At 36.0% G+C, this 115,343-nt stretch carries 121 protein-coding genes, 1 other RNA gene, 1 riboswitch and 1 other annotated feature (1 of these 124 running past the window's edge); of the genes, 110 read left to right on the top strand and 12 right to left on the bottom strand.

The features are described from left to right. The 9 genes from KHA97_RS05655 to KHA97_RS05615 form a co-directional block, all read left to right on the top strand. On the top strand, positions 1-869 hold the 3' portion of the coding sequence (locus tag KHA97_RS05655; RefSeq protein WP_213123729.1) for a D-alanyl-D-alanine carboxypeptidase family protein. It extends 295 nt beyond the left edge of the window; only the last 869 of its 1,164 coding nucleotides appear in the window; the start codon falls outside the window, past its left edge; its stop codon occupies positions 867-869. A gap of 149 nt (positions 870-1,018) precedes the next feature. Next, positions 1,019-1,369, top strand: a complete 351-nt coding sequence (spoIIAA, locus tag KHA97_RS05650) for an anti-sigma F factor antagonist (RefSeq protein ID WP_213123728.1) — start codon at positions 1,019-1,021, stop codon at positions 1,367-1,369. 3 nt (positions 1,370-1,372) lie between these two features. Further along, positions 1,373-1,813 (top strand): anti-sigma F factor, encoded by a 441-nt coding sequence (gene spoIIAB / locus KHA97_RS05645; RefSeq protein ID WP_213123727.1) that lies wholly within the window; start codon positions 1,373-1,375, stop codon positions 1,811-1,813. A 12-nt stretch (positions 1,814-1,825) separates the two neighbouring features. After that, entirely contained in the window at positions 1,826-2,584 is a 759-nt protein-coding gene (sigF, locus tag KHA97_RS05640; RefSeq protein ID WP_213123726.1) for an RNA polymerase sporulation sigma factor SigF, read from the top strand. A 419-nt stretch (positions 2,585-3,003) separates the two neighbouring features. Next, positions 3,004-3,630, top strand: coding sequence for a stage V sporulation protein AA (locus KHA97_RS05635; protein ID WP_213123725.1), 627 nt, complete (start codon positions 3,004-3,006; stop codon positions 3,628-3,630). Next, on the top strand, positions 3,620-4,045 hold the full coding sequence (locus KHA97_RS05630) for a stage V sporulation protein AB (protein WP_213124324.1): 426 nt from the start codon (positions 3,620-3,622) through the stop codon (positions 4,043-4,045). The genes KHA97_RS05635 and KHA97_RS05630 overlap by 11 nt, the downstream gene beginning before the upstream one ends. 25 nt (positions 4,046-4,070) lie before the next feature. Next, complete coding sequence (locus KHA97_RS05625) at positions 4,071-5,555, top strand: spore germination protein (protein ID WP_213123724.1); 1,485 nt, start codon at positions 4,071-4,073, stop codon at positions 5,553-5,555. A gap of 134 nt (positions 5,556-5,689) precedes the next feature. Continuing rightward, on the top strand, positions 5,690-7,009 hold the full coding sequence (lysA, locus tag KHA97_RS05620; RefSeq protein WP_213123723.1) for a diaminopimelate decarboxylase: 1,320 nt from the start codon (positions 5,690-5,692) through the stop codon (positions 7,007-7,009). Between the two features lie 280 nt (positions 7,010-7,289). Then, on the top strand, positions 7,290-7,637 hold the full coding sequence (locus tag KHA97_RS05615) for a GNAT family N-acetyltransferase (RefSeq protein WP_213123722.1): 348 nt from the start codon (positions 7,290-7,292) through the stop codon (positions 7,635-7,637). 137 nt (positions 7,638-7,774) lie between these two features. Here KHA97_RS05615 and KHA97_RS05610 read toward each other — a convergent pair whose 3' ends face one another. Continuing rightward, complete coding sequence (locus KHA97_RS05610) at positions 7,775-8,281, bottom strand: DUF309 domain-containing protein (RefSeq protein ID WP_213123721.1); 507 nt, start codon at positions 8,279-8,281, stop codon at positions 7,775-7,777. A gap of 155 nt (positions 8,282-8,436) precedes the next feature. On the opposite strand from KHA97_RS05610, the gene KHA97_RS05605 reads away from it, so the two are divergent. From KHA97_RS05605 to KHA97_RS05540, 14 genes are all read left to right on the top strand, one after another. Then, entirely contained in the window at positions 8,437-9,198 is a 762-nt protein-coding gene (locus tag KHA97_RS05605) for a segregation/condensation protein A (RefSeq protein WP_213123720.1), read from the top strand. Further along, positions 9,176-9,769 (top strand): SMC-Scp complex subunit ScpB, encoded by a 594-nt coding sequence (gene scpB, locus KHA97_RS05600; protein WP_213123719.1) that lies wholly within the window; start codon positions 9,176-9,178, stop codon positions 9,767-9,769. Before KHA97_RS05605 ends, scpB begins: the two co-directional genes overlap by 23 nt. 373 nt (positions 9,770-10,142) lie before the next feature. After that, positions 10,143-11,288, top strand: a complete 1,146-nt coding sequence (locus KHA97_RS05595; RefSeq protein WP_213123718.1) for a D-alanyl-D-alanine carboxypeptidase family protein — start codon at positions 10,143-10,145, stop codon at positions 11,286-11,288. Then, the gene (locus tag KHA97_RS05590; RefSeq protein ID WP_213123717.1) at positions 11,281-11,874 is read left to right on the top strand and encodes a nucleoside recognition domain-containing protein; all 594 of its coding nucleotides are present in this window, start codon (positions 11,281-11,283) and stop codon (positions 11,872-11,874) included. Before KHA97_RS05595 ends, KHA97_RS05590 begins: the two co-directional genes overlap by 8 nt. Position 11,875: 1 nt before the next feature. After that, the gene (locus KHA97_RS05585) at positions 11,876-12,409 is read left to right on the top strand and encodes a spore maturation protein (protein ID WP_213123716.1); all 534 of its coding nucleotides are present in this window, start codon (positions 11,876-11,878) and stop codon (positions 12,407-12,409) included. A gap of 135 nt (positions 12,410-12,544) precedes the next feature. After that, positions 12,545-13,288, top strand: coding sequence for a pseudouridine synthase (locus KHA97_RS05580; RefSeq protein ID WP_213123715.1), 744 nt, complete (start codon positions 12,545-12,547; stop codon positions 13,286-13,288). Between the two features lie 101 nt (positions 13,289-13,389). Further along, on the top strand, positions 13,390-13,923 hold the full coding sequence (resA, locus tag KHA97_RS05575; RefSeq protein WP_213123714.1) for a thiol-disulfide oxidoreductase ResA: 534 nt from the start codon (positions 13,390-13,392) through the stop codon (positions 13,921-13,923). A gap of 15 nt (positions 13,924-13,938) precedes the next feature. Next, a complete protein-coding gene (locus KHA97_RS05570) occupies positions 13,939-15,564 on the top strand; it encodes a cytochrome c biogenesis protein ResB (RefSeq protein ID WP_213123713.1) in 1,626 nt (541 codons plus the stop codon). 85 nt (positions 15,565-15,649) lie between these two features. After that, positions 15,650-16,843, top strand: a complete 1,194-nt coding sequence (ccsB, locus tag KHA97_RS05565) for a c-type cytochrome biogenesis protein CcsB (protein WP_213123712.1) — start codon at positions 15,650-15,652, stop codon at positions 16,841-16,843. Between the two features lie 86 nt (positions 16,844-16,929). Continuing rightward, positions 16,930-17,646 carry a response regulator transcription factor gene (locus KHA97_RS05560; RefSeq protein ID WP_213123711.1) on the top strand — a complete coding sequence of 239 codons (717 nt, stop codon included), beginning with the start codon at positions 16,930-16,932 and terminating at the stop codon, positions 17,644-17,646. Next, on the top strand, positions 17,643-19,415 hold the full coding sequence (locus KHA97_RS05555; RefSeq protein WP_213123710.1) for an ATP-binding protein: 1,773 nt from the start codon (positions 17,643-17,645) through the stop codon (positions 19,413-19,415). Before KHA97_RS05560 ends, KHA97_RS05555 begins: the two co-directional genes overlap by 4 nt. 203 nt (positions 19,416-19,618) lie before the next feature. Further along, the gene (gene sigX, locus KHA97_RS05550; RefSeq protein ID WP_213123709.1) at positions 19,619-20,158 is read left to right on the top strand and encodes an RNA polymerase sigma factor SigX; all 540 of its coding nucleotides are present in this window, start codon (positions 19,619-19,621) and stop codon (positions 20,156-20,158) included. Next, entirely contained in the window at positions 20,145-21,323 is a 1,179-nt protein-coding gene (locus tag KHA97_RS05545) for a hypothetical protein (RefSeq protein WP_213123708.1), read from the top strand. The genes sigX and KHA97_RS05545 overlap by 14 nt, the downstream gene beginning before the upstream one ends. A gap of 69 nt (positions 21,324-21,392) precedes the next feature. Continuing rightward, a riboswitch (FMN riboswitch) is annotated at positions 21,393-21,527 on the top strand. 154 nt (positions 21,528-21,681) lie between these two features. Continuing rightward, on the top strand, positions 21,682-22,263 hold the full coding sequence (locus KHA97_RS05540; RefSeq protein ID WP_213123707.1) for an ECF transporter S component: 582 nt from the start codon (positions 21,682-21,684) through the stop codon (positions 22,261-22,263). Positions 22,264-22,296: 33 nt separating this feature from the next. Here the strand turns inward: KHA97_RS05540 and KHA97_RS05535 are convergent, their stop codons facing one another. Further along, positions 22,297-22,545, bottom strand: coding sequence for a ferredoxin (locus KHA97_RS05535; protein ID WP_213123706.1), 249 nt, complete (start codon positions 22,543-22,545; stop codon positions 22,297-22,299). A gap of 222 nt (positions 22,546-22,767) precedes the next feature. Between KHA97_RS05535 and KHA97_RS05530 the strand changes: the two genes are divergently transcribed. The 6 genes from KHA97_RS05530 (at position 22,768) to KHA97_RS05505 (ending at position 27,820) form a co-directional block, all read left to right on the top strand. Next, entirely contained in the window at positions 22,768-23,823 is a 1,056-nt protein-coding gene (locus tag KHA97_RS05530) for a helix-turn-helix domain-containing protein (protein WP_213123705.1), read from the top strand. Continuing rightward, positions 23,820-25,259: a RecQ family ATP-dependent DNA helicase gene (locus KHA97_RS05525; protein WP_325167412.1), complete on the top strand. Its 1,440-nt coding sequence runs from the start codon at positions 23,820-23,822 to the stop codon at positions 25,257-25,259. Before KHA97_RS05530 ends, KHA97_RS05525 begins: the two co-directional genes overlap by 4 nt. A gap of 2 nt (positions 25,260-25,261) precedes the next feature. After that, positions 25,262-25,849, top strand: coding sequence for a CPBP family intramembrane glutamic endopeptidase (locus KHA97_RS05520; RefSeq protein WP_213123704.1), 588 nt, complete (start codon positions 25,262-25,264; stop codon positions 25,847-25,849). Positions 25,850-25,865: 16 nt separating this feature from the next. Continuing rightward, a complete protein-coding gene (locus KHA97_RS05515) occupies positions 25,866-26,573 on the top strand; it encodes a LysM peptidoglycan-binding domain-containing protein (RefSeq protein WP_213123703.1) in 708 nt (235 codons plus the stop codon). A gap of 62 nt (positions 26,574-26,635) precedes the next feature. Then, complete coding sequence (locus KHA97_RS05510; protein WP_213123702.1) at positions 26,636-27,091, top strand: DUF2663 family protein; 456 nt, start codon at positions 26,636-26,638, stop codon at positions 27,089-27,091. Positions 27,092-27,163: 72 nt separating this feature from the next. Further along, positions 27,164-27,820 carry a L,D-transpeptidase family protein gene (locus KHA97_RS05505; protein WP_213123701.1) on the top strand — a complete coding sequence of 219 codons (657 nt, stop codon included), beginning with the start codon at positions 27,164-27,166 and terminating at the stop codon, positions 27,818-27,820. A gap of 105 nt (positions 27,821-27,925) precedes the next feature. Here the strand turns inward: KHA97_RS05505 and KHA97_RS05500 are convergent, their stop codons facing one another. The 3 genes from KHA97_RS05500 to KHA97_RS05490 are packed head-to-tail and all read right to left on the bottom strand — an operon-like array spanning position 27,926 to position 29,013. Next, positions 27,926-28,495, bottom strand: a complete 570-nt coding sequence (locus KHA97_RS05500) for a manganese catalase family protein (protein WP_213123700.1) — start codon at positions 28,493-28,495, stop codon at positions 27,926-27,928. A 30-nt stretch (positions 28,496-28,525) separates the two neighbouring features. Continuing rightward, positions 28,526-28,786 carry a spore coat protein CotJB gene (locus KHA97_RS05495; RefSeq protein ID WP_213123699.1) on the bottom strand — a complete coding sequence of 87 codons (261 nt, stop codon included), beginning with the start codon at positions 28,784-28,786 and terminating at the stop codon, positions 28,526-28,528. After that, entirely contained in the window at positions 28,783-29,013 is a 231-nt protein-coding gene (locus KHA97_RS05490) for a spore coat associated protein CotJA (protein ID WP_213123698.1), read from the bottom strand. Before KHA97_RS05490 ends, KHA97_RS05495 begins: the two co-directional genes overlap by 4 nt. A gap of 138 nt (positions 29,014-29,151) precedes the next feature. On the opposite strand from KHA97_RS05490, the gene KHA97_RS05485 reads away from it, so the two are divergent. The 37 genes from KHA97_RS05485 (at position 29,152) to purU (ending at position 61,508) form a co-directional block, all read left to right on the top strand. Continuing rightward, a complete protein-coding gene (locus KHA97_RS05485; protein ID WP_325167411.1) occupies positions 29,152-29,937 on the top strand; it encodes a metallophosphoesterase in 786 nt (261 codons plus the stop codon). A gap of 57 nt (positions 29,938-29,994) precedes the next feature. Continuing rightward, on the top strand, positions 29,995-30,567 hold the full coding sequence (locus KHA97_RS05480; RefSeq protein WP_213123697.1) for an adaptor protein MecA: 573 nt from the start codon (positions 29,995-29,997) through the stop codon (positions 30,565-30,567). 604 nt (positions 30,568-31,171) lie between these two features. Beyond that, the gene (locus tag KHA97_RS05475; RefSeq protein WP_213123696.1) at positions 31,172-32,131 is read left to right on the top strand and encodes a YpdA family putative bacillithiol disulfide reductase; all 960 of its coding nucleotides are present in this window, start codon (positions 31,172-31,174) and stop codon (positions 32,129-32,131) included. Positions 32,132-32,506: 375 nt separating this feature from the next. Continuing rightward, positions 32,507-33,196, top strand: coding sequence for a glutamic-type intramembrane protease PrsW (prsW, locus tag KHA97_RS05470; RefSeq protein WP_213123695.1), 690 nt, complete (start codon positions 32,507-32,509; stop codon positions 33,194-33,196). A 111-nt stretch (positions 33,197-33,307) separates the two neighbouring features. Next, complete coding sequence (gene sleB, locus KHA97_RS05465; RefSeq protein WP_213123694.1) at positions 33,308-34,138, top strand: spore cortex-lytic enzyme; 831 nt, start codon at positions 33,308-33,310, stop codon at positions 34,136-34,138. An 18-nt stretch (positions 34,139-34,156) separates the two neighbouring features. Next, positions 34,157-35,506, top strand: a complete 1,350-nt coding sequence (gene ypeB / locus KHA97_RS05460) for a germination protein YpeB (protein WP_213123693.1) — start codon at positions 34,157-34,159, stop codon at positions 35,504-35,506. A gap of 89 nt (positions 35,507-35,595) precedes the next feature. Then, on the top strand, positions 35,596-36,246 hold the full coding sequence (locus tag KHA97_RS05455) for a flagellar brake protein (protein ID WP_213123692.1): 651 nt from the start codon (positions 35,596-35,598) through the stop codon (positions 36,244-36,246). Between the two features lie 53 nt (positions 36,247-36,299). Beyond that, positions 36,300-36,479 carry a DUF5359 family protein gene (locus KHA97_RS05450; RefSeq protein ID WP_213123691.1) on the top strand — a complete coding sequence of 60 codons (180 nt, stop codon included), beginning with the start codon at positions 36,300-36,302 and terminating at the stop codon, positions 36,477-36,479. 98 nt (positions 36,480-36,577) lie between these two features. Next, positions 36,578-37,255, top strand: coding sequence for a (d)CMP kinase (cmk, locus tag KHA97_RS05445; RefSeq protein WP_213123690.1), 678 nt, complete (start codon positions 36,578-36,580; stop codon positions 37,253-37,255). Next, entirely contained in the window at positions 37,252-37,836 is a 585-nt protein-coding gene (locus KHA97_RS05440) for a lysophospholipid acyltransferase family protein (protein WP_213123689.1), read from the top strand. Before cmk ends, KHA97_RS05440 begins: the two co-directional genes overlap by 4 nt. 146 nt (positions 37,837-37,982) lie before the next feature. Further along, the gene (gene rpsA / locus KHA97_RS05435) at positions 37,983-39,116 is read left to right on the top strand and encodes a 30S ribosomal protein S1 (RefSeq protein ID WP_213123688.1); all 1,134 of its coding nucleotides are present in this window, start codon (positions 37,983-37,985) and stop codon (positions 39,114-39,116) included. A 413-nt stretch (positions 39,117-39,529) separates the two neighbouring features. Then, a complete protein-coding gene (locus tag KHA97_RS05430; protein ID WP_213123687.1) occupies positions 39,530-40,126 on the top strand; it encodes a YphA family membrane protein in 597 nt (198 codons plus the stop codon). 83 nt (positions 40,127-40,209) lie between these two features. Further along, entirely contained in the window at positions 40,210-41,520 is a 1,311-nt protein-coding gene (gene der / locus KHA97_RS05425; RefSeq protein ID WP_213123686.1) for a ribosome biogenesis GTPase Der, read from the top strand. A gap of 21 nt (positions 41,521-41,541) precedes the next feature. Next, positions 41,542-42,597 (top strand): NAD(P)H-dependent glycerol-3-phosphate dehydrogenase, encoded by a 1,056-nt coding sequence (locus tag KHA97_RS05420; protein ID WP_213123685.1) that lies wholly within the window; start codon positions 41,542-41,544, stop codon positions 42,595-42,597. Between the two features lie 527 nt (positions 42,598-43,124). After that, positions 43,125-43,325, top strand: a complete 201-nt coding sequence (locus KHA97_RS05415; RefSeq protein ID WP_213123684.1) for a DUF2768 domain-containing protein — start codon at positions 43,125-43,127, stop codon at positions 43,323-43,325. A gap of 44 nt (positions 43,326-43,369) precedes the next feature. Then, positions 43,370-44,077 carry a hypothetical protein gene (locus KHA97_RS05410; protein ID WP_213123683.1) on the top strand — a complete coding sequence of 236 codons (708 nt, stop codon included), beginning with the start codon at positions 43,370-43,372 and terminating at the stop codon, positions 44,075-44,077. A gap of 156 nt (positions 44,078-44,233) precedes the next feature. After that, complete coding sequence (spoIVA, locus tag KHA97_RS05405) at positions 44,234-45,712, top strand: stage IV sporulation protein A (protein WP_213123682.1); 1,479 nt, start codon at positions 44,234-44,236, stop codon at positions 45,710-45,712. Positions 45,713-46,133: 421 nt separating this feature from the next. Further along, entirely contained in the window at positions 46,134-46,406 is a 273-nt protein-coding gene (locus tag KHA97_RS05400) for an HU family DNA-binding protein (protein WP_213110187.1), read from the top strand. A 225-nt stretch (positions 46,407-46,631) separates the two neighbouring features. Beyond that, positions 46,632-47,198, top strand: a complete 567-nt coding sequence (gene folE / locus KHA97_RS05395; protein ID WP_213123681.1) for a GTP cyclohydrolase I FolE — start codon at positions 46,632-46,634, stop codon at positions 47,196-47,198. A gap of 15 nt (positions 47,199-47,213) precedes the next feature. Then, on the top strand, positions 47,214-47,447 hold the full coding sequence (gene mtrB / locus KHA97_RS05390; protein WP_213123680.1) for a trp RNA-binding attenuation protein MtrB: 234 nt from the start codon (positions 47,214-47,216) through the stop codon (positions 47,445-47,447). A gap of 121 nt (positions 47,448-47,568) precedes the next feature. Next, the gene (locus KHA97_RS05385; protein WP_213123679.1) at positions 47,569-48,348 is read left to right on the top strand and encodes a heptaprenyl diphosphate synthase component 1; all 780 of its coding nucleotides are present in this window, start codon (positions 47,569-47,571) and stop codon (positions 48,346-48,348) included. A gap of 5 nt (positions 48,349-48,353) precedes the next feature. Then, the gene (locus KHA97_RS05380; RefSeq protein ID WP_213124321.1) at positions 48,354-49,064 is read left to right on the top strand and encodes a demethylmenaquinone methyltransferase; all 711 of its coding nucleotides are present in this window, start codon (positions 48,354-48,356) and stop codon (positions 49,062-49,064) included. A gap of 11 nt (positions 49,065-49,075) precedes the next feature. Continuing rightward, positions 49,076-50,038: a heptaprenyl diphosphate synthase component II gene (gene hepT / locus KHA97_RS05375; protein WP_213123678.1), complete on the top strand. Its 963-nt coding sequence runs from the start codon at positions 49,076-49,078 to the stop codon at positions 50,036-50,038. A 104-nt stretch (positions 50,039-50,142) separates the two neighbouring features. After that, entirely contained in the window at positions 50,143-50,589 is a 447-nt protein-coding gene (ndk, locus tag KHA97_RS05370; protein ID WP_213123677.1) for a nucleoside-diphosphate kinase, read from the top strand. A gap of 95 nt (positions 50,590-50,684) precedes the next feature. Then, positions 50,685-51,464: a CheR family methyltransferase gene (locus KHA97_RS05365; protein WP_407657989.1), complete on the top strand. Its 780-nt coding sequence runs from the start codon at positions 50,685-50,687 to the stop codon at positions 51,462-51,464. A gap of 12 nt (positions 51,465-51,476) precedes the next feature. Then, on the top strand, positions 51,477-52,568 hold the full coding sequence (gene aroB / locus KHA97_RS05360) for a 3-dehydroquinate synthase (protein ID WP_213123675.1): 1,092 nt from the start codon (positions 51,477-51,479) through the stop codon (positions 52,566-52,568). Positions 52,569-52,647: 79 nt separating this feature from the next. Then, entirely contained in the window at positions 52,648-53,535 is an 888-nt protein-coding gene (locus tag KHA97_RS05355) for a hypothetical protein (RefSeq protein ID WP_213123674.1), read from the top strand. 22 nt (positions 53,536-53,557) lie between these two features. Then, positions 53,558-54,817, top strand: a complete 1,260-nt coding sequence (locus KHA97_RS05350) for a tetratricopeptide repeat protein (RefSeq protein WP_213123673.1) — start codon at positions 53,558-53,560, stop codon at positions 54,815-54,817. A 28-nt stretch (positions 54,818-54,845) separates the two neighbouring features. Then, a complete protein-coding gene (locus KHA97_RS05345; protein ID WP_213123672.1) occupies positions 54,846-55,391 on the top strand; it encodes a ReoY family proteolytic degradation factor in 546 nt (181 codons plus the stop codon). 118 nt (positions 55,392-55,509) lie between these two features. Next, complete coding sequence (locus KHA97_RS05340; protein WP_213123671.1) at positions 55,510-55,971, top strand: YpiF family protein; 462 nt, start codon at positions 55,510-55,512, stop codon at positions 55,969-55,971. A gap of 144 nt (positions 55,972-56,115) precedes the next feature. Then, entirely contained in the window at positions 56,116-56,628 is a 513-nt protein-coding gene (locus KHA97_RS05335; RefSeq protein ID WP_213123670.1) for a QcrA and Rieske domain-containing protein, read from the top strand. Positions 56,629-56,642: 14 nt separating this feature from the next. Beyond that, a complete protein-coding gene (gene qcrB / locus KHA97_RS05330; protein WP_213123669.1) occupies positions 56,643-57,317 on the top strand; it encodes a menaquinol-cytochrome c reductase cytochrome b subunit in 675 nt (224 codons plus the stop codon). A 30-nt stretch (positions 57,318-57,347) separates the two neighbouring features. Then, entirely contained in the window at positions 57,348-58,118 is a 771-nt protein-coding gene (locus tag KHA97_RS05325; RefSeq protein ID WP_213123668.1) for a menaquinol-cytochrome c reductase cytochrome b/c subunit, read from the top strand. 63 nt (positions 58,119-58,181) lie between these two features. Beyond that, positions 58,182-58,778 (top strand): lipoprotein heptaprenylglyceryl N-acetyltransferase LhaT, encoded by a 597-nt coding sequence (gene lhaT, locus KHA97_RS05320; RefSeq protein WP_213123667.1) that lies wholly within the window; start codon positions 58,182-58,184, stop codon positions 58,776-58,778. Between the two features lie 77 nt (positions 58,779-58,855). Continuing rightward, the gene (gene ypjB, locus KHA97_RS05315; protein WP_213123666.1) at positions 58,856-59,644 is read left to right on the top strand and encodes a sporulation protein YpjB; all 789 of its coding nucleotides are present in this window, start codon (positions 58,856-58,858) and stop codon (positions 59,642-59,644) included. Positions 59,645-59,701: 57 nt separating this feature from the next. Then, on the top strand, positions 59,702-60,385 hold the full coding sequence (locus tag KHA97_RS05310; RefSeq protein ID WP_213123665.1) for a zinc metallopeptidase: 684 nt from the start codon (positions 59,702-59,704) through the stop codon (positions 60,383-60,385). Between the two features lie 229 nt (positions 60,386-60,614). Further along, positions 60,615-61,508: a formyltetrahydrofolate deformylase gene (gene purU / locus KHA97_RS05305; protein WP_213123664.1), complete on the top strand. Its 894-nt coding sequence runs from the start codon at positions 60,615-60,617 to the stop codon at positions 61,506-61,508. Positions 61,509-61,894: 386 nt separating this feature from the next. Here purU and KHA97_RS05300 read toward each other — a convergent pair whose 3' ends face one another. Continuing rightward, complete coding sequence (locus tag KHA97_RS05300; protein WP_213123663.1) at positions 61,895-62,770, bottom strand: YitT family protein; 876 nt, start codon at positions 62,768-62,770, stop codon at positions 61,895-61,897. A 150-nt stretch (positions 62,771-62,920) separates the two neighbouring features. Between KHA97_RS05300 and KHA97_RS05295 the strand changes: the two genes are divergently transcribed. The 15 genes from KHA97_RS05295 to nth all read left to right on the top strand — a co-directional run bounded on the left by KHA97_RS05295 (position 62,921) and on the right by nth (position 79,132). Next, positions 62,921-63,259 (top strand): nucleotide pyrophosphohydrolase, encoded by a 339-nt coding sequence (locus KHA97_RS05295; RefSeq protein ID WP_213123662.1) that lies wholly within the window; start codon positions 62,921-62,923, stop codon positions 63,257-63,259. Between the two features lies 1 nt (position 63,260). Next, positions 63,261-64,064, top strand: a complete 804-nt coding sequence (dapB, locus tag KHA97_RS05290; protein WP_267912409.1) for a 4-hydroxy-tetrahydrodipicolinate reductase — start codon at positions 63,261-63,263, stop codon at positions 64,062-64,064. 210 nt (positions 64,065-64,274) lie between these two features. Beyond that, entirely contained in the window at positions 64,275-64,991 is a 717-nt protein-coding gene (gene bshB1, locus KHA97_RS05285; protein WP_213123660.1) for a bacillithiol biosynthesis deacetylase BshB1, read from the top strand. Further along, a complete protein-coding gene (gene bshA, locus KHA97_RS05280) occupies positions 64,988-66,130 on the top strand; it encodes an N-acetyl-alpha-D-glucosaminyl L-malate synthase BshA (RefSeq protein WP_213123659.1) in 1,143 nt (380 codons plus the stop codon). The genes bshB1 and bshA overlap by 4 nt, the downstream gene beginning before the upstream one ends. A gap of 2 nt (positions 66,131-66,132) precedes the next feature. Next, a complete protein-coding gene (locus tag KHA97_RS05275) occupies positions 66,133-67,326 on the top strand; it encodes a CCA tRNA nucleotidyltransferase (RefSeq protein ID WP_213123658.1) in 1,194 nt (397 codons plus the stop codon). Then, on the top strand, positions 67,311-68,294 hold the full coding sequence (locus KHA97_RS05270; protein WP_213123657.1) for a biotin--[acetyl-CoA-carboxylase] ligase: 984 nt from the start codon (positions 67,311-67,313) through the stop codon (positions 68,292-68,294). Before KHA97_RS05275 ends, KHA97_RS05270 begins: the two co-directional genes overlap by 16 nt. A 393-nt stretch (positions 68,295-68,687) precedes the next feature. Then, complete coding sequence (panB, locus tag KHA97_RS05265; protein WP_213123656.1) at positions 68,688-69,521, top strand: 3-methyl-2-oxobutanoate hydroxymethyltransferase; 834 nt, start codon at positions 68,688-68,690, stop codon at positions 69,519-69,521. Position 69,522: 1 nt separating this feature from the next. Continuing rightward, positions 69,523-70,374 carry a pantoate--beta-alanine ligase gene (gene panC / locus KHA97_RS05260; protein ID WP_213123655.1) on the top strand — a complete coding sequence of 284 codons (852 nt, stop codon included), beginning with the start codon at positions 69,523-69,525 and terminating at the stop codon, positions 70,372-70,374. Between the two features lie 14 nt (positions 70,375-70,388). Then, entirely contained in the window at positions 70,389-70,772 is a 384-nt protein-coding gene (panD, locus tag KHA97_RS05255; protein WP_213123654.1) for an aspartate 1-decarboxylase, read from the top strand. A 709-nt stretch (positions 70,773-71,481) separates the two neighbouring features. Beyond that, positions 71,482-74,286, top strand: coding sequence for an ATP-dependent DNA helicase DinG (gene dinG, locus KHA97_RS05250; protein WP_213123653.1), 2,805 nt, complete (start codon positions 71,482-71,484; stop codon positions 74,284-74,286). A 223-nt stretch (positions 74,287-74,509) separates the two neighbouring features. Further along, a complete protein-coding gene (locus KHA97_RS05245) occupies positions 74,510-74,983 on the top strand; it encodes a cell wall elongation regulator TseB-like domain-containing protein (protein WP_213123652.1) in 474 nt (157 codons plus the stop codon). Positions 74,984-75,000: 17 nt separating this feature from the next. Next, the gene (locus KHA97_RS05240; RefSeq protein ID WP_233713307.1) at positions 75,001-76,197 is read left to right on the top strand and encodes a pyridoxal phosphate-dependent aminotransferase; all 1,197 of its coding nucleotides are present in this window, start codon (positions 75,001-75,003) and stop codon (positions 76,195-76,197) included. A 49-nt stretch (positions 76,198-76,246) separates the two neighbouring features. Further along, positions 76,247-77,539: an asparagine--tRNA ligase gene (asnS, locus tag KHA97_RS05235; RefSeq protein ID WP_213123651.1), complete on the top strand. Its 1,293-nt coding sequence runs from the start codon at positions 76,247-76,249 to the stop codon at positions 77,537-77,539. 231 nt (positions 77,540-77,770) lie between these two features. Continuing rightward, a complete protein-coding gene (locus tag KHA97_RS05230; protein WP_213123650.1) occupies positions 77,771-78,466 on the top strand; it encodes a DnaD domain-containing protein in 696 nt (231 codons plus the stop codon). A gap of 24 nt (positions 78,467-78,490) precedes the next feature. Further along, positions 78,491-79,132, top strand: a complete 642-nt coding sequence (nth, locus tag KHA97_RS05225) for an endonuclease III (RefSeq protein ID WP_213123649.1) — start codon at positions 78,491-78,493, stop codon at positions 79,130-79,132. A gap of 179 nt (positions 79,133-79,311) precedes the next feature. On the opposite strand, the gene KHA97_RS05220 is transcribed toward nth, so the two are convergent. Both KHA97_RS05220 and recU read right to left on the bottom strand, forming a co-directional pair. After that, positions 79,312-81,951, bottom strand: a complete 2,640-nt coding sequence (locus KHA97_RS05220; RefSeq protein WP_213123648.1) for a penicillin-binding protein 1A — start codon at positions 81,949-81,951, stop codon at positions 79,312-79,314. A gap of 32 nt (positions 81,952-81,983) precedes the next feature. Next, complete coding sequence (gene recU, locus KHA97_RS05215) at positions 81,984-82,592, bottom strand: Holliday junction resolvase RecU (protein WP_213123647.1); 609 nt, start codon at positions 82,590-82,592, stop codon at positions 81,984-81,986. A 517-nt stretch (positions 82,593-83,109) separates the two neighbouring features. On the opposite strand from recU, the gene KHA97_RS05210 reads away from it, so the two are divergent. From KHA97_RS05210 to KHA97_RS05200, 3 genes are all read left to right on the top strand, one after another. Then, the gene (locus KHA97_RS05210) at positions 83,110-83,322 is read left to right on the top strand and encodes a hypothetical protein (RefSeq protein WP_213123646.1); all 213 of its coding nucleotides are present in this window, start codon (positions 83,110-83,112) and stop codon (positions 83,320-83,322) included. A 296-nt stretch (positions 83,323-83,618) separates the two neighbouring features. Further along, the gene (locus KHA97_RS05205; protein WP_213123645.1) at positions 83,619-83,981 is read left to right on the top strand and encodes a YppE family protein; all 363 of its coding nucleotides are present in this window, start codon (positions 83,619-83,621) and stop codon (positions 83,979-83,981) included. Positions 83,982-84,047: 66 nt separating this feature from the next. Next, positions 84,048-84,545 (top strand): YppG family protein, encoded by a 498-nt coding sequence (locus KHA97_RS05200; RefSeq protein WP_213123644.1) that lies wholly within the window; start codon positions 84,048-84,050, stop codon positions 84,543-84,545. Positions 84,546-84,762: 217 nt separating this feature from the next. On the opposite strand, the gene KHA97_RS05195 is transcribed toward KHA97_RS05200, so the two are convergent. Beyond that, the gene (locus KHA97_RS05195; protein ID WP_213123643.1) at positions 84,763-85,233 is read right to left on the bottom strand and encodes an Hsp20/alpha crystallin family protein; all 471 of its coding nucleotides are present in this window, start codon (positions 85,231-85,233) and stop codon (positions 84,763-84,765) included. 135 nt (positions 85,234-85,368) lie between these two features. Here KHA97_RS05195 and KHA97_RS05190 point away from each other — a divergent pair, with 135 nt between their 5' ends. The 13 genes from KHA97_RS05190 to KHA97_RS05130 all read left to right on the top strand — a co-directional run bounded on the left by KHA97_RS05190 (position 85,369) and on the right by KHA97_RS05130 (position 98,521). After that, a complete protein-coding gene (locus tag KHA97_RS05190) occupies positions 85,369-87,645 on the top strand; it encodes a DEAD/DEAH box helicase (RefSeq protein WP_325167410.1) in 2,277 nt (758 codons plus the stop codon). Positions 87,646-87,704: 59 nt separating this feature from the next. Then, complete coding sequence (locus KHA97_RS05185) at positions 87,705-88,880, top strand: ribonuclease H-like domain-containing protein (RefSeq protein WP_233713306.1); 1,176 nt, start codon at positions 87,705-87,707, stop codon at positions 88,878-88,880. A gap of 295 nt (positions 88,881-89,175) precedes the next feature. Next, positions 89,176-89,505, top strand: coding sequence for a CotD family spore coat protein (locus KHA97_RS05180; protein WP_213123640.1), 330 nt, complete (start codon positions 89,176-89,178; stop codon positions 89,503-89,505). Between the two features lie 216 nt (positions 89,506-89,721). Next, positions 89,722-90,642 (top strand): nuclease-related domain-containing protein, encoded by a 921-nt coding sequence (locus tag KHA97_RS05175; RefSeq protein ID WP_213123639.1) that lies wholly within the window; start codon positions 89,722-89,724, stop codon positions 90,640-90,642. A gap of 324 nt (positions 90,643-90,966) precedes the next feature. Next, positions 90,967-91,338, top strand: a complete 372-nt coding sequence (locus KHA97_RS05170; protein ID WP_213123638.1) for a hypothetical protein — start codon at positions 90,967-90,969, stop codon at positions 91,336-91,338. 472 nt (positions 91,339-91,810) lie between these two features. Next, positions 91,811-92,110 carry a cell division regulator GpsB gene (gpsB, locus tag KHA97_RS05165; RefSeq protein WP_213123637.1) on the top strand — a complete coding sequence of 100 codons (300 nt, stop codon included), beginning with the start codon at positions 91,811-91,813 and terminating at the stop codon, positions 92,108-92,110. 188 nt (positions 92,111-92,298) lie between these two features. Further along, positions 92,299-92,688, top strand: an RNA gene (rnpB, locus tag KHA97_RS05160) — RNase P RNA component class B. Between the two features lie 48 nt (positions 92,689-92,736). Next, on the top strand, positions 92,737-92,979 hold the full coding sequence (locus tag KHA97_RS05155; protein ID WP_213123636.1) for a hypothetical protein: 243 nt from the start codon (positions 92,737-92,739) through the stop codon (positions 92,977-92,979). Beyond that, complete coding sequence (locus KHA97_RS05150) at positions 92,954-94,561, top strand: putative bifunctional diguanylate cyclase/phosphodiesterase (protein WP_213123635.1); 1,608 nt, start codon at positions 92,954-92,956, stop codon at positions 94,559-94,561. Before KHA97_RS05155 ends, KHA97_RS05150 begins: the two co-directional genes overlap by 26 nt. An 11-nt stretch (positions 94,562-94,572) precedes the next feature. Then, a complete protein-coding gene (locus KHA97_RS05145; RefSeq protein WP_213123634.1) occupies positions 94,573-95,715 on the top strand; it encodes a THUMP domain-containing class I SAM-dependent RNA methyltransferase in 1,143 nt (380 codons plus the stop codon). 64 nt (positions 95,716-95,779) lie between these two features. After that, entirely contained in the window at positions 95,780-95,962 is a 183-nt protein-coding gene (locus KHA97_RS05140; RefSeq protein ID WP_213123633.1) for a hypothetical protein, read from the top strand. A gap of 99 nt (positions 95,963-96,061) precedes the next feature. After that, complete coding sequence (locus KHA97_RS05135) at positions 96,062-97,573, top strand: carboxypeptidase M32 (RefSeq protein ID WP_213123632.1); 1,512 nt, start codon at positions 96,062-96,064, stop codon at positions 97,571-97,573. 42 nt (positions 97,574-97,615) lie between these two features. Continuing rightward, complete coding sequence (locus KHA97_RS05130) at positions 97,616-98,521, top strand: DMT family transporter (protein ID WP_325167409.1); 906 nt, start codon at positions 97,616-97,618, stop codon at positions 98,519-98,521. A gap of 52 nt (positions 98,522-98,573) precedes the next feature. Here KHA97_RS05130 and KHA97_RS05125 read toward each other — a convergent pair whose 3' ends face one another. Continuing rightward, on the bottom strand, positions 98,574-99,659 hold the full coding sequence (locus tag KHA97_RS05125) for a bifunctional 3-deoxy-7-phosphoheptulonate synthase/chorismate mutase (protein WP_407657988.1): 1,086 nt from the start codon (positions 99,657-99,659) through the stop codon (positions 98,574-98,576). A 353-nt stretch (positions 99,660-100,012) separates the two neighbouring features. After that, positions 100,013-100,240, top strand: a binding site (T-box leader). A 51-nt stretch (positions 100,241-100,291) separates the two neighbouring features. Between KHA97_RS05125 and aroC the strand changes: the two genes are divergently transcribed. The 10 genes from aroC to KHA97_RS05075 all read left to right on the top strand — a co-directional run bounded on the left by aroC (position 100,292) and on the right by KHA97_RS05075 (position 112,576). Next, positions 100,292-101,464: a chorismate synthase gene (aroC, locus tag KHA97_RS05120; protein WP_213123631.1), complete on the top strand. Its 1,173-nt coding sequence runs from the start codon at positions 100,292-100,294 to the stop codon at positions 101,462-101,464. 15 nt (positions 101,465-101,479) lie between these two features. Beyond that, positions 101,480-102,559, top strand: a complete 1,080-nt coding sequence (gene hisC / locus KHA97_RS05115; protein ID WP_213123630.1) for a histidinol-phosphate transaminase — start codon at positions 101,480-101,482, stop codon at positions 102,557-102,559. Positions 102,560-102,580: 21 nt separating this feature from the next. Continuing rightward, the gene (locus KHA97_RS05110; protein WP_213123629.1) at positions 102,581-103,687 is read left to right on the top strand and encodes a prephenate dehydrogenase; all 1,107 of its coding nucleotides are present in this window, start codon (positions 102,581-102,583) and stop codon (positions 103,685-103,687) included. 12 nt (positions 103,688-103,699) lie between these two features. Continuing rightward, positions 103,700-104,965 (top strand): 3-phosphoshikimate 1-carboxyvinyltransferase, encoded by a 1,266-nt coding sequence (gene aroA, locus KHA97_RS05105; protein ID WP_267912408.1) that lies wholly within the window; start codon positions 103,700-103,702, stop codon positions 104,963-104,965. Between the two features lie 30 nt (positions 104,966-104,995). After that, positions 104,996-106,078, top strand: coding sequence for a type III polyketide synthase (locus tag KHA97_RS05100; protein WP_213123627.1), 1,083 nt, complete (start codon positions 104,996-104,998; stop codon positions 106,076-106,078). Further along, complete coding sequence (locus tag KHA97_RS05095) at positions 106,078-106,602, top strand: isoprenylcysteine carboxyl methyltransferase family protein (protein WP_213123626.1); 525 nt, start codon at positions 106,078-106,080, stop codon at positions 106,600-106,602. Before KHA97_RS05100 ends, KHA97_RS05095 begins: the two co-directional genes overlap by 1 nt. 126 nt (positions 106,603-106,728) lie before the next feature. Next, positions 106,729-110,325 (top strand): dynamin family protein, encoded by a 3,597-nt coding sequence (locus tag KHA97_RS05090; RefSeq protein ID WP_213123625.1) that lies wholly within the window; start codon positions 106,729-106,731, stop codon positions 110,323-110,325. Between the two features lie 2 nt (positions 110,326-110,327). After that, entirely contained in the window at positions 110,328-111,158 is an 831-nt protein-coding gene (locus KHA97_RS05085) for a sulfurtransferase (RefSeq protein WP_325167408.1), read from the top strand. Positions 111,159-111,196: 38 nt separating this feature from the next. Beyond that, on the top strand, positions 111,197-112,108 hold the full coding sequence (locus KHA97_RS05080) for a 5'-3' exonuclease (RefSeq protein ID WP_213124317.1): 912 nt from the start codon (positions 111,197-111,199) through the stop codon (positions 112,106-112,108). A gap of 183 nt (positions 112,109-112,291) precedes the next feature. Further along, positions 112,292-112,576 (top strand): DUF6123 family protein, encoded by a 285-nt coding sequence (locus KHA97_RS05075; protein ID WP_233713305.1) that lies wholly within the window; start codon positions 112,292-112,294, stop codon positions 112,574-112,576. 311 nt (positions 112,577-112,887) lie between these two features. On the opposite strand, the gene KHA97_RS05070 is transcribed toward KHA97_RS05075, so the two are convergent. Continuing rightward, positions 112,888-113,286, bottom strand: a complete 399-nt coding sequence (locus KHA97_RS05070) for a reverse transcriptase-like protein (RefSeq protein ID WP_213123623.1) — start codon at positions 113,284-113,286, stop codon at positions 112,888-112,890. Between the two features lie 106 nt (positions 113,287-113,392). Between KHA97_RS05070 and KHA97_RS05065 the strand changes: the two genes are divergently transcribed. Next, on the top strand, positions 113,393-114,049 hold the full coding sequence (locus KHA97_RS05065; RefSeq protein WP_213123622.1) for a reverse transcriptase-like protein: 657 nt from the start codon (positions 113,393-113,395) through the stop codon (positions 114,047-114,049). 23 nt (positions 114,050-114,072) lie between these two features. After that, a complete protein-coding gene (locus KHA97_RS05060) occupies positions 114,073-114,258 on the top strand; it encodes a zinc-finger domain-containing protein (protein ID WP_213123621.1) in 186 nt (61 codons plus the stop codon). Positions 114,259-114,298: 40 nt separating this feature from the next. On the opposite strand, the gene cspD is transcribed toward KHA97_RS05060, so the two are convergent. After that, the gene (gene cspD, locus KHA97_RS05055; RefSeq protein WP_213123620.1) at positions 114,299-114,499 is read right to left on the bottom strand and encodes a cold-shock protein; all 201 of its coding nucleotides are present in this window, start codon (positions 114,497-114,499) and stop codon (positions 114,299-114,301) included. 269 nt (positions 114,500-114,768) lie between these two features. Between cspD and mntR the strand changes: the two genes are divergently transcribed. Continuing rightward, a complete protein-coding gene (mntR, locus tag KHA97_RS05050) occupies positions 114,769-115,209 on the top strand; it encodes a transcriptional regulator MntR (RefSeq protein ID WP_213123619.1) in 441 nt (146 codons plus the stop codon). Positions 115,210-115,343 lie beyond the last annotated feature (134 nt).

Here is a 115,343-nt window from a genome sequence, read left to right as displayed (position 1 = left end):
CACAAATCTTTTTAGAGCCTGGTGAAGAAATGAAAGTAGAAGAACTTTTATTGGCAGTTGCCATCGGTTCGGCAAATGACGCTTCTGTAGCTTTAGCAGAAAAAGTGGCTGGAAGTGAAGAAAACTTTGTAAACTTGATGAATAAAAAGGTTAGGGAGTTAGGGCTTAAAAATACAAAATTTCATAATACGACGGGCTTACCTACCAAGGATCATTATAGTACGGCACACGATATGGCCATAATGGCAAAAGAATTACTAAAATATGAAGAAATAACCGATTTTACAAAAATGTATGAGTCATATCTAAGGGAAGATACTGATAAGAAGTTTTGGCTAGTCAATACAAATAAACTAGTAAAATTTTACCCTGGAGTAGACGGATTAAAAACTGGATTTACTAGAGAAGCCATGTACTGTTTAACGGCAACCGCGAAAAAAGATGGTATGCGTGTCATTGCGGTTGTATTCGGAGCACCGACTTCTAAAAGTAGAAATGCCCAAATAACAAAAATGCTTGACTATGCCTTCGCAAATTACGCCTCACACTCTGTCTATAAAAAAGGTCAGGCACTTGGAAAAGTAAAAATTAGCAAAGGAAATATGAAAGAAGTAAAAGCAGTAACAGGAGAACCAGTTTCGGTTTTGACGAAAAAAGGAGAGCAGATTACAAATCTTACAAAGGATATAAAATTGAACAAACATTTAAAGGCACCTATCCATAAAGGTGATGAAGTTGGAACGTTAACGATTACACAAAACGGGAAAACCCTCACTCATACAAAACTTGTAGCAGAGAAAAATGTTAAAAAAGCTACTTGGTGGGAGTTGTATAAACGTACGTTCGGCATGTTCACTAAATCTAATTGAGTATATAAGCTCAGTTAGTGTGCCAGCGCAAGCCGCGAGATAATGAAAAAATGTTGGCGAATCTCTTCTAGTTTTGTCATCAAGAAGGATTCGAGCGATTAAAAGTAGAATTGACTCACTATACTCTTATGCGAGGAGGCTATAGATAAGTGAGTCTATCAATTAATTTAGAAGTTAAGCAAGATGTACTATGCATCAGACTATCAGGAGAACTGGATCATCATACGGCTGAGGAACTAAAAAGTAAAGTAACCACGGCCATCGAAAAATACCAAATCCTCCATATCGTCATGAATTTAGAAAAATTAACGTTCATGGATAGCTCTGGTCTCGGAGTCGTGTTAGGGAGATATAAACAAATAAAATCAAAAAATGGTGAGATGGTCGTTTGTGCGATTACCCCCCCAGTAAAGCGATTGTTTGAAATGTCTGGTTTATTTAAAATTATTAGACTGGAACCATCGGAACAATTTGCACTAGAAAGATTGGGGGTAGCTTAACAAATGAGAAACGAGATGCAAATTCAATTTAGTGCTTTGAGCCAGAATGAATCTTTCGCTCGTGTTACAGTAGCTGCTTTTATCGCTCAATTAGACCCGACACTTGATGAACTGACGGAAATTAAAACAGTTGTCTCTGAAGCTGTTACAAATGCGATTATTCATGGATACGAACAAAATCCCACAGGAATTGTTTACATTTCTGCGGCAATTGAAGACGATATGATCGATTTGGTTATTAGAGATAACGGCGTCGGGATTAAAGACATCGAAGAAGCAAAACAGCCGCTGTTTACTACAAAACCTGAACTAGAAAGATCAGGGATGGGCTTTACAATTATGGAAAATTTTATGGATCATATGGAAGTAGAATCACACCCAGGTACAGGCACAACTATTCGCTTAATCAAGCACGTAACTAAAAACAAAGCGTTATGCAATTAAGGAGCCGCGCCTATGGATGTGGAACTTAAGAAAGAGGCAAATAAAGGCTTTTTGAAGGATGCAGAAGTAAAAGAATATATTAGAAAAAGCCAGGAAGGGGATCAAGAAGCAAGAGACATTCTGGTGGAAAAAAACGTAAGGCTTGTTTGGTCTGTCGTCCAGCGCTTTTTAAACAGGGGATATGAACCTGATGATCTTTTTCAAATAGGAAGTATCGGTTTATTAAAGTCTATTGATAAATTTGATCTTTCATACGATGTGAAGTTTTCAACCTATGCCGTGCCAATGATTATTGGAGAGATTCAGCGCTTTATCCGCGATGATGGTACGGTTAAAGTAAGCCGTTCTTTAAAAGAATTAGCGAATCGGATACGAAAAGCGAGAGATGAACTGGCCAAAAAGCATGAAAGGGTACCGACTATAAGTGAAATTGCCGATTACTTAGGTGTTAGTCGTGAAGAAGTAATTATGGCACAGGATGCCGGACGTTCTCCTTCTTCAATTCATGAAACTGTTTATGAAAATGATGGGGATCCCATTACCTTAATTGATCAAATTGCTGATCAGAACGAACATAAATGGTTTGACAAAATTGCATTGGAAGATGCTATTAGAGGACTTGATGAACGAGAACGTCTTATCGTTTATCTGAGGTATTATAAAGATCAAACACAGTCGGAAGTTGCCTCACGCCTCGGAATTTCACAAGTTCAAGTTTCACGACTTGAAAAGAAAATATTGGAGCAAATGAAAGAACACATGGATGCCTGAACAGGCATCGATGTGTTCTTTAAGATTTGCCTCATTTTCCTGCATGAAACAATATTGGTTTTCACATACTAATATAGCTCATTAAGTAAATTCAAATGAAGAGTAATGGAAGTATCATTCGAATAGGTGCTGATCGTGCTCATAAAACAAGCAGCGAAAGACCTAAGAAGGTTTATTGGTACCCTTCATGCTCGTAAATCGTACATTGAAGGACCCCATACCACGTAATTAATGCCCTTTGTGTTCGAAAAATACTTAGAGGAGTTTCTCAATCGGCTGATTAATTCCTCTCAATATCAAAAATCGAATTGCAAATTCCTCAGAACCATATTGGTATCTCCCTCCTGCAAAAGGTAAAAAAACTTAATGGCAAGCTTTGAAAAATACTAGAAAATCAAGACATGCAGGAAGTGAAATTAATGGTAAATACCATTTATGTTCGAATGCGAAGTCGTGTAGAAACAAAAGAGTGTAAGAAAATCACCCTTTCGCAAACTGCACAAATTATTGCACCAGATCAATATTTTCAAGATTTGCACAATCTTATTGTTTACGAACTTAGTAAAAATGATAATCAACTTGTTGTTCTTGATGTGATGCGCGTAATTAATATCATTTCATTACATTTTCCAGATTGTGAAGTTCAAACTATCGGTCCATCACAAACAATCATAGAGGTTATAAAGAAAAAGAAGTTAACATCTTGGCCCTTATTTCTTTTTGTATGGCTATTGCTTTTTACCGGGTCTGGATTAGCTATTCTAAACTTCCATGAAGAAGTAAGTATGCAGGCTGTTCACCAAAAGTTATATTGGATCATTACAGGTAAAGAAGTCACAAAGCCTCTTTTGCTTCAGATTCCCTATTCATTTGGCATTGGCATGGGGATGATTTTGTTTTTTAATCATATTTTCAAAAAAAGATTCAATGAAGAACCAAGTCCTTTAGAAATTGAAATGTTTAATTACCAGCAGGACCTTGATCATTATGTGACAATAAAACAAAACAATGAAAGTGTTAAACGTCTAGATGGTGATGGTGATTGAGAAAGTAATAGTCATATTAATTGGCTTGGCAGGAGGCTTAGCAGTAGGTAGTGGGTTTGTTGCTTTCTTAACTGTACTTGGCATTATACCCCGTCTAACTCAGTTAACGAAAACAGCTAGTCTAATTCATATTTATGAGTGGGCCGTAATCCTCGGGGCGGTTTGTCTAGGATGGATCGATCTACGAAATCAATCTCTACATATAGAAGTTTCTTTTATTAGTGCCATAGTCGGTCTGTTATGCGGAATTTTTATCGGAATGCTTGCTGCAGCTCTAACAGAGGTACTTAATGTTATCCCGATACTGTCCAAGCGAATTGGGCTTGAAAAACAATTGTTAACTTTATTGATGGCAATTGTACTTGGAAAGATTATAGGTTCTTTGTTTCAATGGCTTTATTTTAATAATATTTGACGGAAACCAAAAGGGAGCAGATAGTATGTCAACTAGGTATCAAACAGGAAAGGATGCAATTGACAAAAACCTTGATGATCTTGAAAGATATTTCAAAGAAAGGGTTGGATTAGGAACAAGCTTCGATTTAGGTAATAGGAAATTTGTTGTTTTAAAAAAACAAGTGCAAATATTTTACGTAAACGGTTTAGTTGATACATTGTTTATTACGAATATTATAAAGGAATTAGTCAATCTCAATGATCATGAAAAACGATCAGCAAAAATTTATGATTTAATAGAAAATCGGATAGTCCATGAATCAGTGGAAAAAGTGAAGACTAAAGATGAGATGGTTGATCAAGTGTTAGCCGGGCTTATAGGACTTGTTGTTGAAGGTGAGGGAGAAGCATTAATAATTGATGTCCGCTCTTACCCTGGCAGACAACCAGAAGAACCTGATACCGAAAAGGTGATTCGTGGTTCGAGGGATGGGTTTGTAGAAAACATTATAGTAAATACAGCCTTAACTCGAAGACGCATTCGGGATGAACGTCTAAGATTTGAAATAATAAAAATTGGGGAAAGATCAAAAACAGATGTGGCAATTGGGTATATAAAGGGTGTTGCTAATCCTGATTTGATTAAGACCATTAAAAAGGAATTATCTAGTATTGATATAGATGGCATCACAATGGCGGATAAAACAATTGAGGAATATATAGTGAAGCAAGGTTATACTCCATATCCGCTTGTAAGGTATACAGAAAGAGCGGACGTTGGAGCCATTCATTTACTTGAAGGGCATGTGCTTATTTATATTGATACTTCCCCTAGTGTTATTATTACCCCGGCTACTTTTTTCCATCATGTTCAACACGTTGAAGAATATAGACAATCGCCTGCAGTTGGGACATTCGTACGTTGGACAAGATTTCTGGGTATTTGGGCATCCATTTTTCTACTGCCTTTATGGTTTTTATTTGCAATAGAACCTTCTTTGCTTCCAGATAAATTGTCTTTTATAGGACCAAATGAACAATCTGATATTCCGTTAATCTTTCAATTGCTAATCGCGGATCTAGGTGTGGAGTTTTTAAGGATAGCAGCCATTCATACTCCAACTCCTTTAGCAACAGCAATGGGATTAATTGCAGCTGTATTAATTGGGCAAATAGCGGTGGATGTAGGATTATTTCAATCAGAAGTTATTCTATATGTTGCTATAGCGGCGGTAGGAACATTTTCAACTCCTAGTTATGAGTTAAGTGTTGCAAATAAAATAATTAGAATGTTTCTGTTACTGAGTGTGGCAATTTTCAAAGCACCAGGATTAATAATTGGAGTGACAGTTTATATCATTTATTTAGCCCAACTGCGGCCTTTAAACGCTCCTTATCTATGGCCGGTTATACCCTTTAACCCTGCAGCATTTGTTCATATATTAATAAGGCGTACTGTTCCAGGCGCACTGCTGAGACCGAGCATCGTCCATCCCCGGGATCGTTTTCGACAGCCGCCTAAATCATAATGAGTCCATTGCAGAATTAATTATTGTGTGGTAAAGTTTATGCTACTTATTAGGAAGAAAAAAACTACACTTCCAGTACGAGAATAGATTAAATGTTGAGTCATAGCGGCTTGTAAGTTAGCGGAGGGAGAAACATGCATTTACATGGTACGGCAAAAATTAATCAAAATGGACACTTGGAAATAGGGGGCAAAGATACAGTGGAGCTTGCAGAAAAATATGGTACTCCACTATATGTATACGATGTCGAACTGATTCGAAAGCGAGCAAGAGCTTTTAAAAATACATTTACTAAGTTAGGTGTTCCTGCACAAGTAGCATATGCAAGCAAAGCGTTTTCCACAATTGCTATGTTGGAGCTTATTAAAGAAGAAGGCCTCTCGCTCGATGTAGTTTCTGGAGGAGAGCTCTATACAGCAATTAAAGCGGACTTCCCTGTAGAAAAAATTCACTTTCATGGTAATAATAAAAGTGATGAAGAACTTAAGATGGCTTTAGATTACAAAATCGGCTGTATCGTAGTCGATAATTTTCACGAGCTTCATACACTGCATCATCTTTGCTCAGAAAGGGATCAAAAAGTAAATATATTATTAAGGGTTACACCAGGAATAGAAGCCCATACACATGATTATATTTTGACTGGGCAAGAGGACTCCAAGTTTGGTTTTGATTTACAAAATGGCCAAGCAGAGACTGCATTAATTTTTGCTATAGAAAGCAACTATTTGAATGTATTAGGCTTGCATTGCCATATTGGTTCTCAAATTTTTGAAACAATTGGCTTTATATTGGCAGCAAGAAAAATTCTTGATAAAATGTCAAAATGGCAAGAAGAACTAAATTTTACACCAAGTGTTTTAAATTTAGGTGGAGGATTCGGTATTCGCTATACAGATGAAGATACACCATTAGATCCTTCTAGTTACGTTGAGGAAATGATTAATGAGGTAAAAAAGGAAACCGAACGTCTTTCTCTTCCTATGCCTGAAATTTGGATTGAACCAGGCAGATCACTTGTCGGGGATGCCGGTACAACTTTATATTCGATTGGATCAAGTAAGGATGTTCCGAATATTAGGAAATACCTTGCTGTTGATGGCGGTATGACAGATAATATTAGACCAGCTTTATATGATGCTAAATATGAAGCTTTATTAGCAAATCGTGCAAATGAGCAACCGAAAGAAAAAGTATCCATTGCAGGTAAATGTTGTGAATCAGGCGATATGTTAATTTGGGACTTGCCATTACCCGATGCTGGAACGAATGATATACTCGCGGTATTTTGTACAGGTGCCTATGGATATTCGATGGCAAATAACTATAACCGTATCCCTAGACCTCCTGTAGTATTTGTAGAAAACGAGCACGATCAACTTGTTGTTAAAAGAGAATCATACGAAGATTTATTAAGACTTGATCTTCCTTTTAAAGAAAAAACAAAGATTTAATATGATGGAGGATTTTAAACCTTTTCTATTAAGTTGCATAGATAAGAATTAGCTTGTACAATTAATTTTATGGTCGCACCTTTTATTAAGGTGTGCTTAAGATGGTGTAAGGGAGTCAGTTCTTTGCGTAACAAGAATATTATCGTATTTGTCTTGATCTTCATCATAGCCATTTTATGGGGAGTTAGTTATTGGTTGTTTATTGCACCAAATCGTTAATCGCCTCTTTTTGATCCGTTAACAGCTTTCAGCTGGAAAAAAGTTAAACGAGGGGTCTATTATGTTAATTCGATATAAGAAAGCCTATGAAAAGATCGCTATGGGTCTTCTCTCATTTATGCCGAATGAGAAAGACCTAAAGAAATTACAACAGACAATTAAAAATTATGAATCTGAAGATAATTGGCAGCTTTTTTTATGGAAAGAAGAAGATATTACAGGATTGATAGGTGTAGTTCTCACAGACGATACAGTGGAAGTTCAGCATATATCAGTTAATCCTTCCCATCGATATGAAGGAATTGGAAAAAATATGTTATTATCCATAAAGCAGATTTATCAGGATAAGGACGTCATTCCTGGCGAGTATACAGCAGCATTTTTTGATAAATGTGATATGGATTATTAAAAAGAAGAGAAGCATCTGCAGCGACATTACAAGTAACTGTTTTTACTATTCGTAGTAATAAGAAACAGAAATTTACTAGTCAACTGCTTTTGCCAGACAATAAAAAAACCGGGCTGCATTTAAAAAATGCCCGGTTTTTATTGTACAAGTGCATATTGTCTTTTAGAAATAACTTTTGAACGTTTTCGTAGTATATGTTTATGAACAATGCTATCAGGAGCTTCGTCAACTAGAATTCCCCATGCATTTCCTCTATTAGCACATTTCTCTTTACAAAAAGCCAATAACGATTGATCATATATCGGAAGAATGATCGGTTTGTATGGCATTTTATGATGCATCCTTGCCTTGCTAATATTAAGTTCCTTGATCAATTCCTCATAATCAATGCCTAGCGTACATACTTCTATTTCTTTATATGATAAAAGGTGGATAGCTTTATCGATTAATTTTAAGGAACCTTTTATATTTCCTCTCCGATAATGATAAAAACTGACAGCAATTTGAATAAGACCCACCCAAATTGAATCCCTGGCCATACCATAATTTTTCCAATGATCCTCTAACACTTCATGGCATTCAAAATAATCACGATCACCATGAAAATGGATTAGAAATGATACATAAGCTTCAGAAAACGGCAATTATTCTACTCCTTCCTAATTCAATATCTATTATTATAACATGACATTTTAAAAGGAATTAGGTACTTTATAGTAATTTTTCTTCATTTTCCAGCCGTCCTATTATATGATAATAAAGGCTTATACATTAATAATTGTGCGAAATCGGTGATAAAATGGAATATCTTGTTAAAATAGATGCCTTTGAAGGCCCGCTTGATTTATTGCTGCATTTGATTAATCGTTTAGAAATAGATATATATGATATACCTATGGCGGAAATTACAGAACAATATTTATATTATATTCATACAATGTCTGAATTGCAGCTTGATGTTGCAAGTGAGTACTTGGTAATGGCCGCTACATTACTGGCTATTAAAAGTAAGATGCTATTGCCTAAATATGATGAAGATATGGATGAAGAATATTTTTACGAAGAAGAAGATCCCCGGGATGAATTAGTAGAACAGCTTATTGAATATAAGCGATATAAGGAAGCTGCCGAAGCATTAAAGCAAAAAGAATTTGAGAGGGGTCAAATGTATACGAAGCCGCCAATTGATCTCTCGCCATATGCGGACAAAAGTCAGCATGAATTAATTGAGTATGGTTTTTCCATTTATGATATGCTTGGTGCATATCATAAGTTAATAAGAAGGAAAAAACTTCAAAAGCCATTATCAACTAAAATTACTCATCAAGACGTATCGATAGATGATAGAATGGCAGAAATACTGGATGAACTTAAACATCGGAATACTCGTACTAGTTTTTATAATATGTTTCCGCATGATGACCGAGGACATATTGTCATTACGTTTCTGGCAATGTTGGAATTAATGAAGCGAAATGAAATCATTGTTGAACAAGATGAGATATTTGGAGAAATTTATTTAACTGCTAGAAGGGAGAATGAGGCTATTGGAGGATTCTAAGCTACTAGGTATTCTCGAATGCCTTTTATTCGCAGCAGGCGATGAAGGTTTATCGTTGAAACAAATATGTTCTACAATGGACATTGGTGAGGAAAAAGCCATGTCCTTAATAAACGAACTTCAAACAAATTATAATCAAGACCCTAACCGTGGTATTACAGTAACAGCCTTAGCGGAAACTTATCAGCTAGCTACAAAGAGGGAATTTGCTGATTATTTAGCAAGGCTAGTAGAAAGTCCGGGATCATCAACACTATCTCAAGCTGGTCTTGAAACTCTGGCGATTATTGCTTATAAACAGCCGATTACGAGAATGGAAATAGAAGAAGTAAGGGGAGTTAAAACAGAAAGGCCTCTTCAAACGTTAATCGCCAAGGGGCTAATTATGGAAGTAGGAAGAGCTGAAGGTACAGGAAGAGCAAAATTATATGGAACGACAAGGGAATTTCTTGACTATTTTGGCCTAAATCATTTAAAAGAACTTCCCGAACTTCCAAAACAACTGGATGAAGATGAACTTCAAGAAGATGCAGATTTATTTTTCTCCACATTTAAAGATCAAATTGAATAATTAAACATTCAACTACCGGTAGAGCATGTCCGGTAGTTTTTTAATTAATTCGAAGCATCGATGATCAAGGCGCTTACGCTTTTCTTGTCCAGCTCCAGCGCCTATCGACTAGCAAACTTCTTGTCCTTTTCCCTCCGATAAGTCAACATCGATTCATCCTTACGGATTCATCGTGTTTCCTTTATCTCAGTCAAAGGCCCAAAAAAGGAACGTCGACTAAACCCGCCACGTCCTTATGTCTTCGTCGACGGACCCACATCCTGTGGGCCTGTACGTCGATAAACAGGCGCTTACGCTTTTCTTGTCATAACATCGGACAAACAGCATAGACTTGTACAAATAAAACAATGGCATATTTGTGGGGAGCGGAAGAATGAGAGCAGGAAGAGTAGCGGCAATTATATGTTCTTGTTTACTGTTAATTCAGATGCTTTATATTCCAAGAGAAACATCTGCAGCCGTAAATATTCCAGTAAGTGCGTCGGCTGCAATTTTAATGGAAAAAGATTCGGGAAGAGTGTTATTTGAAAAAAATGCTCATGAAATACATAGAATTGCATCTATTACGAAAATAATGACCGCCATTCTTGCGATCGAATCAGGAAAGATGAATGAAGTTGTCACAATAAAAAAACAGGCAGTTTATGCAGAAGGCTCATCGATCTATCTTCAAATGGGTGAAAAAATAAAACTAGAAGATCTTGTATACGGCCTTATGCTCAGGTCGGGAAACGATGCAGCCAATGCGATCGCTGATTATATAGGAGGCAGTATTGAGGGGTTTGTCTTTTTAATGAATCAGAAAGCAGAGGAATTGGGAATGACAAATACAAAATTTGCAAATCCCCATGGATTAGATGACAGTGAAAATCATTATTCAACTGCTTATGATATGGCGTTATTGACTCGATACGCCATGAATAATAAAGAATATAAAACAATTTCGGGAACGAAAGTGTATAAATTTCAAAGAGAAAATGGACCGCAAAGTTGGATCAATAAAAATCGCCTCTTAACTGAAAAATACAAGTATTGCACAGGCGGGAAAACTGGTTTTACTAAGAGGGCTGGCCGAACACTCGTTACAACTGCTGAAAAAAACGGAACTGAATTAATCGCTGTAACATTGAAAGCATCTGACGATTGGAATGACCATATCACCATGTATGAAAGAAGTTTTAAAGAATACCAGCCTAAAACAATCATTCCAAAAGGCACCCTTGCAATCAATGCAAAAGGGATAAAAAACAAGGAATTATACGTAAAAAACACAATTATTTATCCACTATTAAAAGAAGAATATAGCGATATTCGAATAGAATATAAGCTTCATAACCCTAGTATATTGGCTAAGATGAATGGCGGAAGAGTTGGAACGGCGATATTTCACTTTCAAGATAAACCTGTAGAAAAAGTTCCTATTTATATCAGACAAACACATAAAAAGCATGAAGAAAGCTGGTGGGAGAAATTAAAGAATATTTTATTTAGCCAGATGGGTGTGATTTTCTATGATTAATTATATTTGGGTCGGGATGACCGTAATCGGCTTAATCTTTGCGGCTATTAATGGAAAAATGAAAGATGTCAATGAGGCGATATTTCATTCCGCAAATGAAGCGGTGACCTTATGTATTGGCTTAATTAGTATTCTAGTCTTTTGGTTAGGCATGATGCGAATCGCACAAGAATCGGGACTTTTAAATAAGCTTTCAAATCTTTGTAAGCCTATGATTTTAAAACTATTTCCAGAAGTACCTGAAGATCATCCGGCCGTCGGATATATTTTATCTAACATCATTGCCAATATGTTGGGCTTAGGGAATGCTGCTACACCTTTAGGCATTAAAGCGATGGAACAGCTTAAAGAGCTTAATGGTGGAAAAAATGTTGCCTCCCGGTCCATGATTACCTTCCTAGCATTAAATACCTCTGGATTGACTCTCATTCCAACAACAGTGCTAGCAATTAGAATGAACTATCAATCGGCTTCTCCTACTGAAATTGTTGGACCTACTTTATTAGCAACAATATGTGCTACCATTTTTGCAATAATAATAGATAGATATTTTTATATGCGCCGAAGTAGAAAGGGCGTGAAGTAGGTTGGAGATTGTATCACTCATATCATTATGGATTATTCCTGTCATAATAGGAGTGATTCTTGTTTACAGTACAATAAAAAAAGTACCAACGTATGAGCATTTTGTGGAAGGCGGGAAGGAAGGCATAAAAATAGCCGTTTCCATTATTCCTTTTTTAGTAGGGATGCTTGTAGCCATAACAGTTTTTAGAACTTCAGGAGCGCTTGATTTTTTCATAGATCTTTTAAGACCACTATTAAATACAATAGGAGTTCCTGCCGAAGTAGTACCACTTGCGTTAATTAGACCGATATCGGGGAATGCGGCACTAGGATTAATGAGTGACTTACTTTCACAACATGGGCCGGATTCGTTTATTGGAAGGCTAGCATCAACCATTCAAGGCAGCACAGATACAACTTTTTATGTACTAACTGTATATTTTGGGGCAGTGGGAATTAAAAAAATGGGCGATGCTTTAAAAGTAGGATTATTAGCAGATCTCGTAGGTATTTCCGCAGCTATCATAATCGTAACGATAATGTTCAGTTCTTAATCTGGACATTTTTTTGTTTTTTTCTTAATAAAAAAGTTGTCTTTTTTTGATTTTAATGATACTTAATGTAATAATTCATTAAGTAAAAGCTAGACATATTCACGTTTTGCATTAAGTATGATGAGGTGAATGAAGGTGGAACGATTACAAAAAGTCATTGCTTATGCCGGGGTTGCATCCCGAAGAAAAGCAGAAGAATTGATCCTTCAAGGAAAAGTGAAAGTAAATGGACAGATTGTTAAGGAACTGGGAACGAAAGTGTCTTCCTCAGATAAAATTGAAGTGAATGAAATTCCTCTTGTTCAGGAAGAAAAAAAATACTTTTTATTTTATAAACCACGTGGTGTCATTTCAGCTGTAAAGGATGATAAGGGGAGAAAGGTAGTAACGGATTTTTTTCCGTATGTTGAAGAAAGAATTTATCCAATAGGAAGGCTTGATTATGATACATCTGGACTTTTAATTCTTTCGAATGATGGAGAATTTACTAATTTGCTTGCACATCCTCGTTATGGAGTTCCGAAAGTTTACATAGCGAAAGTGAAAGGAATTCCTCTTAAAGAATCGTTAAAGAAATTAGAACGTGGAATTCAACTTGAAGACGGGAAAACCGCACCTGCGAAAGTTAAATTACTTTCTTTGGATAAACGGAAAAGCAGCTCAATTATAGAGATCATTATTCATGAAGGCAGGAATCGACAAGTTAGAAGAATGATGGACGCAATAGGCCACCCAGTCCTAAAGCTTAAACGCGAACAATACGGTACGTTACATTTACGCGGTTTAAATGCTGGTGAGTCTCGAGAATTAACTCCTCATGAAGTGAAACAGCTTAGAACACTTGCAGAAACAGGAAAAGGTTGGCACCGAATTAATTGAAAATTTCACATAACCTTCAAAACATGCCCTAATAAGGTCAATTTAAGATGATATAATGAAAGATAAGTCTGGCAATATGCTGGGAGGTTAGATGATTTAAAATGTCGGAAAAGAAAAAAAGACGGCACTTGTTAAGAACGATTATTTTGGTCGTTCTACTAGCTGCAGTCGTATATACATTATATGCTAATTTTACGAAAGACAAGAATGAAAAAATAGCTGTCGGCGATCATGCACCAGACTTCGTACTAACGGATATGGATGGGAATAAGCATAGACTTTCTGATTATAAGGGACAAGGAGTATTTTTGAATTTTTGGGCAACGTGGTGTAAACCATGTGAAAGAGAAATGCCTTATATGGATAACCAATACCAAGCGTTTAAAGTCCAAGGAGTCGAAATCCTTGCCGTAAATGTTGGACAACCTGAATTTTCAATCAAAAAGTTTGTGCAACAGCATGATTTATCTTTTCCAATCCTAAAAGATTCTAATAAAGATGTCATGGCAGCTTATAATATATACAATTTACCAGCTACAATATTAATTGACCCTGAAGGGAAAATCATTGAAATTATTGAGGGAGAACTACCAGAGGAAAAAATAATTGCTATGATGGAAAGCATCAAGCCTTAAGTAGGAGAGCTAAACATGAAAGAAGTAAAATGCGAATGTGGACATGTGAATCCACCTGGCACTATTTTATGCGAAGCATGCGGGCGTGCCCTTACGGAAGAGGCGCAAAAAGAGAATTTGCATGATATGCGCTATGAAGGAAGTGCCCGCAGATCTCAAACATATAATAAAAGCGTGATAGATAAAGTATGGAACTTTTTTTCTTCTGTTAAAGTAGGTATTTGGCTAATCGTCATTACTTTGATCGCTTCATCACTTGGAACACTTTTACCTCAAGTGATGTATATACCACAGAATGTCGATCCCGCTACATATTATTCTGAACAATATGGAATACTTGGAACATTATATTATGTACTTGGATTTCATGACTTATATAGTTCTTGGTGGTATTTATTACTAATTGCTTCTATTGGAGTATCACTCGTTATTTGTAGTATTGATAGAGTTGTCCCTTTATATAGGGCCTTGAAAAATCAACGGGTAGGTAGACACGAAGGCTTTTTAAAGAGACAAAGATTGTATAATCGTGTAGAAGCATCGAATCAATCAGAACAAGACTTTGAAATAATCAAAAAGAGATTAAAAGATAGAAGGTACCGCATTCGAGAAGAAGACGGAAATATTTTAGCTGAAAAGGGCAGGTTTTCGCGATGGGGTCCGTACGTAAATCATATTGGACTTATTATATTTCTTATTGGTGGAATGCTTAGATTTGTACCAGGAATGTATGTAGATGAACAATTATGGCTTCGCGATGGCGAGATTAAAACGATTCCCGGAACGAATAAACAATATCTTTTAGAAAATAAAAAGTTTACAATGGAACTATATGATAAAGAAAAAGATAAAGCAGTATATGGTGCAGCTCTTGATAGAGTAGGGACCGTAGTTAAAAGTTTTGAATCTGATGTAGTTCTATATGAACGAGATACAGACAGCACTATTGGTGATACTGAAAATCTTAAACAAGTAAAAGAGGCAAAAATACGAGTGAACGAGCCTTTAAAGTTTGACCACTATGCCGTATATCAAATTGATTATAAACTAAATGAATTAAAGACAATGACCTTTAATTTCTTAAAAAAAGCTAATGAGGACATTAAAGGGGAAGTTACGATTGATTTATTTGATCCGCAGGAAGAATATGATCTAGGTGATGGTTATAAAGTGGAATTGCTTGGATATTATCCAGATTTCACTGGATTTGCGGAAAACGGGGAGCCACAAACAGATTCACAGACTCCGAATAATCCCGCCTTTTTATTTAATATGATTTCGCCTGAACATACTGATGGAGAAAAAAGTTTTACCGCCATTAGGCAGACAGTAGAACCTCTAGGTGAAACAGAGTATAAAATGGCGTTTAAAAATATTACAACACAAAATGCAACTGCTTTAATCGTAAGGAAAGATTTAACGTTATGGATTCTTGGAATTGGTGGGGCAATCTTCATGATTGGTGTTATCCAGGGCTCTTATTGGAATCACCGCCGTATATGGCTTCAAAAAATAAAAGGTGACGTGTTGATTGCAGCCCATACAAATAAAAACTGGTATGGATTGAAAAGAGAAATTGAAGTAATTGTCAAAGACACGACTGTTCCTGAACCAAATGATCAAAACGAGGCAAAAGCGTAATGCCTTTTGGCCGTTACAGACTACCCACGTCCTGTACGAGGGGCTATGTTAATGGGAAATCAAGGTCGAGAAAGTAGGAAAACAAATGAAAGATCTCGTACAATTAAGCGGTAATCTATTAGAAACAGCTTTTATTTTATATTTAATCGCAACACTATTTTTTGGTGGTGGAATCAGAGAGAATCGAGGGAAAGATAAAAGTGCCGGACCAAACAGATGGTCTAAAATTGCGATATTCATAACGATTCTTGGCTTTATATCACAGCTCGGATATTTCATTTTGCGTTGGATTGCAGGAGGACATGCACCTGTAAGCAATATGTTCGAATTTACAACATTTTTTGGGATGATGTTAGTAGGAGCATTCATCATTATTTACTTTATGTATAAACTAAACACACTTGGTATTTTTGCACTTGTTGTCTCTATGCTTTTAATCGCATATGCAAGCATGTTCCCAAAGGACATCAGCCCGCTCATCCCTTCACTTAATAGCCACTGGCTTTATATACATGTAACGACGGCAGCTATTGGTCAAGCAATACTATCATTGAGTTTTGTTGCAGGAGTTATTTACTTACTTAAATCAGTCGATACTGAAGCAAAAGGGAAACGTTCTTTTTGGCTGGAAGCCATTATGTACACTTTAATATTGGCTGTTGGATTTATGTTTGTATCAACCGCATTTTCTATTGCTGATTATAAAGCAGAGTTTAATTGGATTGATAAAGAAGGAAAAGAAAAAGTTGCTTCTTATGCAATGCCAGCTCTAGTAGGACCTCATGAAGGTCAGTTAGTTACTGAAAATAAATTGAATCCTAATATTTATATGCCAGCTATCATTGATGCTAAACGATTCAACTCCGTCATATGGACGCTAATAACAGGAACAATTTTATATTGGATTATTAGATTAATTTGCAGAAAACGCGTTAGCACTTTAGTAAAGCCACTCGTTAAAAAAGTAAATTTAGATTTAATAGATGAAGTAGGCTATCGCTCTGTTTTAATAGGATTTCCAGTTTTTGCATTAGGTGGCCTCATATTCGCTATGATTTGGGCGCAAATTGCATGGACTCGTTTCTGGGGGTGGGATCCTAAAGAAGTTTGGGCGCTTATTACCTTCTTATTCTACGCAGCATTTCTTCATTTGCGCCTTTCTAGAGGTTGGCATGGTGAAAAGTCTGCATGGCTGGCAGTCATAGGATTTGCAATAATAATGTTTAATCTTATTGCCGTGAATCTAGTTCTTGCAGGATTACATTCATATGCTGCCTAAAGTCATCTTATGGACCTCATTCTTTTTGTGAGGTCTATTTTATAATATGATATTAAAATAAGTATTTTTGCCAAGGGGGATTGTAAATGGAACAAAAAGTGAGAGTACTTGTAGTAGATGATGAGGATCGTATTCGTAGATTACTTAGAATGTATTTAGAAAGGGAAAATTATGAAATAGATGAAGCTGCTAACGGCGATGATGCACTTGAAATGGCGTTGCAGAATGATTATAGCTGCATTCTTCTAGATCTAATGATGCCCGGAAAAGATGGCATTGAAGTATGTAATGAGTTACGTGAGAATAAGTCTACACCTGTGATCATGCTAACGGCAAAAGGTGAAGAAACAAATCGGATTCAAGGATTTGAGGCTGGAACAGACGATTATATTGTAAAGCCATTTAGTCCACGGGAAGTTGTATTAAGGGTGAAAGCTTTACTTAGAAGAACCGCGCAAACTGAATTTTCGCAATCAGGAGCCTCAGCAAGAGACATCATTGTCTATCCGCATTTATCAATTGATCATGATGCCCATCGTGTAATGGCAGATGGAAATGAAGTTAACTTAACTCCAAAAGAATATGAATTGCTCCACTTTTTAGCTAAATCTCCGGATAAGGTGTTTGACCGTGAACATTTATTGAAAGAAGTTTGGCAATATGAATTTTTTGGAGATTTAAGAACGGTAGATACACATGTAAAAAGACTTCGTGAAAAATTAAATCGAGTATCGGAAAAAGCAGCAGGGATGATTGTGACTGTTTGGGGAGTAGGCTATAAATTCGAGGCAGGTAATGAATGAGATTATGGCGTAGTGTTGTAGGAAAACTATGGATGACCATTCTCCTCCTAGTTTCGTTTGTTCTAATCATCTTAACGATGCTTTTACTTGAGTTTTTTCAAAAATATCATGTAAGTCAAATTGAACAAGGTTTAACTGAGCAGGCGACTAAAATATCACGTATTATAGAAGCACATGCCCATGATGGATTAGGAGAAGAAATTGTTTTAGAAATACTGGATGAGCCGCTAGGAGTAGCGATTGCTTATAACAAAGATGACTTTTTATTTTCTCCAAATGGTTCCGTAAAAGGAATTATTCCAGCTGATACATTTTTAAAGGATAAGGATTTAGTTAAAGTTTTTTCAGAACGAAAAAAAGTAATGAAAGAAATCGCCCCTTCTGATATAGATTTAAAAGGCAACAGATATGATAATCTAATTGTCGCGGGTGTTCCGCTTAATATTGATGGGCAAAAAGGTGCTATATTTATATATCAATCCCTCGGTGTGCTAAAAGAAACTACTCAAAAAACGACGAAGCTTATTTTACTTGCAGCTGGGATTGCCATTATGTTAACAACATTTTTTGCCTTTTTCTTATCAACAAGAATCACTTCACCGTTAAGAAAAATGAAGGAAGCAGCTTTTGAGGTGTCAAAAGGAAAATTTGATACGAAAGTCCCTTTTTTAAGTCATGATGAAATTGGTGAATTAGCGATTGCTTTTAATCAAATGGGGAAAAGACTTAAAATCAATATGAGTGTTTTGAGTCAAGAAAAAGAGCAGTTGAAAAGTATATTGAGCAGTATGGCTGATGGTGTTATGACCTTTAGCCAAGGAGGTTCGATTTTGATCACAAACCCTCCAGCAGAGCGGTTTTTACAACAGTGGCATTTTGAAAATGAAAATGAGGCAAATCCTGTGCCTCCTGAATTAGACAACTTACTGTCACAAGCAATAAAGACTGAAACGGAACAAACAGGAGAACTTATTTTACAAGGCCGCTACTACGTCATCATCGTTAGCCCTCTTTATACACAAAATCAGGAAAGTGTTAGAGGAGCGGTTGCCGTCATTCGAGATATGACGGAAGAAAGAAGACTTGATAAATTGCGAATCGATTTTGTAGCCAATGTTTCACATGAACTAAGGACTCCGATATCCATGCTGCAAGGCTATAGCGAAGCAATTATTGACGATATGGCAGAATCCGAGGAAGAGAAGAAAGAACTCGCGAAAATCATATATGACGAATCGCTTCGAATAGGCCGTCTAGTCAATGAACTATTGGATTTGGCTAGGATGGAAGCAGGACATATTGCTCTTAATTATGAAGATGTTGATATTGAAAAATTCATTCATCGAATTATGAATAAATTTGGCGGTGTCGCAAGAGAGAATAAAGTTGATCTTCAAAGTAAAATCGAATCAAATGGTGAATCATTCCATATGGATGCCGATAGAATTGAACAAGTATTAACGAATTTAATTGACAATGCTATTCGACATACTCATGAACACGGGAACATTTTGATTACTCAAACGAGAAGCTCAAAAGGGATTACCATTTCAGTCCAAGATAATGGATCTGGCATCCCAGAAGAAGATCTCCCTTTTGTTTTTGAACGATTTTATAAAGCAGATAAAGCTCGAACAAGAGGTAGGGCCGGGACTGGTTTAGGATTAGCCATAGCGAAAAATATTATTGATGCACATAATGGACATATTTCCGTTCAAAGTAAATTAGGAAATGGCACTACCTTTACTTTCTTTATTCCAGAAATATAGATGAATATGTATAAGATGTTAATTAATCTTGTTTCATGAGAAACTAAAAAAATGGATTGGACAATCTTGAATTAAGTTGTTCAATCCGTTTTTATATGGGAGAATAAAAATGCTCGGTAAAAATTTTAACATAATTGTAATATAATAGAACTGTAACTTTTTTCCCGAAAAAACGACTAATCCATTAACGGGGAGGAGAATGTATGAACTCCGTGTTTAACGAATTATATACGAAATACCATCAAGATCTTTTTCAATTTCTTTATTATATGGTAAAAAATCGAGTAGAAGCCGAAGATTTAGTTCAGGAAGTTTATATCCGTGTGTTGAAAGCGTACGATAAATTTGAAGGGAAAAGCTCTGAAAAAACATGGCTTTTTTCCATCGCCAAAAATGTAGCGATTGATCACTTTCGAAAACAAAAGGGCTGGAAGGATCGTTTATTCGATAAATTTGATTGGGAACGCGGAGAAATAAAGGATTCAAAGATTCTTCCTGAAGAGATGGTTATTCAAAATGAAGAAGTAAAGATTTTGAAAGAGTGTCTCGATACGTGTACAACTAATCATCGGATCGTGTTGATCATGCGTTATTTAAATGGCCTATCGATAGCGGAAACTGCTGAGGCTTTAAATTGGAGCGAAAGCAAAGTAAAAACAACTCAACATAGAGCGTTAAAATCAATAAAGGTAAAAATGGAAAACGAACGGAGAAAGGAGGAAGATCGTCATGCGTCACTCTGATCGTGAAGATGATAAAATCATAAAATTAATAAAGCAGCTGCCATCCGTTGAAGATAAACGACCAATGGATGAAATATATCGAAATATTAAGCTGGGCATGAATAAAAAGGAAAGGAAGCCGATTTTTATTCCTGTCTTAACAAGTGTAGCTGGACTTTTAATATTCTTACTCGCATTTCCGTTCATTTTTCAAACAGCGCCGACTGATTATTTAAGTTCTCGTTCTAAAGAGTCTGCAGATTCAGGAGGCATGGCGAACCAAGCTGCTGAATCAAGAAAATTAGAAAAAGATATAAATCAGGATAATCAAGAAATCACAATGTATAGTGAAGAAACTACTGATAAAATCTCTACTTTAAACACGGCTGTGTATGAAAAAGATGCTTTAGAAAATGAAGTGTACACTTATGGTGTAGTGACAAAAGATGCCATAGTCATACCTATTACATTATTAAAGCCTGGAAAATCCAATGGAGATTGGATCAGTCAATATCGAAGTGAATCAAAAGTGTTTGACGCTCGTGAGTATGGTTTCCAAGATTTTTCTCCTCTAATGGATGCAATAGATATTGATAAAGAGACAGGGGAAGCAAAGGTCAAGATTAGTCCTGAAAATCGTCCATTTTTTGAAGCAAATGAAATGCTACTTAAGGATATGCTTCAATTTTTATTGCAACCTCAAGATGTCAATATGGTGAAATTTGTTAATGGAAATGAAGACCCTGTAGAACTCTCTCATTTTGGAGTACTCCAGGATCAAACTATAGAAAAGAATTTGAAAAGAGGCTATTTCTTATATCGAATTGACGAGAATTCTCAGTATCTCATTCCTGGTAATGGAGATTCAAAAACTCTAGAAGAAGCCTTGGAATACATGAAAACTAAACCAGACGACATTCATCATTCTGTTATCCCTGATGCTGTTTCTCCAGAAGTTGCTAAGGAAGATGCTTCAGACGTAACAATAAAATTTGATAAAACAATTGCATTGGATCAAGGTGATCAACTAAAAAATATGCAGCTCATAGAAGGGATTTTATTAACGGCAAAAGAATTCGGAAAAACGGAAGTTCAATTTGAAAATATCAAACCATCACATTGGGAAAACTTTCAATTTGATCAGCCTGTAAAAGTGCCAATTGCACCTAATCTCATTAAACGATAATAAGAAGCTTGTATGTATCTTCACATAAAAGAAAAAATAGTGTATAATAAAAAATGATAAAAAAATACGATTCATCTTCGGGGCGGGGTGAAATTCCCCACCGGCGGTAATGAGGCAATGCCTACAAGCCCGCGAGCCTTCAATAAGGCAGGATTTGGTGAGATTCCAAAGCCGACAGTAGAGTCTGGATGGGAGAAGATGAAGGATGCCTTTGTGTTCAAAATTGCAGGTTTTGAACACTTATTAAAGCATGCCTGATCAATCTCCCTCAAAGATATTTTCTTTGAGGGTTTTTCATTGGTGTGTGCGTTGGGCACCTTTCTTCAACGAGGGATGAATCTCCTAAGGAGAGAGGAAAATGAAGAAGTTAAGTGTAAAATCTATTGTAACAATTGGAATGCTCAGCAGCTTGTCATTCATTCTTATGCTGATCAAATTCCCAATACCACCATTTCCACCGTACTTAACGGTTGACTTTAGCGATATCCCTGCAATCATCGCTGCGTTAATGTTTGGACCGATTGCTGCTGTGCTCGTAGAATTATTCAAAAATATTTTGGATTACTTCATTTCAAGCAGTGCAACTGGAATTCCAATCGGCCATATTGCTAATTTTCTTGCAGGTATATTGTTTGTATTGCCTACTTATTATGTTTTTAAAGTGTTAAAGGCTAAATGGGGATTACTTGTTTCACTTATTGTCGGCACAGTTTTCATGGCTGTTTTCATGAGTGTCTTTAATTATTTTGTACTTCTACCGGCTTATATTGGTCTTCTTGGCTGGGAACCGATGAGTAGCGCAGCACTCCGTAAAATGGTTGTTGCATCGATACTCCCTTTCAATGTAGTAAAAGGTGTGATTATTACGATTGTATTTCTTTTACTATACAGCCGTCTAGGCAGTAGGTTAAGTAAGAATATGACAATTAAAAATGTATAAAAAGAAAAGGAGATGCTATATTTAGCATCTCCTTTATTCATACTTTAATGGGTCTCCATCGAATGGTGCATCTGCCACTTTAATGGAATCGGTTGGACAACCTTCAAAGGCATCTATTAAGTCATCTTCAAGTATATCTGGAATTTCTGCTGTTCCTTGATTATTGTCGAGGACAACATATGCTAGACCTTCATCATCATAATCATATATATCAGGTGCAGACGCTCCGCAAGCTCCACACGCAATACAAGTATCTTTATCTACAATCGTATATTTTGGCATTAAAAAGCCTCCTAATCCTTATCTATACTTAAAAACTCCAATTAACATGGAAAGTTTACTACCTATATTCTAAGTCTCTTAGAACTACATTTCAACAAATACGACGGTAGATCAATGTTTCTTTCCGCATGTCGAAAAAAACCAAATAAATGTAGACATAGTCGAAATATAGAATACATGGTAAAATATAGAGACTAAAAGTAGTTAAGGGAAGCGTTTATTATGACTTTTTTGCATGCCTTGATATTAAGATGTTTAGACACGATAAATGGCGATCGTACTATTTATTCTATATATCATTTACTTGCAGGAAAGAAATCATCACAGACTATTCAAGATGCCCATTTATATAAGCTATCCCCATTATTTAAAACAATGCCGGGATTAGGTCGGCGGCAATTTGAACTTAATATTGAGGAACTTCATGAGAAATCATATATATCCTTTTTGGAAGATACAACTAAATGTAAAGTGACCGAAGAAGGAAATAAGTCATATTCCCTTTTCTTTCAAGAGACAAAAAACTTTAACTATATTGATGGATGGAAATATCAAGATACGTCAATTCAATTTTGGAAAAGGCTAACCTTATTAATCCAAGCTTTGTCCCATTTAAATCATTCCGTAAATCGTTATTTTCCGATCCAAAGAGATGAAGAAGTACTAGGTTGGGTGAGAGATTTTTTTAGGAATGATCACGGAAATCGTTTGTGTATATCAAAGGACTTATACAGTGAAATGCAATCAATATTTTCTAATGATTTTCCTGAGGATCCTTATTTTATAGTAGCTAGGCTAAGCGGCTTTGAACTGATAGGTTTAACACAAAAACAAATTGCGGATAATGTTGGCTTAGAAGAAATAGAATCATATTTTCGATTTTTGAATGGGCTCCACTATTTAATTCAAACTGTTATTAGCGAAAAGAAAAGATATCCGTTTCTCTTTACATTAGTTTCAGATATTTATAAACCATTACCCCTTACAAAATCGACTGTACATACTTACAAGCTTCTTCAACAAGATCTCACGATTACACAAATTGCTGAACTGAGAAAATTAAAACAGGGTACGGTTGAAGACCATATTATTGAAATTGCCTTATTGGATCCGGAATTTTCCATTAAGCCCTTTGTGGAAAATAGACAGGCTGCGGCAATACTGGAAACCGCAAAACAACTTGGTCATAAAAAGTTAAAACCAATTAAAGAAAAAGTGAAGGATAGCTCTTACTTCCAAATTCGCCTAGTACTCGCGAAGGCCGGTGAAAAGATGTGAGTAAACATGAAGTATTAATGAACATATTTGGTTTCGGTTCTTTTAGAAAAGGTCAGGAAGAGATTATCGATGCCGTTTTAAATAAATCAGATGTATTGGCCATGCTTCCGACGGGAACGGGGAAATCTCTTTGTTATCAATTGCCCGGGTATCTATTAAATGGAACAGTTCTCATTGTATCTCCTTTAATATCTTTAATGCAGGATCAAGTTGATCAACTAAGAATGATTGGTGAAAAGAGAGCGGTAGCACTAAATTCATTTTTAAGTTTTAACGAGAAGAACAGAGTTTTACAAAATCTTTCTTACTTTCGCTTTATTTACATCTCACCTGAAATGCTGAGTTCAGAATATATTATAAAAAAGCTTGAGCAATTGGAAATTTCACTATTTGTTATTGATGAGGCACACTGTATATCCCAATGGGGTCATGATTTCCGCCCTGATTACTTAAATCTTGGAGCAGTTCGGTCAAGACTGGGCGATCCTCCAGTTCTAGCGTTAACTGCTACCGCAACAATTGAAGTACGAGAAGATATTAAACAATATTTGCAATTAAATAATCCTAAAGAATTTATTTATTCTGTAGATCGGCCAAATATTAGTTTAGTCGTCGAGAAATTTGAAAAACATATGAAAAAAAAACAAAGATTGATTGAATTAATCCGTTTATTAGAAAAGCCAGGAGTGATCTATTTTTCTAGTAAACGTCTCGCTGAGGAAACAGTGGAATATTTGCGCCAAAACGGTTTTAACGACGTAGCAGCTTATCATGGTGGTATGGATCCAGAACAACGAATTTTAATACAACAACAATTTTTATACGGCCAAATCAAGATTATTTGTGCCACAAGTGCATTTGGAATGGGAATTAACAAAAATAATATTCGCTTTATTATTCATTATCACATCCCTGGACAAATGGAATCTTATTTACAAGAAGTTGGCAGAGCAGGCAGGGATTCTAAACAAAGCATCGCTTTCATGTTGTATTGCAATGGAGACGAATTATTACAACTCCAACTTATAGAAAACGAGCTCCCTAATGATATACAAATTGAATCTTATTACTCCAATGAAAGTAACAAAAAAGGTGCAGAAGAGCTTAATTTAACCGAAACCCAATGGCGGTTTTTGCAGTTTTATCAATCATCTAATATGAACGCCGACCAAGTAAAAGCGATTAAACAGGAAAGACGCTTGTTTAAATTAAATAAACTTAAACAAATGCTAAGGTGGGTACATTCATATAATTGCAGAAGAATGCAAGTCATGAACCATTTCAACGAAAAACTGCTTAAACCACCGATAAATTGTTGTGATATATGTAGTTTTAATATCAATGATTTTCAAGAAAAACAGGTAATGGATTCAAAAGCGGAAAATCTTTCTTGGGAAAAAAGGCTTCAGCAACTATTGCTTATAGAAAGCGGATGACGATGAAAAAAAATAGACAGGCAGAAATTGCAAAAAATTTAACGGGAAAGGAACTAGTATTTCATTTATTATTGACGCAGTCATTAATTATTTTATTAGCACTTATACTGTGTTGGATACTATTTCCTGATATGTCAACTATTTTGAAACTCTTTCATTGGGATATCGTTTGGATTGTTATAGGATTGTGCAGCGGTCTAACCGTAGTTGCACTTGATTTAGTATTAATGAAAAAAGTACCAAATGAATATTATGATGATGGTGGAATTAATGAAAAGATATTTTCCGGCATGCCAATTTGGAAAATCGGTGTCCTTTCATTACTGATTGCTTTTTCCGAAGAACTGCTATTTCGGGGAGTAATTCAAACACATTTTGGTTTTTGGATTGCGAGTATCATTTTTTCATTCATCCATTTTCGTTATTTATCAAACTGGTATTTGCTGTTAAATGTTTCCTTGTTAAGCCTTTGGATTGGCCTAATATATGAATGGTCAGGCCAACAAATTTTTCCAGTCATCATCACGCATTTTATGATTGACTTTTTGTTAGGCATTAAAATGAGTCGTAATTCCGTTCATAATGATTAAAGAGAAGGGATCAAATATGTCAAATAATCAAAAAGAAACATACCGTGATTCAGACGATCTTTCAAGTAGGCTTCCATCAAGAATGGAAGTACACGGACAAAAAAATCGAAAAAGAAAAAGGAAGAATAGTGATGAAAAGGGGACGTCAAAACAAAAGAAAATAAAAATTACGATTCCTCTCATATTGCTTGTCGTACTTCTTTTGCTTCCAGGGGCATATGCCATTTATTTATTTAATAAAGAAAAAGACAATGCCTCCACTTCGGCTAACGGAGTTGGTGAAGAAATATCATTTGCCGAAGATAATAGTATTGAAGCTTCTATTGATCATAAAGACCCCTCAAATACACCAGTTGTAGAGACAGATGATAATAAAGAGGATAAAAACAAAGTAGAAGAGAAGGAAGAAGATAAAGCAAAAACTGAAGATAATAAAACAGAAGGAGAAAAAACAGAACAGAAAGCTGAAGAACAAAAAGTGGAAGTTCCTCAATCTGAACACAAGCCCGAAAAGGTAGATCAAGAGCAAAAGGCTGAAGAACCACCTGTACAACAGGAGGAAGCAAAAGTTGTGTATCACACTGTTCAAAAAGGAGAGACCTTATTTAGGATCTCCATGCAATATTATAAGAGTCAAAGTGGAATTGAAAAAATAAAGGAAGCTAATAGCATTACTGGAAATGAAATCAAGGTAGGTCAGTCACTAAAAATACCACTACCATAAAGTCATACTCCGAATATCTAGTTCATATTTTCTAATATGGACTAGATATCGAGGTGAAAAAGATGGAACAATTTTTGGTGGAATTAGGTGACCATACCGATCAAACGACGAAACAAATGCTTCAAAACTTGATTGATAAACGGCTTAAATATAATCGTTATAAAAATATTCATTTTCTTTTGCTAACAACGGCCTTCGTTTTTGGTTTTTTCGTTTTTTTCTTTTTTTATAAAACAACAGTGGAAACGAACGGTTCCAATATGTTCGATATGTTTTCTTTCTTTGTGAGAAAGAATCATTTTTTAACTCTTTTCTTTATTGTTTTTACTTTATTCGGATCTGTGAAGGTGATATTTGATAAAAAAGAGAAATCAAAAAAAGAGTATCATGCTTTGAGATGTGAGATTATCGAGAAAAGTAAAGACTTATGGAAGGGAGACAAATGGAACCAGCGACATAGGGTTTTTGAGCAAATGAAAAAAAACTACGATATCAATTTATATCATCAAAGCAAATGATTCGATTTTTCGTGTAAAAACGACAAAAAAAGAAACAATAAAGTTAATGAAACAGATAAGGAAGTATATCTGATGAAAATACGTTTATTGTTTCTTTTTTTTGTGTCTTTTTTATTATTTTTACCAAGTAAATATATGTATGCCTATGGGAATGAAAGCATTTATATAAAAGTTGATCTATGGTCAAATGAACTTATAGTCATTGAAAAAAATAAAGTTATCAAGAGATATCCTATTGCCCCAGGAAAAGAATTGTCTCCAACACCGATTGGTATTTTTGAAGTGAATTATAAAGCAGAATCATGGGGTGGTGGATTTGGGACGAGATGGTTAGGGTTAAATGTTCCTTGGGGTATGTATGGTATTCATGGGACAAATAAACCAAGTTTCATTGGCAGAAATGTAAGCAGCGGCTGTATCAGAATGCGGAATCAAGATGTTGAGCAATTATATAAACTTATTCCAAAAGGTGCGAAAGTACATATTGATGGCCCAATTACCGGAATTGGAAAAGGCGAATATAAAAATCTTTCTATCGGCTCAAAGGGGAACTTAGTTCAACTCGTACAAGAAAGATTAAAAGGTATGGGATTATATAAAGGGCAGATTGATGGAATATACAATGTTGGAACAGAAAACGCAGTAAAAAAACTTCAAAGAATTCATCATATTTCTGTAAATGGAGTTATCTCCATGAGAGAGTATTTGCTTTTGGGACTGATGGAGTAGAAAAGGCACCGTTCGGAATGTCCAAACGGTGTTATCATTATTTATGCGGTGAACTAGAAAGAAAAGAGATTAAGCGATTAATTTATTTCCTTCCCACTTTATTATTTAAAATATCTTTTTACGATCCTGTTCTTCCTTTAATATTTCCACTGCTTCTCTAAATCGTTGCGAGTGGATAATTTCTCTTTCTCTTAAGAAACGAAGGCCGTCATTTAAATCGGGATCATCGCTCATATTAATGATCCACTGATATGTGGCCCTCGCTTTTTCCTCTGCAGCTATATCTTCATATAAATCAGCGATTGGGTCTCCTTTTGCCTGTATATATGTGGCAGTCCAAGGGACACCACCAGCATTTTCGTAATAAAGAGCTTTTTCGTGATTAGCGTAATGGGCTCCAAGTCCCGCTTCCTTAAGTTGATCAGGAGTCGCATCCTTGGTTAGCTTATAAACCATTGTGGCAATCATTTCTAGATGGGCAAATTCTTCTGTCCCTATATCAGTCAATAGCCCAATTACTTTATCAGGAATACTATATCGTTGATTTAAGTAGCGAAGGGCTGCAGCGAGTTCTCCATCTGCGCCACCATACTGCTCAATTAAAAACTTGGCAAGCATTGGGTTGCATTGGCTAACTCTAACTGGATACTGTAGTTTCTTTTCATATACCCACATATAGACCATTACCTCCTATTTTCAATGCATTTATACTTGCCATGGCCAAGGAGCTTCTTTCCAGTCCCAAGGATATTTTGAATAGCTGCTTCCAAAACTTGTTAAAGCCCCGAATTCTTTTTCAAATTGATTTTTAACATTATTCCTCATTTGGATAAATGCATTATATTGTTGGATTGCTTCTTGATCGTTTGGATGAGTATTCAAATATAATGCTAATTCGACGATTACGAAATCCACCTCTTGTAGCTCTTGCATTAAATCATAATATTTTTGAGGCACCTGTTTCATATCTCTGCCTCCTCCCGTGCCCTTTCATAGGGACTATAATATGGATCGTAGAAAGCTTTCCAAAGCGTCCCTTTTTTTAACGCTTCTTTTGGTGAAAATTGAGGTAAATTAGGCGGTTGGAAACCCATATATAAATTAGGAGGAGTAGAATAAGTTTTTACCGTGATTGGAGGGCAAGGGTCAAACGGGCTTATATAGGGCATGTAGGATTTATAGAAGCTAGGCATACAATACCTCCTTTTACTGTCATCATTCCATTGTATGACATATCACTCGTCTTAATTCGAAAGCGTCAGCGTAGAATTAAGATATATAACTTCCATCATGTTATAATTTCTGTATTCCAGTGAAAATAAGGTGATCTTGTGGAACTGTTAATTATCGCTATCTTTTTATGTGCGGTAATGCTGATAATTTATATGTTTAGAGAAGCATTTAGAGATGAAGTTAAAATTCAATTATTGAAGTTTTCAAACTTCCCAAAGGAGATTGGTGAATTTAATATATTTTTTATTTCTGATATCCATAGGCGAAGGATAAGTGATTCAATCGTAGAACAAATTAAAGGAAAAGCGGACATTATTGTCATCGGCGGTGACTTGACAGAAAAAGGGGTTCCTCTTGAAAGGGTAGCAAATAATTTAAAGAAGCTTATACATATTGCTCCAGTTTTCTTTGTATGGGGTAATAATGATTATGAAGTAGCTACACATCAATTAAGAGACGTTTTCAATTTATTAGGAGTGAATGAACTTTTAAACAAAATATATTACATAAATAAAAATGATAAGAAAATGGCTTTAATTGGTTTAGATGACTTAACTCAAGAATTGCCTCCACTTGACCTTTTAATGGATCAGGTAGATGAGGAAGCGTTTAAAATTTTAATATGTCATAACCCTGAAACTATACATTCTGTACCGAATATCGATAAAATTTCACTCGTGTTAAGCGGACATACACATGGTGGGCAAATTCGCATTTTTGGAATTGGTCCGTATCGTAAAGGAGGAATAAGAAAGGTGCACGGAACAATTCTTCTTACTAGTAATGGATATGGAACAACACTACTTCCGCTTAGGCTTGGAGCACAGGCAGAAACACATTTACTTATGATTAAAAATGAAAATAGTGATCAACCTATCTCATGAACAATCCACCACCTCCTTCATACAATGGGGTAAGAGCAACATTCAGGGGGCGGTTTCATGAGGCTGGAGCGCATATCATCTAATCAAATTAAATATTCCATATCATTTGAAGAACTTACATGTAAAGGCTTTTTACAAGAGGAAATGATGAAAGATACATTTATATGGGATTCATTGTTTGATGAGATGCTCGATGAGGCAAGCCGTATATATGAATTAGACACATACGGGGCTGTATCAATCGATATATATTCACTTACATCTAAGGAGCTAGTATTGATTCTAACTATAGATGAAGATGACATGAAAGACGCGCCAACTGAAGGCAAGAAAAAGTATCATCCGGCCAATGATCAAATTATCATCATTGCATTTGATGATATAGAACATTGCATTTTATTGGCGAAAAGTCTTTCACATCGTAATCTTGGGGAACTACAAAGCTCATTATTTTACATTAAATCCTATTATTATTTAACGATAACAAAAACAGGTATAAGAAGTAACACTCTTTACGGAATATGTGAGGAATATGGAAATCTTGTCAACACCTCAATTGAGTATTTAGAGGATTATGGAAAAAAAATAATTAATAATAATGCGATACAAACATTGCACCATTACTTTTGAATCATAATCTTTGCACGATATTTAGAAATCTCCTATCATGATAGATAGGAGATTTTTTATTGTTAAGGAAATTATTAATTGAAAACTTTGTGGATAATTTTCTAGGATATAGTTGCCGTCCAGCTCCAGCGCCTATCGACTAGCAAACTTCTTGTCCTTCTCTTTTGCGTAAGTCAACATCAGCTCGTCTTGTCTAGCTTCAGACGCCAGCCCCTCGAGGTCAAATAACCTGAGTCAATAAAAAGTCAAAGTGCAGACTTTTTTTTGACTCAGAACATTTGCTTGTCGGAGGCACGCAGGATGCGGGTCAGGAAGGCGTTGCAACAGGACGTTGCGCACTTAGCCTTCCTTCTTTTATCCGGGCGCCTTACGCTTTTCAACCTCGCCGTGTTTTCTTTATCTCAGTCGAAGGCCAAAAGAGGAACGTCGACTAAAGACGCCACGTCCTGTGGCAACGCCGACGGACCCGCATCCCGCGGGCCTGTACGTCGATAAACAGGCGCTTGTGCTTTTGTTCAGGAATTCAACTAGTTTAGTTTTCAAAAATTTTGAATATGAAAATACATCTTACGCGTCATTGATTTGATAGAAGGAGAGTCGTCATATGCAACATGAAGATTGTATTATAGTAGGGGGAGGCCCTTGTGGACTAGCTGCTGCCATAGCAATGAAAGAGATAGGCATGAACCCTCTTATTATAGAAAAAGGAAATATTGTAAATGCCCTTTACAATTATCCTACCCATCAGACATTTTTTAGCTCTAGCGAAAAACTGTCGATTGGAGATGTTCCATTTATTATTGTTGAACGGAAACCTAAAAGAAATCACGCTCTTACATATTATCGGGAAGTTGCCAAAATAAAGGATCTACGTATTAATCGCTTTGAAACTGTAGAGATTGTAGAAAAAGAAAATGAAAAATTTAAAGTTAAAACAAGTATCCGCAATTACGAAGCAAAATATGTCATTATTGCAACAGGATATTATGATCATCCTAATTATATGGGAATACCCGGAGAAGATTTAAATAAGGTTTTTCATTATTTTAAAGAAGGCCATCCATATTTTGATACAGATGTTGTCGTCATTGGCGGAAAGAATTCAGCGGTTGATGCAGCCTTGGAATTGCACAAAGCAGGAGCAAAAGTGACATGTTTATACAGAGGGAACGATTATTCTCCAAGTGTTAAACCGTGGATTATTCCAGAATTTCAAGCGTTAGTGAGAAGTAATGAAATTGAAATGATTTTTGACGCGTCTGTGGTTGAAATTACACCAAGTACACTAGTATATGAAGTTGATTCGGAGAAACATGAAATAAAAAATGATTTTGTATTCGCTATGACTGGCTATCATCCTGATCATGATTTCATTAGAAAAATGGGTGTTGAAATAGAAGCTGAAACTGGAAAACCATTGTTTAATCCAGAAACAATGGAAACAAATATTTCAAACTTATACATCGCTGGAGTGATTGCAGCAGGTAACGATGCCAATGAAATATTTATTGAAAATGGACGCCACCATGGCGGACTAATTGCAAAATCAATACAATCAAAATAAAAATATAACATCCCTTCGTTGAGAGGGCATTAAAAAACTCTTTTATTTTTGACTTACACATCTTTATTTGTAAGTGTAGGGTGAGCCACATTGCAATAAGAGCCTGCTGGGGCTCAGCATAAGTCTTATTATTTTGCAGTAGAAACCGATCCTTACGCTCTAAGAAGTATTTAAAAAGTCGGCAATAAATTTAAAACAAGACAACCGTAATATCCATTTTTTGGTATTTATGGTTGTCTTTTTTTATGCTATTTCTCTTAATTTATTTGAAAAACTAAGAAGTTCAATATATTGTTCGGATTTCATAATTATTACATTTTCAACTTATCCTTTCCATGTTACCATTAAGGAAAGGATAAGAAATGAGGACTCACTATGATAGGGGTTTTATCTGCTGGTATCGCTCCCGGATTAGCACTTATCAGCTATTTTTATTTGCGGGATCAATACGAGCAAGAACCAGTTTTAAATGTATTTAAGGTTTTTTTATTTGGTGCTATTTTAACATTTCCGATTATGTTTCTTCAGTATGTCCTCGTTAAAGAAGGGATAATCGAGAACGGTTTCCTTCATTCTTTTTTATCTGCTTCTTTATTAGAAGAGTTTTTTAAATGGTTTATAATCTTATTTGCTGTTTATGAACATGCAGATTTTAATGAACCTTATGATGGAATTGTTTATGCTGCCAGCTTATCTTTAGGATTTGCAACGGTTGAAAATATTTTATATTTAGTTGCAAATGGAATTGAATATGCGTTCGGCCGTGCCTTGTTCCCAGTATCTAGTCATGCTTTGTTCGGAGTCTTTATGGGATATTATTTAGGAAAAGCAAAATTTAATATTAACGGAAAAAGAAAATACTGGTTACTCGCTTCTTTTTTTGTGCCGTTTATTTTGCATGGTATTTACGATTATATTCTTATTTCTGAAAAACAATGGTTATTTTATATCCTCCCTTTTATGTTGCTGCTTTGGTTTTTTGGTTTAAGAAAAGTGAAGCATGCCCACTTACTGACAAAGAAATATCATTACGAAAGAGAAAAGGAAAAAAGCGCTGTAATCTGAAAATGAATACAGTGTTTTTTTTTTTGCTCTAATACTAAAGAAATTTTTGCATAAAAACCTCCTAAATTCGGAAACTAATCCTATGAAAATTATAGTTGGAGGAAAATAAACATGAGATATTGCAAAGTAGCAAGACTTATCTTCCTTTTATTCATTTGTACCATTTTGTTATCAACTACAAATGTGAATGAAACCAATGCTTTTACTAATCAAGTTATTCAAAGAGGTGCAGTCGGAGACGATGTAATAGAGCTACAAGCCCGGCTACAATATATTGGTTTTTATACAGGGAAAATTGATGGTGTTTTCGGATGGGGGACTTATTGGGCTTTAAGGAATTTTCAAAATGATTTTGGGATGCCGGTAGATGGATTGGCGGGGCCGGAAACAAAAGAAAAACTTGTTAAAGCATCTAAATATGATAAACAATTTGTGATGGGACAAATAAATAAAGGAAAATCATTTACCCATTATGGAGGAACACCGCTCGCGAATCAAACAGGGCCAAGTAAAAAAAATAAGGCTACTCAAGCACCAAAGCCTGCTCAAGCACCAAAACCTACTGCGGCCAATACTCCTACAGGTTTTTCACAAAATGACATAACTTTAATGGCGAATGCAGTTCACGGAGAAGCAAGAGGAGAACCATATGAAGGACAAGTTGCAGTAGCTGCCGTCATTTTAAATCGTGTGAACAGTGCTGAATTCCCGAAAACTGTGGCGGGTGTAATCTTTGAACCTCTTGCTTTTACAGCCGTTGCAGATGGTCAAATTTGGCTAACACCGAATGAAACGGCTAAAAGGGCTGTCCTTGATGCAATAAACGGTTGGGATCCAACTGAGGGTGCTTTGTATTACTTTAATCCCAACACAGCTACAAGCGCTTGGATATGGTCAAGACCACAAATCAAACAAATCGGAGAACATATTTTTTGCATGTAAAACGCGAGGTGACTTTTTATGATCAGGAATATACTAATTGTAGTACTAGCGATAGGTGTTGCAGGTACCGCCTATTGGGGATATCAAGAACATCAAGAAAAAAATGCAATCTTGATTAATGCCGAAAATAATTATCAAAGGGCATTCCATGATCTTGCCTATCAGATGGATGTTCTTCATGAAAAAATTGGGTCAGCTTTAGCGATGAATTCAAAAAAATCTCTTTCACCAGCACTTGCAGATGTATGGCGAATCACATCTGATGCACGAGGTCAAGTGGGTCAGCTCCCATTAACTTTAATGCCATTTAATAAAACTGAGAATTTTTTGACAAATATCGGTAATTTCAGCTATAAAACTGCTGTAAGAGATCTTGATAAAGAGCCGTTATCCAAAAATGAATATGCTCTGTTGAAAAAAATGTATAGTCAAAGTGACGATATTCGCAATGAACTGAGAAAAGTTCAACATTTAGTAATAAAAAATAATCTTCGCTGGATGGATGTTAATTTGGCTCTCGCATCTGGGAAAGAAAATGCAGATAATACAATTATAGATGGCTTTAAAACAGTAGATAAGAGAGCAAAAGGATACGATGAAGAAAATTTACAAGACCCTACTGTTGTTTCTTTTCAAAAAAAGCAACAAAATTTTGACCATTTAAAAGGCAAAACCATTACAAAAGAGGAAGCACTTACTCTTGCTCAAAAATATTCAGGGATTAAAACCGTAAATGAATCTAGGGTTGTTGAAAGTGGAAAAGGTTCTCCGTTTCATTTTTATAGTGTCAACCTTGACGTTGGAAATGGAGATGGTGCAAGTTTAGATATTACAAAAACGGGCGGCTACCCTATTTGGCTTATTAATCACCGGGATATAGGCAGCCAAAAGCTAAGTTTGAACGATGCAATGGGAAAAGCAAGTAATTTCCTAAATGATCACGGGTTTAAAAATCTTGAAGCTGCTGATAGCATGCAATACGATACGGTTGGTTTATTTACGTACGTGACAAATCAAAATGGGGTCAAGATTTATCCCGAATCTATTAAAGTGAAGGTAGCTCTTGATAATGGACAAATTATTGGATTTTCAGCTAACGATTATTTAAAAGGACATAAAAAAAGAAATATTTCTAAGCCAAAATTGTCAAAAGATGATGCACGAGGCTACTTAAATAAAAATTTAAAAGTAATGGAGGATGGTCTTGCTGTTATTACAAACGAACTTGGTGAGGAAGTGTTCTGCTACGAGTTTATTGGTACGATAGATCAAGATACGTACAGAATTTATATTAATGCTCAAGATGGTACTGAAGAAAAAGTAGAAAAACTAAAAAATGCTGAACCCATTTATGAAGAAACAATATAGGCAGAATATAGCATTTCTGCCTATATTTTTTTTTCTATACGTGCGATAATAGAATTAATTGCTTATTAATTCTACGGGGTGTGGCATTCATGTTAAAGGTCGGAATGGAGCTTCTTTTGGAAACGGATAATCAAAATGAAGAAAAATATAAAGCGAAAATTGCAGATTTTGATGAGAATAAAATTTATATTTCTTATCCGCTCGGAGTTACAAGTAATAAAACAAAATTTTTGCGGACAGATACACATATGTATGCCAGCTTTGTGGATGAAGAATCTGGAGCATATTTATTTAAAACGAAAATCATCGGTAGGGTAAAAAATCAAATTCCTTTACTCGTGCTAACTTTTCCAGATGTTGAACATTTAATGAAAATACAAAGAAGACAGTTTGTGCGTATCGATGTTGCAATTGATGTATCATTGCAATTACTAGAATCGGGGGATGTAATTCCAACTGTTACAGAAGATTTTAGTGCTGGTGGCTGTGCGGTTCTTTTACCTAAAAATGTAACAATAAATAGAGGAGAAATAGGAAAAATATGTGTTGTCTTGCCTATGCAATCTGGAGAGTATGTTTATTTAAATCTTGATTGCAGACTCATTAGATCGTTTGACAAAAAGAAACGTCAGTTTGCCTCAATCCAGTTCTTAAACGTAAAAAATGTAGAACAGCAACAGCTAATGCGTTTTTGTTTTGAAAAACAATTAGAATATCGTAAAAGAGGTTTAACAAATTAATAGTATATAGATTGTTTTTTTGACCGATGATAAGAAGAAAACGGAGTGGTATTATGAGTACAATGGAACGCATTTTACTTAAACTCGTAATGATTCATCTTATCATTTTAATACTGGTACAAGGCTTTCATGAAATGGGCTTCCTTAAATACACGAATAAACTAATTATATACGAGGGTACGGCAGGCATCGAAGAACAGCCAAAATTAAATGTTTTTAATGGTAAAGAATGAGGACATATGCTTGTTCTCATTTTTTTATTGATAATATGATTTGTCTATGTCGTTCTATGGTAATATAGATTAGGAAAATGACTAAGCAGGTGAAAAAGATGAAGAAAATTAGCATAGCTATAGACGGTCCAGCCGCAGCAGGAAAAAGTACCGTCGCAAAAATGATCGCTGAAAAACTATCATATATTTACGTTGATACAGGTGCCATGTACAGGGCAATAACGTATAAATCAATTGTAGATAAAGTTGATATAAATGATGATACAGAAATCGAAAGGTTATTGTTGCATACAACTATTCAATTAAAACCCTCGGCCAATGGACAGCTGATTTACTTGGATGGGAATGATGTGACAAAACAAATTAGAGGAGAAGGAGTAACGAATAAAGTTTCTAAGGTAGCTGCCATAAAAGCAGTTCGTGAAGAAATGGTATTTCGTCAGCAAATGTTCGGCAAGGATGGCGGAGTCGTAATGGACGGTAGAGATATTGGTACAAAAGTTTTGCCAAATGCGGAGTTAAAAATATTTTTACTTGCTAGTGTGGACATTCGAGCTGAGCGACGCCACCTGGAAAATCTTCAAAAAGGATTTCCTTCAAATTTGGAAAAATTAAAAGAGGAGATCATGCTACGTGATAAACAAGATTCGGAAAGGGAGATTTCGCCTTTAAGAAAAGCGGAAGATGCAATAGAAATTGATACATCTTCATTATCTATAAAAGAAGTGGCCGAAAAAATATTAACTCTTGCTTTGGAAAGGATTGAAACTAAATGAATTTCTATTCATTTGCGAGGACAGTTGTAAGTATTGTCCTTAAACCATTATATAGAATTGAAACGAGGGGGACTGAACATTTCCCGAAAGATGGAAGTGTTTTGCTTTGCACAAATCATATTGATAATTTGGATCCTCCTGTTGTGGGCATTACGGCACCACGCCCAATCTATTTTATGGCAAAGGCAGAATTGTTTAAACGTCCATGGAGTAAGAAGCTAATGGAAAACATTCAAGCATTTCCCGTAAAAAGAGGGCTGAGCGATAGAGAGGCATTAAGAACGGGTTTAAAGTATTTAAAAGAGGGGAAAGTAGTAGGACTATTTCCGGAAGGAACTAGGAACTTAACAGGAGAAGTTGGTAAGGGGCTAGCGGGTGCAGGATTTTTTGCTCTTAGATCAAACGCACTTGTTGTTCCGTGTGCGATTATCGGGCCGTATAAGCCTTTTAAAAAATTAATTGTCGTATACGGAAAACCGATTGATTTTACCGAAATGAGAGAGAATAAAATATCGGCAGAAGCAGCTACAGAAATAATTATGTCCGAGATTAGGAAATTAGTAGACGAACATAAAAATTGATTTATTTTAGGAACTATAAACGCAATCGCTTGACAAAATAAAGCATTTATAAGAAGTTTATTACAAGATGATTTTTTTGGATTATGTGAGGATGTAACAAGAATGGAAATCCTTACAGTTTTAAAAGCAGGATAGGAGGAGTACATATGACGGAGGATATGAATAATATTGAAGTTAAAAGTTTCTCTGAAGGAGACCGCGTTAAAGGCACGGTAACTAAGATTGAAGAAAAACAAGTCTTGGTTGATTTGGAAGGAAGCAAGCTAGATGGTATTATTCCAATAAGTGAGCTTTCGAGCCTTCATGTTGAAAAAGCTTCTGATGTGGTCCACGAAGGTGAAGTGTTAGATTTAATCGTGACCAAAGTGGAAGAAGAGCTCCTCGTACTTTCAAAGCGTAAAGTGGATGCTGAGAATGCTTGGGAAACGCTTGAAAAACGATTCCAAAATAATGAAGTATTCGACGCTGAAGTAAATGAAATAGTTAAAGGCGGTTTAGTAGTTGATTTGGGTGTGAGAGGCTTCGTACCTGCATCAATGGTAGAGGATCATTTCGTGGAAGATTTCTCTGATTATCAAGGAAAAACTCTTTCTTTTAAAATTGTTGAGTTGGATAAAGAGAAAAACCGTCTAATTTTATCACATCGAATCGTGATAGAAGAAGAAAAAAATCGCGAAAAACAAGCTATTCTTGAAAAACTTGAATCTGGCCAAGTAATTGAAGGGACTATTCAAAGACTTACAGATTTTGGAGCCTTTGTTGATATCGGTGGTGTCGATGGACTCGTACACATTTCCCAACTTTCACACGAGCATATTGAAAAACCATCTGACGTTGTAAAAGAAGGAGAGAAAGTCCAAGTAAAAGTCCTTTCAGTCGATCGTGATAATGAAAGAATTTCCTTATCAATTAAAGAAACATTGCCGGGACCTTGGTCAAATATTGCTGAAAAAGCACCAAGAGGAACAATTTTGGAAGGAACAGTAAAACGTTTAGTATCCTTTGGAGCGTTTGTCGAAGTGTTCCCAGGGGTAGAAGGACTTGTCCATATTTCGCAAATATCCCACAAACATATCGGAACGCCTCATGAAGTTTTACAAGAGGGACAAACTGTTAAAGTCAAAGTGCTGGATGTTAATGAAGCAGACCAAAGACTTTCTTTAAGCATGAAAGAGCTTGAAGATCAAAATGATCAAGTAAAAGATTATGAATTACCGGAAGAGTCCAAAGGATTCCAATTAAGCGATATGATTGGAGATAAATTAAAGGGTTTTAAATAAATAAAAGCGGAAGCACGTGTTTATTGACGTAAAGGCCCACAGGATGTGGGTCCGTCGACGTTCCTTTTTAGACCTTTGACTTAATGCTGGGAAAAGGACAAGGAGTTGCTAGTCGATAGGCGCTGTAGCTATATGGATCAAAACCTCCCGTAAAATCGGGAGGTTTTTTCTTTGAAAATTGTAGGTATTTAAAGTAAAGATTTTTTTGAGAAAGATTGTTACCCTTCGTGAGCTGGATTTTATAGTTGAAGTTTTTCAATCATTGATAGGTGCCACTAGTAAAACATTAACGGATTTATCCCTTCACGCGATTACTTCGATAAACAATGGGTTTATGCTTTTTTGGATTGTTTTTCAAATTATCTGATTAAATTTTCATTACCTTCCCTATACTGTTAGCGGAGGTGATGGCAATGCAAGGAATGATTTTTTTACTCATTGCATGGATAATTTGGATTTACGCAACATTTATCATGGATAAACATTCAAGGTATAGATGCTTGATTGCAATGTTTGCTTTAATTTTTATTATATTAAAGTCGATTACAATAAGGTTTTATTCTCTTAATATATCTGGAGCAAGCTTATTGATGTTGGGCATATGTTATTATTTAGCATCTAGATTGCCGTTAAAAAAGCAGCTTCATTTATTATTTACTGTTTTTACTTTAATGGTAGGATATGCAGGATTTCTATTATTTGAAATGTACGATCCTATTTTAATGTTCATAGATAGAGTAGTCCTCATGTCATTTGTTTTATTTATATTTAGTTATTTTATATATTCATCATCCGTTAAACTTCGAATTCTTTTTATATGTCTTGGTACTATTCAAGGAGATGTTGTATTTGCTGCTTTCTTAAGCAAATGGGATATGCCTTATTTAATAGGATCCATGGAATATTTAGACATTATTTCCATAACTGTCTTTTCAATTCTGTTTATTAACTTTATTTCGAATCTAACTTCAATAACGAGAATAAAGGGAAATAAAAAAATTTCCCATTAAATGATTATCATTACCTTTTATTCAAATAATATGGTACGATTTCTCAGTAGAACAAAAGATTAACTTTAAAGTGAGTGGATGAAATGACTAAACCGACTGTGGCGATTGTTGGTCGTCCTAATGTAGGTAAATCAACTATTTTTAATCGAATTGTAGGAGAACGTGTATCTATTGTTGAAGATACTCCTGGCGTAACGAGAGATCGGATTTATGGTGCTGGTGAATGGCTTTCTAATGAATTTCATATAATCGATACGGGCGGAATCGAAATGGGGGATGCTCCATTTTTAGAGGAAATCCGTTTGCAAGCGGAAATTGCAATAGACGAGGCAGATGTTATTATTTTCATCGTAAATAGTAGGGAAGGGGTTACTTCTGCAGACGAAGAAGTGGCGAAGATTCTGTTTCGGTCCAAGAAACCAGTCGTGTTAGCAGTAAATAAAGTGGATAACCCTGAAATGCGTGCGGAAATTTATGATTTTTATTCACTAGGCTTTAATGAACCTTTCCCTATTTCAGGTTCACATGGTCTTGGTTTGGGAGATTTGCTTGATGAAGTAGTCAAACATTTTCCACAAACTAGTGAGGAAAATATAGATGAGGATGTCATTAAATTTTGTTTAATCGGAAGACCGAATGTCGGAAAATCCTCTATCGTTAATGCTTTTCTTGGTGAAGAAAGAGTCATTGTCAGCGATATAGCTGGTACAACGAGAGACGCGATCGATTCATCATATGAATACGAAGGGCAAAAATATACGATTATAGACACTGCAGGAATGCGTAAAAAAGGAAAAGTCTATGAAACCACAGAAAAATATAGTGTGTTAAGAGCATTAAAGGCGATTGACCGATCTGATGTTGTACTTGTTGTTTTAAATGGAGAAGAAGGAATATTAGAACAAGATAAAAAGATCGCGGGCTATGCTCATGAAGCTGGTAGAGCTGTTATTATCGTTGTCAACAAATGGGATGCTGTTGATAAAGATGAAAAAACGATGAATGAATTTGAAGAAAAAATTAGAGCTCATTTCTTGTTTTTAGATTATGCTCCTATTCTTTTCGTTTCGGCAAAAACAAGAAAAAGATTGACAAACTTGCTGCCTGCAATAAAAATGGCAAGTGAAAACCACTCCATGCGCGTTCAATCAAGTGTTTTGAACGATGTAATTGCGGATGCAATAGCAATGAATCCTACTCCTTCTGATAAAGGGCGCAAATTAAAAATCTTTTATGTAACACAAGTAGGGATTAAACCACCGACCTTTATTGTATTCGTAAATGATCAAGAAATCATGCACTTTTCATATGAAAGATTTTTACAAAATAGAATAAGGGAAGCCTTTGGTTTTGAAGGGACACCTATAAAAATCATAACAAGACAAAGAAAATAATATGAAGGTGGGTGAATAAGCTTGGGAAATGAAAAAGAAAGAGTAGCTGTTATTGGGGCTGGAAGTTGGGGCACTGCTTTAGCTCTCGTTTTAGCGGATAATGGACATCCTATTCAATTATGGACAAGAAATGAACGGCAAAAAGATGAAATCAACGATAGACACACGAATGAAAAATACTTACCAGGGATTACTCTTCCTGATAAGATTATCGCGATTAATTCGTTGGAAGAAGCTTTAAATGGGATTGAAACAGTGGTATTAGCCGTTCCTACTAAAGCGATAAGGGAAACTTTAAGGGAGATTATTAAGTTTCAATTGCAGCCACTTACGATTGTGCATGTAAGTAAAGGGATAGAACCAGATAGTTTGTTGCGTATTTCAGAAATGATTGACGAAGAGATGCCAAAACGCATCCTGAAAGATATAGTAGTGCTTTCAGGACCTAGCCATGCCGAAGAAGTAAGCTTAAGACATCCTACAACTGTTGCTGTATCATCCAAAAATATGGAAGCGGCAGAAAAAATACAAGATTTATTTATGAATCAACATTTTCGGGTCTATACGAATCCAGATTTAATTGGAGTTGAAATAGGAGGCGCTCTTAAAAACATTATTGCTCTTGCTGCAGGTATTTCTGATGGCCTTGGTTTTGGGGATAATGCCAAAGCCGCGCTTATTACGAGAGGATTGGCGGAAATTTCTCGCCTGGGAACAAAAATGGGTGCAAATCCGTTAACTTTTTCTGGTTTGGCTGGAATTGGTGATTTAATTGTCACTTGCACAAGTGTTCACTCACGCAATTGGCGTGCAGGTAATATGCTTGGCAAGGGGCAAAAATTAGAAGATGTCCTCATGTCTATGGGGATGGTTGTAGAAGGTGTAAGAACGACCAAGGCAGCATACCAATTAGCACAAAAATATAATTGCAAAATGCCTATTACCGAAATTCTTTATCAAATTTTATTCAATGACGTAAATGCGAAGATAGCCGGAGAACGCTTAATGGCAAGATTAAAAACAAACGAAATGGAAGATCTTGTCGATATTTTGAGTGAACAAATGGAACAACTATAATGTGATTAGGCAAAAGAGGATGCGTTCTTTTTTTAAGTGCATATAATGCTTTGAAGTAAAATGCTTAAACAGGTGGAATGGGTATTAGTTTGTCATCTATGAAGCAAAGGGTCGTCCATTGCTTCATCTTTTTTTGTGGTCCAGGAATGATAGTTTGGAACCTTGTGGTTAACCTTTATGAAGGTGGAACCCGTCTAGCTTAAGCGCCTAGCGACTAGAAAACTTTCGGATTCTTCCTACGATAAGTCAACATCGGCTCGCCTTTTATTTCCAGCTACAGGCGCCTTCCGCTTTTCTTGGCTCACCGTGTTTCCTTTGTCTCGTCAGAATCTTAATGAGGAACGTCGACTAAAACCGCCACGTCCTGTGGCGCCGTCGACGGACTCATATCCTGTGGGCGTGTACGTCGCTGAACAGGCGCTTGCGCTTTTGTTCTGGGCAATTGTTTTATGGTATATGACCTTTTAAATCATTTGAACATGATATAATATCTATTAATGTGTCATTTTAGTAGTGGAGGAATGTAAATGTCGCCGTCAATGCAAAAAATGTGGATTTCAATTATAGGAATGCTGCTTCTAGCTTTAGCAATGTTTACAATTTACATCAGTCGTTATAAATTGAATAATAGAGTATTAAAAATAGTTACTGCCATTTCAGCTTGGTTATTTATGATCATTGGTGGACTTATTATGCTTTTTGTTGTCCTGACTGGTCCAACTAGCTGAATTTCACTATCAACATGAAAGATGCTGAAGGGAAGAAGCTATACATGAAACTAAATGTAAATATAGCAATATTAATTCTAGCATCCGTTTTATTAAGCGGGTGTCTATACCCTCAAGAAAGAAAAGTTGAGAATCAAATACCGTATGAAGATCAGATTAAGACTGTTCAGACAGCTGTCGATCAATATAGAGAAACGACAAATGGACTATTACCAATAAAAACTCGTGATTATGAAACTCCCCTATACATAAAATATCCTATTGAGTTTTCAAAACTTGCTCCGCGTTTTATAGCCTCCCCTCCAGGAAATGCCTATGAAAGCGGTGGGGTATTTCAATATGTTTTAATAGACGTGGAAACGAATCCGAGCGTTAAAGTGTTTGATCTTCGCATTGCGGAAAAAATTAGGGAAGTAAAATTGAGAATCAAATCTCAAGGATACCCACCTTTTAAAGACGCAATTGCTCATAATATCTATAGTTTAGATTACAAAAAACTAGGTTATAAAAGTGAGCCTTATATTATCTCACCTTTTACTAATAATAATTTGCCTCTTGTTATTAATATAGATGGTGAGGTTTTTGTAGATTATATAAGCGATCTCTTTTTGACTTTAAAAGAAAGTGGGAAAACTTTTACGCAAGGTGTTGATATTACAAGCATTCTTACTGAAAATTCATTATTTGTTCCTGCATATTCACTTTCTTACACAGTAGATGAAAACAATGAACCGATTTACATGGAAAAATAGGAATATTCCTTCTTTCACTCAATATAATGTGGAAGAAGGATTTTTTATTTACTTCTTAATATGGTCATATAAGAATCGGACAACATCATAAACATCTATTGTCCAATCGTTTGTAGGGTGTTTTGTCCCTTGAACTCAATGATAGGAGGGAACCTCTTGGAAAAAGTGGATATTTTCAAAGATATTGCAGAAAGAACAGGCGGAGATATTTATTTGGGTGTAGTTGGAGCTGTTCGAACAGGTAAATCCACATTTATTAAAAAGTTTATGGAACTAGCTGTCTTACCAAACATCACGAATGAAGCAGATAGAGCAAGAGCGCAAGATGAACTGCCTCAAAGTGCGGCAGGTAGAACAATCATGACGACAGAACCAAAATTTGTTCCGAACCAAGCTGTCGCCGTTCAAGTCGATGAAGGACTTGAAGTAAATGTACGGCTTGTTGATTGTGTTGGTTATACAGTGCCAGGGGCAAAAGGATATGAGGATGAAAATGGCCCAAGAATGATTCATACACCTTGGTATGAGGAACCAATCTCATTTCATGAAGCAGCTGAAATTGGAACTAGAAAAGTGATTCAGGAGCACTCAGTGCTTGGTGTTGTCATTACAACAGATGGGACGATTGGAGAAATACCACGTTCGGACTATGTAGATGCTGAAGAGCGTGTAATAGAAGAGTTAAAAGAGGTTGGAAAGCCGTTTATAATGGTCATTAACTCTTCTCGACCACATCATGCCGAAACAGAAAAATTACGTAAACAGCTTGAAGCGAAATATGATATCCCTGTTCTATCCATGTCTGTAGAAAGCATGAGAGAAGCAGATGTAATGAGTGTCCTACGCGAAGCTTTATACGAATTTCCTGTGCTTGAAGTTAATGTAAATCTTCCAAGCTGGGTTATGGTGTTGAAGGAGAACCACTGGCTGCGTACAAACTACCAAGAGGCTGTTAAGGAAACAGTTAAGGATATAAAGAGATTACGAGATGTAGATAGAGTCGTACAACAGTTTTATGAGTTTGACTTTATTGAAAATGCTGGGCTTGCAGGAGTGGATATGGGGCAAGGAATTGCGGAAATAGATTTATTTGCTCCTGATGATCTTTATGATAATGTTCTTAAAGAAGTCGTCGGAGTTGAAGTCCGAGGAAAAGATCACTTGCTTGAGCTTATGCAGGATTTTGCCGACGCTAAAAGAGAATATGATCAAGTCTCAGATGCCCTCGCAATGGTCAGACAAACAGGCTATGGAATAGCAGCTCCATCTTTAGCGGATATGAGTTTGGATGAGCCTGAAATCATTAGGCAAGGGGCCCGCTTTGGTGTTAGGTTAAAAGCGATGGCACCTTCGATCCATATGATAAAAGTGGATGTCGAATCTGAGTTCGCCCCGATTATTGGAACTGAAAAACAAAGTGAAGAGCTTGTCCGCTACCTAATGCAGGACTTTGAAGACGACCCACTTTCAATTTGGAATTCAGATATTTTTGGTAGAAGCTTAAGCTCATTAGTAAGAGAAGGAATCCAAGCAAAAATTGCGATGATGCCAGAAAACGCCAGATATAAATTAAAGGAAACGCTAGAAAGAATTATCAATGAAGGTTCAGGTGGTTTAATAGCTATCATTCTTTAAGAAAGAAAGGTCGTTAATCTTTTAGACACTTTATGAAATGAGCGGGAGAAGTGAGATTTCTGCGAGATAACGGTTAAATATGCTGTCCTACAGCCTCTTAAAGAAAAGAGCCGACAAGTCGTTTGCAGTCCAACGAAAGCAAGCTTGTTCAGCTGAAATTACAATACAAGGTTAGCAAAAGATAATAAAAAGATGTCGAATACGACGATATTCGGCATCTTTTCCATTTTTTACGCCTTTTATTCTTGCTAACATAAAATTTATATGATAATCTTTTAAACAGAATTGCTGTTAAATCCCTTATTTACCAGTAATTTATTCAGATTCTAACATTACCATGTTTAAGAATCTTAAAAATTGTTCACAAATGTAATAGCACTTGAGGAACAAGATCTCTCTTTCTTGGGAGGAGGTGAATGGTATGAACAAAACTGAACTTATCAATTCTGTTGCTGAAACAGCGGAGCTTTCTAAAAAGGACGCTACTAAAGCTGTTGATGCTGTTTTCCAATCCATCCAAAATGCTTTGGCTAACGGAGATAAAGTAGCTTTAATCGGATTTGGTAACTTTGAAGTGCGTGAGCGTGCTGCTCGTAAAGGACGCAACCCTCAAACTGGTCAGGAAATCGAAATCGCTGCAAGCAAGGTTCCAGCGTTCAAACCAGGTAAAGCGCTTAAAGATGCTGTTAAATAAGTACATACACTCTTTAGCGTAACAAAAGGAACTGCCGAGGTAAATATCGGTAGTTCCTTTTTTATTTCTTTTGTTAATTATGCTAATATGGGAATACATTAGAAAATGTGTAAGACGACTGCACCTAGACAATGCAACCTAGATATAATAATTAAAGCTATTGTGAATTTTATACTTTCTTTGAAAGAAAGATGTCTTGTTGCAGCAAATGTAGGAGGAAAAAGAATGATAGAAGTAAATCGCTCACAAATAGAAGAAGCGGTTCGAATGATATTAGAGGCGATTGGAGAAAACCCTAATAGAGAAGGTTTAGTGGATACGCCAAAACGAGTAGCAAAAATGTATGAAGAGGTTTTTTCCGGTTTAGGGAAAAATCCAGAGGAATACTTTGAAACAATTTTTGGAGAAGAACACGAGGAACTTGTTCTCGTTAAGGATATTCCCTTTTTTTCAATGTGTGAACACCATTTAGTCCCTTTCTTCGGAAAAGCCCATGTCGCCTATATACCTCAAAATGGAAAGGTCGCTGGTTTGAGTAAACTTGCAAGGGCAGTGGAAACAGTTGCGGCTAAACCCCAATTACAAGAACGAATTACTTCCACAATTGCGAATGTCTTAATGAAAAAACTTGAACCACAAGGGGTTATGGTTATTATAGAGGCAGAACATATGTGTATGACGATGAGAGGAATAAAAAAACCTGGTGCCAAAACCGTAACATCTGCAGTTCGGGGAATACTAGCTACCGATGGACAAGCACGAGCAGAAGTACTTTCCTTAATAAAAGATTAATCATGAGGTGAAGAAATGAGCAACGTCCGTGGACAATCTGATTTCATTATCATAAAAGCTTTGGAAGATGGGGTAAATGTAATTGGGTTAACTAGAGGTTCTGATACTAGATTTCATCATGCAGAAAAACTAGATGCTGGTGAAGTAATGGTTGCTCAATTTACAGAACATACCTCGGCAATAAAAGTTAGAGGACATGCAAATATTGTAACTTCATTTGGAGAAGTAGAGAGTGAAAATAAAAAATAACCTTAATTAAAACTCATTTCATAAACCCATCAAAATCGCCATTCGGTAATTCTCTATGTTATAATTAAACTTGCATGCATCTAGTATGTCTTTTATTTGTAATAGAAACGAGGATTTTGTTATGGCGGTAAGCAATTACGAACAGCAAATTAATTCAATAAAAAAGAAGTTGCAGCAAAAATGCTACCATCACTTTTTATACAAACATATTGAACCGCCTGAGCTGGATGTAGATCAAATTCTTTTTATGTCATACTCATTGCGAGATTCTAGTCTTACGGTGGAAGAAATTGAAGCATATATTATGGCAACTATGCTTGCAAACTTGGCACTAGAAACACATGAAAATGTTTCTAACCCTAATATATCAACTAAAGCACGGCAACTTAACGTATTGGCCGGAGATTATTATAGTGGCATGTACTATAATTTATTATCAGAATTTCATAATATAGAGTTAATACAATCTTTGGCATCTGCTATCAAAACAATTAATGAGCATAAAATAAATATTATCCAATTTAATGGTGAAAATTTGAATTTTTATCTTGAAAGTGTTAGAAAAATTGAATCTGGGCTGTTAGAACAATTTTGTATACATTTTCAAACACCTTCCAAGTATATTAACTTCTTCACTGAATATCTATTTTTTAAAAAGGTTGGAAAAGAGCTGAAATTGCTTATTGACGGTAATTTTTCTCTCTTTATGAAGGGGATAAAAAGCTTCTATTTTAAAAACAACACACAACCATCCTTGGAAGCTGAGATAAAATTATTAACAGATATAATGCAGGAATCGAAGGAAAAACTTGATGATATGATAATAGAAATGAATGCTTTGCCATTACTCGTGAATAGGCGCATCAATGAATTGGCTGGTTCTTTAAGTGGAGGTTTTTGAAAAAGATGCAATCAAAAGAAGAACGTGTACATAGTGTATTTGAAAAAATCCATAAAAATTATGATAAAATGAATTCCATTATTAGTTTTCAGCAACATATAAAATGGCGTAAAGAGACTATGAAAAAGATGGACGTCCCTAAAGGGGGATATGCTCTCGATCTTTGCTGCGGAACTGGTGATTGGACCATTGGGCTTGCACGTGCAGTTGGCATTGAAGGTAAAGTTATTGGGTTAGACTTTAGTCATAATATGCTGCAAGTTGCAAAGCAAAAAAAGGAAACAGAACAATTGGATCAAATAGAATTCATTCAAGGTAACGCTATGGAGCTTCCGTTTGAAGATAATACATTCGATTATGTAACAATCGGCTTTGGTCTACGGAATGTTCCAGACTATATGCAAGTACTGAAAGAGATGAACAGGGTGTTAAAGCCTGGTGGCATGGCAGTATGTCTTGAAACATCCCAACCGACAATGCCGGGTTATAAACAGGCTTATTATTTGTATTTCCGCTATGTTATGCCGTTATTTGGTAAATTATTTGCTAAAAGTTTTAAAGAATATTCGTGGTTACAAGAATCAGCCCGTGATTTTCCCGGAATGGAAGAATTAGCCCAAATGTTCTGGAGAGCCGGATTTGTTGATGTTATTTATAAATCCTTTAGCGGTGGTGTTGCAGCGGCGCATATTGGAATGAAAAAGAATAATGCCTAGGTGGAAATGAAATGAAACTAACATTACTTAATTCGACCTTAAAAGCTGACTTCGACATCATCGAAAAAGAGATGGAATTGGCTATTCAATCAGAGATAGAACTGCTCCAGAAAGCATCGGTGCAGCTTTTAAAAGCAGGGGGAAAACGAATTCGACCTGTTTTTGTCCTTTTATCGGCAAAATTCGGTTCGTACAATATACATACTATAAAAAACACTGCAGTAGCTTTAGAATTAATTCATATGGCTTCACTAGTCCATGATGATGTAATCGACGATGCCGAACTTAGAAGAGGAAAGCCAACGATCAATTATACTTGGAATGATCGTATTGCTATGTACACTGGTGATTATATTTTGGGAAGTTCTCTTGAATACATGACAAATATTCATAATTCATTAGCACATCAGATTCTTTCAAATGCAATTATCGAAGTTTGCAAAGGCGAAATGGATCAAATTAAAGATAAATATCGTTTTAATCAAAATTTAAGAGATTATTTACGACGAATTAAGAGAAAAACAGCTTTACTTATTGCTGTTAGCTGTGAACTCGGTGCAGTTACAGCAGGGGCAGATGAAAAGACACATAGGTTATTATATAAATTTGGTTACTTTATTGGAATGTCTTACCAAATTATTGATGATATTCTTGATTTTACTGGAACAGAAAAAGAACTAGGAAAACCAGCTGGTGAAGATTTGCGACAAGGAAATATCACTTTACCAGTTTTATATGCAATGCAAGATGAGAAATTAAAATCTAGAGTATTGAAAGTTAATGAAGGCACAACTAAAGAGGAAATGGTGGGCCTCATATCTGCTATAAAGGATTCAGGAGCAATCGATAAGGCATATTCTGTTAGTAGGATGTATTTAAAAAAGGCTATTCACGTTTTAGATAAACTTCCTCCTATAAAAGCTAAAAAAACACTCAGAGATATTGCTTTTTACATAGGCAAAAGAAAATATTAGAAAATAAATTTTTACTTATGGCAATTTGCTAATGTTGGAAAATAATGATATTATTTTCATGGGATTTCGAGGATTTTCCCGAGATAATCGCAGGAGTGATCATAATGGAAAAAACTTTTCTAATGGTAAAACCAGATGGAGTTCAAAGAAGTTTAATTGGAGAAATCGTATCACGGTTTGAAAAAAAAGGTTTTCAGCTTGTTGGAGCAAAATTGATGACAATTCCAAAAGAACTTGCTGAAAAACACTATGGAGAACATAAAGAACGTCCTTTTTTTGGAGATTTAGTCGAATTCATTACATCAGGACCTGTTTTTGCTATGGTCTGGCAAGGTGAGAATGTAATACATACTGCACGCCAAATGATGGGTACAACAAATCCAAAAGATGCTGCTCAAGGAACAATTCGCGGCGATTTTGGTTTAACTGTCGGAAAAAATATTATTCATGGTTCTGATTCAACTGAAAGCGCGGAAAGAGAAATTTCCTTGTTTTTTAAAGAGGAAGAGCTCGTGGAATACTCCAAACTAATTAATAGTTGGATATATTAAATGTTACCAACCACCTAGAAACAATTCTAGGTGGTTTTTCCTTCTTTATACGTTATAATCAGTAATAGTATAAGAGAAAGTGATGGGGTATGACAGTGGATCAAGACTATCTTCAGTTTATTGTAAATATAAAACAAAAAACGGGTATTGATTTATCTTTATATAAAGAAGCACAAATGAAGAGAAGGCTCACTTCCCTCTATCAAAAAAAGGGATATTCTTCATTTAAAGATTTTTACTCAGGTATTTTGTCAGATCAAAAAATAATGAATGAATTTCTAGATAGAATGACGATCAACGTTACGGAATTTTATCGTAATGGTAAGCGCTGGGAAGTATTAGAAAACAAAATATTGCCTCGTCTTCTTGCAAAAAAGAAAAATTTAAAGATTTGGAGTGCGGCCTCGTCCACTGGAGAAGAACCTTATACTATCTCCATGATTTTGTCGAGATATATGCCTCTGAATCAAATATCTATTTTGGCAACAGATATTGATGAACAGGCCCTTTCTGCAGCAAAAGCAGGAATTTATGTAGAACGATCTTTAGCAGAAATGCCTCCTTCCATGATAACTAAGTTTTTTAAAAAGGAAGGTACTGTTTATAAAATTGATGAAGAAATAAAAAAGACGGTTCAATTTCGAAAACTTAATTTACTTGGAGATCCATTTAATAAAGATTTTGATTTAATTGTTTGTCGAAATGTTCTAATCTATTTTACAGAGGAAGCGAAAGGCGAACTATACAAGAAGTTCTCCAACGCTTTAGCAGATGATGGAGTGCTATTTGTTGGAAGTACTGAACAAATTTTTAATCCGGGGCAATATGGGTTAGAAGTAGAAGATACATTTTTTTATCGTAAAATCAAATCGTAGGGGTGTATAAAATTGAAGATTGACATTCAAACACCATCAAAATCGTATCCTGTTTACATTGGAAAAAATGTTTTAGAGTCCTTAACCAACCACTTGCAAACAAATGATTATACAAAACTTCTAATCATTACGGATGAAACAGTGGGCAGATTGCATCTAGATGAGTTGAAAAAAGCAATACCACAATCGTACGACACTTATACATATATAGTTCCCTCAGGAGAAAACGCGAAACAATTTTCAGTATATGAATCATGTCTATCATATTCACTTGAACAGGGGCTGGATCGAAAGTCTTGCATCATTGCATTTGGTGGAGGAGCTGTTGGCGATTTAGCTGGTTTTGTTGCAGCGACATATATGAGAGGCATACCTTTCATACAAGTTCCGACAACCATTTTGGCACATGATAGCGCCGTTGGTGGAAAGACGGGAATAAACCATCCTCTCGGAAAAAATATGATCGGCTCTTTTCATCAGCCAGAAGCGGTTATTTATCAAACTGAGTTTCTAAAAACTCTTCCACAATCGGAAATTCGTTCCGGATTTGCGGAGGCAGTTAAGCATGCATTTATTGCTGACGAAGAATTGCTTAAATTTCTAATGTCTACTATTACTGATTTACGGGCAATAAATAATGAAGATTTAGTCTTTTTTTTAAAAAAAGGAATTCAAATAAAAGCAGATGTAGTTTCAAAAGATGAAAGAGAAACAGGGATACGTGCCTTTTTGAATTTTGGTCATACATTAGGCCATGTAATAGAGTCATCAGCTGGATACGGAAAAGTATCACATGGTGAAGCGGTTATGACTGGCATGGTTTATGCATTATATTTAAGCAAGGAGATATTAGATTTAGAATTTAATATTTCTGATTTTGAGTTATGGATTAAATCACTAGGATACAGTTTAGAAATTCCTGATGGTTTTGATTTTGATCAAGCATTTACTAGTATGACAAGAGATAAAAAATCATATTCCAATAAACCGAGATTCGTATTATTGGGGAAAATCGGAAATCCATTAGTTAGAGAACTTGATAAAGATGTATTGGAAAAAGTCTATTTTACCTTTCTTTCATCAACAAAACTAATAAAAAAATAGAGAAGAACAAAAGAAATATTTCATGTTTCCTACCTTTTTTACATAGATTGTTTTAAAAGAATACGAAAGGTAGGAAAGCATGGACTATATAATTGAAAATGCATTTTCTATTGAAGATGGTAAAAGATCCAAAGTTTCAATGCTAGTGAGAGATTGTGAAATTCGTTATTACGGGTCTAAATCTTTAAATCATTCTATACTTAAAATGGATGCAAGCTCCTTTATCATTACTCCTTCTTTTGTATATTTTGCACCTGATATACCCGATTTACCATTTGAGCAATTTAAAGTATACTTTTCCGATTGTTTCCTCAAGAAGGGATGCGGAACCGTGATTACTAATTTTCATGTATCAAAATTAAAAGATTTTGACAAAATGCTAGTAAATAAACGGAAATTACTTCTTAATAGTCCTATAGACTTTTTATTGGGTGTAACGGTCCCAGCTATAATTCTAAATCCTTTACTCATTATTAAATGTAAACAAGCAAAAATTCCAATCATTTTCGTAGAATTAAGTCGAATGAGAGATTTAGAAAAAATCGCCTGGGGATGGATAAAAGATGTATCATTCCCATACAACCCTATTTTTATTCCATATTTCCCTTCTTCCATGAAAACATATCGACAGTCATTGCTTTTAAGAAAATGGAACAGTACCCTTCAAAGTGAAAAGCTTCTCCATTTATCACAACCACTGAGACCAGATCTACCGTTGACGATAGAAATAACAAAAAAAATTGGTCTGTATCCGAAAAAAGGAATTTTGAAAGTCGGCGGCGAAATAAGTTATAATCTATACTTGCAAAATAACGAGTTTAATAATGATGATTCAATCGACGTTAACAAATGTGAGCCATCTATTTCCGTGCAAAAAGGAAAATTTGCAATGGTAAATGAAAAACCGATTTTTCGTCCTGGATATGGTGACGAGATTACAATTAAAAAAACATCATTATTTGTTTGAAACATAAGAAAGGATTTTGGTAATGAATAACGCAGAGCTAATGATAAAATACATCGAAGAGCAAAATCTTTCAGATGCGGAAAAACAATTTAAAAAGGTAAAGATCAGTGGCACCGATGATGAAAAGTATATGCTTGCCCACGCATTGTCACAATATGGATATTTAGAGGAATCAAAAGAATTATACGAAATCCTACTTCGTTTTTACCCAGATGAAGGGGAATTGAAATTAAGCTTAGCTGAAGTTTTAATGGAAATGGGTCAAGATGATGAAGCTCTTCAATATTTGGAAACAATACAAGAAGAAGATCCCAGTTATCCAGCAGCATTATTAGTTGAAGCGGATTTATACGAGATGCAGGGGTTATTTGAGGTTAGTGAAAACAAATTATTAAAAGCGAAGGAGTTAATACCTGATGAACCGGTAATGGACTATGCCCTTGGGGAACTTTATATGACTCAAGGGAGATTTTTAGAAGCTGCGAGAAGCTTTAGTCTATTGCTTGAAAAAGAAAAAGAAATTGAAGGTGTTGATATTAACAGCAGAATGGCAGAAGCATTAAGTGCAGGTGGAGCATTCGAAGAAGCTTTAACATATTATAAGCAATCGCTAAAAAACAAACAGGACATTGATTTGTTATTTGCTTATGGGTTGACTGCTTACCAGTGCGCTCAATACAAATTAGCCATAAAATTATTTAAACAATTACTTGAAATAGATCCGGATTATCACTCTCTTTACCTATATTTAGCCCGTTGCCTAGAACAAGAAGAAAAATTGGACGAGGCATTGGAAGTAGCGGAAGCGGGGCTTTCATTAGACGAATATAATAAGGATTTACATTATTTTGCAGGTAAACTTTCTCTAAAAATAGGGGATGAAAATAAGGCAGAGCACTTTTTTAGGCAAGCTCTTGTTTTAGATCCTGAATTTACAGAAGCAGCTATATCCTTAAATAGCTTACTCATTCATCAAGAAAAATACGAGTCTGTACTAGAAATTGCGGAAATGTTTTTTGAAAATGGAGGTGCCGATCCACAATTTCATTGGGATGCTGCGATTAGTTATCAGCATACCGAACAATATCGAGAGGCATTAAATGAATATGAGCTTGCATATAATGATTTTAAAAATAACCAAGATTTTTTAGCGGATTATGGATACTTTTTAATGGAGGAAGGTAATAGAAAAGCTGCAGCTGAAATATTTGCTATACTTGCCGACATCGATCCGGCCAATGAGGAATGGGTTTCTTTATTAGAAAGATTGAATGATTATTAAGATACCTTTTGCAGAGGAGGGAAATACAATGGAAACCCCTGTATCTGTCAACGAGAAAAAAGAATTTATTCGTTGGTTTCTAAATCGTTATCAATTAAAAAGAAGAGAATCGGTCTGGATCCTCAATTATTTAATGAGCCACGATCAACTCATGGAAAAAGTTCATTTTGTTGAAGATGCACAATGCTGTCCGAGAGGTTTAATCATGTCTACACATTGTACTAGAGAAGTTCCATTTCGATTTTACAAAGAAAATATTATGACTACCGATGCTGAAAAATCATTTCACGATATTCGATTAAATCGGGAAGAAGACATATATATTCAAATTAATTTTAGGGCTTCAAATCTATCACATCAATATGCTGCCGTACTTGAAGAAAACCCATTTGTACAAAATAAAGTGTATTTAAGTGAGAAAGATAAAATGTATGCAGAGCAAATCCTCGAAGAGAGTATCAAGCTGTTCCATGAAGAAAAATTATTAAAAGCCATCGATGAATCTCTTGAAAAGCGGGACCATATAGCTTTTTCAAAACTTGCAAAGCAATTAAGTGAATTAAGGCAAACATAATTTCCTCCCTCAAATTGTAAAGGGAGGATTTTTTCTGCAAAGTGTATATTACATTCGTTTTTTAATAATGAATGATAGAATATCAATTAGAACATATTAGAAAAAGAGGTGTAATAATTTGAATTGGACTGCGAAAGATGTTCACGTGTACACCACTGAGAGGGAGTATATCGATACAGCCATCATCCCATTAATGCCTGTTATTTTAGATGGAGGGATAAAACGTGCGGCCGAGCAAGGAGAATTTATTCAACTATTATCCATGCATTTAGAAAGGCAATTTAGAGGAAGAACCCTAATGTTGCCACCTTTTGCATACGTGAAGGACCCTAAAGAAATAATAGAAGAACTTGAAAGTTGGTCAAATAAAGCAAACCAAGCAGGATTTTCATATGTTTTTTATTTAACTTCTGACTCTAAGTGGCAGTCTTTAAATGAATCTTGTAATGGTACTTTAATTTATATGCCATCTATTCCACTGGAACACATGGATGAGCAACACAAGCATTCTGTGATCGATAATCAGCTTAAAAGCCTTATTGGAGAAATCATTAATGCATGGCAAAGGACTAATGATTAATTAATTCGCCACATAGTTGACAATGTTTAGCTTTCAATATTATTGACCTTGTCGTTTTATTGATATATCATAATTATGTCCTAGTTTGTATTAATGTGCATAAATGTCCGATGGACTTACCTTACTGACAGAGGGGGGAAAAGGATGAGCAAAAATCCTGTAACAAGACGTCAATTTTTAAGCTACACACTCACTGGAGTAGGTGGGTTTATGGCTGCTGGAATGTTGATGCCAATGCTTCGTTTCGCTGTAGATCCAATGTTAAAAGCACATGCGGCTGGTGATTTTAAAATGACGGATAAGAAAATTGCCGATATTACTTCTGATCCGGTACGTGTTGATTTTAAATATGAACAGCAAGATGCATGGTACACTTCTGAAGTAACATCAACAGCTTGGGTTTACAAAGATGACAAAGGCGAGATTATCGCTCTATCACCAGTTTGTAAACATTTAGGTTGTACTGTAAGTTGGGAAGGCAGCGACAAACATCCAAATATGTTCTTTTGTCCTTGCCATATGGGTCTTTATCACAAGAATGGCGAGAATGTACCAGGTACTCCGCCTAGAGGACCATTGGATGCTTATCCAACGCAAGAAAAAGACGGCTTTTTAATGCTTGGTTCACCAGTAGCAAATCCATTCGTAAGAAAGTAAAGGAGGCGTAATCATTGCTTAACAAAATGTACGACTGGATTGACGAGCGTCTGGATATTACGCCGATATGGAGAGATATTGCAGACCATGAAGTGCCGGAGCATGTTAATCCTGCCCACCACTTTTCTGCGTTTGTATACTGTTTTGGCGGTTTGACATTTTTTATTACTGTTATCCAAATACTTTCAGGTATGTTTTTAACAATGTATTACGTACCTGATATTAAAAACGCTTGGGAATCCGTATATTATCTTCAAAATCAAGTTGCTTTCGGACAAATCGTCCGTGGAATGCACCATTGGGGTGCAAGTCTTGTCATCGTTATGATGTTTTTACATACACTACGTGTGTTCTTCCAAGGAGCATATAAGAAGCCTCGTGAGCTAAATTGGGTTGTTGGAGTACTTATCTTTTTTGTTATGCTTGCTCTTGGGCTAACTGGTTATCTTCTTCCTTGGGATATGAAAGCATTGTTCGCTACAAAGGTAACACTTGAAATCGTTGAATCTGTTCCGCTTATCGGTGTTTATGCGAAAACATTAATAGCGGGGGATCCAACTATTGTTGGAGCACAAACATTAACTCGTTTCTTTGCAATTCATGTATTTTTCTTGCCAGCTGCATTGATGGCATTAATGGGTGCTCACTTTATCATGATCCGGAGACAAGGAATTTCTGGACCATTGTAAAATTAGTTTTCGCTTAAAGGAGGGGACACAATGCATCGTGGAAAAGGAATGAAGTTCGTCGGCGATTCACGCGTATCCGCTGAGCGCAAACCGAATATTCCAAAAGATTATTCCGAATATCCCGGAAAAACAGAAGCGTTTTGGCCAGACTTTCTTTTAAAGGAATGGCTAGTCGGTGCTGTTTTCTTAATTGGATTTTTATGTTTAACTATCGCACATCCAAGTCCGCTTGAACGTATTGCGGATCCTACTGACACTGGATATATTCCATTACCGGATTGGTATTTCTTATTTTTATATCAATTATTGAAGTACACTTATACTTCAGGACCTTATAATATCCTTGGTACAGTTGTTATTCCTGGACTTGCATTTGGTGGACTAATGCTCGCACCATTTATTGACCGTGGACCTGAGCGTCGCCCGTCAAAGCGTCCATTTGCAACTGGCTTTATGCTCCTAGCATTCGCAGCTATTTTTTATTTGACTTGGCAAGCAGTTGACATGCACGATTGGGCTGCAGCTGAACAACAAGGTAAAATAACGAAAGCCGTTGAGGTAGATAAGGAAGCTGAAGGATATAAAGTTTACGCAAATCAAAGCTGTATTGGTTGTCATGGTGAAAATCTAGAAGGTAAATCTGGTATTGGACCTGCTTTAGTTGGCACTGGTCATACACCAGAAGAGGTTAAAGAAATCGCAACAAAAGGATACAAAAAAATGCCTGCGAATGCCTTTGATGGTTCCGATGAGGATCTAGACAAGCTTGCAGATTTTGTTTCAGAAATGGCAAAAAAATAATAAATTCTATTTAAGCCGGCAATTTGCCGGCTTTTTCCATATTGTTACGGAAGGTAGAGTGCGATGAGTTTAATCTATACATATTTGGCAGACCGGCGTTTTTTATGGCTTTTATTGATTATTAATATTGCAGGAACATTGTATGGATATATTTGGTATGAACCTCAAATAGTAAAGACCCCAACTATTTTTATACCTTTTGTGCCGGATAGTCCAACGGCAAGTTTATTTTTCGTGTTTGTCCTTGCGGCATTTTTACTGAGGACGAATTGGCCATTAATTGAAGCATTGGCCATCATTACTTTGTTTAAGTATGGAATATGGGCTGTAGTGATGAACTTCTTATCGCTTGCAGTTTTGGGGGATTTAAGCTGGCAAGGGTATATGTTGATTGGATCCCACGCAGCTATGGCGATTCAAGGCATATTATATGCTCCATTTTATAAAATGAAATTGTGGCATGTTCTTGTTGCGGCAGTTTGGACTTTGCACAATGACGTAATTGATTATGTATTTATGCAATATCCAAAGTATCCAGGACTTGAGATCTATATTCGGGAAATTGGTTATTTCACATTTTGGCTTAGCATAGTCGGAACAGCAATCGCACTATATTATGCACGCAGATGCAAAAAAGGAAGCCAACTTCGGTTATTTTGACCTAGAAAATGTAAATGCTAGGTCTATTCTTGTCCCATTTCACATACATTTTACCAGTAGTATGGGGAGGGACAAGTATGAGGGGAAAATTGATCATCCTTCTAATGGTTGGCTTATTATTTTCTGGCTTTTCTGTACTAGCCGAATCAAAATCCTCTATGACAGAATTAGATCAGCTTGCTGATGAAGCTTTACAGTTGACACGGTTTGGCCGTTTTGAAGAAGCAAAAAAAATGCTTGAGAGATTTGCTCAAATTTTTTCAGAAAAAGGGGTAGCTGAACGGCAATTTACGATGGATGAACTTCGTATTGTAACGGCAGCTCATCATGAAGCACTAAAATCATTAACAAGTGTAGGATTAAACCCAAATGATAGAATACAAAAAGTCACTGCTTTACGATTAGCAACAGATGCGATTAATTCAAAGTATCAGCCTTTATGGTCTGAAATGGAAAGGCCGATTATGAATGCCTTTAATGATGTGAAAAGCGCTGCATTAGAAGGAGATGAAAATCTTTATAATACAGAGCTGAATGAATTTTTATCAACTTATTCCATCATTCAACCTAGTATAAAAATTTCTGTTCCTGTTGAAAAAGTTCAGAGACTAGATTCAAGAATTACCTATATTGATCGATATCGTTCCACATTTTCTGAACAAAAATGGATGAAAGAATTAGAAGGACTAGAGGACGAATTAAAAAAGCTATTTGCTGAAATTAATAAAGATGATACAGATCCTTCCATTTGGTGGGTCATGATTATGACAGGTGGTATAATCATTTCTACATTGTCTTATGTTAGTTGGCGAAAATATCGTGGTCAAAATATGCAGCAGCAAAAGCGGAAAGGTCCAAATGATTGACCAAAATCCTAAAATCAAATAAAATAGAATATAAACAACTAGAAACGGGGGGTTAATATGGGAGCTTACTTGATTTATTTGGCGATTATTATTATTATCCCTATTTGGGCTCAAATGAAAGTAAAAAGCGCATACACAAAATATTCAAAAATCCCAACTTCAGCAGGTATGAGTGGTGCAGAAGTTGCTCGTAGAATTTTAGACGAAAATGGATTGGAAAATGTTGCGGTTAGAGAAACGCAAGGAGTTTTAAGTGATCATTACAATCCATTAAATAAGACGGTCTATCTTTCATCATCCAATTATCACCAACATTCAGTAGCTGGTGCAGCTGTCGCAGCTCACGAAGTTGGCCATGCCATTCAGGATAAAGAAGGATATGCTGCGCTTCGTTTCCGTCATGCATTAGTTCCAGTAGTAAATATTACTTCAAAATTTGCTTGGATCTTTATTATGCTAGGGATTCTTGTTACGGCACTACCTAACTTTTTATTGATTGGGATTGTTTTAATGGCAGCTGGAGTAGTATTCCAAGTTGTCACGTTGCCAGTTGAGTTCAACGCATCTTCAAGAGCGATGGATCAAATTGTTTCACTCGGTCTTATCAGCAACACAGAAGAGCGAGATGCAAGAAAAGTATTAAACGCGGCTGCGATGACATATGTAGCTGCAGCAGCGGTAGCAGTACTTGAATTGGTAAGGTTAATATTAATTTTCACAAATATTACTAGAAATGATTAATGATTAAATACCCGGTCTCATACACCGGGTATTATTTTTATCAAAAATGAGTAATTGTTAGCTAGCTTATTAAAGATAGCAGGTCGTCTATAGCAACTATATACTCTTTTTTGAAAATGTCACGAGAAACGAAGTTTTATTTTTTGATAATCAGGTACGCGATATTTTTTTTTGCAAATGTTGTTGAAAAAAAGTAAAATAGCTAAAAACATTAAAGAGGGACGTATGGATGACAAATAAAGTATGTAATCAGCACTTTAGAGAAAAAAATAAAGACCGTGCAAGACTGCTCATTAAATGTCCGGACCAACCGGGTATTGTATCGAAGGTTTCAACTTTTCTAATGAATTATGGAGCTAATATTATAGAGTCCAGCCAATATTCTGCAGACCCTGAGGGCGGGAATTTTTTTATAAGAATGGAATTTAGCTGTCCAAATCTACTAAATAGACGAACGGAAATAGAACAATCTTTTCAAGAAATAGCTGAGATATTTTATATGGAGTTTGAATTTCGTTATGTAAGTGACATAAAAAAGACTGCGATTTTTGTCTCAAAAGAATTGCATTGTTTAATGGAGCTTCTATGGGAATGGCAAAATGGCGATCTAATGTTTGATATTGGCTGTATTATTAGTAATTACGAGAATGCTGAGCAATTAGCGAAATCAGTAAATATCCCATTTTATTACATACCTGCAAATAAAGAAATTAGAGCTGAAGTGGAAGAAAAACAGATAAAATTATTAAAGGAACATGAGATTGAGTTAATTATTCTTGCTCGATATATGCAAATATTAACCCCTAACTTTGTTTCTCAATATCCTAATCAAATTATTAATATTCATCATTCATTTCTTCCGGCTTTTATTGGTGCAAGACCATATGAGCGGGCATATGAGCGTGGCGTAAAATTGATTGGAGCTACCTCCCATTTTGTTACAAATGATCTTGATGAGGGACCGATTATTGAACAGGGCGTAGAAAGGGTTAGTCATCACGATAAAGTAGAAGACATGAAAAGAATTGGCCGAAATATCGAAAGAAGCGTTTTGGCACGTGCAGTAAAATGGCATCTACAAGACCGAGTCATTGTTGATGGTAATAAGACAATCGTTTTTTAATAAAATTTTGTGAGAGTAAATCAAATTTGAATTTCTTTGCTTGTTGATTGGAGCGGAGGGCACGAGACTCCTGCGGGAAAAACAGTTAACGTGAGACCCCACAGGTAGGAAAAGCGGAGGCTACTGCTCAGCGTCGTACGAACGGGAGACTTCCCGCACTGAGATAAAGGAAACACGGCGAAGGACGAGCCGCTGTTGACTTATCGTAGGGGAGGGAAGGGCTCGTTCGCTAGACGCTAGGAGCCGGAGCTAGACAACGCATTAAGCGCCGAGGAGGCTCGCGAACTGCCCGCGGAAAGCGAGTGCCTGGAGCGGAAATCAAATATATACACGTTTAGATGAGCAAGGAAAAGCCTTTCCTCAACGATATTTAGAGGAAAGGCGATTTACACGTCTAATGGTCTTTTATTTTCGTCTAATGTAAAGCCTTCACCCATTACGTCATGGACGACTGTTACAGAGACAAATGCATGGGGATCAATGGCATTTATAATCCTTTTTAAATTGACGATTTCGTTCTTGGCTACTACACAATATAAAATTTCTTTATTTTGTTTAGTAAAGGATCCGTAGCCGCGCAAAACTGTTACACCTCTTCCCATTTGCATTAAGATTTCATCAGCTATTTTTTCATGCTCCAATTCAGAAATGATCATTGCGCCTCTTGCAGCGTATGATCCTTCCTGCATAAAATCAATGACTCTCGCACCTACAAAAACGGCTACGAGGGTATACATAGCTTGCACATGATTTAAATACGTTAAAAGGGATACAGTGATGACAATCGCATCAAACATAAACATTGTTCTTCCCATGCTGAATCCTTTATATTTAAGGAGTAGACGAGCAATGATATCGACACCGCCGGTAGTCCCTCCGTATCGGAAAGTTATGCCTAGACCAATACCGATAAAAACACCGGCAAATAATGCGGCTAAAAATAAATCGCCATTCAATGGGATGTTAAGTTGATATTTTTGAAAAATAAATAAGAAAAAGGATACTGCTAACGTTCCAATTATTGTATATATAAAAGATTTACTACCTAGAAGCTTCCATCCAACAAAAAATAGAGGAACATTCAATACGAGGTTCGAAATAGAAGGATTAATATGAAACACGAAATAAAGTAATAAAGTAATCCCCGTAAATCCACCTTCGGCTAAGTTATTTTGCATATTGAAATGTACAATACCGAAAGAAAAGATGGCAGCGCCTATTAAAATGAACAAAACATTTTGAAATTTGATTCCTACTCTCATTTCATCGCCTCCGATTTAATATCGTGGTGGGAACGAAGCTAATTCATTATAACCAATCTTTGACAAAGTGTACAAAATTACTACACTAAAGCAGTTTTATTTGAATATAAAAAAAGTATTAGCTAACATAATGGTGAAAGGTGATACATTATGACTAAACAGAAAACCATACAGCAAATTCAAGAAGAAGTTGACTCTTATATTAGTCAGTTCAAAGAAGGATATTTTAGTCCACTAGCCATGCTTGCTAGACTGACAGAGGAACTAGGCGAATTAGCTAGAGAACTCAATCATCATTATGGAGAGAAACCTAAAAAGTCAACAGAAGAAGAAAAAGCGATAGAAGAAGAAGTCGGAGATGTATTGTTCGTGCTAGTTTGCTTGGCAAATTCATTAAATATTGACTTACAATCAGCTCACGATTTAGTTATGAACAAATTTAATACTCGTGATAAAGATAGATGGACGAGAAAAAGTGAGGATGAATAATTTGGCAAATCCAGTAAAAATAGTAGTCGCTGGTCCCCGTGGAAGAATGGGGAGAGTGGCGGTTAATTTAGTAAAAGAAACTCCGGAATTTGAATTGGTCGCAGTATTGGACCGAAGAAATAATGGAATGCTGCTCTCAGAGTTAGAAGGTTTTTCTAATCTTGATGTTAAGATCTATACAGATGTTGAGGAATGTTTTCAAAGTGTTGATGCAGATGTTCTAATCGACTTGACAGTACCAGAAACTGGTTATGTACATACTAAAACAGCATTATTACACGGAGTACGTCCTGTAGTAGGAACAACAGGCTTTACGGAAGAACAAATATCTGAATTAAGAAAATTGGCGGAAGAGAAAGACATTGGCTGTATTATTGCACCTAATTTTGCAATTGGTGCAATCTTAATGATGAAATTTTCACAAATGGCAGCTAAATATTTCAATAACGTCGAAATCATAGAACTTCATCATGATCAAAAACTAGATGCACCATCTGGAACCGCATTAAAAACGGCAGAAATGATGACGGCAAATCGTGAAAAGCGGAGACAAGGACATCCAAACGAAAAAGAAACAATTAAAGGAGCACGAGGGGCAAACTACGAAGGAATGCGTATTCATAGTGTAAGATTACCCGGTCTCGTTGCCCACCAGCAAGTTTTATTCGGTGCACCAGGAGAAACACTAACAATCCGTCACGATTCCTATAACCGAGCTTCCTTTATGACAGGTGTCAAAATGTCCGTAGAAACGGTTATGAAATTAAATACACTCGTATACGGATTAGAACATATTTTAGAATAATACATTTTAAGACTGTTTTCGTATTGAATGTTATCATGTAAAGGTTTAGTTAGATTTTCGATTTAATAGAAGCGGAAAGTGCGAGGTAGACTCAGTAGTTCCTAGTACTTAAATCGATGTCTACAAAGCCTTTTAAATAGACTTGTGTAACATTTATATGAGAACAGTCTTAAATATGAATTGACTTATCATGAAGGAGCGTCATTTTTTATGGAACACAAAGGGATAGATATTCTTGCCTTTGGAGCACACGCAGATGATGTGGAAATTGGTATGGCGGGTTCATTGGCGAAATGGTCAGCAATGGGTAAAAAAATTGTTATTTGCGATTTAACGGAAGCTGAATTATCATCAAATGGTACTGTGGAAACAAGAAAAAAAGAAGCGAAAAAAGCTGCCGAACTGCTTGGAGTAGCAGAGCGGGTGAATTTATATTTATCTGATCGAGGTTTATTATTAAAGGACGAGCATATAAGAAAAATAGCAAATATTATTCGAATATACAAACCAACATTAATTTTTGCTCCATATCATAATGACCGTCATCCAGATCATGGAAATTGTTTTCGCCTTGTGGAAGAAGCTTTTTTTTCGGCTGGGATTCGAAAGTATGAAGTAGAAGGAAATTATCCTCCTCATAAACCATTAAATTTATATCAATACATGATAAATGGTTTTGCTTCTCCGCACTTTGTAGTGGACATTACCAACTTTATCGATAAAAAGGTAAAAGCACTAAACGCTTATCAATCTCAATTTTTTATCCATGAAGGCGGGGTACAAACACCTTTAACGGAAGGATATATTGAAAATGTAACAGCAAGAGATAGATTATTTGGTAAAGAAGTCGGTGTAACATTTGCAGAAGGATTTCTTTCCAGTAAACCTTTATTACTAAATAACAATGTGTTTGGAGAAGACTTATGAAATTAAAAATAGGGATTACATGTTACCCTACTGTTGGTGGTTCAGGTGTAATAGCAACTGAACTAGGAAAAATGTTAGCAGAAAAAGGGCACAAAATTCATTTTATTACGTCTAATATGCCTTTTAGATTAGATGTGTTGCACCATAATATATTTTTTCATCAAGTTTTTGTGAATCAATACTCTGTTTTTCAATATCCACCTTATGATATTGCACTAGCTAGTAAAATGGCAGAAGTTATAAAAAGAGAAAAACTTGATATTTTACATGTTCACTATGCTATTCCTCATGCTGTATGTGCAATTTTAGCTAAACAAATGGCTGGCACTGACGTGAAGATTGTAACTACTTTGCACGGTACGGATATTACGGTTTTAGGTTATGATGATACACTTGCAGAAGCGATTAAATTCGGAATTGAAAAATCAGATTCTGTTACTGCAGTTTCGAATGCATTAAAAATGCAGACTAATGATGTTGTAGCTGCTGATAAAGATATTAATGTCATCCATAATTTTATTGATGAAAGAATTTATAGAAAAGTGGATGCAGAGCATCTAAAAATTGCTTATGGGATTAAAGATGATGAAAAAGTTCTTATTCATGTTTCTAATTTTAGAAAAGTGAAGAGGGTCAGCGATGTTGTTGCGGCATTTGCTAAGATTGCAAGCGTTATCCCTGCAAAGCTTCTTCTTGTCGGAGATGGTCCAGAGAAAACAAGGCTTTGTAAGCTTGTAAAAGAATTAGATGTCGAGCATAAAGTTCTTTTTTTAGGTAGACAAGATCATTTAGAAGAATTGTATTCAATTAGTGATTTAATGTTATTGCTTTCTGAAAAAGAGAGCTTTGGTCTTGTTGCATTAGAGGCTATGGCTTGTGGAGTTCCGTGTATCGGTACAAATGTTGGCGGTATTCCAGAAGTAATTACAGATGGGTATAATGGGTTTATTTGTGAATTAGGTGATCTAGCTGCAATTAGCAATAAGGCACTTAGTTTATTGCAAAATGAGTCTTTATTACAGGAATTTTCACATAACGCTACTATAACCCCAATTGAACGTTTTCAATCCCATGTGATTGTAGAAAAATATGAAAAGTTATATGAATCTCTAATGCAAAGTGTTGGACAAGGATGGTAGCCATGAATAAAGAGTTTCTAGCCGCAATTCCAGTACTTGAAAAAATTGAAAAAGCTGGGTTTGAAGCATATTTTGTCGGAGGGGCTGTAAGAGATTATCTCTTAAATAGAGATATTCATGATGTAGATATTGCAACTTCAGCTACACCTTTAGAAATAAAGAATATTTTTTCATCTACTGTCGATGTCGGAATAGAACATGGAACCATCCTTGTCCTTTATAAAGGACAAGGCTTTGAGGTTACTACATTTAGATCTGAATCGGATTATGAAGATTATCGAAGGCCGCAAAAAGTAACTTTTATAAGGTCTCTTAAAGAGGATTTAAAACGAAGAGATTTTACAATGAATGCCATAGCTATGGATAGAGCTGGGCAATTAATTGATCCATTTCATGGAAAGTCGGCAATTGAGCAGCAAATCATTGATACAGTAGGAGAGGCATCAGAAAGATTTAAGGAAGATGCTTTACGGGTCATTAGAGCCATTCGTTTCGTCAGCCAGCTCGGATTCAGCTTAGAAAAGAACACTGAAAAAGAAATGGCCAATCTTGCATTTTTATTACAACATATTTCTGTTGAAAGAATAACAGCTGAAATGATAAAGCTGTTAAATGGTACACATAGAGAAAAGGCTTTTAAAATAGCATTAGAAACGAAATTATACGCATTCTGGCCGACTATATTTAATGATAAAAAGATTATCCAATCCATTTTATCTTTACCAATAGAGCCATTAAGTGAAATGGAACTATGGATATTATCTTTATTTTTAACTAACCAAACTAATTCAAATGATCTATTAAAAAAATGGAAGCTGCCTAGTAAAAAAATTCAGTTCATCTTACGAGCTATCCTTTTTTTAAATTGGCGGAAAGAGAATGAATGGACTCATTATGATTGCTATCGTGCCGGGAAGGAAATATGTACGGTTGTAGAACGGGTTTATCAAACAAGTCTAGGTAAGGATATTTCAGAAATTGAGAGTAATTTTGATCATATCTTTAGGGAATTGCCTATTTTATCTCGAGGAGATTTGAAAATCACGGGAGAAGAAATATTAAAATGGTATAATAAACCAGCAGGTCCCTGGGTGAGAGAAGTTATTGAACAAATTGAAAAAGCAGTGATTAATAAAGAGGTATTGAATGAAGTAGAGGAAATAAAGAGGTGGATTAAGTCTTGTCATCTTCCATAAAGAAACAATTATACGAAGCACTTGCAAATGCAGATGGAAATTACCTTTCTGGACAAGCTCTTGCTAATATAATTGGTTGCTCAAGGACTGCGATTTGGAAGCATATTGAGGAATTGCGCAAATCGGGTTTTGAATTAGAAGCCGTAAGAAAAAAAGGTTACAGGCTAATCAGCAAGCCTGCTCATCTATCTGAACATGATATATTATTTGGATTGGCAACTAAAACGATTGGACGCAGTTTTCATTATTATGATTCTGTTGAATCAACACAAACGATTGCTCATAAGGCTGCGAGAGAGGGAGCACCTGAAGGAACAGTTATTATTGCAGGGGAACAAACAGGGGGCAAGGGTAGGATGTCCCGTCCATGGCATTCTTCTAAACAGAAGGGAATATGGATGAGTATGATAGTACGACCAAAGCTGCCGCCTGAAAGAGCACCACAATTTACGCTCATTACAGCCATTGCCTGTGCACGAGCCATTGAGGAAGTCACGGGGCTAGAGCCTCATATAAAATGGCCAAATGATATACTGTACAAAGGAAAGAAGCTAACGGGAATCCTTACAGAGCTCCAAGGTGAAGCAGATAAAGTGAACTTTCTAATCATTGGAATAGGTATGAATGTCAATCAGACAAAAGACGATTTTCCTGAAGAAGTTAAAGAGAGAGCAACATCATTAGAAATTGAATCTGGAAATAGCGTATCTAAAACAAAAGTCGTCCAAAATATCCTAAAATACTTTGAAAAATATTATAACCTTTATATGGAAAAAGGCTTTGCCCCACTCAAAATCATGTGGGAAAGCTATGCAGCGGGAATTGGAAAGCCAATCATTGCAAGAACCCTCAATGGTGAAATATCAGGAATTGCACTCGGTATAACAGATGAAGGAATTTTAAAAGTTGAAGATCAAGATGGGAATATCCATCATATATATTCAGCGGATATTGAGTTTCCTTCATAGTCAACTTAAAAAAATTTTGCTATAATGCTTTTGACAGATCTTAATGTCTGGCTCCAGCGCCAGTTAAACTTCTTATCGTGATAAGTCAACCGATTTGCCTTTAAGGCTCATCGTGTTTCCTTTATCTCAGTCGAGATCTTGAAGTTTTTACTTCGATAAGCAAGGGCGCTTGCGCTTTTCTAACTGGGCGGTATCCATTTTGTGAACTGCACCTCTATTATTTACAACTTAAATTTAATTTCTGCCTTGATCCAAGAGGACGGGGACAGAGGACCGAAACGAGTGGAAATTTAAAGGAGTCCCTCTGCCTATTTGGAGAGGACTTCTTTTTTACTGAAAATTACACTCGAATTAATTCGTTTCCTCTAAAAGTAAAGGAGGAGAAAAAAGAATATGAGACAAACTACAGATTTTTCAAAAATGAAACAATCTGGAGAAAAAATTGCGATGGTTACGGCTTACGATTTTCCGCAAGCAAAACTGGCAGAACAGGCTGGTGTAGACATGCTTTTAGTAGGTGATTCCTTAGGCATGGTTGTATTAGGGTATGATTCTACTATACCAGTTACATTACAAGATATGATTCATCATACGAAAGCTGTTAAAAGAGGAGCAAAAGATACGTTCATCGTCTCAGATCTTCCATTTATGACGTATCATATTAGCAAAGAGGAAGCTTTAAGATCTGCAGCTACACTCATGCAAGAAGGTGGAGCGCACGCAGTTAAAGTTGAAGGTGGAGGAGATGTAGTTAATACAATCAAATCCCTTACTTCAGCAGGAGTTCCTGTTATGGCTCACCTAGGGCTAACTCCACAAGCTGTTGGGGTTTTAGGTGGATATAAAGTCCAAGGAAAAAATGCTGAGGCCGCAAATGAACTTGTATCAGATGCAATTGAGTGTCAGGAAGCAGGGGCTTTTGCCCTCGTTTTAGAATGTATCCCAAAACAACTTGCCAGCCTCGTTTCGTCTAAATTGGAGATTCCAACAATAGGCATAGGAGCTGGAAATGAAACTGATGGCCAAGTTCTTGTTTACCATGATTTATTAACATTCGGAGTAGATAGAGTACCGAAATTTGTAAAACAATATGGCGATATCAATACACTCACGAAGGAAAGTATTCAACAATATGTTGCCGAAGTGAAAAATTCTTCCTTTCCTGAAGAGAAACATTCATTCACGATGAGTGATTCTGAGCTAGAGCTACTTTATGGAGGAAAGTAAGATGGAAATTATCACTTCTTCAAAAGCTATGCAAGAACGAGCTTTGCAGCTAAAAAAGCAAGGATACTCAATAGGATTTGCCCCTACAATGGGATTTTTACATGAGGGTCATTTAAAGCTTGTCACACAATCATTACAAGAGAATGATGTATCAGTAATGAGCATCTTTGTCAATCCGCTTCAGTTTGGACCGAATGAGGACTTTGAAGCGTATCCTCGAGATGTAGAAAGGGATAAAAAGCTTGCGGAAAATGCTGGTGTAAATATTTTATTTTTACCTGAACGGACAGAAATTTATCCAAACGAGCCTTCATTTGAAATAAATGTAAAGAATAGAACTGGTGTCCTTTGTGGTAGAAGCAGACCGGGGCATTTTAATGGAGTAGCGACCATTTTAATAAAGCTTTTTAATATAATTTTGCCTGATCATGTGTATTTTGGCATGAAAGATGCTCAGCAAGTAGCTGTAGTGGATTCATTAATAAAAGATTTTAACTTCCCAATCGAACTAATACCTGTTGAAACGGAAAGGGAAGAGGATGGGCTTGCACGAAGCTCAAGAAATGTTTATTTATCAGATGAAGAACGTAGTCAGGCGCCACATCTGTATAAAGGCTTGCAAAAGGGATCCGAAGCGATAAAAAAAGGTGAGGTAAATCCATCATCTGTTATTCATATCATAGAGAATTATATTAAGACTAATACAAATGGTAAAATTGATTATATAGAAATATTAAGTTTTCCGAATTTAGATACATTAGAACAAATACACGGAAAGATTATTATTGCACTAGCTGTAAAATTTTCCAAGGCAAGGCTTATTGACAATATTATTCTAGAGATACATTCATAAGGAGGTCCAGCATCATGTTTCGTACGATGATGAATGGAAAAATCCATAGAGCAACAGTAACTGAAGCAAATTTAAACTATGTAGGCAGCATTACAATTGACGGGGACATTCTTGAAAAGGTTGGAATGGTGCCAAATGAAAAAGTTCAAATTGTAAATAATAATAATGGAGCGAGATTTGAAACATATATCATTGAAGGGGAAAAAGGGTCAGGAGTCATTTGTGTGAACGGCGCAGCTGCTAGGCTCGTTCAGCCAGGTGACATAGTTATTATCATTTCCTATGCATTAGTTCCTGAAGAAAAGGTTCATTCACACCAACCAAAAATAGCACTTATGACAAAAGATAATAAAATTAAGGATATGATCCATTACGAACCTGAAACGACAATTTATTAGTTAAGAACAAAAGCGCAAGCGCCTGTTCAGCGACGTACAGGCCCACAGGATGTGGGTCCGTCGACGTTCCCCTTTAGGGTTCTGACGAGAAAAAAGAAACACGGTGAACCACGAAAAGCGGAAGGCGCCTGATCAGCCCCGACAAGCAAATGTTCTGAGGCAAAAAAGTCGTTCTTTGATTTTATTGACTCAGGTTATTTGTCCTCGAGGTGCTGGCGCCTGCAGCTAGACACTTGGTGAGCCGATGTTGACTAATCGTAGGAAGAAACCGAAAGTTTGCTAGTCGCTAGGCGCTGGAGCTAGACTGGAAATACCTTCTTAAAAGCTATCCGTCAAGTTCCAATCTATAATTTCCTAAGCGGCTAAAAACCAGTCCATCAAACAACTATTTATTGGACTGGTTTTTTTGAATTAAAAAATAAATTTATCTAATTCTATGATTTGAACAAAGTTTTTTGTCAGCTCCTGAGCCGAATTTAAGACTCTTCAAGGGAAAAGTAATCATTTGCACACCTATGCTTAACATTTTTTGAGACCCCAGTGGATGTGAATTAAAATCAAGCCTTTTTGCTATATCGTTGTTGACGGCCCGATATCCACTTTCTTGTATGTCGTTGAATAGCTGTACTGGTAAGTATATGATACAATTGTCGGAGTAAGTAGCGAATAATTTCAAGCCTCGAGCTTTCCTAGTAAGGTGTGGTTGTTTATGAAACATAAATATGTGGTTGTTGATTTGGAGACAACAGGAAATACTCCTGACCGAGGAGACTGCATAATCCAATTTTCCGCTGTAACAATAGAAGATTTACGCATCGTTGACCAATATACAACGTTTATTAATCCTGGAGTTCCAATTCCACCTTTTATTGAAGAATTGACTGGAATTAACGATGGCATGGTTCTTGATGCACCAGAATTTAAAAATATTGCTTCAAAAATATATGATTTACTTCAAGATTCTATTTTTGTTGCACATAATGTGTTCTTTGACCTTGGTTTTTTACGAAATGAACTAGAAAAATCAGGATATGCTAACTTTGCAATAGATTCTGTTGATACAGTAGAATTTGCTAAAATTATTTTTCCATCAGCACCAAGTTATAAGCTATCAGAATTGGCTGATATGCTACAGTTAGAGCATGATAATCCGCACCAAGCTGATAGTGACGCTCTAGTAACGGCAGAATTATTATTAATATTGTTGGAACGGGCAAAAGCTTTACCTCTTATTACATTAGAAAAGCTTTCTGACATGGCTTATTCATTAAAAAGCGATATGTATATAGTATTTCAATCTCTATTAGAAGAAAAAAGAAAAAATATTGAAAACTTACAAGATGATTTAGAGGTTTATCGAGGGATTGCATTAAAGAAAAAGACGATTCAGCAATCATATACAGATGAAATAACACCAAATTATCCGTGGGACACGGAAGAAAAAATTCAATTGTTTTCTTTACATATGAAAGATTTCAAACATCGTCCAGGACAAATGGAAATGATGGATACGGTATATGAATCTTTTATCCAAAAAAAGCATGCTGTTATCGAAGCAGGGACGGGAACCGGAAAAACATTAGGGTATTTGTTGCCTTCAATATTTTTTGCTAAAACAGAAAGGAAACCCGTCGTTATCAGTACATATACAATTCAAATGCAAGATCAAATATTGAATTATGAAATAGCTCGATTGAAAAAAATGATTCCATTCCAATTCCAAATCGCGATATTAAAAGGACGAAGCAACTATATTAATATGCTGAAGTTCGAACAATCTTTGTATGATAAGGACCCCCATTATGATACTGTCCTTACAAAGATGCAATTGCTTGTATGGTTAGTACAGACGGAAACTGGTGATATGGAAGAACTTAATGTCTCAAGTGGTGGAAGATTATACAAGCAAAGGATTAAACACGATGGCTGGTTTTTCCAAATGGAAAAAGATCCATGGTTTTCTCATGATTTTTACATACATGCACGAAATCTTGCACAAAATGCTGATGTGGTCATAACGAACCATTCAATGTTATTGGTTGACGCGAATAAAGATCAGAGTATTCTTCCAGAATATAAATACGCAGTAATAGATGAGGCACATAATCTGGAAAAAGCGGCAAGAAGTTGTTTCGGAAAGAAATTGGAGTATAATTCAATAAAATTTTGGATAGGACGTCTTGGAACATTAGAAAAGAGTCAACTATTTAATAAATTGGAGAAACTTCTAGATAAGAAGGGTTTATCTCCATCTCTACATTCTTTTGAAATGGATCATATAATCTCTCAGTTGGATCTTGAGATAGACGATTTATTTAACATGATAGGAATCAAGCTTTCTAAACTAAATGGGCGAAAATCAAATAAAAACACCAAACAACAATTACGAATAACAGAAGAGATGAATTCAGATCGCCAATGGTTACCTTTAGTTTTATGTGCAGAAAGAGTATATGATTATCATCGCACAATTAGCAAAGCGCTTGAGACCCGACTTTCATTAATAAAGAATGACGATATAAAGATTTCTGAAAGTGAACAAGCTTTTGTAGAAGAAATCAATACCTTCATACGTGATTGGATCAAAATAGGTGAGAAAATCCAACAGTTTTTTTTAACATCTTCCAGTCAAAATGTGAAGTGGGTAGAAGGGGATATACGTGCACTTCCTAACAGCATAGGGGTTTTTACGCAACCTATCAGTCCAGGAGATGAATTATTTACAACCTTTTTCAAAAACAAAAATAGTGTTATTATGACCTCCGCAACACTAACCGTCAATAGTTCATTTAACTATTATATAAATGAGTTAGGATTGAAAAAACAAAACTTAGTTGAAAAAATTATTCGTTCTCCTTTTGATTATAAAGAGATGGTAAATTTATTGGTTCCCTCCGATTTACCTGAAGTGCGTGGAACTGTTAATGACGATTACATTGAAGCAATGGCCAATCATATCATTTCAATAGCTGGCGCAACCGACGGAAGAATGCTTGTACTATTCACGTCATATGATATGCTTCGAAAAACATATCAACTTATAAAGGAATCATTAGCATTGGAGGATTTTGTTATCCTTGCACAAGGAATTACGGGAGGAAGCAGAACTCGACTCACTAGAAATTTCCAACAATTTAATAAATCAATTTTATTCGGTACGAGCAGCTTTTGGGAAGGGGTAGATATTCCCGGAAAGGATCTATCATGTTTAGTAATTGTCAGACTTCCTTTTTCACCGCCTGACGAACCAATTACGGCTGCTAAATATGAATTAATAAGGAATGAAGGTAGGAATCCTTTTTCGGATTTTGCTTTACCCGAAGCTGTTATACGATTTAAGCAAGGGTTTGGCAGATTAATCAGAACGGAAACGGACCGCGGGGTCGTTATTATATTAGATAGACGAATTGACACAACTAGCTATGGGAAAACATTTTTACAATCCATTCCAAACATATCAATAGAACGGGGTCCAATAAAATCTATATTATCCTCTATTGAAAATTGGTTATAAAGTTGAGGCTGTGTCACTCTATGGACCTAATTCCGAGCTCGACACAGCCTCAAATAATGTGGGCTTAATTGTAATTTTTTTTTGAGCTTACGCAATTTTCATCATTCCATATTAATATTTCCTGCTATAATGATGAATATATGCGTATTGGTAGTATCACCAAAAATAATGGCGCTATAATGACAATAATTGTTTTGTATATATAAACATAAGGTGGTATTTAATGAAAAAGTGGTTTTTAATTATTTTGCCCTTAATAATAATAATAGCCGCATCTATATATGTGTATAGAGATGCTAGAGCACCCTTATTAAAAGCAGAACAATATGCTGAAAAAAGGGCAAAAATAGAAGCAAAATTAGTAAGCAATGACGAATTTTTTGTGTATCATGGAACGAAGACTTATTATGTAATCATTGGTCAAAACCAAGAAGATGTTAAAACGATTGTATGGGTTCCTGAAAAAAACAACGACAAAATTGTTATAAAAAAAGCTTCAGATGGGATTTCTGAAGATGAGGCGATTTCCAAGCTGATCAAAGAGGAAAATCCTAAAAAAATACTTGGAGCGAGGCTTGGAATGGAAAAAAAATTACCGGTATGGGAGCTATCCTATTTAGACCAAAATTCTAAGCTAAATTATTATTACATCCATTTTGACACAGGCAAATGGTGGAGAAAAATAGAAAATTTATAATAGAAAGAGGAATGACAATGAACATCAATTTAGCACACCGTGTTGATGCTCTTACACCATCTTCAACTTTGGCGATTACCGCAAAAGCAAAAGAATTGAAATCTCAAGGGCTGGATATAATCGGACTCGGAGCGGGGGAACCGGATTTTAACACGCCGGAAAACATAATTGAAGCTGCTTATCGTTCTATGAGGGAAGGTTTTACAAAGTATACTCCTGCTGCAGGGTTGCCGGAATTGAAAAAAGCAATTATTACCAAACTTGAACAAGACCAAGGCCTTACATATAAACCATCTGAAATAATTATTGGAAATGGAGCAAAACATGTTTTATATACACTTTTCCAAGTTATTTTAAATGAAGGGGATGAGGTCATCATTCCGACACCTTACTGGGTGAGCTATCCTGAGCAAGTAAAGCTGGCAGGTGGTATTCCGGTTTATGTTGAAGGAAAAGAAGAAAATGACTATAAAATTACTCCTGAGCAATTAAATTCTGCGATTACAAATAAAACAAAAGCTATTATCATCAATTCTCCAAGCAATCCTACTGGTATGATTTATTCGGAAGCTGAGCTTGCCGCACTTGGAGAAATATGTCTAGAACATAATGTTTTGATTGTATCGGATGAAATTTACGAAAAATTAGTTTACGGAGAAAACAAACATGTCTCTGTTGCGCAAATATCTCCGTCTTTTAAAGATTTTACAATCATTATTAATGGAGTTTCCAAATCACATTCCATGACAGGGTGGAGAATTGGATATGCTGCCGGACATGAAAGGATTGTTGCTGCGATGGCGGATCTTGCAAGCCACTCAACATCAAATCCGACTACTACTTCTCAGTACGGAGCCATTGAAGCATATAATGGACCACAAACAGCTGTTGAGGAAATGAGACAAGCGTTTGAAGAAAGATTGAACATTATATATGATAAATTAGTGGAAATACCCGGTGTAGAATGTAAAAAACCACAAGGTGCTTTTTATCTATATCCAAACTTTAAAGAAGCTGCTCAAATTGCAGGATTCGAAAATGTCGATCAATTAGTTGAAGCATTGCTGGAAGAAGCACTTGTCGCGGTCATACCTGGCTCAAGCTTTGGCTCTCCCGATAATATTAGAATATCATATGCAACATCACTAGAGGCATTGGAAAAAGCTGTAGACCGCATACATTCTTTTGTCGAGAAAAAAAATAATAATCGCTAATATAAAGATCACAGCATAAGACATAATTAGTTTCGAAAGGAATGTTATTGTGAAAACAACAATTACAGAAGTTCATAAATATGTAGGTCAAGAAGTAACAATTGGTGCTTGGTTAGCCAATAAACGATCAAGCGGTAAAATAGCTTTTTTACAATTGAGAGACGGAACGGGCTTTATTCAAGGCGTTGTCGTTAAAAATGATGTAAGTGAAGACATATTCCAAAAAGCAAAATCATTATCTCAAGAATCTTCCCTTTACGTGACAGGCACAATTCAAGAAGACAGTCGTTCACCATTTGGCTATGAACTTTTAGTTACAAATATAGAAGTGCTACATGAAGCGGTTGATTATCCAATTACACCTAAAAATCATGGTACTGAATTTCTAATGGATCATCGTCATTTATGGCTAAGATCTCGTAAGCAGCATGCCGTAATGAAAATTAGAAATGAAATTATTCGAGCCACTTATGAATTCTTTAATCAAAATGGATTCGTTAAGGTCGATCCGCCTATTTTAACTGGGAGTGCACCTGAAGGAACGACTGAATTATTTAAAACGAAATATTTTGATGAAGATGCGTTTTTATCGCAAAGTGGACAGTTATACATGGAAGCTGCAGCAATGGCGTTAGGAAAAGTTTTCTCATTTGGTCCAACATTTAGAGCGGAAAAATCAAAGACCCGCAGACATTTAATTGAATTCTGGATGATTGAACCTGAAATGGCCTTTTATGAATTTGAAGACAGTTTAAAAGTTCAAGAAGAATATGTTGCTTATATCGTTCAATCCGTTTTCAAGAACTGTTCCTTAGAACTAGATCGTTTAGAAAGAGATAAGTCGAAATTAGAAAATATTGCTACACCATTTCCAAGAATTACATATGATGATGCTATCAAGTTTTTACACGAAAAAGGGTTTGATGATATAAAGTGGGGAGATGATTTTGGCGCACCTCACGAAACAGCTATCGCTGATCATTTCGATAAACCGGTGTTCATTACACACTACCCAACAAGCATTAAACCTTTTTATATGCAGCCAGCTCCTGATCGTGATGATGTTGTGTTATGTGCTGATATGATTGCACCTGAAGGATATGGTGAAATCATTGGTGGGTCTGAACGTATACATGATTATGAATTATTGAAACAAAGAATAGAGGAGCACAATTTGCCTCTAGCTGCGTATCAATGGTACTTAGATCTTTCAAAATACGGTTCCGTACCTCATTCAGGATTTGGGCTTGGCCTAGAAAGAACAGTTGCATGGATCTCGGGGGTAGAACATGTTAGAGAGACTATCCCTTTCCCACGTTTACTAAATCGCTTATATCCGTAACTAAGGAAACTGTCCTATTACCTATCCATTTTTTTGTGATGGATAGGTAATTTTAAGGACAGCTTTTATTTTTTTGATTTGTTGGTAGGAGAGGATTGAGACTCCTTTGAGAGAGTAGGGAATTAGAACAGCGAAGTGCTAGAGTAAAAATTTACAACAAGTTAAAGGGAGAAATAATATAAATTTAAAACTCTACACATGGTATAATCGAGGTAAGAGAGGTGCGTAAGCATGGATAAAGAATTAATGGTATCTTGGATTGAATCGGGAATGATTCAAATTCCTTATTTATTGATGAGTAAATATCGCGAAATCGGCCTTGATGAGAAAGAATTGGTCGTATTATTACATATTATATCTTTTGTAGAAAAAGGTAATGAATTCCCTACACCTGAACAAATAGCTGAACGAATGACAATTACAAGTAGTGAGTGTACTTCAATCTTAAGAAGGCTTGTACAACTCGAAATGATAAAAATAGAAAAAGGATATTCTGATGATGAAGTAAGATATGAAAGATATACTTTATCATCTCTATGGTTAAAACTTGCAGAGATATTAATAACAGAAAAAAAGCAACTAGACCTTGAAACTATCTTTCAAGAAGAGAAGGATATATACTCCGCGTTTGAGCAAGAATTTGGCAGACCACTTTCTCCTCTCGAATGCGAATCACTAGCGATGTGGATTGATCAAGATGGACAAGATCCCGTCATTATAAAAGCAGCATTGCGTGAGGCTGTTATGTCTGGCACTATTAATTTCAGATACATTGATCGTATCTTATTTGAATGGAAAAAGAATGGAGTTACAACTGTTGAACAGGCAAAAGTGCATAGTTTAAAATATCGCCAAAAGTCAAGACCATCAAGTACTCCAAATAAAAGTTCGAACACTGTACCTTTTTATAACTGGCTAGAGCAATAGTCGCAATCAAGTAGGTGATAATAAATGCTAAATAAACAACAAATCCGTTTTTGTCTAGATGAAATGGGGAAAATGTTTCCGGATGCCCATTGTGAATTAATCCATTCAAACCCATTTGAATTAGTTATAGCTGTTGCACTTTCGGCACAATGCACCGACGCATTGGTGAACCGAGTGACCAAAAATCTTTTTAAAAAATATAAAACCCCTGAAGATTACTTAGCGGTACCTTTAGATGAACTAGAATCAGATATCAGATCTATTGGCTTATTTCGGAATAAAGCCAAAAACATTCAAAAACTGTGTAAAATGCTGATAGAAGAGTACGATGGGGAAGTGCCTACCGAGTATGAGGAATTAATTAAGCTACCGGGAGTTGGAAGAAAAACCGCAAACGTTGTAATGTCAGTAGCTTTTGGGATTCCCGCAATCGCTGTTGATACCCATGTTGAAAGAGTGAGCAAACGATTGGCATTTTGCCGTTGGAAAGATAGTGTTTTAGAAGTGGAAAAAACACTTATGAAAAAAGTTCCTAAAGAAGAGTGGTCAGTGACCCATCATCGAATGATTTTCTTTGGAAGATACCATTGTAAGGCACAAAACCCTCAATGTACTACTTGCCCATTATTGGTAGTTTGCAGGGAAGGGAAAAAAAGAGTAAAGTGACAAAAAGCGCAAGCGCCTGTTCAGCGACGTACAGGCCAACAGGTGTGGGTCCGTTGACATTCCTCTTTAGATAAAGAAACCAAGGTTACAATCCATTCTATAATTTCCTGATTCAACTAAAAGAGAACCAGCTGCCATCATCTTCATTTGATGAAAGCAGCTGGTTCTTTAATTATTATCTAGTTTCCACCATTATCGCCACCAACGGGATCGGTTGGTTCAACAGGATTCTCATCTCCCGGCGGCTCCGGGTTATCATCCCCAGGATTCTTATTTCCTCCGGATCCATTATCACCTTGCCCAGGTTTTTTGCCATTATTTCCTTTATTACCATTATTCCCTTGGTTTCCATTGTTGTCTTTGTTTTTATCTTTATCTTTATCTTTATCTTTATCTTTGTCCTTGCCTGGATCATCTTGATTGTCATCAGGAGGGACAGTCTCTTCCTCTTTTTTCGGAATAGTTACACTAGCTGTGCCAGGTGTGCTTTTTTGCTTATCATTTACAGCAGTAACTTCAATGGAATAAGTGATGCCAGGTTCGGCATTTTTAATTGTATAGCTTTTCTCATTTATTTTACCTAAAGACTGTTTTTTGCCATTAGATGATTTAATTGTTACATCAAACAGGAGTTTCTTACCATTAGTATCCGGATGTTCCCAAGAGAACGCAACTTCGTTTTCAGTTTCATGATATTCTCCACTTACAGAAGGGGCATCAAGTTTATCAAAAACAGTAGAAACTTCTTTCGGCTCTGTACCTGCAACAAACAATTCATAAATGATATTACCGTTTGGTGTATATTTACTTGGCTTTTTAGCTGGATTTGACCCTTTTTCAACTGGAGCTTTCACAACACTTTTTGGCATTGCGAAGTCTGGAGTTTCAATTCCAGATGAAACATGGGTCATCAAATTTTTATAAAGCTCTTTTGCGATCTGCTGATCGTTCGTACCGGCCCGAAGTGGGATGCTTCGCTTTTCATACCCTGTCCAAACAGCGATTGTATAATTGGTCGTATAACCAGCAAACCAAGCATCTGGAACATCGTTTTTATTAACTCCATATTTTTGAATATCATCACTAGTATAGTTTGTTGTTCCTGTTTTAGCTGCTGCAGGAAGTCCTGGGATGATTGCACCCCTTCCTGTTGCACCTTGTTTATTGGAAACAACATCTTTTAGCATGTCAGTTACCATATAAGCAGTAGAGTCCTTCATTGCTAGTTTAGGTTTAATTTTATTCGTAATCTCTGTTTCTTCATCACGCAACACTATTTTCTTTACAGTATGGGGTTTATTATACATACCATTATTACCGAAAGTTGCATAGGCACCCGCTAAATTTAACGGAGAAACATTGTATACAGCACCAATTGATGCTGATTCATAAAATTCCTTTCCAAAATCGAACCCAAGGTTTGCGGCAAATTCTCTAGACTTATCAGTTCCAACTTCTTGAAATGCTTTAAGTGCTGGGATATTTCTAGAACGATATAATGCTTCTCGTATGGACATGCGACCAAGATGACCTTGGTCAAAGTTATTTATTGACTCTCCGGTTGAATATTTATATGGTTCATCCACAACTTGTTCATATGTTGACCAGTTTAAATATTCAATGGCAGGACCATAATCCAAAATTGGTTTAATCGTGGAACCTGGTTGGCGGTCATTCAACTGTGTAGCAAAATTTAGACCGCGTTTAATGTCTTTATATCGGTTACCGCCGATAGCACGGATTTCTCCAGTTTTTGTATCTAACATTACGAGTCCTGCTTGCATTTTTTCATCTGGAAACTGAACGATATCATCGGTAAAAAACATTTTCTCCGTATATTCTTGAGCATCAGGATCAAGTGTAGTGTATATCTTCAAACCATCTGCATATACGTTATAATCGCCCATTCCTTCAACTTCTCGTATGACTTGATCGACAAAAGCATCATGTTTATAAGGGTTCGCTTTATTTTCATCCTCTGGAACTAATGTTTTTGTAAGTGGTATTTTTTTCGCTTTTTCCATTTCTTCTTGAGTGATTTTTCCATGCTGATACATAAGAGAAAGTACAATATTTTTTCTTTTTTCAGCTCGATCAGGATTTTTGTATGGGTCGTATCCATTAGGTAATTGCGGCAACCCAGCTAAAAAAGCTCTTTCTTGAAGCTCTAATTGATCAAGCTCTTTATTGAAATAGAACTTTGAAGCAGTTTCGATGCCATGGATTCCATTGCCATAATAAATTTTATTAACATACATTTCAAAAATTTGCTGCTTCGTATAGTTTTGTTCAAGTTTATAAGATAGCCAAGCTTCTTGTGCTTTTCTTTTTAATTTTTTCTCATCAGATAGATACGTCTTTTTTACGATTTGCTGAGTAAGAGTCGAGCCGCCTTCAGCTCCAAATCCACGGGTAATATTAGCAAGAACCGCTCCACCCAGTCTGCGGAAATCCATCGCACCGTGTTGGTAAAACCGTACATCTTCTGCAGCTAAAACAGCATCTTCCACTTTCTTTGGAATGTGATCATAATCTACATAATCTCTTTTTTCCGTTCCAAGAACCGCAAATACATCACCGTTTTTATCATAGACCTCAGATGCAACAGGGTCGATAAGGAGTACCTTATCAAGCGGTGGGGCATCCTTTGCGTAAATTGCAAAAGTTGTTGCTCCAGCGATTAGAACAGCAACGCCAATGAGAAAGCATGTTAGAAAGATTGTTTTAATTACTTTTTTAGGTTTCTTTTTCGTTTTTTGTTTTTTAACAGGAGCTTGCTGTCTTCGTCGCTCCATACGTGTTTTATAATTTTCTGCCATCAGCAGTATCCTCACTTTCTAGATAGAGATGATTATAGAAGTAATAAATGCTGAATTACTTTTAAATAATCAATTCTCGGATGCAACCCGTATTCAATACGATGGCCACAGCTAATAATTTCATCTTTCGTAATTGATTTTCTTCCACCCGTTTCCATTCGTTCCCAAAAAGAAAATAAGTCCTTGCTTTCTACTAAAAATACTTCATCTGTTTTAACGAAACGCAAGATTACGAAAGCAATTCCTTTATGACTTACCACATTTTCCATATGTTTAATCTGATGCTCATGAAAATTTCGTAATGGAAACGAAGTAGCACTTTGGGTTTCCTTTGCTTCAAAATCTATATATTTACCTTGACACACACCATTATAATCAGTCGTTGAAGCTTGGCGAAAATACGCCTCTTTAATTACTGCCGTACTTCGAGATTGATAGTCTACTTGAACGATTTGGATCGGAGTTGGCTTTTTATGAATGACAGCAATTCCATTCGATAAATAATATAAATTTGTTTCATTTAAATCATCTTCGAGTGTCATCCCTCTTTTGCCGTAAGAAATAATCTTCTCCTTCTCGTTCCTTTTTGTCGAAGTGGGCTGCGACATATATTTCCTTCCATTAGGGTAATGAAATTCCATTTACCTACACCTCACTCGCTAAATTATAACACAGTAGAAAAATATAACTGTGGTACGAATAAAAAATGATTTAAGAGCCATGCTTATGATGGAAGGATAATAATTTTTCACTATAACATTATTTGACGAACTAAGGTATCAATTTGTTTCACTTTATTTAAAAATACCTTTGTTAGCAAACTCCAAAGTGGAAAAAGATGCCCCATGGCGCAATACCGCAAGAGGAATAAAATTTATCAAATGATAAAATACCAATGGATAGGAGAATATTAATATGGAAAACAAAAAAGGTCAAAGAAAAGATGATAAGAGATATAATCCTAAAAAAGCGGGTGAAGGGAACCCGAAATTATCCGGACCTAATCGGCCATCTACTTAATAAAATGTCGAATTATATGCAAAAAAACCTGCATATACACTTTGTTTAGCGAATCTCTTCTAGTTTTGTCAGCATAGCAGGAAGTTAAATTCCAACATCGAATATCATAGAAAAAGGATGTGAATGGAGGCTGACAAAATGACTAAAAAAGAAATAATTGAAAGACTTGAGTCAATAAGCTCTCAAATAGATCATCTAGAAAAAATGGTGGAAGAGAAATCGGCACAAAAAAAGCAAACATTGTATAAGAAGATGGATTTTAACGAGAAACAGTTAGAACGAAATATAAGGAAATTAGAGCTTTCTTATGATGAAAACAATGAAAGAAAAACTTTCAGCAAAGCGATTTAATGATTTTAAGGAAATAGTAAACTTGAAAAATTAATGAAAAGACAGTAAAATTAAGGAAATTTTAGAAAGCAGCTATCAAGCTGCTTTTTCGTTATTTTTAAAAAAAAGTTTGAATTTTTGAGATTAGGTAAGTGCTATCTAGATCCACTGTCTTTCGCTTTTCGTAGCGTAGCTCATCGTGTTTCCTATATCACAGTCGAAAGGCGAAATAGGAACGTCGAATAAAACCGCTACTTCCTAAGGCGACTCCGATGGACAAAGTGCTTGCACTTTTCTAATATGTAAGGAGCAAAAAAATGCAAATCAATGAATTGCGAATTTTAACTGAAAAACTTCTTAAGTTCAACGAAGAAGCTAATAAAAATTTTATTCACTGCAAAGAAACAGGTGAAAAGGGTGACTTTTATAAGGAAGTCAAACCATTTGCAGATAAAGTTAAAGATAACTGTGAACAATGGGAACCTGCGGCACTAGAGTGGGTAATGAGTAATAAACCCAAAAATCTCCATCCTATACAAGTGCGAAATACAGCGGAAAATTTACAAATGGTTTCAGTACGGGCCTTTTTTCCAGACACAAGTTTAAAAAAGTTTAATAGTCACGTACAATCGATTGATTATATATTAAGGCGTATGTTAGAAAGTATGGAATCATGTTAGAATGACACATTTTACATTCAATGGGCATATGGTATAGTACCTAAATTTAATCAGGGGGCTTGCTTTATGCTGCATCAATATCGAAATGTTCATATGCCACCAGGAATGCCGATGCCACCACCATTTCAACATCCAAATTCTCAGTTTTCGCATCCTTATGGCATGTTTCCATCCCAATATCCCCATATGCAGGGGATACCTTCACATGTACAGATGCCTTATATGAACGGGATGCAGTACCCATATACCGGCATGGATCAAGGACAATACCATCAAGGAAGCGATAATCAAGCGAGTCATTTATTTCAAAATCCTTTACAGCCTAAAGACGGATATTTTTATGAAAAATATTCTCAGCAACAAAGTTTTCCTAATGCTTATCCAAAACCGTCGCAAATACCTAAACCACCTAACGGGGGTTTTAATACAGTTTTAAATTCTTTTAAAACACAGACAGGGTCTTTAGATATTAATAAAATGGTAAACACCGCCGGCCAAGTAGTAAATGCTATTAACCAAGTATCAAATATGGCCAAAGGTCTAGGTGGTATATTTAAGGTATAATGTAAAATAAATGAAAGGAATCGTAAAATAAGCGATTCCTTTTTTAAAATATGATGCATCCCTTTTTTATATTTTTGCATTTTTAGCTAAGAGCATGAGTGTCTAGCTTAAGTAACATTATCTTAGTCGAAGGCCGAAATAGGTTCGTCGACGGACTCACATCTTTTGGGCCAGTAAGTCGAAGAGCAAGTTGCATTAGCGTTTCTTATTTATTGCTTTATTCGATACTAATTTTCTTACCTTTTCTCTTTGGAACAGTTACGGTCAACACCCCATCTTCGTAATTTGCTACTACTTTTCCTTGATCAATTGGTTTTGAAAACGGAATGGTACGTGATGATTGCTTCCAAGATTCCCTTTTTTGTATTACCGTATTCGCTTTATCTTCCTTCGTAACAGACTCCCTGTGATTAACAGTAATAGTAATATATTGTGGGAGGATTTCAATATTGATTTGTTCTTTTTTTGTGCCGGGGAGCTGTGCTTGGACAATATATTCCCTTTCGTTTTCCTTTAATTCAGCCACAAATCCACCAAAGGGTTTTGAGTGGATAAAAAAGTCATCCATACTTTGTAAAAAATTCTTATCTGGACGGTCCGAAAATAGCCGATTCATATTATTCATTAATTGGGCGAAAGGCTCAAATAAAGGGTGTTCATCCTTTTTAGGCGGCAGATTTTCAGTCATTGTAAAGCACCTCCTTCTCAATTTACCTTATTGTATGAAGATGCAAATCAAAGAGTTCATTTCTACATTATTAATCTGGGAAACTACTATGAAAACGAACGCTTATTCGATAAAATAGTAGGAGAGGTGATAAGCTTGATGTTAAGGAAGAAATTTCAAGATATTTTAATGGAGTTAAAAACGAACCCTGCTTTTAAGAACAATGTAGTTTACTGGCATACATTAGAAGAGGAACCAGCTAAAACAACTCCATTTCCTAACGATTTACATCCTGATTTAGTGAAATCTTTACATAAAAAAGGCATAAACGAATTGTATACCCATCAAGACGAGGCATACAAAATGGCAATGAGTCATCAGAGCTTGACCGCTGTTACACCGACCGCATCTGGAAAAACATTATGCTATAACTTGCCGGTACTTCAAACTATCTTACATGATCATTCCGCACGGGCATTATATATTTTTCCTACAAAAGCACTTGCACAAGATCAAAAAAGTGAAATAAATGAAGTCATTGATTCAGCTGGATTACCAATCAATAGTTATACGTATGATGGAGATACCCCTGCAAATATTCGCCAAAAGGTAAGAAAAGCAGGGAATATTGTTATTACAAATCCAGATATGCTTCATTCTGCTATCCTGCCGCATCATACAAAATGGGTTTCGTTATTCGAAAATTTAAAGTTTGTGATTTTGGACGAGCTCCATATTTACCGCGGAGTGTTCGGAAGCCACGTAGCGAATGTTATTCGCAGATTAAAAAGAATATGCCAATTTTATGGCTCGAATCCAGTTTTTATTTGTACTTCAGCTACAATTGCAAATCCACAGGAACTTGGAGAAAAGCTTACGGATGAACGAATGGTTTTGATCGATAATAACGGTGCTCCTAGAGGCAGGAAACATTTTATATTTTATAATCCTCCTATCGTCAATCAACAATTAAACATTCGTAGAAGTGCTACGTTGGAAGTACGTAAACTTGCCCGTGAGTTTTTAAAAAATAAAATCCAAACAATCATTTTTGCTAGAAGTCGCGTAAGAGTTGAAATTATTTTAACTTATTTACAAAACTTGGTTAATAATCAACTTGGACCTAAATCTATTAGAGGGTACAGAGGAGGTTATCTGCCAACACAACGAAGAGAAATTGAAAAAGGCTTGAGAAATGGAGAAATTTATGGTGTTGTCAGTACTAATGCACTGGAGCTTGGTGTTGATATAGGTCAGCTTCAAGTATGTATTATGACCGGATATCCAGGGACGATAGCTAGCGCATGGCAACAAGCAGGTAGAGCTGGAAGGAGACAAGCGGAATCCTTAGTTGTCATGGTTGCTAGTTCATCGCCACTTGATCAATTTATCATTGGTAATCCTAATTTTTTCTTTCATCAAAATCCTGAAACTGCACGTATAAACCCTGAAAATCTTATTATTCTCGTAGATCATCTTAAATGTGCTGCCTATGAATTGCCTTTTAAAGAAGGGGAGAATTTTGGGGATTTGGAAATAGAAGAAATATTGGATTTCTTAACAGAGGAAAAAGTGCTTCATAAAAATGGGGACAAATGGTATTGGATGAACGATTCTTTTCCAGCCCATAATATTAGTCTGCGTTCTGCTTCGCAAGAAAATGTCGTTATTATTGACCAAACAAATCGCGCAAACGTAAAAGTAATTGGGGAAATGGATACTTTTAGTGCGATGACCCTGTTACATGATGAAGCCATTTATTTGCATCAAGGTATTCAATATCAAGTCGAATATCTTGATTGGGAAGAAAAAAAGGCTTACGTAGCCGAAGTTGAGGTTGATTATTTTACCGATGCAAATCTAGCTGTACAATTGAAGGTATTGGAAGAGGATAAAAGAAAAGAGACCTTAGACGCGGAGATTGCCTTTGGAGATGTAACCGTGAATGCCATGGCAACTATTTTTAAAAAGATCAAGTTTGAAACTCATGAAAATATAGGCTCTGGTCCTATACACCTACCTGAAATGGAATTACACACAAGTGCAGCTTGGATCTCTCTTAATAAAGAATTAAAGGAAATTGGAATGGAGGATCTCGAATATGGCTTAGTAGGCTGCGCCCATGCTTTAAAAGCCATTATTCCATTATTTGCGATGTGTGATCCAGCGGATATTCATACGGTACCGCAAGTGAAGGCATCCGTAAACTCTAAGCCAACCATTTTTATTTATGATCAATATCCTGGAGGCGTTGGCATTAGTGATAAAGTATATGAAATGATGCCGATAATTTTGGAAGAAGCAAAAAATCTTGTTGCTCATTGTCCATGTGACGACGGATGTCCTTCATGTATTGGCACGGATATTTCTACAATTCGTACAAAAGACATTACGATTAAATTGCTAGAAATCATGTTAAGCGCATCACGGTAGAAATGAGGAGATGATCGCAAATGTCTCTAAAAAATAAACTAAATCGCTTTAAAGCCCATATGGGATTAGATGAAAAAAATGAAATAGAAACAAAAATATCAAATGATATTGTCTTACCGTATTTGAACGAATGGGAAAAGGCTGGCTCTTCGCCATATTTTTATGAAAACCAGTTTTGTTATATTAAAGAGATTCGATTCCCATTAGATTATCAACATGGTAAATATAAATTAAAGGATTTTCTTACAGCTTGTTCTACGTGGGATGATTTTTCAGGGGATCATCCATTATCAGCAAAAGGGTTGTCGCCTTCCGATTTATTTTTCTTTGATACTGAAACAACTGGTTTATATGGGGGTGCAGGTAACTCAATCTTTTTACTAGGTTATGCGCGCTTTCAAGGTAATGATTTTGTTTTGCGGCAGCACTTTTTACCTGAACCTGGATTTGAAGTCGCTTTATATAAAAGTTTTTTAGAAAATGTAGACTATACAACACTTGTGACTTATAACGGGAAAGCTTTTGATTGGCCGCAAGTGAAAACCCAGCATACGCTCGTTCGCGATCATGTTCCTAAACTACCTTCATTTGGTCATTTTGATTTATACCATGCTTCTAGAAGACTTTGGAAGAATCAATTAGAATCTGTCAAACTTGTTAAAGTAGAGGAAGAGATTTTAGACATTAAACGTACCGATGATATTCCTGGCTTCCTAGCACCAATGATATATTTTGATTATGTTGAAAGAAAAAATCCCGAAGGTATATTAAAAGTTCTTGAGCATAATGAAATTGATATATTGTCAATGATCACTTTATATACTCACTTAACTTTTCAGATATTTGGAGTTGATTCCAGTCAAACAGCGGCAGAAAAAACCTTGATTGCCAAATGGTATCAATACATAGGAGAGAGCGATCTAGCGGCTTCTACATTTGATATTGCTGCTCTGGAAGGAGATATTTCCGCTAAACATCAACTTGCTTTTTATTTAAAAAAAGAAAAAAAGTATGACGATGCAAAAACGTTATGGATAGAAGTGATTGAGTATGGTGATGAATCCGACAAAAAAGAAGCTTATATAGAATTGGCCAAATTGATGGAGCACCAATACAAGGATTATGTACAAGCCATAGAATATACAAAAGCAGCTCTAGCTTTACATTCATCGCTTGAAGATCATTTTTTTAGAAATGCTAATAAAAGATTGAAAAGACTTTTAAGCAAGAAATAATTCAGTTTGCGGTGATTTTTTTTATTTCTAATTAGGGGAGAAGAACCTTAAGCAGGAAATAAATTGAGAAATAATTCAGTCATCATTTCCCGGGCAAGCGCAGTATTCGACCCATTTCTGGAATTTTCATATGTCTTTACATTTTTCGCAAAAATAAAGTCGGAACTTGAATACATTTTTTCAACGAACATAGGAGGACTTTTGCAAAATATAGGTATTATGATTAGTACATGTGTCAGTACTTTCTCATAGGCTGTAAGTGTAAAGCGATATAAAAAAGAAAGGAGCATTTTGCATGTTTAATCCTTGCAATACGACGGTCTGTCCACCAATTGTTCATCCGACTCAATGCTGTGTCAACCATACTGTATCGAATGTAATAGTTCCAGAAATCCATCCATCCCATACTACAACAGTCAACCATGAAAACATTATACATGAGCATTATTTCCCACACACAACATCAGTAGTAAACGAAGTTTCAACCCAGAATGTGATTATGCCAGGACCAGGACCTGGATTTGGCGGTGTCCCTGGCCCAGGATTTGGCCCAGGATTTGGCGGTGTACCGGGACCAGGATTTGGGCCAGGAGCTGGATTTGGACCAGGACCAGGTTTCTATTAAAAAGTACTTTTAGACGAGGATTGGCAAGTGCATCCTCGTTTTTTTATGGTTTTGTAAGATTTCATCAAAAGTGTTAGGCTGTCTTCGACTAACAGGCGAAAGTAACCTTCAAATGACAATGATCAGTGGATACAGTTTCTACTAAATATTAGGAGTCTTGTAAAAAGAAGATACATTTCATACAATTAAGATAATTACAAAATAAGGAGATGGAAAATGAAAATTAAACAGAGACTAGAAAACAAAGAGTTGATGGTGTATAGGCTTTTGAATAGTAGAAATAAGCTATTGAATGAGGATTCCACAAAACTAGCAAGACTTGAAAAAGGCTTTAAAGGCGAGCTAATCTTTGATGAAAGAATAGATCGGCTCTCAAAAAGTTGGCTCATTCTCAATGATATACAGTTAGAAAGTAATGAAACAGATTTTCAAATTGATTCCATAATTGTTGCTCAAAAATTATTATTGTTGTTTGAGATTAAAAATCACGAAGGAGATTATTACATTGAAGATGATCAATGGTATTACATGAATGGAACTCCATTACAAAATCCAATGTCTCAGCTAGAAAGAAAAGAATTACTTCTTCAGAGGCTGCTTCGTGAACTCGGTTCTAATATCCCCATAGAATCATATCTTGTGTACGTCAATCCGAACTTCCACTTGTATAACGCCCCGCGAAATCCATCTATTATTTTTCCAACCCAACTAAATCGCTTTTTTGACGAGCTAAATAAAATACCGACAAATATTAGTGAACCTCATAAGAAATTAGCATATAAACTAGTGTCAATGCATAAGAGTGAATCCCGTTCGAATATACCGAAATATAGCTATGAGGAAGTAAGGAAAGGGATTATGTGCTCTATTTGTTGCTCCTTTCGTTTGGAAATCAAAAAATCAATTTTCATCTGTAAAAACTGTGAAGGGACAGAAAATAAAACTACAGCAATATTAAGGAGTGTGGATGAATATCACTTATTATTTCCAGAAAGAAAAATCACAACAATAAATATATATGAATGGTGTAAAGGAATTGTTTCTAAGAAATTGATTCAAAGAATCTTATCAAAAAACTTTATTGCTAAAGGAAATGCGAAATCCACCTATTATGACAAAAAAGAAAAATTATATTAATATAAAATTTATGATTTAATGAACGGACAAAGTATTCACCTTTATATTATTTAAGATTTACCGGTTGAATCTGGACAGAACAATAGATATATTTATAATTCAGTCTCAATTGAATGTGAATCAGGACATAATATAGAATGTTTTTTGATTTCAGTCTGTATTGAGTATGAATCTGGCCAAAACATAGGGTTTATTAAGATTTCAGTCTTGATCGAGCGTGAATTGGGACAGAACATAGGATTTATTGAGAGTTCATTCAAGATCGGGCGTGAATCGGGACAGAAACATAGGAATTATTGAGAATCAGTCTCTATAGAGTGTGAATTGGGACAGAACAAAGGAATTATTGAGGTTTCAGTCTCGATCGAGCGTGAATCTGGACAGAACAAAGGAATTATTGAGATTTCAGTCTTGATCGAGCGTGAATCCGGACAGAACAAAGGAATTATTGAGATTTCAGTCTCGATTGAGTGTGAATTGGGACAAAACATAGGATTTATTATGAATTCAGTCTCGATTGAGTATGAATCGGGACAAAACATAGGATTTATTAAGATTTCAGTCTCGATCGAGCGTGAATCTGGACAGAACCTAGGATTTATTGAGAATTCAGTCTCGATCGGGTGTGAATCGGGACAAAACATAGGATTTATTGAGATTTCAGTCTCGATCGAGCGTGAATCCGGACAGAAATAAGGAATTATTGAGATTTCAGTCTCGATTGAGTGTGAATTGGGACAGAACATAGTATTTAATCGGATTTCAGTCTCGATTGAGCGTGAATCCGAACAGAAATAAGGAATTATTGAGATTTCAGTCTCGATCGAGCGTGAATCCGGACGGAACATAGGATTTATTGAGATTTCAGTCTCGATTGAGTGTGAATTGGGACAGAACATAGGAATTATTGAGATTTCAGTCTCGATTAAGTATGAATCGGGACAAAACATAGGATTTATTAATATTTCAGTCTCGATCGATCGCTTATCTGGACAGAACGTAGGATTTACTATGATTTCAGTCTCAATTGAGTAACGTAATCCCCTTCTTGTCTGTAATTTTTAAATTTTCTCCAAAACTTCCCAAAAACTACTTGCAAAATTGACAAAATCAATTTATTTTGGAAGAATGATGTTAATGTAGTGTGAATTTTAAGGTGGTGTTTCGGATGTTAGCAGAAAGATTAAATTTGACTGCAAAGGAAATTTTAGAAAAAGAATTTAAAGCGGGTGTTCGCGGTTATAAACAAGAGGACGTTGATAAATTTTTAGATTTAATCATTAAAGATTATGAAACTATGCATCAACTAATGGATGAACTCCAGCAGGAAAATATGCGTTTGAAAAAGCAGGTAGAAGAACAGTCACGTAGACAACCTGTACAGCCTGCTGGGACGACGAATTTCGATATATTGAAGCGTCTTTCCAACTTAGAAAGGCATGTATTTGGGAGCAAGCTAGATGATTAATTAAACATTCAATATTAAGGGAAGAGGCAAGTTACAGATATGATTTCCTGTCGTTCATTACCTTAGTATTGCCAAGCTAGAAAATTAATCTCTTACCAATAATTACCGCTTGCACAGTCGTTACAAAAGTTATAAAATTAAAAGTCGGTAAGGACATACAAATCAAAATCCTATAGTGATACTAAATAACATTCGGGTAATCGCTGCTGATTCAGCAGAGGAAAGTCCATGCTCGCACGGTGCTGTGATGCCCGTAGTGATCGTGCCTGGCCAAACAATAAGCCAGGGCAGTCTGGATTTAGTCTGGATTGACGGCGGGAAAAGTACCTAAGTCATTTTTGATATGGTGCGAGTACCCTTAAAGTGCCACAGTGACGTAGCTTTGTTGGAAACAACAAAGGTGGAACGCGGTAAACCCCACGAGCGAGAAACTCAAATTTTGGTAGAGGCACTCTTTCTGAGGAACTGAACAAGGAAAGAGGCAGGAAGTTCTTCCTGCAGATAGATGATTACCGCCTGAGTACGAGGCTTGCCTATAGCCGATTGTAGTACGATGGTACAGAACATGGCTTATATGAATGTTATTATAGGTTTACATCCGATGAAACGAGGCTTTCCAAAAGTACTTGGACCCTAGTATTTGGAAAAATCCATTACTAATATTATGGTCTAACGAAAATAAGGAAAGTCTCTTTATTTATAACTTACATATTGTTACAGGAAGTTGGTCAGATAACATGGAATTCATCAATGTCCAACAAACACATACTGATACTGTTCTAAACGAATTAAACATTTCAGCAAAAATTCTTGAACAAATAAGCGAAGGCGTTATGGTTGTAAATGAAAAACGCCAAATTATATATTAATTCTGCTTTCGAGATTGTTACTGGCTATAAGCGAAATGAAGTGTATTTGCAAAATCCAAGAATTTTACAATCGGGACTTCATGATAAACAATTTTATCATAAACTATGGGAAACAATTTCAATAGAGGGCAGCTGGAGCGGGGAAATTTGGAATAAACGAAAAAATGGAGAACTCTTTTTAGAATGGCTGACGATATCAGAAGTAAAAGATTCTGAAGGAATTAATCAAGGGTATATTGGGGTCTTCTCAGACATAACCGATCGAAAAAAAGCTGAAGATGAACTTAGAAAGCTTGCTCATTATGATGCCTTAACAGGTGTTCCTAATCGTCATTCATTTACGGAAAGATTTTCGAATCTACTTGAAATTTCCCAGCAATTTAAACAAAATTTAGCATTATTATTTTTAGATTTAGATCGTTTTAAACAAATAAATGATTCATTGGGACATGAGGCAGGAGACAAGCTGTTAATCGAAGTGGCAGGCAGGCTCCAAGATTTAATTAAAAATAAAGATGTTATCGCGAGACTAGGCGGCGATGAATTTGTCATTATCCTTTCCAATATTAAACACCAAAGAGAAGCTTTTCATATTTCTAAAAGGATTATTGAAAGTTTAACAAAAGCTTTTTACATTGAGGGAAATGAAGTTTATATTACAACAAGTATAGGAATCAGTTTTTTTCCTAATGATGGAAATAGTTCAGAAGTTCTTTTAAAAAAAGCAGATAAAGCTATGTATATGTCAAAATTGAATGGCAGAAACCAATTTGAAATCTATCATGAAGGATTTTCTCATTCTGATAAAAGTCAAATTAATATGGCAGCACAATTGAGAAATGCTTTGAAAGATAAAGAGTTATTTCTTCTTTATCAACCACTTCTAAATGCTAAAAACGGAAAAATAGAAGGGATAGAAGCACATTGTCATTGGAATAACGTTCTAAAATCTGATGAATTACTCTTACTAGCTGAGGAAACAGGATTATTATTTCCAATATCAAATTGGATTCTAAATCAGGCGAGTGAAGATATTAAGCATATTCACCTAGCAGGTTTCTCTGGCATCAAATCATCATTTAATATTTCTCCTCTACATTTCAACCAAGAAAGTTTTGTGAAGGATGTTATATTTGCGATAGAAAACTCAAATATCCCTGCTCGCTTTATTGAAATTGAATTGACTGAAGGAGCTATCATGCCGCAAGCATCATACGCAAAAAGTAAATTGATGGAGCTTAAAAAGTTAGGTGTTAAGCTAACGGTTGATGGCTTCGGAGCAGGGTACACTTCTTTGAGTTATTTGAATCGTTTTCCAATTGATAAATTAAAAATTGATAAAAGTTTTATACAGAATATAGGGAAATATGAAGATGATGCTTCGATTGTTGAAGCAATCATTCATTTAGGAAAACATCTTCATTTGTCAGTAGCAGCTGATGGGGTAGATAGTGAAAAGCAATTTAAACATCTGAAAAATCTTGGCTGTGATATCATGCAAGGCAACTACATATCACCACCGCTTACTATACAGGAGTTAATGGAGTTATTAAATGAGTGGGATCCTAGTCAAATTTTATGAGGGTGAAGGAAATGGAAACGTATAATTTAATTGCAACAACTGCAATGGGAATTGAAGCGATTGCGGCAACCGAGGTAAAAAAGCTAGGCTATGAATGTACGGTTGAAAATGGAAAAGTATTGTTTACTGGCGATAAACTTGCGATTGCACGATCAAATATGTGGTTAAGGACAGCGGACAGAGTAAAAATACTCGTAGGAGAGTTTAAGGCTACGACATTCGATGAGCTTTTTGAAAAAACGAAAGCATTGCCCTGGGAGGAATATCTCCCAGTAGATGCGGAGTTTCCAGTTCAAGGAAAATCTGTAAAATCAACCTTATATAGTGTACCGGATTGCCAAGCAATTGTTAAAAAAGCAATCGTTGAAAAAATGAAAAAAGCGTATAAACAAACTACTTGGCTAGCGGAGACTGGCCCATTATTTAAAATTGAAGTTTCCTTATTAAAGGATAAAGTATCTCTTACGATAGATACTAGTGGGGCTGGATTGCATAAGCGTGGGTATCGAATTGATCAGGGGGAAGCTCCTTTAAAAGAAACATTAGCAGCCGCTCTTATACAGATAACAAATTGGCACCCAGATCGAATTCTTCACGATCCTTTTTGCGGTTCCGGTACGATTCCAATCGAGGCGGCCTTAATTGGCCAAAATATTGCACCTGGTTTTAATAGGGAGTTTCTAAGTGAAACATGGTCTTGGATGGGCGAAGAAATTTGGGAAAAGGTAAGAGAAGAAGCAGAAGACTTAGCAAATTATGACCAACAGCTCGAAATATCAGGTTCTGATATTGACCATCGAATGATTGATATTTCCAATAAAAATGCATTCGAAGCTGGTTTAGGAGATTTAGTTACTTTTAAACAAATGCGGGCGAGTGATTTCACTTCAAAAAAAGAATTTGGTGTCATCATTGGAAATCCCCCGTATGGAGAAAGAATTGGTGACAAAAAAGAAGTAGAAAACATGTACCGTGAGATTGGTAAAGCTTTTCAAAAACTTGATACTTGGTCCATATATATTCTTACATCTAATGCCGAATTTGAAAAACTTTACGGAAAAGAAGCTACAAAAAAAAGGAAGCTTTTTAATGGTTTTATTCGGACGGACTATTATCAATTTTGGGGACCGAGACCACCGCGACAATCGTATTAGAATAAAAAGCCACCTTGCTGAATATACTTGATTGTATATCATTTATTGCAAGGAGGTATATCAAATGGCTCAAACGATGAATGAAATGGAGATCATTTCGAAAGCCATTTATTCTTCCTATAGTTTACTTGGAAAGGAAGAACAATTGCCAGAAACTGCTTTAGCAAGCTTAAAAGAAGCGGAAAAAAGCTTAAATAAAGCGCTGGAATATATTTTATCTAACAGACGTATAGAAAGATCTTCATAAAAGCGTAAGTGCATTTTTAGCACTTGCGTTTTTCTAATATCCAGCTTTTTTCTGTTATGTTAAAATAAAGTAGATAAGAGACAAAGGAGGCAAAATGAGATGCCGGAAACGTTAGAAATAGAAAAAGAATTCCTGCAATACGTGAAAAAAATGCAGGCTTATGAAGAAGCGCTCGGATTAATGTATTGGGATCTTAGAACAGGAGCGCCCAAAAATGGGGTCGAACAACGCTCACAAGTGATTGGAGTGCTTGCATCCGAACACTTTCAAATGTCTACGTCCGAAGAAATGGCAGCATACATAGCTAGTTTATCAAGTAAACTTGATGAACTTTCAGAGATTGGAAAATTTACTTTAAAAGAATGTAAAAAACAATATGAAAAAAATAAAAAAATTCCTGCAAAGGAATACGGGGAATATGTAGTGCTCCAGTCAAACGCTGAACATGTTTGGGAGCAAGCAAGAGCAGTATCTGATTTTGAAATGTTTAAGCCATACCTTGAAAAATTAGTTGCTTTTAACAAAAAATTTATTGAATACTGGGGTTACAGCGGCAATAAATATAATACTTTGCTTGATATGTATGAACCGGGAGTAACAGTCGACATTATTGATCAAGTGTTTGGAGAATTACGGGATGTAATTGTTCCATTAGTTAAAAAAATCACGGCTTCTGAAAATAAACCAAAAACAGATTTTCTTTTTCATAAGTTCCCAAAGGAAAAACAAAAAGAATTTGGTGTGAAAATTTTGGAACAAATGGGATATGATTTTAACGCTGGAAGAATTGATGAAACCGTTCATCCATTTGCAACTGGATTAAATCCAGGGGATGTCCGTATCACCACCCGTTATGATGAGAAAGACTTTCGGATGGCGATTTTTGGAACGATTCATGAAGGCGGACATGCTCTTTATGAACAAAATATTTCTAAAGACTTGATTGGAACTCCGCTTTGTAAAGGAACGTCGATGGGTATCCATGAATCCCAATCATTATTTTACGAAAACATTTTAGCTCGTGATCGTGCTTTTTGGGAATGTAATTATGAATTGTTAAAGGAATATGCAGATGGTCAGTTTGATCAAGTATCGCTTGATGATTTTTACCGTGCCATCAATGAGGCAAAGCCATCTTTCATTCGAATAGAATCAGATGATTTAACTTATGCCTTACATATTATTATCCGCTATGAAATTGAAAAAGGTTTATTTAATGATGAAATTCAAGTTGAAGATCTTCCAAAAATATGGAATGATAAATACGAAGAATATTTAGGCATTAGACCAACTAATGATGCAGAAGGATTATTACAGGATGTTCATTGGTCTGGAGGAAGCTTCGGGTATTTTCCATCGTATGCATTAGGGTATATGTATGCGGCACAGTTGAAAAATGCTATGTTGAAAGATTTGCCAAATTACGAAGAGTTGCTGCGAAATGGAGATCTACTTCCTATTAAAAATTGGCTTACAGAACATGTTCATCAATATGGAAAAACGAAAGAACCATTAGAAATTATTAAATCAGCAACTGGTGAAGGCCTGAGTGCAAAATATTTAGCGAACTACCTAGAAGAGAAATTTTCTAAAGTCTATCAACTATCATAAGGGGTGGCATTCATGCCATCTCTTTTAATTAGGGTGATATAGGTGCCACAATTTATGGTTTTATTGGCGGCTTTATTATGGGGAGCCATTGCCATTTTCGTCAAGCAATTATCTTTTTATGGTTTTACTGAAATGGAAATAGTTTCTATTCGTGTTACCTTTGCTTTTTTATGGCTTTTGCCTTTCGTATTATTTATGAAAAACAAACGTCAAATAGCGATTCAATTTAAACATTTATGGTATTTTATCGGTACGGGTCTATGTAGCATTGTTTTTTTTAATTGGGCGTACTTTAAAGCAATAAATATGATGTCAATATCCATTGCAGTCATGCTTCTCTATACCGCACCTGCGTTTGTAGTGGTTCTTTCCGCACTTTTTTTAAAGGAAAGATTAACAAAAAAGAAAATGATTGCCGTTTTCACAACGATGATTGGTTGTACTATTATAGCCCTTGCAGGGAAGGACATAGGAGGGAACTGGACTGCTTTAGGGTTTATCATCGGACTTTGTTCAGGACTGGGCTACGCACTTTATACGATTTTTGGGAAAATCGCTTTAAGAAATTATGAATCTTTTATTATTACATTTTATACTTTTTTTGTATCTACTCTAACGCTTATGCCATTCTTTCCTTTTTGGAAAAACGCAGCCTTATTGCCCCTAGAAGCATGGTTTTATATGGCGGGACTTGGTCTATTTCCGACAGTTGTTGCCTATCTATTTTACACATATGGTCTTAAAGGTATTGAAAGCAGCACCGCCTCCATACTAGCAACAATAGAACCGATTTCGGCTGTTGTAATAGGGGTTACACTTTATCAAGAAGAACTATTTTTTACGCAAATAATTGGAGTGATTTTAATTCTATCCTCCATTGTGATTATTTCAGATTGGTCGCGACGGAGAAGGAAAATTGATTTTAATACAAGAGTAGAATTAGATTAAAAAAGCATTTCATTTTCCGAGTATATACGAAAAATGAAATGCTTTTTATTCATTAACTAACTGGAGTTTTCTGTACAAGATTTGCGAATGCTCTTGCTTCTTCCATGAATTTGTTGAATTCAGGGATATCCATTTGCTGTGCTGAATCAGATAGAGCAACAGCAGGATCTGGATGAACTTCTGCCATTACGGCATCTGCACCAATCGCCAATGCTGCTTTAGCAGCTGGGAGAAGTAAGTCTTTACGTCCAGTAGAGTGTGTTACATCAACTACAACTGGTAAGTGAGTTTCTTTCTTCAAAATTGGAACAGCAGAAATATCTAGAGTGTTTCTTGTAGCTTTTTCATATGTTCTAATTCCGCGCTCACAAAGGATGATTTGATCATTTCCTTGTGCAAGAATATATTCAGCGGCATACATAAATTCTTCAATCGTAGCGGATAGGCCGCGTTTTAATAGGACTGGCTTTCTGACAGAACCTGCGACTTTTAATAGTTCAAAGTTTTGCATATTACGAGCGCCAATTTGGATGACATCTACGTAATCTAAAGCAGTTTCCATGTCATTTGGATTTAAAATTTCACTGATAACAGCTAATCCTTCTTCATCCGCAACCTGCCTTAAAATTTTCAAACCTTCTACACCAAGACCTTGGAAATCGTACGGGGATGTTCTTGGTTTATAAGCACCACCGCGCATTAATTTTAAGCCTTGTTGTTTCATGGCTTGTGCGACAAGTTTTACTTGGTCGTAGCTTTCAACAGCACATGGTCCCATTATGAAATGTTGAGTTCCATTTCCAATTTCTTCACCTAACACTGAAACAATTGTATTTTCAGGCTTTTTCTTTCTGGAAACAAGCAATGCTTTGCGATTGTCATCCTCTTGAAGCTCAAGGCTTGCTTTGAAAATTTGTTTGAAAATATGCTGAACGGTTGAAGTTTCAAATGGGCCTTCGTTATGCTCAGCAATGAGATCAAACAATTTTCGCTCCTGTACTGGATCGTAACGTTTAACGCCCTGCATTTCTTTTAATTTGCCGATTTCTTGTGCAATCTTGCCTCGCTCATTTAATAGTTCTAAAATTTGCAAGGTTGTTTTTTCAATTTTTGAACGTAATAATTCTAGTTCTGACAACGATAAGCCCTCCTTATATTTTTCTGTCCAAATAGATGATAAACTCATCATACTTTAAGACTTCAACGCTGTAAAGCGTGTATGAAAATATTTTTGTTTGATAAGTCAATACGATAGACGCTTATATAATAAATGTCAATAGGCTTTAAAAAAGATTTCGCACTTTTTATTAATTTTGCAAAACTTTTCTCAAACCTGTCACATTTCATTTTATTTTATCATACAATTGATATATTACACTTTATGTTTCGGATGGGAAAATGTTATAGCCATATTTATATTTTTGAAAAAAACAAAATATACTTTACAAGATCTCATTCATGTGATAAAAATTGAATTTATATAATACGAAACGAAAAGCAAAGACAGGGCACAGTAGTATTTATGAATTTGTAGTGTCAGAGAACTGATGGCCGGTGCGAATCAGTACAGTCATAAATATGAATTACTCCCTTGAGCTTCTTTTTTGAATATTTGGTAATCCAAATTAGTAGAAAAAGACGGTTTTGACCGTTATCAAACAAGAGTGGCGGATATTAATCCGCAATTAGGGTGGTACCGCGATTAATAACGTCCCTGCATTTTTGCAGGGGCGTTTTTGTTTTATATCAAAAAATGGGAGGAAGAAAAAAATGAGATACTTAACTGCAGGGGAGTCGCATGGCCCACAGCTTACTACGATTTTGGAAGGTGTGCCAGCTGGACTGGAATTGACAGCAGAGATGATCAACTATGAATTACAAAGAAGACAAAAAGGATATGGCCGTGGACGCAGAATGCAAATTGAAAAGGATCAAGCTCAAATTACGAGTGGTGTGCGCCATGGTGTAACGATAGGAGCGCCGATTGCATTAGTCGTCCAAAATAATGATTTTAAGCATTGGCAAAAAATTATGGGGACTGCACCTATCAGTCCAGAAGAACAAGAGGAAGTAAAAAGAAAAATCACTCGACCTAGACCGGGTCACGCAGACTTAAATGGAGCAATAAAATACGGTCATCGAGATATGAGAAATGTTCTTGAACGTTCATCTGCGAGAGAAACTACTGTCCGCGTTGCAGCTGGTGCAGTAGCGAAAACAATTCTTTCCGAACTAGGTGTAAAAGTTGGCGGACACGTGAAGGAAATCGGAGGCGTGAAAGCCGAAAACATTCAATATAACTCCATAGAAGAATTACAAAGAATCACTGAAGAATCACCTGTACGATGCCTCGACCCGGAAGCAGGCGAAAAAATGATGCAAGCAATTGATGATGCAAAGAAAAATGGAGATTCCATCGGTGGAATAGTGGAAGTAATCGTGGAAGGTATGCCGATTGGTGTAGGAAGTTATGTTCAATATGACCGTAAACTCGAAGCAAAACTTGCTGCTGCTGTTATGAGTATTAATGCATTTAAAGGTGTAGAAATTGGGATCGGTTTTGAAGCTGCACATCGTCCTGGCAGTCAGGTTCATGACGAAATTCAATGGAACGAGGAAAATGGATATACGAGAAGAACGAATAATGCTGGTGGCTTTGAAGGCGGAATGACGACTGGAATGCCAATTGTCATAAGAGGTGTAATGAAGCCAATCCCTACTTTGTATAAACCGTTAGAAAGTGTAGATATTGATACGAAAGAGCCTTTCAAGGCAAGTATTGAACGTTCCGATAGTTGTGCGGTCCCTGCAGCTAGTGTCGTGGCAGAATCTGTCGTAGCATGGGAACTTGCGGTAGCACTATTAGAAGAGTTTGGGCATGATCGTATGTCTGCCATTAAAGAAAATATTGAAAGACATAAAGAATACTCTAAAAACTTTTAAAAGGAAGGGTACGCTATGAAGGTGAAAGAGCAGTTATTAACATTAAAACCGTACATCCCAGGTAAGACAACAGAAGAAGTTAAAAGAGAGTACAATTTAGACAAGATTGTAAAGCTTGCTTCTAACGAAAACCCTTATGGATGTTCACCAAAAGTACTTGAAGCTATTACAACAAAAATTCCAAGTTTTTCAATTTATCCGGATGGAGCAGCGACAGAATTAAGAGTAAAAGTTGCTGATTATCTTGGAGTTGATGAGGACCAGCTCATCTTTTCCAGTGGCCTTGATGAATTAATCCAATATTTAATTCGAGCGATGTTGTCTCCTAACACAAACACTGTCATGGCTAAAGAAACTTTCCCACAATATCGCCATCATGCCATTATAGAAAATGCTGAAATAAGGGAAGTTCCTTTAAAAGATGGCAAACATGATTTAGAGGAAATGGCGAAACAAATAGACGGTCAAACAAAAATTGTTTGGATATGCAACCCGAATAATCCAACTGGAACGTATGTGAATCAATTAGAGTTAGAAGAATTTTTAAGTAAAGTTCCCAGTCATGTATTGGTCGTTTTGGATGAAGCATATTTCGAATATGCGACAAATAATGATTATCCTAAAACCATTCCACTTTTAAACAAATTTGAAAATCTTTTAATCATGCGAACTTTTTCAAAAGCGTTTGGCCTTGCTGGATTTAGGATTGGATATGGAATTGGGTGTCCGACACTCATTAAACAATTGGAAGTAGCAAGACTTCCATTTAATACATCTTCTCTTGCACAAACTGCAGCCATTGCGGCTTTAGAAGACAATGCGTTCGTTGAAAAAACAGTCGCTCTAAACAAAAAAGAATTAGAAAAGTATTATCAATTTTTTGATCAGCTTCAAATTTCTTATTATCCATCACAAGGGAACTTTATTTTTATCAACATTCCGGGAGCATCGAGTACTGAAATATTTCAACGATTGTTAGAAAAAGGCTGGATTGTTCGAGCTTTTCCAAACGGAGTACGCATTACAGTAGGGAAAGAAGAAGAAAACGAACAATTAATGAAACTGCTGGCGGAAATAGCTACCGTAAAACTCTAGTAAAGAATAGGCTGTGTAAAAATGGAAGACTTGAAACGTGTTTTATTAGTTGGGGTTGGACTGATTGGAGGATCAGTCGCCCTTTCAATAAAAAAAGAACATCAAGTCCATATTGTTGGCTATGATGTTAAACTGGATAATTGCCATTTAGCGAAAAAATTAAATATCATTGATGACTGTACAGAGGATTTTGAAGAGGAAGCTTCTAATGCAGATCTTATCATTCTAGCTTGCCCCGTGGAAAAAGCGGAGCTATTGCTTGAGAAACTTGCAAATCTGCCTTTAAAAGAAGATGTTATTATTACGGATGTAGGAAGTACTAAAGCCAAGATAATGGAAAAAGCAGAAAAGTATTTTAATAATGGCATTCCTTTTATCGGTGGACATCCAATGGCTGGCTCTCACAAGGTGGGGCCGGGAAGTGCTAGAGCACATTTATTTGAGAATGCGTTTTATGTATTAACCCCATCTAAAAATGCTACAAATGGAAAAATTGATACTTTGAAAACTTGGTTAAAGGGTACGAATGCAAATTTTATCATCATGGACCCGAAAGAACATGATTTAGTAACGGGAGTCGTTAGTCATTTTCCGCATATCATTGCAGCAAGCTTAGTGAGACAAGTGGAAAATCATGCTTCCCAAAATGACCATGTCAAATATCTAGCTGCTGGCGGATTCCGTGATATAACAAGAATTGCTTCATCAAGCCCTGAAATGTGGCGAGATATCGTCAAGCATAATCAACCAACTCTACTCGGCCTTTTAGATCAATGGATGTCAGAAATGAATGATGTAAAACAATTGGTTGAAGAGGGAGATACTGAAGAGCTATACAATTATTTTAATGGAGCTAAGAAATATCGTGACTCCCTACCAGTTCGAGCAAAAGGAGCTATTACAGCATTTTATGATTTATATGTAGATATACTCGATAAACCTGGGGTAATCTCAGATATCACAACAGTGCTTGCTCAGGAAAATATTAGCATTACAAATATTAGGATTATTGAAGCGCGTGAAGATGTTTATGGAGTTCTAAGAATCAGTTTCCAAACAGAAAAAGATTTGGAAAGAGCGAAAGCCTGTTTAGAAAACAGAGGGTATGACACGTATATTAGTATGTGAGGAGTGAAGAAATTGAGCGTGCGATTAAAAGGGGAAATGAAAGTCCCAGGAGATAAATCAATTTCACATCGTGCCGTTATGCTAGGTTCAATCGCTCACGGAAAAACAGTAATTGATGGACTTTTAACAGGCGATGATTGTATAAGTACGATTGATTGTTTTAGAAAGCTCGGAGTTGAGATTCATCTAGATGGAGACCATGTTGAAATTAATGGGAAGGGTTTAGAAGGATTACAAGAACCGAATCAAGTTTTAAATGTAGGGAACTCAGGGACGACCATTCGTCTTATGTTAGGTATTTTATCAAGTCTTCCATTCCATACTACTGTAATAGGTGATGATTCAATCGCTAAAAGACCAATGGGAAGAGTGACCATTCCTTTAAAGGAAATGGGTGCAAAAATTGATGGACGTGAAGAAGGCAAATTTACTCCATTAGCAATCCGCGGTGGAGGACTAAAGGGAATTGACTATATTTCGTCTGTTGCGAGTGCTCAAGTAAAATCCGCTATTCTATTGGCAGGTTTATTTGCTAATGGAAATACATCCGTATCTGAGCCAGAAGCTTCTCGCGACCATACAGAAAGAATGCTGCAGGAATTTGGCGGTTTTGTAGAAACAGATGGTTTGAAAAAATCAATAAGAGGAAAACAAACACTTAAAGGAGCAAATATAAACGTACCAGGTGATATTTCTTCTGCCGCTTTTTTCCTTGTTGCAGGGTCTATTATTCCTGACAGTGAGATCAGAATTAAAAATGTTGGAATGAATCCTACTAGAACTGGAATTTTGGATATACTAACCAAAATGGGTGCTGATATCATGATTCATAATGAAAATGATAAAGTGATGGAGCCCTACGCAGATATAACAGTTCGTTACTCAAATTTAAAAGGTGTAGAAATTAGCGGTGATATTATTCCAAGACTAATTGATGAGATTCCGATTCTTGCCCTTGCAGCTACCCAAGCTGAAGGCGTAACTGTTATTAAGGATGCAGAGGAACTAAAAGTTAAAGAAACGAATCGAATTGATACCGTTGTAAATGAATTGCGAAAGCTTGGGGCAAATATTGAAGCTACGGAAGATGGTATGAAAATCTATGGGAAGTCAAACTTGCATGGGGCAGAAGTGAATAGCCACGGTGACCATCGTATCGGCATGATGCTTGCAATCGCTAGCTGTCTAGCATCAGGAGACACACATATTCAAAATAGTGAGGCTATTACTATTTCATATCCTGGATTTTTCGAGCAATTGGAAGAACTAAAAAAATAATTCGATTCAGAGAAGAAGGGAGATTTTGTTGTGCCGCGAATAATTTCTGTAGGAACAGGAGTCCCGGAATATTCTATTTCTCAAGATGAGACAATGGAATTCGCTAAACAGCTTTTCTCCAATTCCGTTAAAGATTTAGGACGGCTTTTGAAAGTCTTTCATAATGGAGAAATTGAAAAACGCCATTTTGTAAAGCCTTTAGAATGGTACCGCCAAAACCATTCCTTTTCTGAAAAAAATGATCAATTTATTGATTTAGCCGTAAGTTTAAGTATTGAGGCAATTAAAAATTGCCTAGAATCAAACTCTTTGCAAAGAAAAATGTCATACGAAGAAATTGACGCAATCATAATGATTAATACGACCGGTATGGCCACACCAAGCTTAGATGCTAGAATTATGAACAAACTGCCATTTTCCCAACATACGAAAAGAATTCCGATTTGGGGACTTGGCTGTGCCGGTGGGGCAGCAGGACTTTCACGAGCATACGAATATTGTCGTGCTTTTCCAGATGCAAAGGTATTAGTCGTGGCGGTTGAGTTATGCAGCCTTACTTTTCAAAAAGATGATTTGAGTAAAAGTAATATTATTGGTACATCTCTTTTTGCAGATGGGGCAGCTGCAGCACTTATTGGAGGAGACAAAGTAAACTATTCAGAGATTATTGAACGAACGATCCCTTCTATAATAGATACACAATCCACCTTAATGAAGGATTCATTAGACGTAATGGGTTGGAATATAAAAGATGATGGCTTATATGTCGTGTTCTCTAAAGACATTCCGTCCATTGTCAAAGAATGGTTAAGACCAGAAGTAGAGCAATTGCTCGTACATAATCAATTATCGATTTCTCAAATAAAGCATTTTATCGCACATCCTGGCGGAAAAAAAGTGTTATATGCATACGAAGAAGCATTAGGTTTGCCTTCAGAGAGAACAGCGAACTCACTTAAAGTTTTACGCGAATATGGGAATATGTCCTCAGTCACAGTATTATTTGTGCTTCAACGTTTTTTACAACAAAAGATCAATCGTGGCGACTATGGAGTCGTTGCAGCATTAGGACCGGGTTTTAGTTCTGAAATGCTGCTAGTCAGGTGGGAATGATGTTTTTCCTTATATTATTGTTGATTGTGATTGCGCAAAGGCTGATAGAACTAAGAATCGCTAAAAGAAATGAGCAATGGATGCTGACGTCGGGTGCGAAAGAGTACGGTCAAAGTCACTACCAATTAATGGTTCTCATGCATATCGGATTTTTCCTAAGTTTAATTGTAGAGTATTTAATCCGCAAACCCGCACTAAATTCGTATTGGCAGGCTCTTTTATTCATTTTTATCATTGTCCAAATTGGGCGCATATGGGTAATCGTAACTCTAGGGAAATATTGGAATACAAAAATTATTGTCCTATCCGGAACATATGTTGTGAAAAAAGGTCCATTTAAATATGTAAAACATCCAAACTATATTATTGTAACAATTGAATTATTTGTCATTCCAATGATTTTTAACCTATACATAACAGCAATTTTGTTTTTAATATTGAATCAGATCATTCTTAGAGTAAGAATACCAATCGAAGAAAAAGCATTGCGTGAAAATACTAATTACAATGAGAAATTTGATTAAGTTTTGTCTAGTTCTAATGCAATAAGAGGAACTGGACTTTTTTAGTCTTATGAAAAGTATATGAAAATCCTACATTGTCATGTAAAATAAAATGTAATGATTATAACGAGGGGTTTGTTGTTGCACATGTCTAAAGTTTTGGAAACATCTACGGAAGAAGCACAGTTAAATAAAATACTTGTTTTAATGGAGCGATTTCAAGATCATGGTGATCAGAAAAGTGCTGAAAAAGCTCAAAAGCTCATTAAAAAAATCGTGGATCGTGAATTCATTGTCGCGTTTAGCGGCCATTTTTCGGCTGGTAAATCAACGATGATTAATTCTTTAGTTGGAGAAAATATTCTTCCATCAAGTCCAATACCAACAAGTGCTAATCTGGTAAAAATTCATCGTGCCGAACAAGACTACGCAAAAGTGTTTTATCGTTCAGAAAAGCCTTTATTATTTAAAGCTCCTTACGAATTTGCGACCGTAAAGGAATTTTGCAAAAACGGTGATGTGACGGAAATCGAAATTGGTAGATTAGATTCAAACCTTCCTTATGGTGTAACAGTTATGGATACACCTGGGGTTGACTCAACTGACGATGCCCATCGACTATCAACGGAATCATCTTTGCATCTTGCGGATGTAGTCTTTTACGTAATGGATTATAACCATGTACAATCTGAATTGAATTTCACATATACACGAAATTTACTTGATCATGATGTTAAATTATATTTAATCATTAATCAAATTGATAAGCATAATGATGCGGAGCTCTCATTCCAACAATTTAAGCAAACGGTGACCGATTCGTTTGCAGCGTGGAATGTAGAGCCTTCAGGTATTTTTTTCACATCTTTAAAAATAGGAGATCATCCTGAAAATGAATTTGATACAGTAAAATTGTTAATTAACGATGCTTTTGCACATCATGAAGAATGGCTGGAAGCTACAATAGAGAAGGCCACGAATCAATTGATGGCTGAGCATAAAAGCTGGTTAGCTGCTGAAAGAAAAGCGGCAGCAGAACCGTTGGAGCAATTATTAACGGAGTATAGTGACGTAGAATTAGCTCAAATATTTAATGAAGAAAAAGGTCTTATAACACGTAAAGAAAAACTTTTAGCAAAAGTCGATAAATGGGAGAAAGATTTTATTTCCGAACGCGATAGCTTGCTTCAAAATGCCTATTTAATGCCATATGAAACACGGGAGCTCGCTGCTCAATTTTTAAAAACCCAGCACCCAGACTTTAAAATTGGTCTCTTTTTCAGCAAGAAAAAGACAGATTTAGAAAGAAAAACTTCTTTAGAACATTTTGCGGAAAGTGTCAAAAAACAAGTAGAAGCTCAAATCGATTGGCATTTAAGACAATGGGCCGCGAAAAAGCTTTCTGAATCAGGCGTTATACAAGAAGATCTTCAAGTAGAAGCTCAAAATCTAGCCGTTCATTTTGAAGATACTTTATTGATTGATGCGATTAAAAAAGGTGCAGGATTAACAGGTGAATATGTTCTGCAATATTGTGAAGATGTCGCAAGCCTAATAAAGAAAAAAGCGAGAGAGGCGACGAACGATTTCCAAACATCCTTATTTTCTGCTTATAAACGGAAAATAAATAAAGACTTGTCCGAAATTGAAACAAAATTAAACAAAATAAGTGTTACAACTTCGACTATCCATTCATTAGGTCAATTGGACCTTGACTTTGAAAAGAAAATCGACCAATGTTCGATCCCAACTGGAAAAGAACATTCCTTATTACAATCACTTCTTGTAAATTGGAAAGCGGAACAGGCTGATATTCGAATTTTTACAGGGGAAAGTGTTCTTCAAAAAGAGGTAATGGATGTTAAGGAAGAAATAGCCGACGCACCTGTTGAAAATAAAAATGACACAGATATTGATAAAGTGATAGCCAAAATTGAAAAAGCGATTATAAGTCTCGAAAATGAAGGTAGTTTTAAAAGAATTACTTCCGGGTTAAAAGAAAAGCTGGCTCGTCTTCAAAATCGTGAATATACGCTTGCGCTTTTCGGTGCTTTTAGTGCGGGGAAATCGTCGTTTGCAAATGCACTATTGGGAGAGAGTGTTCTACCTGTATCACCTAATCCAACTACAGCTGCCATCAATCGGATTTGCCCTGCGACAAACGAACATGAACATGGGACTGCAGATGTTCATTTTAAAAATGAGGAGCAAATGCTTGCTGATGTTGCCCATTCATTATCATTATTTGGATATGATAGCACTTCGCTTTCTGATGCATACTCAAAAATTCCTAATATCCTAAAAGATTCGGATTATAGTGGAAAAGAAAAAATCCATCTATCATTTTTAAACGCATTCCATCAAGGTTTTAAAGAGCATCAGCACCATTTAGGAACGGTCTTAACAACTGATTTAGTAGGATTCCATCGTTTTGTTGGTCAGGAGACACAATCTTGCTTTGTCGAGTCTATTGACCTTTATTATGATTGTGATTTTACGAAACAAGGGATTACACTTGTTGACACACCAGGAGCTGATTCTATTAATGCAAGGCATACAGGTGTAGCATTTGATTATATTAAAAATGCAGACGCTATTCTTTTTGTCACGTACTATAATCATGCGTTTTCGAAAGCGGATCGTGAATTCCTCATTCAATTAGGTAGGGTAAAAGATGCCTTTGAATTGGATAAAATGTTCTTTATCGTAAATGCTATTGACCTTGCAAGCTCTAATGAAGAAATAAAAGAAGTGTTAGATTATGTTCATCAAGAACTAGTCTCTAACGGAATTCGCTTTCCAAAAATATTCGGCATTTCTAGTAAACTAGCATTGAGTAAAAGAATTGAATCAAAAATTGATGAATTCACTCATGAATTTAATCACTTTTTAAATAATGATTTATCTCAATTAGCGATACAATCTGCGGAATCTGATTATAATCGCATTTTAATTATGCTAGATCAGTTAATTCATGCAGCAAGTGAAGATGAAGCGGTAAAGAATAAAAGAATTGAAGAGTTACGGACCGCAAGTGCGGAAATAGCGAACATACTTCAGGTAGCTGAACCTAGTTTATTGAAGAAACAATTGTCGCAAGAAGCGAAAGAATTATTATTTTACGTAAAGCAAAGAGTGTTTTACCGTTTTCCAGACTTTTTCAAGGAGTCCTTTAATCCAGCTGTTCTCCAAAATAATAGTCGCAAGTTACTAGTAAAATGTTTGGATGAATTATTAGAGTCCACAGGTTATGATTTCGCCCAAGAATTAAGGGCGACATCGTTAAGACTCGAACGATATGTACAAAAGCTGCTTTTAAACCGGTTAGGAAATTTGGAAAAGGAAATGCAATTGATCAAGCAAGAAATGACTGTTTCCGGTTGGGAAGTTGGCTCTATTAAAACACCAGAATTTGAATCAGCATTTAAGTATATAGACCGAAGCCCATTGGAAGGAAGCTTTAAATTTTTTAGAAATCCGAAGTCATTTTTTGAACAAAACGAGAAGAAGAAAATGGAAGAGGCATTAGAAAATCTACTTTCTCCTCTTGCAGATGAATATATACAGAATGAACAAAGGGAACTGGAGACTTTTTATCATTCCTTAATAGACAATGAGTTCAGTAAACTGATTGCACATGTGTCTTCAGACGTAAATGATCAGTTTGAAGGATGGCTGGAAGCTCTATCTGATCATGAAAAACTAGCTGAGTGGAAAAGAATTCGATCCATTTTGGAGGGATGAGCGTGAGATTTATCAAATCTGTTTCTTCTTTGCATGACCAATTACAAGATGAAAACGTCAGGATTATCGATTGTAGATTCGCTCTTGCAGATCCAGCTCATGGTAAAAGTGCCTATGTTCAAGCCCATATCCCGGGTGCTGTGTTTTTCAATTTGGAAAAGGACTTATCGTCTCCTGTTTTAGAGCACGGGGGACGCCATCCTTTACCCGCGGTAGATGAATTCACTGAAAAATTAAGAAAAGCAGGGATTACCCAAGAAAAAACGGTTATTGCTTATGATGATGGAGAGGGTGCTTTTGCTGGTCGTTTTTGGTGGTTGCTTTCATATTTAGGTCATGAAGATGTTTATATATTAAATGGAGGCTACAAGGCGTGGAAGGAAGCTGGGTATGAACTAACAGATGAAATCCCTACTTATAGTTATGCCAACTTTGTGCCTTCCATTAAAGAGGAAATGCTGGCTTCATATGAACAGGTTAAAAATCGAAAGGGAATTTTAATTGATTCAAGGGCAAGAGAGCGTTATTTGGGACTTGTAGAACCTCTTGATAAGAGAGCAGGCCATATCCCTGGAGCAATCAATTTAGTATGGACGGATGGATTCGACAATGGCTTTTGGAAAGATGTAGAGACGCAAAAAGAACGATTTTCCTACTTGGACGAAACAGAAGAAATCATCGTTTATTGCGGATCAGGTGTAACGGCGACACCTAACATTCTGGCATTAAAAGCTTGTGGATTTAAAAATGTTAAACTATATGCAGGAAGTTATTCGGACTGGGTTTCGTATGATGAAAATCCGGTGGAAACAGGCGAACTTCCTAAACTTTGATATAATAGTAATATAAATTAGAATAAGAGGTGTTTACTATTTCGAATCCACATTTATTATTAATAGACGGTATGGCACTATTGTTTCGCTCGTTTTACGCAACAGCTCTACGAAATAATTTTATGTTTAACAGCAAAGGCGTCCCTACAAATGGAGTTCAAGGGTATATAAAACATTTACTGACAGCAGTAGAAAAATTTGATCCCACCCATGTTGCTGTTTGTTGGGATATGGGGAGCAAGACGTTTCGGAATGAAATGTTTGATGGTTATAAGGCGAACCGGCAAGCCCCTCCTGTCGAAATGATCCCGCAATTTGATCTTGCAAAAACAGTTACGGATTCATTTGGAATCATGAGTATTGGACTAGCTGGTTATGAAGCGGACGATTGTATCGGTACAATCAGCAATCAGTATAAAGAGCTTGCCAATATTACTGTTTTAACTGGCGATCGGGATTTGCTGCAAATCATTGATGATCGTATTTCTGTCTTGATTATGCAAAAAGGAATTGGTAATTATCTACACCATACGAAAGTGAGCTATATCGAGGAATTCAATCTGCATCCGAAGCAGTTAATTGATGTTAAAGCATTAATGGGTGATTCAAGTGATGGTTATCCGGGTGTAAAGGGAATTGGAGAAAAAACAGCATATAAACTTATACAAGATCATACAGATATTGAAGGATTACTAGCAAATATTCACACGCTCACACCTTCGCTGCAGAAAAAGATTAATAGTGATTTAGAAATGTTACATTTATCTCGTCAGCTTGCTGCAATTGAATGCAATGTTCCATTGAACATTGATTTTAACAGTACAGAATGGAGTGTTTCACCCTCATTATCAATGGACATTTGTGACGAGTTTGAATTAAAAACAGTCCGTAATCATTTATTGAAAACGAAATGGTTTGAGGAAGACGATATATTTGCAAGTAGGTTATAAAGGTGATGTTCAAAAAGTTCGATAAAAATGACACTTCGTAATTCTTTGTTGGCTTGTTTCTTCTGCTTGTAACTACGCAGCCTGAAACTTCGGACGCACAGGACGTGCTAGTGTCAGCGTAGTTAGCCGACTCGATCCTTTTTATCTTCCTTTTTGAACACGCATTAAAAGGAGAAAAGTTCATTGATCACGGAGCTTATTGATTTGGAAAACTACCTCATGGATCTAGAATCAAAAGGGTTTAAGTTTAAAGACGATGCGATTTCTTTTATTTACTTTGGAAAACAATCAACAGGATCAGATGATTATGTTGTTTCGTTAGCAATCGAATTAACTTTAAAAACCCAGAAGCGATTCGACGGCAGTTTCTATTTATCGTTATTGGAAAGACTAAAAGAGCATAATGTTAAAACCAAACGAGAGGCATATAGATTAATGGAAGTGATGGGATTAAAAGCACATAACTGACTATGTGCTTTTTTCAGTTGGATTTGTTATTTACACAAATACAATCGAGATATATGACAAAATATGAGTTAGGAAACTAGTTTATACATTTGAATACTAACTGTGTCTCAGTAGTGTGTTAAATTGGACTGAATAAAGTTATGCTAGATCACTAGTTCCAAAAAGGGTGATAAATTGGACATAATTAAAAGAACTGAGTTCATTCAGTCCAAATAAAGTATTACATTGGACTGCGTCATGCAAATCTAATTTGCAAAGTCCAGAAAGAATAGAATCAAGCAGATCCAGTTCACTATGTCCGAAAGATGTTGCTACTTAATATCTGCATTTAACCGAATAGCTTGCCTCGCCAATTGATCAGCATGTTTATTTTCTTTTGAAGGAATCCACTTTATAAAAAAAAGGTCAATTTGAGATGCTAATGACAAGGCGTCTCTTAAGAGTAGTCGATATTTCTCATTACGTGCATATTCTTTTTCAATAGCATCCACGACCGCGGTTGAATCAGATCGGACGGAAACAATTGAAAACCCGAGCTCAATACAAATTTCCAGGCTTTTAATTAATGCATGGAACTCTGCTTCATGGTTATTCATCGTCCCGAGTGGAATGGAGAATGATTCTGTTTTTCCGTTGTTTTTTATAAATATGCCGGCACCACTAGGACCAGGATCTCCTGAGCTGGCACCATCTATGTATACTTCAATCATTTTTCTTTTTCCCCTTAAGGTAGTGTAGAAATTACATCTATGGGAAATAGTTTACTTAAAATGAGATAAGATGTGAACCATATTATCTTGAAAAGGTGTTGGGATCATGAAATATAAAGTGAAATTTGAATACAAAGGACCCAAAACGGAAAAAGTTTTTATGGAAACGGAATGGCTTAATGAAACATACATTGACAATCTTCTCGATGATTTGCAGCGAACCGGACGTGTAAAGGATATGCTCCTAATAGATGAAATGGAAAGAGAATGGAGTCGAAAGGAATATTCTAAACTCAAGGTGAAATTAGAGCTCGAACCTTCAGAACCAATTATATATTTTGATGGTGGTTTTGACATTCAAACAGGAACGGCAGGAATGGGAATAGTCATATACTATAAAAAAGGCAAGGATAAATATAGATATAGAACCAATGCGAAAATTGAACAAATGGAATGCAATAATGAAGCTGAATATGCTGCCTTATACTATGCCCTCCTCTCTTTAGAGGACCTTGGCATGAAAAACGTTCCTGTAGTCATTAAAGGGGATTCTCAAGGTGTGATAAAACAGTTGGAAGGCGAGTGGCCATGTTATGAAAAAGTCTTAAATGCTTGGCTTGACAGAATAGAAGCAAAAATGAAAGAGTTAGGATTGAAGCCAAGTTATGAGATTATTTCACGAAGTGACAATAAAGAAGCTGACAAACTTGCAACTCAAGCACTTTCAAATAAAATCATTGAAGGTCATTTGAAAATAGTTTGAAGGGTCTTAGAAAGGTTGATCAAATGAAACGGACAGAAATCTTTAGAGAAATTGATGAACTAATCACATCCTATTGTGAAGGATGCTTCCTACATTTACATTTTAAAAAGGAATTCAGTAAATCGTATGCACATCGATTTTGCATCAACCAATGTACCGTTGGTCAAAAACTGCAGGAAAAAGGGAATTGTTTAATGAAGCAAAAGTAAAAGGCTAGCCTAAGTCGGCCAGCCTTGTCATTGTATGTTATTATAGTTTAGTTACGTTTGCAGCTTGTGGTCCGCGGTTTCCTTCAACAACTTCAAATGAAACTTCTTGACCTTCTTCTAAAGTTTTGAAGCCTTCGCCTTGAATAGCTGTAAAGTGTACGAAAATATCTTCTCCGCCTTCAACTTCAATGAAACCATAGCCTTTTTCATTGTTAAACCATTTTACTTTACCGTTTTGCATGTATCTTTTTCCTCCTAGACTTGAGCACTGAGTGCTCCTGAAAAAATATTCTCACTAAACAATTGACATTTGCAAATCTTTTGTTCAATGATAAGTAAACTATACACTACTACCCGATTAGCGTCAAGAAAACAATCGGAATTAATGAATAAAATTATTCAATTCATTTAATTCGCTATTTTCTGTAAGTGCAGATTTTCCTGTACTTGTTTAAAAGATTGGATTATAGTAAACTTTTAGTTGCTAAAGTTGTACTAAGGGGGATATGAATGCCTACTCCGAGTATGGAAGATTACATAGAACAAATATATTTATTAATTGAAAATAAAGGATATGCACGTGTTTCAGATATCGCAGAAGCATTGGCTGTACACCCTTCGTCCGTAACGAAAATGGTTCAAAAGCTTGATCGAGATAGTTATCTCGTGTATGAAAAATATCGTGGACTCATTTTAACGAAAAAAGGGGAAAAAATTGGGAAGCGTTTAGTAGAACGCCATGATTTACTCGAAAATTTCTTAAGATTAATTGGAGTAAAAGAAGAAAATATTTATGAAGATGTAGAAGGGATCGAACATCATTTAAGCTGGAATTCAATTGATAGAATTGGCGATCTCGTTCAATTTTTTGAAGAAAATGAAGAGCGTTTGGCAGAATTAAAGTTAATGCAAATCAAAAATGAAGAAGTCATCGATAAAGAACCCATATAAGGTTCTTTCAGATTGTAGACAAAAGGCATTTCGAATGGAAACATTCGAAGTGCCTATTGTGTTTTTTTTGGTTTTTAAGGATATAGATGCCTCGAAGAGGTATTTTCTTAGGCCACTTCTGGACCTTGCCATGT

This window comes from Lederbergia citri, from assembly GCF_018343625.1.
Taxonomy (GTDB): domain Bacteria; phylum Bacillota; class Bacilli; order Bacillales; family Bacillaceae_C; genus Lederbergia; species Lederbergia citri.
The sequence above is the reverse complement of the archived record's forward strand: the minus strand, read 5'-3'. Positions and strand labels throughout refer to the sequence as shown.

Bases quoted from the DNA above. Each gene is read 5' to 3' on its own strand.
- spoIIAB (WP_213123727.1), top strand. From the start codon at position 1,373: ATGAGAAACGAGATGCAAATTCAATTTAGTGCTTTGAGCCAGAATGAA.
- sigF (WP_213123726.1), top strand. From the start codon at position 1,826: ATGGATGTGGAACTTAAGAAAGAGGCAAATAAAGGCTTTTTGAAGGAT.
- KHA97_RS05635 (WP_213123725.1), top strand. From the start codon at position 3,004: ATGGTAAATACCATTTATGTTCGAATGCGAAGTCGTGTAGAAACAAAA.
- KHA97_RS05630 (WP_213124324.1), top strand. From the start codon at position 3,620: ATGGTGATTGAGAAAGTAATAGTCATATTAATTGGCTTGGCAGGAGGC.
- KHA97_RS05625 (WP_213123724.1), top strand. From the start codon at position 4,071: ATGTCAACTAGGTATCAAACAGGAAAGGATGCAATTGACAAAAACCTT.
- lysA (WP_213123723.1), top strand. From the start codon at position 5,690: ATGCATTTACATGGTACGGCAAAAATTAATCAAAATGGACACTTGGAA.
- KHA97_RS05615 (WP_213123722.1), top strand. From the start codon at position 7,290: ATGTTAATTCGATATAAGAAAGCCTATGAAAAGATCGCTATGGGTCTT.
- KHA97_RS05605 (WP_213123720.1), top strand. From the start codon at position 8,437: ATGGAATATCTTGTTAAAATAGATGCCTTTGAAGGCCCGCTTGATTTA.
- scpB (WP_213123719.1), top strand. From the start codon at position 9,176: ATGAGGCTATTGGAGGATTCTAAGCTACTAGGTATTCTCGAATGCCTT.
- KHA97_RS05595 (WP_213123718.1), top strand. From the start codon at position 10,143: ATGAGAGCAGGAAGAGTAGCGGCAATTATATGTTCTTGTTTACTGTTA.
- KHA97_RS05590 (WP_213123717.1), top strand. From the start codon at position 11,281: ATGATTAATTATATTTGGGTCGGGATGACCGTAATCGGCTTAATCTTT.
- resA (WP_213123714.1), top strand. From the start codon at position 13,390: ATGTCGGAAAAGAAAAAAAGACGGCACTTGTTAAGAACGATTATTTTG.
- KHA97_RS05570 (WP_213123713.1), top strand. From the start codon at position 13,939: ATGAAAGAAGTAAAATGCGAATGTGGACATGTGAATCCACCTGGCACT.
- ccsB (WP_213123712.1), top strand. From the start codon at position 15,650: ATGAAAGATCTCGTACAATTAAGCGGTAATCTATTAGAAACAGCTTTT.
- KHA97_RS05560 (WP_213123711.1), top strand. From the start codon at position 16,930: ATGGAACAAAAAGTGAGAGTACTTGTAGTAGATGATGAGGATCGTATT.
- KHA97_RS05555 (WP_213123710.1), top strand. From the start codon at position 17,643: ATGAGATTATGGCGTAGTGTTGTAGGAAAACTATGGATGACCATTCTC.
- sigX (WP_213123709.1), top strand. From the start codon at position 19,619: ATGAACTCCGTGTTTAACGAATTATATACGAAATACCATCAAGATCTT.
- KHA97_RS05545 (WP_213123708.1), top strand. From the start codon at position 20,145: ATGCGTCACTCTGATCGTGAAGATGATAAAATCATAAAATTAATAAAG.
- KHA97_RS05540 (WP_213123707.1), top strand. From the start codon at position 21,682: ATGAAGAAGTTAAGTGTAAAATCTATTGTAACAATTGGAATGCTCAGC.
- KHA97_RS05535 (WP_213123706.1), bottom strand. From the start codon at position 22,545: ATGCCAAAATATACGATTGTAGATAAAGATACTTGTATTGCGTGTGGA.
- KHA97_RS05530 (WP_213123705.1), top strand. From the start codon at position 22,768: ATGACTTTTTTGCATGCCTTGATATTAAGATGTTTAGACACGATAAAT.
- KHA97_RS05520 (WP_213123704.1), top strand. From the start codon at position 25,262: ATGAAAAAAAATAGACAGGCAGAAATTGCAAAAAATTTAACGGGAAAG.
- KHA97_RS05515 (WP_213123703.1), top strand. From the start codon at position 25,866: ATGTCAAATAATCAAAAAGAAACATACCGTGATTCAGACGATCTTTCA.
- KHA97_RS05510 (WP_213123702.1), top strand. From the start codon at position 26,636: ATGGAACAATTTTTGGTGGAATTAGGTGACCATACCGATCAAACGACG.
- KHA97_RS05505 (WP_213123701.1), top strand. From the start codon at position 27,164: ATGAAAATACGTTTATTGTTTCTTTTTTTTGTGTCTTTTTTATTATTT.
- KHA97_RS05500 (WP_213123700.1), bottom strand. From the start codon at position 28,495: ATGTGGGTATATGAAAAGAAACTACAGTATCCAGTTAGAGTTAGCCAA.
- KHA97_RS05495 (WP_213123699.1), bottom strand. From the start codon at position 28,786: ATGAAACAGGTGCCTCAAAAATATTATGATTTAATGCAAGAGCTACAA.
- KHA97_RS05490 (WP_213123698.1), bottom strand. From the start codon at position 29,013: ATGCCTAGCTTCTATAAATCCTACATGCCCTATATAAGCCCGTTTGAC.
- KHA97_RS05480 (WP_213123697.1), top strand. From the start codon at position 29,995: ATGAGGCTGGAGCGCATATCATCTAATCAAATTAAATATTCCATATCA.
- KHA97_RS05475 (WP_213123696.1), top strand. From the start codon at position 31,172: ATGCAACATGAAGATTGTATTATAGTAGGGGGAGGCCCTTGTGGACTA.
- prsW (WP_213123695.1), top strand. From the start codon at position 32,507: ATGATAGGGGTTTTATCTGCTGGTATCGCTCCCGGATTAGCACTTATC.
- sleB (WP_213123694.1), top strand. From the start codon at position 33,308: ATGAGATATTGCAAAGTAGCAAGACTTATCTTCCTTTTATTCATTTGT.
- ypeB (WP_213123693.1), top strand. From the start codon at position 34,157: ATGATCAGGAATATACTAATTGTAGTACTAGCGATAGGTGTTGCAGGT.
- KHA97_RS05455 (WP_213123692.1), top strand. From the start codon at position 35,596: ATGTTAAAGGTCGGAATGGAGCTTCTTTTGGAAACGGATAATCAAAAT.
- KHA97_RS05450 (WP_213123691.1), top strand. From the start codon at position 36,300: ATGAGTACAATGGAACGCATTTTACTTAAACTCGTAATGATTCATCTT.
- cmk (WP_213123690.1), top strand. From the start codon at position 36,578: ATGAAGAAAATTAGCATAGCTATAGACGGTCCAGCCGCAGCAGGAAAA.
- KHA97_RS05440 (WP_213123689.1), top strand. From the start codon at position 37,252: ATGAATTTCTATTCATTTGCGAGGACAGTTGTAAGTATTGTCCTTAAA.
- rpsA (WP_213123688.1), top strand. From the start codon at position 37,983: ATGACGGAGGATATGAATAATATTGAAGTTAAAAGTTTCTCTGAAGGA.
- KHA97_RS05430 (WP_213123687.1), top strand. From the start codon at position 39,530: ATGCAAGGAATGATTTTTTTACTCATTGCATGGATAATTTGGATTTAC.
- der (WP_213123686.1), top strand. From the start codon at position 40,210: ATGACTAAACCGACTGTGGCGATTGTTGGTCGTCCTAATGTAGGTAAA.
- KHA97_RS05415 (WP_213123684.1), top strand. From the start codon at position 43,125: ATGTCGCCGTCAATGCAAAAAATGTGGATTTCAATTATAGGAATGCTG.
- KHA97_RS05410 (WP_213123683.1), top strand. From the start codon at position 43,370: ATGAAACTAAATGTAAATATAGCAATATTAATTCTAGCATCCGTTTTA.
- KHA97_RS05400 (WP_213110187.1), top strand. From the start codon at position 46,134: ATGAACAAAACTGAACTTATCAATTCTGTTGCTGAAACAGCGGAGCTT.
- folE (WP_213123681.1), top strand. From the start codon at position 46,632: ATGATAGAAGTAAATCGCTCACAAATAGAAGAAGCGGTTCGAATGATA.
- mtrB (WP_213123680.1), top strand. From the start codon at position 47,214: ATGAGCAACGTCCGTGGACAATCTGATTTCATTATCATAAAAGCTTTG.
- KHA97_RS05385 (WP_213123679.1), top strand. From the start codon at position 47,569: ATGGCGGTAAGCAATTACGAACAGCAAATTAATTCAATAAAAAAGAAG.
- KHA97_RS05380 (WP_213124321.1), top strand. From the start codon at position 48,354: ATGCAATCAAAAGAAGAACGTGTACATAGTGTATTTGAAAAAATCCAT.
- hepT (WP_213123678.1), top strand. From the start codon at position 49,076: ATGAAACTAACATTACTTAATTCGACCTTAAAAGCTGACTTCGACATC.
- ndk (WP_213123677.1), top strand. From the start codon at position 50,143: ATGGAAAAAACTTTTCTAATGGTAAAACCAGATGGAGTTCAAAGAAGT.
- KHA97_RS05355 (WP_213123674.1), top strand. From the start codon at position 52,648: ATGGACTATATAATTGAAAATGCATTTTCTATTGAAGATGGTAAAAGA.
- KHA97_RS05350 (WP_213123673.1), top strand. From the start codon at position 53,558: ATGAATAACGCAGAGCTAATGATAAAATACATCGAAGAGCAAAATCTT.
- KHA97_RS05345 (WP_213123672.1), top strand. From the start codon at position 54,846: ATGGAAACCCCTGTATCTGTCAACGAGAAAAAAGAATTTATTCGTTGG.
- KHA97_RS05335 (WP_213123670.1), top strand. From the start codon at position 56,116: ATGAGCAAAAATCCTGTAACAAGACGTCAATTTTTAAGCTACACACTC.
- KHA97_RS05325 (WP_213123668.1), top strand. From the start codon at position 57,348: ATGCATCGTGGAAAAGGAATGAAGTTCGTCGGCGATTCACGCGTATCC.
- lhaT (WP_213123667.1), top strand. From the start codon at position 58,182: ATGAGTTTAATCTATACATATTTGGCAGACCGGCGTTTTTTATGGCTT.
- ypjB (WP_213123666.1), top strand. From the start codon at position 58,856: ATGAGGGGAAAATTGATCATCCTTCTAATGGTTGGCTTATTATTTTCT.
- KHA97_RS05310 (WP_213123665.1), top strand. From the start codon at position 59,702: ATGGGAGCTTACTTGATTTATTTGGCGATTATTATTATTATCCCTATT.
- purU (WP_213123664.1), top strand. From the start codon at position 60,615: ATGACAAATAAAGTATGTAATCAGCACTTTAGAGAAAAAAATAAAGAC.
- KHA97_RS05300 (WP_213123663.1), bottom strand. From the start codon at position 62,770: ATGAGAGTAGGAATCAAATTTCAAAATGTTTTGTTCATTTTAATAGGC.
- KHA97_RS05295 (WP_213123662.1), top strand. From the start codon at position 62,921: ATGACTAAACAGAAAACCATACAGCAAATTCAAGAAGAAGTTGACTCT.
- bshB1 (WP_213123660.1), top strand. From the start codon at position 64,275: ATGGAACACAAAGGGATAGATATTCTTGCCTTTGGAGCACACGCAGAT.
- bshA (WP_213123659.1), top strand. From the start codon at position 64,988: ATGAAATTAAAAATAGGGATTACATGTTACCCTACTGTTGGTGGTTCA.
- KHA97_RS05275 (WP_213123658.1), top strand. From the start codon at position 66,133: ATGAATAAAGAGTTTCTAGCCGCAATTCCAGTACTTGAAAAAATTGAA.
- panB (WP_213123656.1), top strand. From the start codon at position 68,688: ATGAGACAAACTACAGATTTTTCAAAAATGAAACAATCTGGAGAAAAA.
- panC (WP_213123655.1), top strand. From the start codon at position 69,523: ATGGAAATTATCACTTCTTCAAAAGCTATGCAAGAACGAGCTTTGCAG.
- panD (WP_213123654.1), top strand. From the start codon at position 70,389: ATGTTTCGTACGATGATGAATGGAAAAATCCATAGAGCAACAGTAACT.
- dinG (WP_213123653.1), top strand. From the start codon at position 71,482: ATGAAACATAAATATGTGGTTGTTGATTTGGAGACAACAGGAAATACT.
- KHA97_RS05245 (WP_213123652.1), top strand. From the start codon at position 74,510: ATGAAAAAGTGGTTTTTAATTATTTTGCCCTTAATAATAATAATAGCC.
- KHA97_RS05240 (WP_233713307.1), top strand. From the start codon at position 75,001: ATGAACATCAATTTAGCACACCGTGTTGATGCTCTTACACCATCTTCA.
- KHA97_RS05230 (WP_213123650.1), top strand. From the start codon at position 77,771: ATGGATAAAGAATTAATGGTATCTTGGATTGAATCGGGAATGATTCAA.
- nth (WP_213123649.1), top strand. From the start codon at position 78,491: ATGCTAAATAAACAACAAATCCGTTTTTGTCTAGATGAAATGGGGAAA.
- KHA97_RS05220 (WP_213123648.1), bottom strand. From the start codon at position 81,951: ATGGCAGAAAATTATAAAACACGTATGGAGCGACGAAGACAGCAAGCT.
- recU (WP_213123647.1), bottom strand. From the start codon at position 82,592: ATGGAATTTCATTACCCTAATGGAAGGAAATATATGTCGCAGCCCACT.
- KHA97_RS05210 (WP_213123646.1), top strand. From the start codon at position 83,110: ATGACTAAAAAAGAAATAATTGAAAGACTTGAGTCAATAAGCTCTCAA.
- KHA97_RS05205 (WP_213123645.1), top strand. From the start codon at position 83,619: ATGCAAATCAATGAATTGCGAATTTTAACTGAAAAACTTCTTAAGTTC.
- KHA97_RS05200 (WP_213123644.1), top strand. From the start codon at position 84,048: ATGCTGCATCAATATCGAAATGTTCATATGCCACCAGGAATGCCGATG.
- KHA97_RS05195 (WP_213123643.1), bottom strand. From the start codon at position 85,233: ATGACTGAAAATCTGCCGCCTAAAAAGGATGAACACCCTTTATTTGAG.
- KHA97_RS05185 (WP_233713306.1), top strand. From the start codon at position 87,705: ATGGGATTAGATGAAAAAAATGAAATAGAAACAAAAATATCAAATGAT.
- KHA97_RS05180 (WP_213123640.1), top strand. From the start codon at position 89,176: ATGTTTAATCCTTGCAATACGACGGTCTGTCCACCAATTGTTCATCCG.
- KHA97_RS05175 (WP_213123639.1), top strand. From the start codon at position 89,722: ATGAAAATTAAACAGAGACTAGAAAACAAAGAGTTGATGGTGTATAGG.
- gpsB (WP_213123637.1), top strand. From the start codon at position 91,811: ATGTTAGCAGAAAGATTAAATTTGACTGCAAAGGAAATTTTAGAAAAA.
- KHA97_RS05150 (WP_213123635.1), top strand. From the start codon at position 92,954: ATGAAAAACGCCAAATTATATATTAATTCTGCTTTCGAGATTGTTACT.
- KHA97_RS05145 (WP_213123634.1), top strand. From the start codon at position 94,573: ATGGAAACGTATAATTTAATTGCAACAACTGCAATGGGAATTGAAGCG.
- KHA97_RS05140 (WP_213123633.1), top strand. From the start codon at position 95,780: ATGGCTCAAACGATGAATGAAATGGAGATCATTTCGAAAGCCATTTAT.
- KHA97_RS05135 (WP_213123632.1), top strand. From the start codon at position 96,062: ATGCCGGAAACGTTAGAAATAGAAAAAGAATTCCTGCAATACGTGAAA.
- aroC (WP_213123631.1), top strand. From the start codon at position 100,292: ATGAGATACTTAACTGCAGGGGAGTCGCATGGCCCACAGCTTACTACG.
- hisC (WP_213123630.1), top strand. From the start codon at position 101,480: ATGAAGGTGAAAGAGCAGTTATTAACATTAAAACCGTACATCCCAGGT.
- KHA97_RS05110 (WP_213123629.1), top strand. From the start codon at position 102,581: ATGGAAGACTTGAAACGTGTTTTATTAGTTGGGGTTGGACTGATTGGA.
- KHA97_RS05095 (WP_213123626.1), top strand. From the start codon at position 106,078: ATGTTTTTCCTTATATTATTGTTGATTGTGATTGCGCAAAGGCTGATA.
- KHA97_RS05090 (WP_213123625.1), top strand. From the start codon at position 106,729: ATGTCTAAAGTTTTGGAAACATCTACGGAAGAAGCACAGTTAAATAAA.
- KHA97_RS05070 (WP_213123623.1), bottom strand. From the start codon at position 113,286: ATGATTGAAGTATACATAGATGGTGCCAGCTCAGGAGATCCTGGTCCT.
- KHA97_RS05065 (WP_213123622.1), top strand. From the start codon at position 113,393: ATGAAATATAAAGTGAAATTTGAATACAAAGGACCCAAAACGGAAAAA.
- KHA97_RS05060 (WP_213123621.1), top strand. From the start codon at position 114,073: ATGAAACGGACAGAAATCTTTAGAGAAATTGATGAACTAATCACATCC.
- cspD (WP_213123620.1), bottom strand. From the start codon at position 114,499: ATGCAAAACGGTAAAGTAAAATGGTTTAACAATGAAAAAGGCTATGGT.
- mntR (WP_213123619.1), top strand. From the start codon at position 114,769: ATGCCTACTCCGAGTATGGAAGATTACATAGAACAAATATATTTATTA.